Annotated in this window: 98 protein-coding genes and 6 pseudogenes (2 of these 104 cut by a window edge); 58 read left to right on the forward strand and 46 right to left on the reverse strand. The window is 71.9% G+C overall.

Features of this window, described 5'->3' with window-relative positions; genetic code table 11:
* Positions 1-216: the 3' end of an alpha/beta hydrolase gene (locus OG982_RS28080; RefSeq protein WP_266949630.1), read on the forward strand. It extends 1,323 nt beyond the left edge of the window; 216 of the gene's 1,539 nt are visible here — the last part of the coding sequence; the start codon falls outside the window, past its left edge; the stop codon is at positions 214-216.
* A gap of 205 nt (positions 217-421) precedes the next feature.
* Here the strand turns inward: OG982_RS28080 and OG982_RS28085 are convergent, their stop codons facing one another.
* On the reverse strand, positions 422-637 hold the full coding sequence (locus tag OG982_RS28085) for a DUF6243 family protein (protein WP_266782075.1): 216 nt from the start codon (positions 635-637) through the stop codon (positions 422-424).
* Positions 638-1,228: 591 nt separating this feature from the next.
* Between OG982_RS28085 and OG982_RS28090 the strand changes: the two genes are divergently transcribed.
* The 8 genes and pseudogenes from OG982_RS28090 to OG982_RS28125 all read left to right on the forward strand — a co-directional run bounded on the left by OG982_RS28090 (position 1,229) and on the right by OG982_RS28125 (position 11,267).
* Positions 1,229-2,875: a hypothetical protein gene (locus tag OG982_RS28090; RefSeq protein WP_266949632.1), complete on the forward strand. Its 1,647-nt coding sequence runs from the start codon at positions 1,229-1,231 to the stop codon at positions 2,873-2,875.
* Between the two features lie 1,053 nt (positions 2,876-3,928).
* A complete protein-coding gene (locus OG982_RS28095; RefSeq protein WP_266949633.1) occupies positions 3,929-4,657 on the forward strand; it encodes a YqcI/YcgG family protein in 729 nt (242 codons plus the stop codon).
* A 98-nt stretch (positions 4,658-4,755) separates the two neighbouring features.
* A complete protein-coding gene (locus OG982_RS28100) occupies positions 4,756-5,598 on the forward strand; it encodes a DMT family transporter (protein ID WP_266949635.1) in 843 nt (280 codons plus the stop codon).
* Between the two features lie 65 nt (positions 5,599-5,663).
* Positions 5,664-5,807: pseudogene (locus OG982_RS28105) on the forward strand (purine permease); the annotation flags it as partial.
* Positions 5,808-6,238: 431 nt separating this feature from the next.
* Complete coding sequence (locus tag OG982_RS28110) at positions 6,239-7,648, forward strand: family 2B encapsulin nanocompartment shell protein (RefSeq protein ID WP_266949636.1); 1,410 nt, start codon at positions 6,239-6,241, stop codon at positions 7,646-7,648.
* Entirely contained in the window at positions 7,635-9,047 is a 1,413-nt protein-coding gene (locus tag OG982_RS28115) for a SufS family cysteine desulfurase (protein WP_266949637.1), read from the forward strand. The genes OG982_RS28110 and OG982_RS28115 overlap by 14 nt, the downstream gene beginning before the upstream one ends.
* A gap of 430 nt (positions 9,048-9,477) precedes the next feature.
* Positions 9,478-10,512: a hypothetical protein gene (locus OG982_RS28120; RefSeq protein ID WP_266949639.1), complete on the forward strand. Its 1,035-nt coding sequence runs from the start codon at positions 9,478-9,480 to the stop codon at positions 10,510-10,512.
* Positions 10,512-11,267, forward strand: coding sequence for an SDR family oxidoreductase (locus OG982_RS28125; protein ID WP_266949997.1), 756 nt, complete (start codon positions 10,512-10,514; stop codon positions 11,265-11,267). Before OG982_RS28120 ends, OG982_RS28125 begins: the two co-directional genes overlap by 1 nt.
* 30 nt (positions 11,268-11,297) lie before the next feature.
* On the opposite strand, the gene OG982_RS28130 is transcribed toward OG982_RS28125, so the two are convergent.
* Together OG982_RS28130 and OG982_RS28135 are read right to left on the reverse strand one after the other, a co-directional pair.
* Positions 11,298-12,305 (reverse strand): TauD/TfdA family dioxygenase, encoded by a 1,008-nt coding sequence (locus OG982_RS28130; RefSeq protein ID WP_266949641.1) that lies wholly within the window; start codon positions 12,303-12,305, stop codon positions 11,298-11,300.
* A 42-nt stretch (positions 12,306-12,347) separates the two neighbouring features.
* Positions 12,348-13,346 (reverse strand): hypothetical protein, encoded by a 999-nt coding sequence (locus OG982_RS28135; protein ID WP_266949643.1) that lies wholly within the window; start codon positions 13,344-13,346, stop codon positions 12,348-12,350.
* A 441-nt stretch (positions 13,347-13,787) separates the two neighbouring features.
* Here OG982_RS28135 and OG982_RS28140 point away from each other — a divergent pair.
* Positions 13,788-13,913 (forward strand): annotated as a pseudogene (locus OG982_RS28140) (hypothetical protein); the annotation flags it as partial.
* A 130-nt stretch (positions 13,914-14,043) separates the two neighbouring features.
* A pseudogene (locus tag OG982_RS28145) lies at positions 14,044-14,109 on the forward strand (hypothetical protein); the annotation flags it as partial.
* Between the two features lie 99 nt (positions 14,110-14,208).
* Here OG982_RS28145 and OG982_RS28150 read toward each other — a convergent pair.
* Positions 14,209-16,233: a glycoside hydrolase gene (locus OG982_RS28150; RefSeq protein WP_266949645.1), complete on the reverse strand. Its 2,025-nt coding sequence runs from the start codon at positions 16,231-16,233 to the stop codon at positions 14,209-14,211.
* 276 nt (positions 16,234-16,509) lie between these two features.
* On the opposite strand from OG982_RS28150, the gene OG982_RS28155 reads away from it, so the two are divergent.
* The gene (locus OG982_RS28155) at positions 16,510-17,493 is read left to right on the forward strand and encodes a LacI family DNA-binding transcriptional regulator (protein WP_266782055.1); all 984 of its coding nucleotides are present in this window, start codon (positions 16,510-16,512) and stop codon (positions 17,491-17,493) included.
* Positions 17,494-17,515: 22 nt separating this feature from the next.
* On the opposite strand, the gene OG982_RS28160 is transcribed toward OG982_RS28155, so the two are convergent.
* Positions 17,516-18,766, reverse strand: a complete 1,251-nt coding sequence (locus OG982_RS28160) for an ROK family transcriptional regulator (RefSeq protein ID WP_266949647.1) — start codon at positions 18,764-18,766, stop codon at positions 17,516-17,518.
* Positions 18,767-18,935: 169 nt separating this feature from the next.
* Between OG982_RS28160 and OG982_RS28165 the strand changes: the two genes are divergently transcribed.
* The 14 genes and pseudogenes from OG982_RS28165 to OG982_RS28230 all read left to right on the forward strand — a co-directional run bounded on the left by OG982_RS28165 (position 18,936) and on the right by OG982_RS28230 (position 34,798).
* Positions 18,936-19,898, forward strand: a complete 963-nt coding sequence (locus tag OG982_RS28165) for an SMP-30/gluconolactonase/LRE family protein (protein ID WP_266949648.1) — start codon at positions 18,936-18,938, stop codon at positions 19,896-19,898.
* A complete protein-coding gene (locus tag OG982_RS28170) occupies positions 19,895-20,524 on the forward strand; it encodes a bifunctional 4-hydroxy-2-oxoglutarate aldolase/2-dehydro-3-deoxy-phosphogluconate aldolase (RefSeq protein ID WP_266782049.1) in 630 nt (209 codons plus the stop codon). The genes OG982_RS28165 and OG982_RS28170 overlap by 4 nt, the downstream gene beginning before the upstream one ends.
* Positions 20,521-21,462, forward strand: a complete 942-nt coding sequence (locus OG982_RS28175) for a sugar kinase (protein ID WP_266949650.1) — start codon at positions 20,521-20,523, stop codon at positions 21,460-21,462. The genes OG982_RS28170 and OG982_RS28175 overlap by 4 nt, the downstream gene beginning before the upstream one ends.
* Positions 21,463-21,545: 83 nt before the next feature.
* Positions 21,546-22,298, forward strand: a complete 753-nt coding sequence (locus tag OG982_RS28180; RefSeq protein WP_266949651.1) for an SDR family NAD(P)-dependent oxidoreductase — start codon at positions 21,546-21,548, stop codon at positions 22,296-22,298.
* Positions 22,295-23,440, forward strand: coding sequence for a galactonate dehydratase (gene dgoD, locus OG982_RS28185; protein ID WP_266782043.1), 1,146 nt, complete (start codon positions 22,295-22,297; stop codon positions 23,438-23,440). The genes OG982_RS28180 and dgoD overlap by 4 nt, the downstream gene beginning before the upstream one ends.
* 622 nt (positions 23,441-24,062) lie before the next feature.
* Complete coding sequence (locus OG982_RS28190) at positions 24,063-25,115, forward strand: substrate-binding domain-containing protein (protein ID WP_266949652.1); 1,053 nt, start codon at positions 24,063-24,065, stop codon at positions 25,113-25,115.
* 135 nt (positions 25,116-25,250) lie between these two features.
* Positions 25,251-26,840, forward strand: coding sequence for a sugar ABC transporter ATP-binding protein (locus OG982_RS28195; protein WP_266949654.1), 1,590 nt, complete (start codon positions 25,251-25,253; stop codon positions 26,838-26,840).
* Positions 26,837-27,868 (forward strand): ABC transporter permease, encoded by a 1,032-nt coding sequence (locus OG982_RS28200; protein ID WP_266782037.1) that lies wholly within the window; start codon positions 26,837-26,839, stop codon positions 27,866-27,868. Before OG982_RS28195 ends, OG982_RS28200 begins: the two co-directional genes overlap by 4 nt.
* 255 nt (positions 27,869-28,123) lie before the next feature.
* Positions 28,124-28,933, forward strand: a complete 810-nt coding sequence (locus tag OG982_RS28205; protein ID WP_266782035.1) for a DeoR/GlpR family DNA-binding transcription regulator — start codon at positions 28,124-28,126, stop codon at positions 28,931-28,933.
* A 526-nt stretch (positions 28,934-29,459) separates the two neighbouring features.
* The gene (gene galT, locus OG982_RS28210) at positions 29,460-30,509 is read left to right on the forward strand and encodes a galactose-1-phosphate uridylyltransferase (protein WP_266949655.1); all 1,050 of its coding nucleotides are present in this window, start codon (positions 29,460-29,462) and stop codon (positions 30,507-30,509) included.
* 17 nt (positions 30,510-30,526) lie between these two features.
* Positions 30,527-30,838: pseudogene (locus OG982_RS28215) on the forward strand (UDP-glucose 4-epimerase GalE); the annotation flags it as partial.
* Positions 30,835-31,968 (forward strand): galactokinase, encoded by a 1,134-nt coding sequence (gene galK, locus OG982_RS28220; RefSeq protein WP_266949657.1) that lies wholly within the window; start codon positions 30,835-30,837, stop codon positions 31,966-31,968. The pseudogene OG982_RS28215 and the gene galK, both read left to right, overlap by 4 nt.
* 143 nt (positions 31,969-32,111) lie before the next feature.
* Positions 32,112-32,918 (forward strand): DeoR/GlpR family DNA-binding transcription regulator, encoded by an 807-nt coding sequence (locus OG982_RS28225; protein ID WP_266782028.1) that lies wholly within the window; start codon positions 32,112-32,114, stop codon positions 32,916-32,918.
* A gap of 116 nt (positions 32,919-33,034) precedes the next feature.
* The gene (locus tag OG982_RS28230; RefSeq protein WP_266949658.1) at positions 33,035-34,798 is read left to right on the forward strand and encodes a glycoside hydrolase family 35 protein; all 1,764 of its coding nucleotides are present in this window, start codon (positions 33,035-33,037) and stop codon (positions 34,796-34,798) included.
* Positions 34,799-34,887: 89 nt separating this feature from the next.
* Here OG982_RS28230 and OG982_RS28235 read toward each other — a convergent pair whose 3' ends face one another.
* Positions 34,888-36,342 (reverse strand): RICIN domain-containing protein, encoded by a 1,455-nt coding sequence (locus tag OG982_RS28235; RefSeq protein ID WP_266949659.1) that lies wholly within the window; start codon positions 36,340-36,342, stop codon positions 34,888-34,890.
* Between the two features lie 491 nt (positions 36,343-36,833).
* Between OG982_RS28235 and OG982_RS28240 the strand changes: the two genes are divergently transcribed.
* From OG982_RS28240 to OG982_RS28250, 3 genes are all read left to right on the forward strand, one after another.
* Positions 36,834-37,760 (forward strand): carbohydrate ABC transporter permease, encoded by a 927-nt coding sequence (locus OG982_RS28240; protein WP_266782023.1) that lies wholly within the window; start codon positions 36,834-36,836, stop codon positions 37,758-37,760.
* A 4-nt stretch (positions 37,761-37,764) separates the two neighbouring features.
* Positions 37,765-38,772: a carbohydrate ABC transporter permease gene (locus tag OG982_RS28245; RefSeq protein ID WP_266949660.1), complete on the forward strand. Its 1,008-nt coding sequence runs from the start codon at positions 37,765-37,767 to the stop codon at positions 38,770-38,772.
* A gap of 64 nt (positions 38,773-38,836) precedes the next feature.
* A complete protein-coding gene (locus tag OG982_RS28250; RefSeq protein ID WP_266949661.1) occupies positions 38,837-40,168 on the forward strand; it encodes a sugar ABC transporter substrate-binding protein in 1,332 nt (443 codons plus the stop codon).
* Between the two features lie 13 nt (positions 40,169-40,181).
* On the opposite strand, the pseudogene OG982_RS28255 reads toward OG982_RS28250, so the two are convergent.
* The 3 genes and pseudogenes from OG982_RS28255 to OG982_RS28265 form a co-directional block, all read right to left on the reverse strand.
* Positions 40,182-40,538 (reverse strand): annotated as a pseudogene (locus tag OG982_RS28255) (DUF4232 domain-containing protein); the annotation flags it as partial.
* 13 nt (positions 40,539-40,551) lie between these two features.
* Positions 40,552-41,940: a hypothetical protein gene (locus OG982_RS28260; RefSeq protein ID WP_266782017.1), complete on the reverse strand. Its 1,389-nt coding sequence runs from the start codon at positions 41,938-41,940 to the stop codon at positions 40,552-40,554.
* Between the two features lie 112 nt (positions 41,941-42,052).
* The gene (locus OG982_RS28265; RefSeq protein WP_266782014.1) at positions 42,053-43,333 is read right to left on the reverse strand and encodes an MFS transporter; all 1,281 of its coding nucleotides are present in this window, start codon (positions 43,331-43,333) and stop codon (positions 42,053-42,055) included.
* Between the two features lie 407 nt (positions 43,334-43,740).
* Here OG982_RS28265 and OG982_RS28270 point away from each other — a divergent pair, with 407 nt between their 5' ends.
* The 4 genes from OG982_RS28270 to rph all read left to right on the forward strand — a co-directional run bounded on the left by OG982_RS28270 (position 43,741) and on the right by rph (position 49,961).
* Complete coding sequence (locus OG982_RS28270) at positions 43,741-44,607, forward strand: cupin-like domain-containing protein (RefSeq protein WP_266782012.1); 867 nt, start codon at positions 43,741-43,743, stop codon at positions 44,605-44,607.
* Positions 44,607-45,866, forward strand: coding sequence for an aminotransferase class I/II-fold pyridoxal phosphate-dependent enzyme (locus OG982_RS28275; protein WP_266949663.1), 1,260 nt, complete (start codon positions 44,607-44,609; stop codon positions 45,864-45,866). The genes OG982_RS28270 and OG982_RS28275 overlap by 1 nt, the downstream gene beginning before the upstream one ends.
* Positions 45,853-47,211, forward strand: a complete 1,359-nt coding sequence (locus OG982_RS28280) for a hypothetical protein (protein WP_266949664.1) — start codon at positions 45,853-45,855, stop codon at positions 47,209-47,211. Before OG982_RS28275 ends, OG982_RS28280 begins: the two co-directional genes overlap by 14 nt.
* Positions 47,212-47,357: 146 nt before the next feature.
* On the forward strand, positions 47,358-49,961 hold the full coding sequence (gene rph, locus OG982_RS28285) for a rifamycin-inactivating phosphotransferase (RefSeq protein ID WP_266949666.1): 2,604 nt from the start codon (positions 47,358-47,360) through the stop codon (positions 49,959-49,961).
* 6 nt (positions 49,962-49,967) lie between these two features.
* Here the strand turns inward: rph and OG982_RS28290 are convergent, their stop codons facing one another.
* From OG982_RS28290 to OG982_RS28305, 4 genes are all read right to left on the reverse strand, one after another.
* Positions 49,968-50,327: an STAS domain-containing protein gene (locus OG982_RS28290; RefSeq protein WP_266782005.1), complete on the reverse strand. Its 360-nt coding sequence runs from the start codon at positions 50,325-50,327 to the stop codon at positions 49,968-49,970.
* Positions 50,328-50,442: 115 nt separating this feature from the next.
* Positions 50,443-53,058, reverse strand: a complete 2,616-nt coding sequence (locus OG982_RS28295; RefSeq protein WP_266782003.1) for an amino acid permease — start codon at positions 53,056-53,058, stop codon at positions 50,443-50,445.
* Positions 53,059-53,177: 119 nt separating this feature from the next.
* A complete protein-coding gene (locus OG982_RS28300; protein WP_266949667.1) occupies positions 53,178-53,993 on the reverse strand; it encodes a VOC family protein in 816 nt (271 codons plus the stop codon).
* 75 nt (positions 53,994-54,068) lie between these two features.
* Positions 54,069-54,845, reverse strand: a complete 777-nt coding sequence (locus OG982_RS28305; RefSeq protein WP_323139285.1) for a MerR family transcriptional regulator — start codon at positions 54,843-54,845, stop codon at positions 54,069-54,071.
* A gap of 91 nt (positions 54,846-54,936) precedes the next feature.
* On the opposite strand from OG982_RS28305, the gene OG982_RS28310 reads away from it, so the two are divergent.
* Both OG982_RS28310 and OG982_RS28315 read left to right on the forward strand, forming a co-directional pair.
* A complete protein-coding gene (locus OG982_RS28310) occupies positions 54,937-56,193 on the forward strand; it encodes a serine hydrolase (protein WP_266949670.1) in 1,257 nt (418 codons plus the stop codon).
* Between the two features lie 267 nt (positions 56,194-56,460).
* The gene (locus OG982_RS28315; RefSeq protein ID WP_266781995.1) at positions 56,461-57,066 is read left to right on the forward strand and encodes a LuxR C-terminal-related transcriptional regulator; all 606 of its coding nucleotides are present in this window, start codon (positions 56,461-56,463) and stop codon (positions 57,064-57,066) included.
* Positions 57,067-57,133: 67 nt separating this feature from the next.
* Here the strand turns inward: OG982_RS28315 and OG982_RS28320 are convergent, their stop codons facing one another.
* The 5 genes from OG982_RS28320 to OG982_RS28340 form a co-directional block, all read right to left on the reverse strand.
* A complete protein-coding gene (locus tag OG982_RS28320; protein ID WP_266949671.1) occupies positions 57,134-58,912 on the reverse strand; it encodes an ABC transporter ATP-binding protein in 1,779 nt (592 codons plus the stop codon).
* On the reverse strand, positions 58,909-61,173 hold the full coding sequence (locus OG982_RS28325; RefSeq protein ID WP_266949673.1) for an ATP-binding cassette domain-containing protein: 2,265 nt from the start codon (positions 61,171-61,173) through the stop codon (positions 58,909-58,911). The genes OG982_RS28320 and OG982_RS28325 overlap by 4 nt, the downstream gene beginning before the upstream one ends.
* 65 nt (positions 61,174-61,238) lie before the next feature.
* A complete protein-coding gene (locus OG982_RS28330; RefSeq protein WP_266781989.1) occupies positions 61,239-61,382 on the reverse strand; it encodes a SapB/AmfS family lanthipeptide in 144 nt (47 codons plus the stop codon).
* The gene (gene lanKC / locus OG982_RS28335) at positions 61,379-64,114 is read right to left on the reverse strand and encodes a class III lanthionine synthetase LanKC (RefSeq protein ID WP_266949675.1); all 2,736 of its coding nucleotides are present in this window, start codon (positions 64,112-64,114) and stop codon (positions 61,379-61,381) included. Before lanKC ends, OG982_RS28330 begins: the two co-directional genes overlap by 4 nt.
* A 123-nt stretch (positions 64,115-64,237) precedes the next feature.
* Positions 64,238-65,500 (reverse strand): TerD family protein, encoded by a 1,263-nt coding sequence (locus OG982_RS28340; RefSeq protein ID WP_266949676.1) that lies wholly within the window; start codon positions 65,498-65,500, stop codon positions 64,238-64,240.
* Positions 65,501-65,622: 122 nt separating this feature from the next.
* On the opposite strand from OG982_RS28340, the gene OG982_RS28345 reads away from it, so the two are divergent.
* Complete coding sequence (locus tag OG982_RS28345; protein ID WP_266781983.1) at positions 65,623-66,366, forward strand: CPBP family intramembrane glutamic endopeptidase; 744 nt, start codon at positions 65,623-65,625, stop codon at positions 66,364-66,366.
* Positions 66,367-66,402: 36 nt separating this feature from the next.
* On the opposite strand, the gene OG982_RS28350 is transcribed toward OG982_RS28345, so the two are convergent.
* Positions 66,403-68,082, reverse strand: a complete 1,680-nt coding sequence (locus OG982_RS28350; protein WP_266781981.1) for an alpha/beta hydrolase — start codon at positions 68,080-68,082, stop codon at positions 66,403-66,405.
* A gap of 187 nt (positions 68,083-68,269) precedes the next feature.
* On the opposite strand from OG982_RS28350, the gene OG982_RS28355 reads away from it, so the two are divergent.
* Positions 68,270-69,610, forward strand: a complete 1,341-nt coding sequence (locus OG982_RS28355; RefSeq protein ID WP_266949677.1) for a diacylglycerol kinase family protein — start codon at positions 68,270-68,272, stop codon at positions 69,608-69,610.
* Positions 69,611-69,643: 33 nt separating this feature from the next.
* Here the strand turns inward: OG982_RS28355 and OG982_RS28360 are convergent, their stop codons facing one another.
* From OG982_RS28360 to OG982_RS28400, 9 genes are all read right to left on the reverse strand, one after another.
* Positions 69,644-71,413 (reverse strand): SulP family inorganic anion transporter, encoded by a 1,770-nt coding sequence (locus OG982_RS28360; protein WP_266949679.1) that lies wholly within the window; start codon positions 71,411-71,413, stop codon positions 69,644-69,646.
* Between the two features lie 12 nt (positions 71,414-71,425).
* Positions 71,426-74,146, reverse strand: coding sequence for an HAD-IC family P-type ATPase (locus tag OG982_RS28365; protein WP_266781975.1), 2,721 nt, complete (start codon positions 74,144-74,146; stop codon positions 71,426-71,428).
* A gap of 63 nt (positions 74,147-74,209) precedes the next feature.
* Positions 74,210-75,181, reverse strand: coding sequence for a polyphosphate kinase 2 family protein (locus OG982_RS28370; RefSeq protein WP_266949681.1), 972 nt, complete (start codon positions 75,179-75,181; stop codon positions 74,210-74,212).
* 34 nt (positions 75,182-75,215) lie between these two features.
* Positions 75,216-76,628 carry an MFS transporter gene (locus tag OG982_RS28375; RefSeq protein ID WP_266781971.1) on the reverse strand — a complete coding sequence of 471 codons (1,413 nt, stop codon included), beginning with the start codon at positions 76,626-76,628 and terminating at the stop codon, positions 75,216-75,218.
* A 159-nt stretch (positions 76,629-76,787) separates the two neighbouring features.
* Entirely contained in the window at positions 76,788-78,032 is a 1,245-nt protein-coding gene (locus OG982_RS28380; protein WP_266949683.1) for a cytochrome P450, read from the reverse strand.
* Positions 78,033-78,105: 73 nt separating this feature from the next.
* Positions 78,106-78,897, reverse strand: a complete 792-nt coding sequence (locus OG982_RS28385) for an ABC transporter permease (RefSeq protein ID WP_266781969.1) — start codon at positions 78,895-78,897, stop codon at positions 78,106-78,108.
* On the reverse strand, positions 78,894-79,874 hold the full coding sequence (locus OG982_RS28390) for an ATP-binding cassette domain-containing protein (protein WP_266781967.1): 981 nt from the start codon (positions 79,872-79,874) through the stop codon (positions 78,894-78,896). The genes OG982_RS28385 and OG982_RS28390 overlap by 4 nt, the downstream gene beginning before the upstream one ends.
* A 137-nt stretch (positions 79,875-80,011) precedes the next feature.
* Positions 80,012-80,848, reverse strand: a complete 837-nt coding sequence (locus tag OG982_RS28395; protein WP_266781965.1) for a DUF4097 family beta strand repeat-containing protein — start codon at positions 80,846-80,848, stop codon at positions 80,012-80,014.
* Between the two features lie 78 nt (positions 80,849-80,926).
* The gene (locus OG982_RS28400; protein WP_266781963.1) at positions 80,927-81,466 is read right to left on the reverse strand and encodes a toxin-antitoxin system HicB family antitoxin; all 540 of its coding nucleotides are present in this window, start codon (positions 81,464-81,466) and stop codon (positions 80,927-80,929) included.
* Between the two features lie 104 nt (positions 81,467-81,570).
* Here OG982_RS28400 and rpmG point away from each other — a divergent pair, with 104 nt between their 5' ends.
* Together rpmG and OG982_RS28410 are read left to right on the forward strand one after the other, a co-directional pair.
* On the forward strand, positions 81,571-81,735 hold the full coding sequence (gene rpmG / locus OG982_RS28405) for a 50S ribosomal protein L33 (protein WP_266781961.1): 165 nt from the start codon (positions 81,571-81,573) through the stop codon (positions 81,733-81,735).
* Between the two features lie 30 nt (positions 81,736-81,765).
* Positions 81,766-82,011 (forward strand): type B 50S ribosomal protein L31, encoded by a 246-nt coding sequence (locus OG982_RS28410; protein ID WP_266949684.1) that lies wholly within the window; start codon positions 81,766-81,768, stop codon positions 82,009-82,011.
* A gap of 52 nt (positions 82,012-82,063) precedes the next feature.
* On the opposite strand, the gene OG982_RS28415 is transcribed toward OG982_RS28410, so the two are convergent.
* The 4 genes from OG982_RS28415 to OG982_RS28430 all read right to left on the reverse strand — a co-directional run bounded on the left by OG982_RS28415 (position 82,064) and on the right by OG982_RS28430 (position 86,969).
* A complete protein-coding gene (locus OG982_RS28415) occupies positions 82,064-82,417 on the reverse strand; it encodes a UBP-type zinc finger domain-containing protein (RefSeq protein WP_266781957.1) in 354 nt (117 codons plus the stop codon).
* Positions 82,414-83,937, reverse strand: a complete 1,524-nt coding sequence (locus tag OG982_RS28420) for an ATP-binding protein (RefSeq protein ID WP_266781955.1) — start codon at positions 83,935-83,937, stop codon at positions 82,414-82,416. Before OG982_RS28420 ends, OG982_RS28415 begins: the two co-directional genes overlap by 4 nt.
* On the reverse strand, positions 83,934-85,610 hold the full coding sequence (locus OG982_RS28425; protein ID WP_266949686.1) for an FAD-dependent oxidoreductase: 1,677 nt from the start codon (positions 85,608-85,610) through the stop codon (positions 83,934-83,936). The genes OG982_RS28420 and OG982_RS28425 overlap by 4 nt, the downstream gene beginning before the upstream one ends.
* Before the next feature lie 162 nt (positions 85,611-85,772).
* Positions 85,773-86,969 (reverse strand): helix-turn-helix transcriptional regulator, encoded by a 1,197-nt coding sequence (locus tag OG982_RS28430; protein WP_266949687.1) that lies wholly within the window; start codon positions 86,967-86,969, stop codon positions 85,773-85,775.
* A gap of 213 nt (positions 86,970-87,182) precedes the next feature.
* Between OG982_RS28430 and OG982_RS28435 the strand changes: the two genes are divergently transcribed.
* Positions 87,183-87,959: a DUF4232 domain-containing protein gene (locus OG982_RS28435; protein WP_266949688.1), complete on the forward strand. Its 777-nt coding sequence runs from the start codon at positions 87,183-87,185 to the stop codon at positions 87,957-87,959.
* A 157-nt stretch (positions 87,960-88,116) separates the two neighbouring features.
* Here the strand turns inward: OG982_RS28435 and OG982_RS28440 are convergent, their stop codons facing one another.
* Complete coding sequence (locus OG982_RS28440) at positions 88,117-89,340, reverse strand: MFS transporter (RefSeq protein ID WP_266781947.1); 1,224 nt, start codon at positions 89,338-89,340, stop codon at positions 88,117-88,119.
* A 112-nt stretch (positions 89,341-89,452) separates the two neighbouring features.
* Here OG982_RS28440 and OG982_RS28445 point away from each other — a divergent pair, with 112 nt between their 5' ends.
* Both OG982_RS28445 and OG982_RS28450 read left to right on the forward strand, forming a co-directional pair.
* Positions 89,453-90,361, forward strand: a complete 909-nt coding sequence (locus OG982_RS28445; RefSeq protein ID WP_266781945.1) for a LysR family transcriptional regulator — start codon at positions 89,453-89,455, stop codon at positions 90,359-90,361.
* Positions 90,362-90,423: 62 nt separating this feature from the next.
* Positions 90,424-90,996: a putative glycolipid-binding domain-containing protein gene (locus OG982_RS28450; RefSeq protein WP_266781943.1), complete on the forward strand. Its 573-nt coding sequence runs from the start codon at positions 90,424-90,426 to the stop codon at positions 90,994-90,996.
* Between the two features lie 3 nt (positions 90,997-90,999).
* Here the strand turns inward: OG982_RS28450 and OG982_RS28455 are convergent, their stop codons facing one another.
* Complete coding sequence (locus tag OG982_RS28455) at positions 91,000-91,716, reverse strand: intradiol ring-cleavage dioxygenase (protein ID WP_266781941.1); 717 nt, start codon at positions 91,714-91,716, stop codon at positions 91,000-91,002.
* A 147-nt stretch (positions 91,717-91,863) separates the two neighbouring features.
* On the opposite strand from OG982_RS28455, the gene OG982_RS28460 reads away from it, so the two are divergent.
* The gene (locus OG982_RS28460) at positions 91,864-92,220 is read left to right on the forward strand and encodes a VOC family protein (protein ID WP_266781939.1); all 357 of its coding nucleotides are present in this window, start codon (positions 91,864-91,866) and stop codon (positions 92,218-92,220) included.
* 68 nt (positions 92,221-92,288) lie between these two features.
* On the opposite strand, the gene OG982_RS28465 is transcribed toward OG982_RS28460, so the two are convergent.
* Positions 92,289-92,672 (reverse strand): hypothetical protein, encoded by a 384-nt coding sequence (locus tag OG982_RS28465; protein WP_266781937.1) that lies wholly within the window; start codon positions 92,670-92,672, stop codon positions 92,289-92,291.
* 7 nt (positions 92,673-92,679) lie between these two features.
* Between OG982_RS28465 and OG982_RS28470 the strand changes: the two genes are divergently transcribed.
* The 10 genes from OG982_RS28470 (at position 92,680) to OG982_RS28515 (ending at position 101,811) form a co-directional block, all read left to right on the forward strand.
* Entirely contained in the window at positions 92,680-92,865 is a 186-nt protein-coding gene (locus tag OG982_RS28470) for a hypothetical protein (protein WP_266781936.1), read from the forward strand.
* A gap of 303 nt (positions 92,866-93,168) precedes the next feature.
* The gene (locus OG982_RS28475) at positions 93,169-93,999 is read left to right on the forward strand and encodes a thioredoxin family protein (protein WP_266949689.1); all 831 of its coding nucleotides are present in this window, start codon (positions 93,169-93,171) and stop codon (positions 93,997-93,999) included.
* Positions 93,996-94,604, forward strand: coding sequence for a TlpA disulfide reductase family protein (locus OG982_RS28480; protein ID WP_266949690.1), 609 nt, complete (start codon positions 93,996-93,998; stop codon positions 94,602-94,604). Before OG982_RS28475 ends, OG982_RS28480 begins: the two co-directional genes overlap by 4 nt.
* Complete coding sequence (locus OG982_RS28485; protein ID WP_266781930.1) at positions 94,601-95,383, forward strand: cytochrome c biogenesis CcdA family protein; 783 nt, start codon at positions 94,601-94,603, stop codon at positions 95,381-95,383. Before OG982_RS28480 ends, OG982_RS28485 begins: the two co-directional genes overlap by 4 nt.
* 75 nt (positions 95,384-95,458) lie before the next feature.
* Positions 95,459-96,058: a hypothetical protein gene (locus OG982_RS28490; protein ID WP_266949691.1), complete on the forward strand. Its 600-nt coding sequence runs from the start codon at positions 95,459-95,461 to the stop codon at positions 96,056-96,058.
* A gap of 92 nt (positions 96,059-96,150) precedes the next feature.
* Entirely contained in the window at positions 96,151-96,876 is a 726-nt protein-coding gene (locus OG982_RS28495; RefSeq protein ID WP_266949692.1) for a response regulator transcription factor, read from the forward strand.
* Positions 96,873-98,288, forward strand: a complete 1,416-nt coding sequence (locus tag OG982_RS28500) for a HAMP domain-containing sensor histidine kinase (RefSeq protein WP_266949693.1) — start codon at positions 96,873-96,875, stop codon at positions 98,286-98,288. The genes OG982_RS28495 and OG982_RS28500 overlap by 4 nt, the downstream gene beginning before the upstream one ends.
* 194 nt (positions 98,289-98,482) lie before the next feature.
* Positions 98,483-99,292 (forward strand): CAP domain-containing protein, encoded by an 810-nt coding sequence (locus OG982_RS28505; RefSeq protein ID WP_266781921.1) that lies wholly within the window; start codon positions 98,483-98,485, stop codon positions 99,290-99,292.
* A gap of 57 nt (positions 99,293-99,349) precedes the next feature.
* A complete protein-coding gene (locus OG982_RS28510) occupies positions 99,350-100,885 on the forward strand; it encodes a hypothetical protein (RefSeq protein ID WP_266781919.1) in 1,536 nt (511 codons plus the stop codon).
* Positions 100,886-101,034: 149 nt separating this feature from the next.
* The gene (locus tag OG982_RS28515; RefSeq protein ID WP_266781917.1) at positions 101,035-101,811 is read left to right on the forward strand and encodes a class I SAM-dependent methyltransferase; all 777 of its coding nucleotides are present in this window, start codon (positions 101,035-101,037) and stop codon (positions 101,809-101,811) included.
* Between the two features lie 28 nt (positions 101,812-101,839).
* Here OG982_RS28515 and OG982_RS28520 read toward each other — a convergent pair whose 3' ends face one another.
* From OG982_RS28520 to OG982_RS28535, 4 genes are all read right to left on the reverse strand, one after another.
* Positions 101,840-102,736, reverse strand: coding sequence for a hypothetical protein (locus OG982_RS28520; protein ID WP_266949695.1), 897 nt, complete (start codon positions 102,734-102,736; stop codon positions 101,840-101,842).
* Positions 102,733-103,071, reverse strand: a complete 339-nt coding sequence (locus OG982_RS28525) for a PadR family transcriptional regulator (RefSeq protein ID WP_266781913.1) — start codon at positions 103,069-103,071, stop codon at positions 102,733-102,735. Before OG982_RS28525 ends, OG982_RS28520 begins: the two co-directional genes overlap by 4 nt.
* A 73-nt stretch (positions 103,072-103,144) precedes the next feature.
* Positions 103,145-103,816 (reverse strand): response regulator transcription factor, encoded by a 672-nt coding sequence (locus OG982_RS28530; protein WP_266791656.1) that lies wholly within the window; start codon positions 103,814-103,816, stop codon positions 103,145-103,147.
* 56 nt (positions 103,817-103,872) lie between these two features.
* Positions 103,873-104,835 (reverse strand): sensor histidine kinase, encoded by a 963-nt coding sequence (locus tag OG982_RS28535; RefSeq protein ID WP_266949696.1) that lies wholly within the window; start codon positions 104,833-104,835, stop codon positions 103,873-103,875.
* Between the two features lie 218 nt (positions 104,836-105,053).
* On the opposite strand from OG982_RS28535, the gene OG982_RS28540 reads away from it, so the two are divergent.
* Together OG982_RS28540 and OG982_RS28545 are read left to right on the forward strand one after the other, a co-directional pair.
* Entirely contained in the window at positions 105,054-105,539 is a 486-nt protein-coding gene (locus OG982_RS28540; RefSeq protein WP_266781909.1) for a cation:proton antiporter regulatory subunit, read from the forward strand.
* 4 nt (positions 105,540-105,543) lie between these two features.
* On the forward strand, positions 105,544-106,761 hold the full coding sequence (locus OG982_RS28545) for a cation:proton antiporter (protein ID WP_266781907.1): 1,218 nt from the start codon (positions 105,544-105,546) through the stop codon (positions 106,759-106,761).
* A gap of 7 nt (positions 106,762-106,768) precedes the next feature.
* Here the strand turns inward: OG982_RS28545 and OG982_RS28550 are convergent, their stop codons facing one another.
* From OG982_RS28550 to OG982_RS28560, 3 genes are all read right to left on the reverse strand, one after another.
* Positions 106,769-107,056: an SHOCT domain-containing protein gene (locus OG982_RS28550; protein ID WP_266781905.1), complete on the reverse strand. Its 288-nt coding sequence runs from the start codon at positions 107,054-107,056 to the stop codon at positions 106,769-106,771.
* A 47-nt stretch (positions 107,057-107,103) separates the two neighbouring features.
* Positions 107,104-107,577 carry a DUF6325 family protein gene (locus tag OG982_RS28555; protein WP_266781903.1) on the reverse strand — a complete coding sequence of 158 codons (474 nt, stop codon included), beginning with the start codon at positions 107,575-107,577 and terminating at the stop codon, positions 107,104-107,106.
* A 104-nt stretch (positions 107,578-107,681) separates the two neighbouring features.
* Positions 107,682-108,347 (reverse strand): GAP family protein, encoded by a 666-nt coding sequence (locus tag OG982_RS28560; RefSeq protein WP_266791654.1) that lies wholly within the window; start codon positions 108,345-108,347, stop codon positions 107,682-107,684.
* Positions 108,348-108,480: 133 nt separating this feature from the next.
* Here OG982_RS28560 and OG982_RS28565 point away from each other — a divergent pair, with 133 nt between their 5' ends.
* Both OG982_RS28565 and OG982_RS28570 read left to right on the forward strand, forming a co-directional pair.
* Positions 108,481-109,374 carry a YhjD/YihY/BrkB family envelope integrity protein gene (locus tag OG982_RS28565; RefSeq protein ID WP_266781901.1) on the forward strand — a complete coding sequence of 298 codons (894 nt, stop codon included), beginning with the start codon at positions 108,481-108,483 and terminating at the stop codon, positions 109,372-109,374.
* Between the two features lie 99 nt (positions 109,375-109,473).
* Entirely contained in the window at positions 109,474-110,931 is a 1,458-nt protein-coding gene (locus tag OG982_RS28570) for a DUF2252 domain-containing protein (protein ID WP_266781900.1), read from the forward strand.
* A 71-nt stretch (positions 110,932-111,002) separates the two neighbouring features.
* Here the strand turns inward: OG982_RS28570 and OG982_RS28575 are convergent, their stop codons facing one another.
* The 3 genes from OG982_RS28575 to OG982_RS28585 form a co-directional block, all read right to left on the reverse strand.
* Positions 111,003-112,304: a hypothetical protein gene (locus OG982_RS28575; RefSeq protein ID WP_266781898.1), complete on the reverse strand. Its 1,302-nt coding sequence runs from the start codon at positions 112,302-112,304 to the stop codon at positions 111,003-111,005.
* Between the two features lie 34 nt (positions 112,305-112,338).
* Positions 112,339-112,689 carry a hypothetical protein gene (locus OG982_RS28580; RefSeq protein WP_266781896.1) on the reverse strand — a complete coding sequence of 117 codons (351 nt, stop codon included), beginning with the start codon at positions 112,687-112,689 and terminating at the stop codon, positions 112,339-112,341.
* Positions 112,690-112,860: 171 nt separating this feature from the next.
* The gene (locus OG982_RS28585) at positions 112,861-114,027 is read right to left on the reverse strand and encodes an agmatine/peptidylarginine deiminase (RefSeq protein ID WP_266949697.1); all 1,167 of its coding nucleotides are present in this window, start codon (positions 114,025-114,027) and stop codon (positions 112,861-112,863) included.
* 175 nt (positions 114,028-114,202) lie between these two features.
* Here OG982_RS28585 and OG982_RS28590 point away from each other — a divergent pair.
* Positions 114,203-114,427 (forward strand): annotated as a pseudogene (locus OG982_RS28590) (TetR/AcrR family transcriptional regulator); the annotation flags it as partial.
* A 427-nt stretch (positions 114,428-114,854) separates the two neighbouring features.
* On the opposite strand, the gene OG982_RS28595 reads toward OG982_RS28590, so the two are convergent.
* Positions 114,855-115,343: the 3' portion of an ABC transporter ATP-binding protein gene (locus OG982_RS28595; RefSeq protein WP_266781892.1), read on the reverse strand. The gene runs 309 nt beyond the window's last position; the window shows 489 of its 798 coding nt (coding positions 310-798); the start codon falls outside the window, past its right edge — the gene reads right to left on this strand; its stop codon occupies positions 114,855-114,857.

Raw genomic sequence — 115,343 nt, forward strand, 5'->3', positions numbered from 1 at the left:
GCGTTCGATGCCCAGACGGGGGCGGACAACGGGGCGTACGTCGCCCGCACACTGAGCAAGGCCAAGGTCGTCACGATTCCCTACGAGCCGCACGTGGTGATCGCCACCTCGAAGTGCGCCCAGGACATCGCCGTCTCGTTCTTCGACAACCCGGACGCGCCGAAGACCGAATGCCTGAAGAGCCTTGAGGCGCCGAAGTTCAAGACCGCGCCCTGACGGCGGATGCGGTACCGCCTTCGGCGGCGCGGGCAGTGCAAGATCACCTGTTGGGTTTCGGTCAGTGGCCGCGACCCCGAGGCAGCTGAGACGTGGGTGGTCGGCCCAGAGCTGAGCGTGACCGGCCGCGCCCGGTACGGCAGCAGGGCCCGGACCGCGTGTCGCGGTCCGAGCCCTGCCTGTGCCGCCCTGCGGCGGCGGTGCGTCAGCTCTGTGCACCATCGTCGCTCGCCTGCCCGGCGTCCTCAGCTGCGCGTGCCTTCTCGCGCATCTTGCGCACCAGCTCCGCCTTCTTGTCGGCCGCACCCTGGCGGTCGCGGTTGCGGTGCGGACCGTTGTTCTGCCGTTCGGCGCGGGACAGCTTCTTGCGCTGGCCGCCGCCCTGGCCCACGGGGTTGTTGATGTTCTTGCTGTCGGTCACGGGCTCTCCCGGTGGTGATGTGAAGTGATCTACGGATTCATCGGTGGGGGACGGGCGGCGACGTCGAAGGACGTCAGCAGGGGCCCATCACGCCCTCACTCGTAAATCGGCCTCTGGAAGAACATGACAAAGACGGTACCCGGTTCCGTCGGCCCCTCACACCAACCCCTTCGCCGCCCCCGGCGTCGGCCGGGGCTTCGGCGAGCGCCCGGGGCCAGCACGCCGCCCAGACCGGGTTCCCGATTCGCTCGGCGTGGCGCTCACCGAGCGACGCTCGACGAGGTCGCGTGGATAGCCCTCGTAGAGCTGCCATGATCGCGTGACTCACTGTGACGGACCCATGAATCCCGGCGAGGCCCGAGGGGAACCTCGAAGAGGCGGAATTCAGCGGCCGGACCGGGTCCCGGCGAACGCTGCCGAGGCCGTGAGCCGCGCCCTCGGAAAGTAGGAGATTCCCGATTCGGTCAGTGCACGTCTGTTTCGAGCCGTTAGGGCGGATAAGGGTCTCGGGCTGTCCGGTGAGTGTTGTGCTGGAGGGGCTGCGCCCGTCGGGGGCAAGCGTCGGACAGCGTAAACAGGGGGTCTTCAGCGATGGCTTCTCTGCACTACGAAATACTCACCGATCCGGCTCCGCTTCAGGTGCCGGTCGCGGGCGAGGAACGCCAGGGGTCCGTCTACATCGTCGTCTCCAATCCCACCCTGGACGAGGTGATCTGGTACTCCATCGAGATACGAGTGCCCTGCGGCCAGGCGGACGGTGATCTGACGGCACACCCGAAGACGATCACCGCGCGGGTCGAGCGGAACACCGCGACGAGGAAGGGGGAGGAGCCGATCGTCGCCTGGGACGACAACACGGGTGTCCTCACCGTGACCGCCCAGCCGAACACGCTGTTCCAGGAGGCCGGCTCCATGGCCCTGGTCCTGGACGGCTTCCCCGTCTCCAGCGCATCGGGACTGGTGCTGCTGCGCGTGACGGAGAGGGCGGCGAACGGCGCCAGGGTGCAGAAGAACCCCATCACCTTGAGCCTGCTGAAGCAGCTGCCCAAGGTTCCGCGCAACTTCCGTGCGAAGCAGTCCCTGGTGGCCGGAGGTCAGGACGTCGTCCTGCAGTGGGACGGGCCCGACACCCTCACCTACCGGATCCAGGGTCCGGACGGCCTCCCGGAGACGGTTACGCCGACACAGGGCACAACCGGCTGGCAGTGGTCGCCGGCGGCGGGCCGGGAGCCGAAGCGGGACGCCACGTACACCCTGATCGCCACCTCCCCGGGCGGGCAGCAGCCCGGGTACTTCCTCACCACCACCGTCCACCTGCGCAGCCCCGAGTTCGAGAGCGTCACCGCGACGACCGGTGTCCACAGCCCGTGGGTCGAGGGCACCACGGACAAGGGCCGGATCGTCTTCAGTGCGCAGGGCGCCCTGATCCGCGACGCCGCCAACGACCTCGGCACCCTCTTCGCGGCCAGGGCCGACGTCGAGACCGTGACCGCGGCGTGGGTCCGGGGGCGCGAGAGCGACGCGGGGTGGATCGGGTTCCCGTCCGACGGAATCAGGGTCGGCCGCGGCGGTGGAAGCGACTTGGGAACCGTCACGGCCGACAAGATCAGCGTGAACGGCATCAACACCCAGTGGGTGGGGGACCGAGACTCGGGCAAGGGATGGGTCGAGTTCCCGCAGTCGGGAGTGAACGTCCGCAAGGACGGAAAGCAGGACTGGGGAACCGTCGCCGCCGACCTGGCGGACCTGAACGGCATCAACACCAAGTGGGTGCAGGGTCGCACGGCCGCCGACGGGTGGATCGAGTTCCCGGCCTCCGGGATGAACGTGTTCCAGGGCGCCGGGAGCCGCCAGTGGGGGACCGTCGCGGCCGACAAGGCAGACCTGAACGACGTGGTCACCGACCGGGCCCAGGTCAAGGAACGTCTGACCCTCCAGGGCGGGCTGAGCGTCGACAACGTGCTGGAGACGCAGGACGGCCCGCCGCGGCTGATCGTCCACGGCAGCCTGGACGCCGAGGGCGAGGTGAAGGCCAACCACACGGTCACTGTCACCGGAGACCTCACCACCCTCGGCATGCTGCGCGTCCAAGGTGAGTCGCGCTTGCAGGGGAAGGTGAACGCCGGCGCGCATCTGTCGGTCCGCAACGGAGGCGCCTGGATCATGCACACGAACGACGGGAACGTCTCGATCAACGGCGAACTGCGCGTCCACGGGGCATTCCGCTCCGATTCCTGATCGGGCTGCCAGCAGGCTGCGTGACGGGCGGTCGAGGGCTGCACCGCCCACCGTCCGTCACGCGGGAACGGCCGGGCCGAGCAGGCCGCCGCATGTGCCCGTCCTGTCGACGGCCTCCAGGACCAGCGTCTGATGCTGTCCGGGCTCGGAGTGAGGCCCGTGTGCGGGGTCGAAGTTCGGCCAACATGGCGCCGTGGCGCTTGCGGGCTTCGCCGGGCAGGCGTATGTCGCCCGGTCTCAGGAGGCGAGGTGGCCGCAACGGCGGCCGAGGTCCAAGCGGAAGGGGAAGCGGAAGCTCCTCAGGGTGTGCCCTTCTCGCTGTGCGCGTACCAAATGACTGCTCACAGCGATGCGGTCGGCGAGGCCGGCGTCCCGCGGGCCGACAGGTGGGGGTTCATGTGGCGAATGAGGTGGGCAGCTCCGCTGGTGCTGCGCCAGAGACACCGCAAGTGCAGGGTTAATCACCTCCAGCGGACGCAAATGCAGGGTGGGAGTTGCATTGCAGGTGGCAAATATGGTGACAGGGTGCTGGACAGGTTCGGGGCCGGCTGTCAGGTTGTGCACATGTCGGTGCGCCGAACTCGAACCGAGGCGTGCTCGTGAACACGGGGCGATGCAAAACGTGTTGACGGGCACCGCGGGCGGAGATGGCCGCGCAGGGGGCGCGGCGCCGCTGCCAGGCGGCGAGCAGTGTGAAGCGGCACCGGATGGTCGGCAGGCAACGAACGCGGGGGGCGGCATGCAGTTCGAACGGGGTCGATGTCACCGCGCGGTGGCTCGCTGAGGGAAAGCGTCAGGCCCAGGAGGCCGGAGCGTCTCTTCGCACTCTCGACCTGGTCGGACCACCACAGCGAGGACCCTAGCCGTCCTGTGATCTCGTACAGGACTCCAGTGCGGTGGTGGAAGTTCCGCTGCTTGGCTCGTCGTCACCTGCCTCTGTGCGAGGTGATCGCGGCCCGTCGAGGCGGCCCTCACCCGCGCCCGCACAGTCATCCGCGCGCTTTGCCATGAATCCCTCAGGCCCACCCGGTGTGGGCGCAGAACAGGAGAACGGTGTCCAGCAGCAGCACCACCTACAGTCAGCTCTTCCGGTCCGGCAGCCACCCCGAGGGCCTGGAGTCGCACCTGGCCCAGTTCGCGGAGACCGCGGGTTCCCGGGACTTCCCGTGCGTGTTCGCCCCCTTGGCCTTACGCAAGGACGAGCTCCTGTTCGGTGTCGGCAACGTCGCGCAGGACAGCTGGAGCGCCGCCGTCACGCTCATGGACCTGGCCACCGAGGCGATCTGGGAGGACCCCGACCAGGTCGTGGTCCTCTGGTTGGACGGGATCGAATCCGACTCCCTCGACAGCGACCACGAGGCCTTCCGGCGGATCCTGCTCACCCTGTTGGAGGCCGGCGGCGAGTGGCCGGCGGACGCGCCGGCCGATCCCGCCGATCCGAAATGGAACTTCTGGTACAAGGGCATCGACTTCTTCATCAACGTCAGCACCCGGCACCACCGGCTGCGGCGCAGCCGCAACCTCGGGGACCCCTTCACCCTCGTCGTCCAGTCCCGGGCCAGCTTCGACCGGCTGCCCGTCCACGCCGCTGCCGCCCGCAGGCAGATACGCCGGCGCATCTCCACGTACGACGCGGTAGAGCTCTCGCCCCACCTGGGCACGCACGGCGACGCGCCTGAACTGCCCCAGTACTTCCTCGGCGACACCAACGGCTGCCCGTACACGGCCGTGACCGAAGACGACGTCACCTCGCACATCGAAGGCATCAGGGGCCAGGCATGACGGGGACGGGTGTGACTGGATCTGGATCTGGATCTGGGTCTTTCCGTTCTGTTCCGGTAGACCGCCGAGGAGCGAGGCAGGCGCTCGGGCTCATCCTGGTGGGCTCCACCGGCATCCAGCTGTCCTCCGCGTTCGCGGCCGGGCTGTTCGACTCGCTGGGGCCCCTGTCCGTCAGCTCCCTGCGCATGGCCATCGCCGCGCTGATCCTGTGTGCGCTGTTCCGGCCGCGGCTGCGCGGGCGGAATCGCGGCCAGTGGACGTCCATCGCCGTCTACGGGGTGGCCATGGCGGCCATGAACCTCTGCCTGTACTCGGCCATCGACCGGATCCCGCTCGGCGTCGCCGTCACCCTGGAGTTCCTGGGGCCCTGCGCGGTGGCGTTCCTGGCGTCGCGGCGGATCCGGGAGGGCCTGTGCGCGCTCGCAGCCTTCGCGGGAGTGTTGCTGATCTCCGGGCCCGGTGGGTACTTCAGCGCGGCCGGCTACGCCTTCGGCCTCGGCGCGGCCGCCTTCTTCGCCCTCTACACCGTCTTCGCGGAGAAGGTCGGCAAGGACGACACGGGGCTGTCCGGGCTCGCCCTGTCGGTGGCGGTCGCCGCCGCCGTCTCCGCACCCTTCGGGATCGGCGCGGTCGGCCGGGTGAGCGGGCACCAGTGGCTGGTACTGGGTGCGGCCGCTGTGGTCGGGGTCGCGATTCCGTACGCCGTCGACACGATCGCCGCCCGAGTCTCCTCCGCGCGGGTGGTCGGCACGCTGTTCAGCATCGACCCCGTCATGGGGTCCCTCGCCGGACTGCTGATCCTCGGCGAGCACATCAGCTGGACCGCGGTCGCCGGCATCGTCGTCGTGGCCGTCGCGGGCGCCGCCGTGGTGTGGCTGGCGGAGGCCACGATCGAGGCGGACGAGCCGCTCGCAGAGGTGTCCGAAACGATCCGGATCTGACGGAGCGAGAGCGGGCGCGCGGAAAAGTCCGCGGACCGGCGCGGCCGCTGGCTCCTGCGTCGTTGGTCTCGCTCCTGCCCGTCGCCTTCAACTGGGCCCAGGGCGGCAACCGCAAGGCCGAGGACTACGGAAGCCTGACCAACATCGGGCCGGCCGCCGCGAGCCTGCTGATCACCGTCGTGCTCCGCCGCTTCCTGCGCGGCTTCCTCAACCTCGCCTTCAACCACCTCGGCCGAACCCCCGCATCGGCCCCAGCCGAGGCCGCCCCCGTGCCGGTGCACTGAGCCTGTACCGGGCCGATGCCGTGTGCGGGCGTCAGTTCGGCCGCGGGCTCGGCGACGTGCCTGCCCGCGGGGCCACTGCCCGAGCCCGAACGCGGCGGCCGAGGGGTGGTTCCCAGAGCCATCGAACATCTCAGCGGCGTCCATGCCTCGCCGCACCCGTTCGAGTGAGTTTCAGGGCGCATATGCCCGAGGCTGCGCGCCCGCGCCATTCGGGCGCTCTCGAACATGCTCACGCCAAAGCAATGCTGCCGTAACAATCTTCCTGGGGAAGCACGGAAGAGCGGATTTTCCGCCTGTAGTACGTGCTGTCACCTCTCCTCAGTTCTCCGGACCAAGGAACAGGACCAGGAACCACCATGACCACCGAGACGGTTCGGCACGACCAGCAGAGTCTCAGTACCTCCACTGCGAGGAATCTGGCCACCACCACCAAGACCGTCCCGCAGATGATGGGGATCACCCCCCGCTACCTGCTGCGGGCGCTGCCCTGGGTGGACCTGGAGGCCGGTGTCTACCGGGTCAACCGCCGGCGGGGCTTCATTCTCGGCGACGGGCTGATCAGCACCTACTCCGACGGTGACGGCGCGTTTCGGGTGATCGCCGAGGACCTCCGGGAAATCGCGTTCCTCCACGACCAGGCGAGCGGCGTACTGAGCGCCCTCGCAAGCGGGTTCGTGCAGCGCGAGGTTACGGCCGGCGAGTTCATCGCCGGCACCGAAGGTCCTGTCGGGCAGCTCCACATCATCGCGTTCGGACGCGCCGAGAAGCGGGCCACCGGCCGGTACGGCGAGGACGCGCTGCTCGCCACGCTCGGCGAAGGAGACTTCTTCGACGCCGCCGCCTGGGCGCGCGGCGAGTCGAGTGCCTACCAGGTCAAGGCAGTCACGCGTTGTACGGTGCTCTCGCTCGACCGGCGGATGCTCTCCGAACTCGCCGACCGGGAGCCGGCCCTGCGCGTCCAGCTGGACACCTACGCCGCCAACGGCCAGGGGCCGACCGATCGCGAGAGCCCCATCGAATTGACCTCTGGCCACACCGGCGAGCTCGATCTGCCGCAGACCTTCGTGGACTATGAGGAGAGCCCCCGCGAGTACGAGCTCAGCATCGCGCAAACCGTGCTGAAGGTGCACACCCGGGTGTCCGACATCTACAACTCCTCGATCGACCAGGTCCAGGCCCAGCTCCGGCTGACCGCCGAGGCACTGCGCGAGCGCCAGGAGTGGGAGATGCTCAACAACCCCGACTACGGCCTGCTCAACAACGTCGTGCCCGGCCAGCGAGTGCACACCCGCAAGGGCGCGCCGACGCCGGACGACCTGGACGAGTTGCTCACCCGGGTCTGGAAGCAGCCCGCGTTCTTCCTGGCCCACCCCAGGGCGATCGCCGCGTTCGGCCGCGAGTGCACCCGGCGCGGTGTGCCGCCGCAGATCGTGGAACTCTTCGGCAGCCCGTTCCTGACCTGGCGCGGCGTACCGCTGCTGCCCTGCGACAAACTGGACCTCAAGGGCTCGGGCAACTCCGTACCCGGAACCACCAACATCCTCCTCATGCGGGTCGGCGAGGCCGAGCAGGGTGTGGTGGGCCTGCGTCCGGCGAAGGTCCCGGACGAGGTGGAGCCCGGGCTGTCGGTGCGCCCCATGGGCGTCGATCGTCAGGCCATCACCTCCTACCTCGTGACCAGCTACTTCTCGGCCGCCGCGCTGGTGGACGACGCCATCGCGGTGCTCCAGAACGTCGAGGTGTCGAACTACTATGACTACTCCTGACGTTGGACTACTCGGCGGATTCCCAAAGCCCGGGACGTTTGCGCCGCCGGACTCCTACCCGCTTCCGGCAGCGCTCGCCCATGCGGCCGGCGGCGCCCGGTACTGGCTGCCACAGCAGAACGAGACACCTGCGGTGGCGCCCCCGACTCCACCGTCATCGCCGACGGACGGTTTCGATGCCGAGGCCGTCCGGCGGGACTTCCCGCAACTGCACCGGGAGGTGAACGGACACCCGCTGGTCTGGCTGGACAACGGGGCCACCACGCTCAAGCCCCGCCAGGTGATCGAGGCGGTGGCCGAGCACTACTCGATGGACACCTCCAATGTCCACCGCGGTGCGCACACCCTGGCCAAGCAGGCCACCCAGGTGTACGAGGAAGGGCGCCAGGCGGCGGCCGAACTGCTCGGTACGCAGGACCAGGACGAAATCGTCTTCGTCCGAGGAACGACCGAAGCCGTCAACCTGGTGGCGCAGAGCTGGGGCCGCGCCCACCTCGGTGTGGGCGACGAAATCCTGGTCTCCGCGGCCGAGCACCACTCCAACCTGGTGCCCTGGCAGCTCATCGCCAAAGAGCGCCGGGCAAGAATCCGGCCGATCCCGCTGCTCCCCGACGGACAGCTGGACCAGGACGCCTACCGCGACATGCTCGGACCCCGGACCAAAATGGTCGCGCTGACCCATGCCTCCAACGTGCTGGGAACCATCCCGCCGGTCGCCGACATGATCGCCCTCGCCCACCGATACGGCGCCAGGGCCCTGATCGACGGCGCCCAGGCCGTGAGCCACTTTCCCGTGGACGTCACCGCCCTGGACGCGGACTTCTACGCCTTCTCGGGGCACAAGATCTTCGCCCCCACCGGTATCGGGGTGCTCTTCGGCAAGCGTGAACTGCTGGAAGCCATGCCCCCATGGCAGGGCGGCGGCAACATGATCGACGGGGTGAGCTTCGAGGAAACCACCTACGCCCCCATCCCGCACCGGCTCGAAGCGGGCACCGGCCACATCGCCGGAGTCGCCGGGCTGCGGGCGGCCCTGCACTACCTCGCCGGTCTGGACCGGGAGGCCGCCACCGCATACGAGGAGCAGCTCACCGCGTACGCGACGGGCGCTCTGGCCACCGTCCCCGGACTGCGCCTGATCGGCAGTGCGCCGGGAAAGATCGGGGTGTTGACCTTCCTCCTTGAGGGGACCGACCCGACCGCGCTGGCCGCGGCACTCGACCAACAGGGCATCGCGGTGCGCGCCGGCCACCACTGCGCGCAGCCGGCGCTGGCCGCCTTCGGTCTGCAGAGCGCGGTCCGGGCCTCGCTGGCCCTGTACAACACGGAGCAGGACGTGAACGCCCTGGTGGCGGCCCTCCACGGCATCCAGGCCCAATCAACTGCCGCGGGTGGCTAGTCGAACCGGAACCCAACGACCTACGGACACCATCCGTTGACGTGTCTTCGTCGACCACGGCGGCGCCGCCACGGGGGAGCCCGCGGCCGCCCGCCGTCGGTCGGCCAGGGGGATGTCGATCATGGTCCCGTCCCACCCTCCGTCGCCACCGCCCACACCGGCCGCCCCCGTCGGGCATCGGAGACCTGGCGCACGCCCGACGCTGATCGGATCCAGCCACTTCCGGGATCATGGGCGCTGTCGGCCGCCTCACCTGTGAACATTCATCACGGACACGTCAAGTTCAGCCGTTGCTACGCGCATGCCTGTGGACCGGCGGCACTGTCATCACGCGGTGGAGGACGAATGACCCGTACGGCGCCGTCATCCCGGGCCTTCCCCGCACCGGGGGCTTCTGCCCCGCAGAGGGACTTCAGAGGGGGGCTGTGCGATGACCGGACTGCGCGTGCTTCAGATACCCGAGAGCTGCGGTTGGAACGAATACGTCGCACTCCAGGAGAGCCACCTCGCAGCCCAAGGGGCCGTGGTGTTGCGCCCGGGCCTGTGTCGCGACGAACCAGGGTTCGCCGCGCCCGGGGACCTCTCCCACGTGGTCGGGGCGGTGCCGGACATCGTGCACCTGCACTGGCCCGAAATGCTCGCAAGGTTGCTCGGCGACGCAGAGGCGATCGCCCTCCTGCGGGAGCTCGCCGCCGGCGGTGCGCGTCTGGTCCAGACGGTGCACGACCTCGCCCCTCACGAAGAGGGGACACACGGCAATGCGAGGTTCATCGACGAGGTCGACTCGCTCACGCACGGCGCCCACTTCTTCACCAAAGAGCACGAGTTGGCCGCACGACGCATCCGCAGGCGGCTGCCCGGGCCGGCTCTGCACCTGCCCCACCCCAGATATCCCCAACTCGCCCCCGGGCGACGGGGATCGCCGTACGGCGCGACGATCGGCTGCTTCGGCCGGCTGCGTCCCTACAAGCGGACCGCCGCCTTCGCGCAGGCGTTCGTCCGCCACGCCGCCGGGGAGCAGCGGCTGCTGATCGCGGGGCACCCGGACGATCCGGCGACCCATCGGACCCTGACCGAGATCGCGGCCGCCCACGACCGGGTCCGCTACCTTCCGGGATTCCACCCCGGTTCCGAGTTCGGTCGGCTCGTGGAGCAGGTGGACTGGATCGCGCTGCCCTACCAACGGGTGTGGTCCAGCGGCGTGCTGGTGGCCGCGGCGCAGCAGGGCCGCCGGATCCTGGCACCACCGCCGGTGGGAGCGGACGCCTACGGGCCGGCGCTCGAGGACTGGCGGATCGTGGAGCCGTGGGACGACGATGTGGCCGTGCTGTGCTGGCAGGAGGCCCTGACCGTCCCGCCGGAAGGGCCACGGATGGCGAGCGGGCCGGGGGCGCTGACCCTGCCTCGGTGGGACGAGGCAGCGGACGCCCTGGGCGACTTCTACCACCGAATCCTGGCGGCGTGATGGTCCACCGCATCGTCGTAGGAGCGGCGGGCTTCATCGGCCGCCCGCTCGCCGCACACTTCGCCGCCCAGCCGGGACACCTTCTCCTCATCGACTCCGATCCGGCCGGGCCCCCTGCCGGCACGGTGCGGGGATGGCACGTTGTCGACTGCCGCTCCGAGCGTTTCAAGCAGTTGGTCGACGCGTTCGTCGACGGGGCCGAACGCGTGGAGCTCTTCCACGCGGCCGGACGGGTACCCCACCTCGCCCGGATCGCCACCAACGACGTAGACGCCTTCCGTGCGGCGATCGAGGACAACCTGGTGACCACCTACGCGGTCCTGCGTACGGTCGCCGAGGCCGCGGCAGCCCACCGCATACCGGGCGCCCTGCTCGTCCTCGGCTCGGTCGGCGGCACCAGGGCACACCGATACAAGGCCGGCTACGACGCGGCCAAGGCCGCCGCCGAGAGCCTCACCCGCAGCTTCGCCCTGGAGTACGGCCCGCTCCACATCTCGACGCGGGCCATCGCGATCGGCCCCATCGACGACTCCTCGACCACTTCCGCCGACGGGGTGCACCTCGACGCCCTCGTCCGCGACGTCCCCCTACAGCGCTACGCGACCCTTGCCGAGGTGGTCCACGCCGTCGCGGCGCTGGCGACACCGGTCTTCGACTTCGCCAACGGCGCGACCTACCTCTTCGACGGGGGCCTCACCCAGCAACTCCGCTCCGAGGCCGTCGAGCGGCCCCCTGAGGACCTGGGAGTTCGCTGAGTCACAGGACGATGGTGAAGACGTGGCTGGTCAGCGGGCGAGTACGTGGCCGTCGTGCGGGCGGTGGTCGCGGGAGCGGCGCAGGTCGGTGGTGACGTAAGTGCGTTGCAGCCAGCGGTCTGCTCCGTCATAACGGGGGTGGAAGGCGGTCCGTCCGTGGACGGTGACGCGGTTGTCGATGACGACCAGGTCGCCGGGTGTCAGGCGCAGGGTGCGGGCACTCGCCTCGCAGGCGCGGCCGAATTCGGCGAGCGCCGCGGCGGCCCGGGGGGTGAGCGGGGTGGTGACGAGTTGGGCCATGCGTATGTCGGGATCCTCGACTGCCCCGGAGAGCACCCCTCGGGGCTTGAGGTCCGGCTCACCGGCGGCGTCGGGGCTGAAGGAGGGGGGTGGGGCGGTGATGAACTCCGGTTCGAACAGGGCCTGACGGCCGGCCGGGGTGAGGTGCGGCAGTGCCTGGCGGATGCCGGCGATGCGCATGCCAGCGCGTCGGTCGTGGTCGGCGCGCAGGCACAGGAAGACCACGTAGTCGGGTGGGTGGGGGTGGAAGCCGTTCTCGGTGTGGAAGGACAGCGGCACCGATCCGGCGTTGCCGTGGAAGGCTTCCTGCCCGGGCACGGGCACGACGTCCTGAACGAGGGCGCCGGACTTCTCGGCCCGGTAGGCGAGGGGCTCGCCGAGCCCGCAGGCCACCATGGTGAGCACCGCCGCCGAGACCGTGGCCCGGCGCTGGACCGAGCCGGGTACGGTCGGAGTCGCGGGCAGGGCCGCCTGACCGACGGGCAGGCCGCCGATCACCAAGGTGCCGTGCGGGCCGGAATGCCTTCTGAACCGGCGTACCTCACGGCGCAGCAGTAGCGGAAGGTCCTCCCAGGCGTCCCGGGCCCGCGCCACCCACTCGGGGCTGTCGACCTGCTCGTCCCCGCGGCCGCACAGGGTGCGGGCCAGCCGCTCGCACGCGTCGGCATCGGCCGGATCCAGGTCCCGGTCTGCGGCGAGGACGGTGCTTTGGGTGGTGTCGGGCGTCGTCTCGGGCATCGGGGTCTCCTGCCGGGGGGCATGGGCGGCGGACGCGCGGACTCACGAGTGGCGCAGGCCGGCCACGGCGTCGGCGATGTAGTGGTCCCCGAATCGGATCAGCGGGGCGTACTGGGCCGCGCGGCGATGGCGCATGAGCCGCAGTTCGGCGACCGCGTTGTCGGGGCCTTCGGGCTTCTGGGCGACGGAACGACGCAGGTGCACCATCGAGTACGCGAGGGTGACGTGCCGTTCACCGTCCACGATGTCGGCTTCCAGGAGAGCACCCCGCGCCTCGGCCAGCTCCGGGGCGCGGGCTGCCAAGCGCTCGTAGGAGTCGGGAACCACGGACAGCAGGTCCTTCATCGCCGCCCGGAAGAGCTTGTATCCGCGATGCTGGCGCCCGCTCAACGGGATGTCCACCGCAGGAGGCGCCATGGTGTGGCGTATCGCCGCCATGTAGTAGTCGGCCGGGATCGTACTGGCGTGGGCCATCGCCGCCGGGAAGCCGCGCACATGCGCCGTCGCATCGGCCAGCCGCGTGAGCGCGGCATCGCCGTCGCCGAGCCGCAGATGGCGGGTGGCGTCGGCCACGGCGACCGCGGCGCAGACGTTGAACAGGACATGGACCTGGTGACCGATGAGCCACCGGGCACTCCACACACTCTCCAACGACGATCCCGCACCGCTCTCGGGGACGGCCACCGGCGGGACGGAATCAAGGTCTGCGCCCGGCGCCGCGCCGGTGAGATCGAGCACCGACTGCCGCATCCCGGCCACCTCCAGCGCCAGGTCGGAACCCGACAGCGGAGCATCACACAGATCTTCCAGCCCGCGGTGGATGACCAGGACACCGTGCAGGGCAGCCTGCTGATCCGACAGCTCCCCCTCACGGACCCGGAAGAACGACTGACTGGTCGACTCCGCCGGCAGTCCCTCGCCGACCACGGCCGGAGCCAGATCGGACAGCGCGGCTGCCAACTCGCCCGCAACCGCGGCGGCTTGCCGCAGCCCGAGGGCGCGCTCGACAGGTCTGGCATGGCTCGACACCGTGGCCAGCACGCGCGCGGTCCGCTTCGCCTCGGCGTCGACCCGTGGGCCCAACACCGGGACGGGCCGCCCGCCTCGGGGCTCTCGGAAGACAGCGACAGCAGGATGACCGGCGACCGGTGATAAGCCCATGGTGGAAGTACTTCGCCAGGAACACTCCACACGAAACCTGATCTGCAAGACCATTCCCGTGCAGCGCACCGGAGTTGGCCGGAACAGAGTTTCGGTGAACTCCTCCAGCTAGCCTCGGCTTCGCCGGTGCCGGTGCCGGTGCCGGTGCCGATGCCGGATCGCCCAGCGGCTGCAAGCTCAACGGCGGCTCTTGCGACACCGCCGCTGTCCCGTGAGGGCTTCGCCGGTTGGCCGTCGACGACGCCTTCGACCCCGCGCGTGGGGGAGCGGTGGCAGCGCTGGTGCCCACGTCGGTCCGAGACCTTCGAGTACCAGGCCGTCATGAACGGCATCGGCCACGGTCAGTACGGCGGCCAGGTGACCCTCGGCACCTCGGGATCCACCGGGACCTACTTCCTCAAGGACGACACCCGCGGCGGCAACAGGACCACCGACCTGGCACACGCCTCCGACGACAACGCGCCCGGCACGCTCTTCACCGACGCCGGCGACGTCTGGAGCGACGTACTCCAACGCCCACTGGTGGGACCAGTCCGGAGGGCTGAGCGAAGCCACGTCCGACATCTTCGGCGCCGTGGTGGAGTTCTGGGTGGACAACCCGTCCGACCCGGGCGACTGCCTGGAGGGCGGGAAGATCGACATCAATGGCGGCGGTACGCCGCTGCGCCACATGGACCGGCCCTCCAAGGACGGCGACTCCGGGACCACCGGCAGCGCGTCCCACGCCGTCGGGACTACCGGGCTACCCGCCCGCCGGGTCCGCGTGGAAGCTCCAGGACTGGTTGCGCCCCGTGTTCGGTCGGTAGGTTCCGACCGGGGCGCCGTCGGCGGTGGAGGCACCGGTGACGTCGAGGAGCGTGCCGGTCGCGCTGTTGATCACGGTGTGGTGCCCGTCTCCGGAGCTGGACAGCATCCATTGCTGCTGCGCGGACGGATCCGGAGGAAGCAGGGTGAGTTCGCCGCCGGCGACAGCGAGGGCCTGGCCGCTGCCCGCGTTCGTCACCCGGTACGAGGCCGTGCTGCTCCAGTCACCGGGCACCGACCTGGTGAGGGTCCACTGCTGCGCGGTGTCGAGCCGGTTCGGGGGGCGCTGGACGAGTGCGCTGCCGACCCCGGCCGAGGCGGCGGTGAGGGCAAGACCGCTGTGGTCGTTGACGAGGAGCCGGGGACCGACGGCGGGGGCGGCCCGCTCGGGGTCGACGCCGGACGCGCCCGGAACGACGAGGGTCGTGACCGAGTGGGGGGCGAGGGTCACGGCAAGGCGTTTGCCGGTGGGGGAGACGTCGGCTTCCCGGTGGACGTTGCGGGTAGCGTCCGTGGTGTAGCGCTGCACCGGTGCGGAGGAAACGCTCCGGAAGCCGGTGAGGTCCAGGGCGATCGTCCGGGCCGAACCCGTGGGGTTGGTGTGCACCACGACCGCACCCTGCCCGCCGGGACGCACCGCTGCCAGGGTGTGGTCGTCGTCCGTGCCGATGACGCGGGAGCCGGGCCGGATGAACCGGCTGTACTGGGCCATCGCCCAGTACTTCTTGTTCTTGCGCAGCGGCTCCGTCGCGGCACGGGTGGGGGTGAAGTCGGTCTGGATCAGACCCCAGTTGGAGTCCTCGTGGGCCGGGGTCATGTTCTCGTAGTCCTCAACGGCCTGCCACAGCACCCAGGCCCGCGGTTCGAGCTGCGTGAGGTCGTCGGTGATGCGCTCGGCGAGGTCGAGGGCCGGGCTCATGTCGGTGAAGCTCTGCGGGACCGTGCCGCCGAGGTCCACCTCCGACATCCACAGGGGCGTGTGCGCCCCCTTGGCGATGTCCCGCGCCCCGCTGCGCCCGTTCGTCCCGTACGTGTGGGTGTTGAGCCGGCCGATGGACGAGCGGACCGTGCTGCCGTAACCGTCCCAGTTGGCACGGAACATGTCCGGGTCCGTCTCGTCCATCGCCGCGATCGGCGTGCTCAGCCCGCTGCGGTCCAGCTCGGCGCGCAGTGCCGTGATCATGCGGGCCTGGGAGCCGGGGGACCAGTGGGAGCCTTCCTGGCGTCCGCCCGCACGCCAGTAGGCGGTGCCCGGTTCGTTGACGGGCGACACGGAGGCGAAGGTGACGCCCGTACTGTTCTGCACGCGCCGCAAGGCCCCGGCCAGGTAGGCGGCGAAGCGCTCGTACTGGTCCGGGCGGAGGTTGTCCCGTGTGGGGTCGACCGCGCCGGAGACGAGTCCGCTGTCGGTCATGAAGTGCGGCGGGGAGTTCGAGAACGCCTCGAAGGTGTCGGCGCCCCGGGCCTTGGCCGCCTTGAGCCACCAGCGCTGGTTGCCGTCGGCGTACGAGTCCCAGTGATCGGGGTCGTCCGGGTCCCACCCGTCGGGCGTCTCGGGGCCGGGCCGGTTCCAGTGGCCGGGTACGGCTGCCCCGGCGCGCATGTAGGGCTCGGTCTCCGGGCTGTCGCCGCCGCCGATGTTGTAGCGGGCGATGGTGAGGCCGAGTCCTTCGGCGCCGTAGAGGGCGTCGGCGAGCCGGTTGCGCTGGGCGTCGGGCCAGCCGCCCGTGACGTTGGCGAACCAGGCGAGCGCGGTGCCCCACCCCTCGAACGGCGCCTGCTGGTAACCGGGATCGAGGCGGACGGGCACCACCACCGCCGCCGCCCGGGCGGGGTCGGCTGCGGCCGGCGGTGACGCCGCACCGCCGGCGAGGAGTGCGGCGACGGCCGCGAGCGAGGTCGCGAGGGCGGTGCGCATGCGGCGCCGGGCGACGCCCGGGGGCCTTCTTCTGGTTCCGAGCACAGCTGGTCTCCTGTCGGGAGCGGAGGCGTGACGGGGCGATGGCGCGATGTTTGCGTTAACATAGAAAGGATGGGGAGAGTGTCGAAGCGGTGGGCGGACGTGTCAAGAGAACCGGCGAGTAGCGTGAGCGCCCGCCTCTGCGGTGCGCAGCGCTAACATCCGTACGGAGTGCACCACGCACTCGGTTCGGAGCAGGGGTTCGGAGGTCCGGTTCACATGCCGCGCGAGGTCGGAGCAAGATCGCCGAGGTCCCGTCCGCTGCGCCAGTCGCCGTCCATGGCCGATGTCGCCGCGATGGCGGGGGTCTCGTCGCAGACGGTCTCCCGCGTGGCCAACAACCGGGAGAACGTCGACGCGTCCACCCGCGAGCGGGTGCTGGCCGCGATGAAGATGCTCGGGTACCGGCCCAACACGGCTGCCCGGGCGCTGGTCACCGGACGCTTCGGCACGCTGGGCGTCATCAGCTTCGACATCAGCGCCTACGGCAACGCCAGGACCTTCGCCGCCATCTCCGACGCCGCCCGCGAAGCCGACCTGTTCGTGAACTTCATGGGAGCCCGGGCGCAGACCGGAGCCGCCGTGCGCCAGGCGTTCCAGCAGCTGATGGTCCAGTCGGTGGACGGCATCATCCTCATCGAGTCGCAGATCCTGGACACCCCCGAACTCCGGCTGCCGTCCGCCGTCCCCGTGGTCTTCGCCGACGGGGACACCGGCCACCGCTACGCCAACGTCGACATCGACCAGGCCGAGGGCACCCGCAGCGTCGTGGCGCACCTGCTGGGCCTCGGCCACCGTACGGTCTGGCACGTCGCGGGGCCCCGCGACTCCTACGCGGCCCGCCGCCGGGCCGAGGCGTGGCACCGCTCGCTCAAGGACGCGGGCACCGTCGTACCACCGCTCCTCTACGGTGACTGGTCCGCGGCCTCGGGGTACCGCGCCGGACGTGAACTGGCCGGCCGCCCGGAAGTGACCGCGATCTTCGCCGCCAACGACCAGATGGCCCTCGGCGTCATGCGCGCCCTTCACGAGGCGGGGCGGCGCGTTCCGCAGGACGTGAGCGTGACCGGCTTCGACGACGTTCCCGAGGCCGCCTTCTTCCCCGCCCCCCTCACCACGGTCCGGCAGGACTTCGACGCCGTGGGCCGCCACTGCGTCACGCTGCTCCTCGAGCAGATCGGCGGCGAGACGGGCAGCCCGCGACAGGCGTCGGTGGCGCCCGTCCTGGTGGTGCGCGAGAGTACGGCGGCCCCGGCCGGCTGAGTGGCCGGACGCCGGGCCGCCCTCAGGGCGTCTGGGCTTTCGCCGCCCTGGCGGCACGCCGCCCCGCCGCCACGGTGGCGAAGGTCTCGCGGTCGTCGAGGAAGCCCTCCAGGGCGAAGGTGGCGGCTCCGAGGCTCACCGGGTTGTCCGGCACGGTGCTCCGCTGGAAGGTGAGCGCCTGGAGCGTCGCCGGCAGCGCGTGCGCCGCGATGACGTCGCGGGTCTGCCGCAGCAGCGGCTCGCCGAGCCGCTCGGCCACCCACCCGCCCAGTACCAGGGTCTGCGGATTGAACAGGTTGAGGAGATCGGCCGCGGCCTCCCCCAGGTAGCGGGCGGTCCGCGCCACGGTTTCGGCGGCCACGGCGTCGCCCTCCGCCGCGGCGCGGGCGACCTTGGTGACGACGGCGTCCTCGTCGGGGTCCAGGAGGGGGCTTTCCGCGTCCAGTTCCCGTACGGTGCGGGCGATGCCCCGGGTGCTGACGTAGGCCTCGACGCAGCCCTTCCTGCCGCACCTGCACTCCCGGCCGCCGCGGACCAGGCACGTGTGACCCCACTCCCCGGCGCTGTTGGTGGCTCCCCGGTAGAGCGCTCCGTCGACCGCGATGCCCGCGCCGACGCCGGCCCGGAGGGTCAGTACGACGAGGTCGTCGACCTCGCGTCCGGCGCCGAACCACATCTCGGCGACGGTACCGGCCTTGAGCGGATTGTCCAGGTACAGGGGCATCGGGAGGCGCTCGGCGAGAAGGGAGCGCAGGGGCACGTCGCGCCAGGACCAATAGGGCGAGAACACGGACACGCCGCCCTCGCGCTCCACGAGGCCGGGGACGCTGACCCCCGCGCCGAGGATGCGCGGGGCCACGCCCGTGACGTCCGAGAGACCCTCGACCCCCGTCACGATGGCGTCGACCACGTCGTCCGGCCGGACATCCGTCTGCGGCAGCGGCAGCCGTACGCTGCGCAGCACCGTCAGCGCCAGGTCGAACAGCTCGACCTGGACGGACGTCTCCGCCACGTCGATCCCGACCAGCGCCCCCCGCTCCGCGTTGACCGCGAGGCGCGCCCGTGGGCGCCCGCCCTTCGAGTCCTCGTGGCCGGCCTCGCGGAGGACTCCCGCCTCCAGCAGCTCCGCGACGAGGTTGGCCACGGTCGCGAAGGACAGCCCGGTCGCCGCGGCGATCTCCTGCCGGCTCACCGGGCCGGGGGCGGCGAAGACGCACCGCAGCGCGTCGAACCGGTTGCGGCGGCGGATGTCCTGGGCGGTGCGTTTCGCCATGGGGGTGCGTCCTTCCCTTGTCGTGGCAGAGGCCGTCGGATGTCGACCGATCTTATTCCATGCGTTGGACGATGAGTATTTACATGGGTTAGAAGAACTCCTAGAGTTTCGCCGCACACGAAGTCGTACACGAAGTCGCCCCCGAGTCGCAGAAGAGAGGAGCGACACCATGCACCTGACCGCACTGCCGTGTGCGCCCGTGCCGGGACGCCTCACCGAGGGGCCCGTCTGGCACGCCGGACGCGGTGACCTGCTGTGGGTGGACATCACGGCGGGCCTCGTCCACCGGGCCCGACTGGTGGCCCGCGACGACGACAGCGGTCTGCCGGACCTCGGGCCCAGGACGACCGTCAGCCTCGACCGACCCGTCGGAGCGGTCGCGCCCTGCGCGTCCGGCGGGCTCCTCGCGGCCGCCGGAACGTCCTTCCTGCGGGTCGACGGCGCCGGGGCGGTCACGGAGTTCGCCGCCCCCGTCGTCCCCGACGACGGCACACCGCGACGGTTCAACGACGCCAAGTGCGACCCCGGCGGCCGGCTGCTGGTCGGCACCATGGCCTACGACGCGACCCCGGGCGCGGGCACCCTCTACCGCCTCGACCCCGACGGCACCGTGACGACCGTGCTGAGCCCGGTCACCATCTCCAACGGCCTCGGCTGGAGCCCCGACGGCCGGCTGCTGTACTACGCGGACAGCCCGACGCGCCGCGTCGACGTCTTCGACCACGACCCCGTCACCGGCGCCCTCTCGGCCCGCCGCCCCTTCGCCGACACCGGCCCCGCCGGCGTGCCGGACGGCCTGGCCGTCGACACCGAGGGCCGGGTCTGGGTGGCGGTGTGGGGAGCCGGGCAGGTCAGGGCCTACATCCCCGACGGCGCACTCCACGCCGTCGTGACGGTCCCCGCCTCACAGGTGTCCAGCTGCGCCTTCGCGGGCCCGGACCTGGATCTCCTGATGATCACCACCGCGGCCGACGGTCTGACGGCCGAGCAGCTCGCGGCGGAGCCGCACGCCGGCCGGCTCTTCATCTGCCGACCCGGTGCCACCGGCTTGCCGGTCCCGCCCTTCGCCGACGACCCGGCGCAGTTGCCCGGGTCCTCCACCACCTCATACGACCCCCGAGGTTCCGCATGACGACCGACCTGGTCCCCGCACTCGCCGCCGCCCCCGTGATAGCGATCCTGCGTTCCCGATCGCCCCGCCACTTCGCCGCCACCGCCGACGCCCTCCACGAAGCGGGCATCCGGGCCGTGGAGTTCACCCTCACCACACCGGGAGTCCTGCACGCGTTGCGCGAGTACGCCGAGTCCAAGCCGGCCGGTACCGCCCTCGGCGCGGGCACCGTGATGACCCCGGCCGACGCGATGCGCGCCGTGGAAGCCGGGGCCACCTACCTCATCACGCCGGCCACCTGCCTGGACGTCATCAGGGAGGCCCGCCGCCTCGGCGTCCCGGTGCTCCCCGGCGCCCTGACACCGAGCGAGATCGTGGCGGCGTGGCGGGAGGGCGCCACCATGGTCAAGCTCTTCCCCGCCTCGGCCGGAGGTCCGGAGTACCTGCGGGCCGTCCGGGCGCCCCTGCCGCACGTACCGCTCATCCCCACCGGAGGCATCGGCCTCGACCAGGCGCCCGCCTATCTCGCAGCGGGCGCGCGCGCCCTGGGCATGGGCAGCCCGCTGATCGCAGACGCCTGCGAGGGCGGTGACCTGGATGCGCTCCGGGAGCGCGCCGCCACACTGCTGGACGGCATCCGCTCATGACCGCGCTCGTCACCCTCGGGGAAGCCATGGCCGTCCTGGCCGCCGACCGGCCCGGCCCGCTCGCCTCCGGCACCTCGCTCCGCCTGGGGTTCGCGGGAGCCGAGGCCACGGTCGCCATCGGCGTCAGCCGCCTCGGCCACCCGGCGTCCTGGACCGGACGGGTCGGGGCCGACAGCGCCGGCACGATGATCCTCGACGGACTGCGCGGTGAGGCCGTCGACGTCACCCGGGCACGCGTCGACGACACCGCACCGACCGGACTCATGCTGCGCGAACGCCGCACGCCCGACCACACCCGCGTCACCTACTACCGTCGCGGGCTCGCCGGATCACGCCTCACTCCCGCCGACGTCGACCCGGAACTCGTCGCCCGGGCCCGGGTCCTCCACGTCACCGGCATCACCCCCGCCCTCGGCGACGGGCCGCGGGCCGCCGTACGGCGGGCCGTCGACCTCGCCCGAGCCGCCGGCGTCACCGTCAGCCTGGACCTCAACTACCGGGCCCGGCTGTGGACCCGGGAGGAGGCAGCGGCCGAACTGGCCGACCTCGTCACCCGCGCGGACATCGTCTTCGCCGGTCCCGACGAGGCCTCGCTGGCCGTCCCCGAGGCCGAACCCGCCACCATGGCGCGGACCCTGCTCGACCTCGGCCCGCGCGAAGCCGTACTGAAACTCGGCGCCAGGGGTGCCGTCGCCGTCAGGCGCGGCGCCGAGGCCGTCCAGGACGTCGTGCCGGTCACCCTGGTGGATCCGATCGGCGCAGGCGACGCCTTCGTCGCCGGATACCTCGCCGGACTCCTCGACGGCACTCCCCTCCCGGGCCGGCTCCTGCTCGCCGCGACGTGCGGGGCCTTCGCGGTGGCCGCGTCCGGCGACTGGGAGGGCCTGCCCCGGCGCGCCGAACTGGGCCTCCTCCAGGGAGCGGACGTCACCCGCTGACCGGTCAGTCCCGGCGACCCCCCCGCCCACTCCACCCTCACCCCGCTCCACCCCACCACCACTCCACCCACGAAAGACCAGCCATGAACCGATTCACAGGGCGGACCGCCGTCGTCACCGGCGCCTCGTCCGGCATCGGCGCAGCCAGCGCCGTACGTCTGGCCGCCGAAGGGGCTGCCGTCGTCCTCGCCGACATAGACGAGGCGGCGGGCACCGCACTCGCGCGGAAGATCCGCGACGAGGGCGGCCGCGCGGAGTTCGTGCCGTGCGACGTCTCTTCCGAACAGGAGTGGCGCGGCCTGAAAGAGCGCACGCACACGCTGTTCGGCCCGGTGGCCATCGTGCACAGCAACGCCTTCACGCACACGCCCGCGCCCGCCCACGAACTGCCCGGCAGCGACTGGGACCGTGACATGGCCGTCAACCTCAAGGCGCCCTACCTGGCCGTACGGACCTTCCTCGACGACCTGCGCGCCGCCCGCGGCTCCTTCGTCGCCACGTCCAGCGTGCACGCGCTGTGCAGCCTGCCGGGGTACCCCGCCTACGCCGCGGCGAAGGGAGGCATGTGCGCGCTCGTCCGCCAGCTCGCGGTCGAGTACGGACCGGACGTGCGGTTCAACTCCGTGCTGCCCGGCCCCATCCTCACCGAGAACTGGCAGGACGTGGACGAGGAGGGCCGTCTGCTCTCTGCACGTGCCACAGCGCTCGGACGGCTGGGCCACCCCGACGAGGTAGCGGCCGCCGTCGCCTTCCTCGCGTCCGACGACGCCTCGTACATCACCGGCACGAACCTGACCGTGGACGGCGGCTGGACCGTGAAGAAGGAGTCCAAGTGAAGATCACATCCCTGAGGACCCACCTCGTCGCCCCCCGCTGGTGCTTTCTGCGCGTGGACACCGACGAGGGCATCACCGGCTGGGGCGAACCGGTCGTCGAGGGCCGTGCGCACACTGTCGCCGCGGCCGTCGAGGAACTGTCCGACTACCTCGTGGGCCAGGACCCGATGCGCATCGAGGACCACTGGCAGGTCCTCACCAAGGGTGGCTTCTACCGCGGCGGCCCCGTCCTGTCCAGCGCGGTCGCGGGCATCGACCAGGCACTGTGGGACATCGCGGGCAAGGCGCTGGGCGTGCCGGTGTGGCAGCTGCTCGGCGGCAACGTCCGGGACCGGGCACGGGTGTACAGCTGGATCGGCGGCGACCGGCCGACCGACGTCGCCCAGCAGGCAGCCGCCCGCAAGGCCGAGGGCTTCACGGCCGTCAAGATGAACGCCTCGCCCCAGCTGGAACTGATCGACACGCCGCGGGCCGTCCGCGACATCGTCGAACGGGTGGAGAGCGTCCGCTCGGAGGTCGGCGACGGCTTCGACATCGCCGTGGACTTCCACGGCCGCCTCACCCTCCCCATGGCACGGCGGGTGCTTCCCCTCCTGGAGCCGTACCTGCCGTTCTTCGTCGAGGAACCGGTGGTCCCCGAGATGAGCGCCCACATCGGCGAGATCGTGCGCTCCACCAGCATCCCCATCGCCACCGGAGAACGGCTCTACTCCCGGTGGGACTTCAAGACGGTGCTCCAGCAGGGGATCGCCGTGGCCCAGCCCGACCTCTCGCACGCCGGCGGGATCTCGGAGGTGCGGCGCATCGCGGCGATGGCGGAGGCCCACGACGTCTCCCTCGCGCCGCACTGCCCGCTCGGCCCGATCGCGCTGGCCGCCTGCCTCCAGGTCGGCTTCGCCACACCCAACCTGCTGATCCAGGAGCAGAGCCTCGGGATCCACTACAACGCCGGGTCGGACCTGCTGGACTACCTCACCGACCGGTCCGTCTTCCGTTACGAGGACGGCCACGTCGCCCTGCTCACCGCACCCGGACTGGGCATCGACGTCGACGAGAAGGCCGTCGAACGCGCCGCCGAGACGGGCCATCGGTGGCGCAACCCGGTGTGGCGACGGGCCGACGGCTCCCTCGCCGAATGGTGACGGGGAGGAGGGGGGCTGCTGCCGCCCGCCCAATGGACCGGCCAGGCCCTCACCGGTCCGCAGGGGACGGCGTGGGCATCTGGTCGTGCTCGGCGTTCGGCAGGGCCGAGGGGAACGACCTCCGGGAGCGGCGGACCCGGAGCACCCGTCCCTTCGGCCGCAGGGGCCCGGCGGCCGAGCAGCGCTGGAACGAGCCCACCGGGCAGGCACTCTCGCGCCGCTAGTCAAACAGATTCAGACATGTTCCGAAGGAAAACAACAGCCTTGGATGTGTCGGTGGCGGCGCCCGCGGCGTCCGGTTCCATACGGGTGCCCGTCCTGCGATTTCGACGGCGTCACCCCCGATGGCAGCCGCAGGGGCGGTCTTGCGGCTCTACGGCATCCCGGGAGGTCACGGGGGCGCATCAATCCGAAACCCCCGCTTCACGCTGTTGACTTATGGCGGAAACAGCGATTTTCTCTGTTGCATCAAGTTTGAAAACGGCCGACTGTGGCGGATTCCCCCAGTGAGGAGGTCCGCAGCCCCGGGCGGCGATCACGACGACGGCCGGCCCCGAACCCCACCCCATCGCACGTGCCCCACTGGTCGCCCGGAGCGACCCGTCCAAGCAAAGGGATCGACATGCTCACTCACCACCACCACCGCCGTCCGGTAGCGGCCGCGGCCCTGGGCCTGGCCACGATGCTCGTCCTGTCCTCGTGTTCCAGTGGCCAGGAGACGACGGGCGGGACCGCGGACGTGGGGAAGGTCGAAGGGAAGATCTCCCTGACCTATCTGCAGAAGCAGGGCGACCAGGAGTACTTCATCGGCGAGGCCGCCGGCGCGAAGGCGAAAGCGAGTGAGCTCGGGATCGACCTGAAGGTGGTGAACCTGGGCAACGACGCGAACAAGACGGTGAGCGAGGCTCAGGCGGCCATCTCGCAGAAGAGCAACGGGCTGATCGTGGTCGTTCCCGATCCGGCCGTGGGCCCGCAGGTCGTACAGCTGGCGAAGACCGGCAAGGTGGCGCTCCTGACGTCGGACGACCAGATCTGCAGCACCGGCCCGGACCCCTCCGCCTGCGGCGGCGATGCCCTGGTGCCCCGCATCGGGTTCAGCGGCGAGCAGATGGGCGGCGAGGTCGGCAAGCGGGCCGCCGAGGAATTCAAGAAGGCCGGCTGGAACCCGGCGGAGACGCGGACGATATCGGCCTGGAAGCAGGACGTCACCGTCTGCACCGACCGTGTCAACGCCTCGAAGAAGGCGTTCGCGGAGGCCGCGGGCGCGCCGGTGCAGAACATCGACGTGCCGACGGACAACTCCCCGACGGGCGCGCAGGACAAGATCGCCGCGACGATCACCGCCAACGCCTCCGTGAAGCACTGGGTGGTCTGGGGGTGCAACGACGAGAACGTCCAGGGCGGTGTCACCGCCCTGGAGAACGCCGGCTTCAAGGCCGACGACGTGATCGGCGTCGGCCTCGGCGCCTACCTCGCCTGCAAGAACTGGAGTTCCGGCAAGCCGTCCGGGATGAAGGCCGCGCTCTTCATCAACGGCAAGGACGTCGGCGCCCTGGCGGTGCAGACGATGTACGACAAGCTCAAGAACGGCAAGGACTTCCCCAAGGAAGCCTTCGCCCCGACCAAGATGGTCGACCCCTCCACCTGGAAGGACGCGGGCGTCACCTGCGGCTGAGCCCGAGCCCGCCGGCCAGGCCGGGTGCGGCCGCCCGCAGCGGCGGCCGTACCCGCCACCCGTCCAGACCACCACCGCCGACCAGCAGCGTCGCCGGCGCGAACGCCCCACGTAACCCCAGCTTGCGAGGCCCCCATGACCACAGCCGGCACAGAGCCACCCGCCCCCGCCCAGGATCCCGGCGAAGAGATCTCCGTCGAGAACATCACCAAACGGTTCGGCGCGGTGCAGGCGCTCAGCGGCGTCACGCTCACCTTCCCCCGGGGCCGAGTGACCGCCCTCATGGGGGAGAACGGCGCGGGCAAGTCGACCCTGCTGAAGATCCTCACCGGTGACCATCAGCCCACCGAGGGGAGCATCCTCTGGGACGGGCGTCCGCGGACCCTGTCGTCACCGCACGACGCCCACAAGGCCGGGATCCGCATCATCCCGCAGGAGCCCGAGATCATCCCGCACGTCTCGGTCGCCGAGAACGTGTACGCGGGGGCCCTGCCGCGCACCGCCCTGCGCCGCCTCGACCGGGCAGAGCTGCGCCGCCGCATCACCGCGGACCTGGCCCGGCTCGGCTTCGAGAAGGTCATCCACCCCGATCAGCTGGGATCCGAACTCACTCCCGCACAACGCCAGTTGGTGGAGATCCTGCGGGCGCTGACCGGTGACGCCAAGGTCATGGCCTTCGACGAGCCCACCTCCTCCCTCTCCGAGAACGAGGTCGAAGCGCTCTTCGGCCTGATCGACCGGCTCCGGGACCAGGGCATCGCCGTCATCTACGTCTCCCACCGCATGAAGGAGATCTTCCGCCTCGCCGACCGCATCGCCGTCCTGCGCGACGGCACGGTCGCCGGCGTGCTGGAAGCCCGCGACACCAACGAGGGGGAGGTCGTCCGCCTGATGGTGGGCCGTGATCTGTCCTCCCTGTTCGTACGACAGGAGGCCGTCCGCGACGAGGTGGTCCTCCAGCTGGAGGGCGTCACCACGGACGACGTCAGCGGTATCGACCTCCACGTCCGTGCCGGAGAAGTGGTCGCCCTGGCCGGACTCATGGGTGCCGGACGGTCCGAGCTGGCCCTCGCCCTCGCCGGCGACCGGCCCATCCGATCGGGTCGTGTCTCCGTCAACGGCCGTCCCCTGCATCTGCGCAGCCCCAGGGACGCCATCCGCGCGAGCATCGGATTCGCCCCCGAGGAACGCAAGGCCCAGGCGCTGTTCCTCCACCGCTCCATCCGGGACAACACCTCCCTGGTGAGCCTGGACCGGCTGCGCCGCTGGCGCTTCGTCCGGAGCCGCCAGGAGAGGGCGGTGGCGCAGGACTTCTCCGACAGGCTCCGGGTGCGCACCCCCTCGATCGAGCACGAAGTGCGCAAACTGTCGGGCGGCAACCAGCAGAAGGTCGTGCTCGCCCGCTGGCTGCTGCGCAAGCCCAAGGTCCTGATCCTGGACGAACCGACGCGCGGGATCGACATCGGCGCCAAGGCCGAGATCTACCGCATCATCGCCGACCTCGCCCGGGAGGGGGTCGCCCTGCTGGTGATCTCCTCCGAACTCCCCGAGGTCCTGGGCCTCGCCGACCGGATCGTCGTGATGCAGAACGGGCGCATCACAGGCGAACTGGGCCGGTCGCAAGCCACCGAGGAAGCCATCCTCAACCTCGCCATGGCAGACGACCTCGCCCCCGTCGCATCAGACCGAACGCTCACCGACTCCGCCGATGGAGACGCTCGATGACCACCACCCAGACGCCGGCCACCACCGAGAACCTGCCCGCTCCGGCGCGGAAGACCGCAGGAGCCCTGCTCTCCTCCCTCGGCGGGCAGAACCTCAGCCTGATCGGCGCCCTCGTCCTCGTCCTGGCCCTGTTCGGGTTCCTCAACGACAACTACCTCAGCCTCGCCAACATCCAGGTCATCGGTGAGGCGGTGACGATCACGGGGCTGCTCGCCATCGTCCAGACAGTCGTGATCATCTGCGGTGGCCTCGACATATCCGTCGGCTCGCAGGCCGGCTTGGCGTCCGTCGTGAGCGCCATGGTCTTCACGTCCAACGGATCCAACCCCTACCTCGGTATGGCCGCCGCGATCGGCATAGGCATCCTCGTCGGCGTGGTCAACGGCGTCGCCATCGTCTACGGCCGAGTCAACCCCACCATCGCGACGCTCGCGGGCCTGGCCGCCTACAAGGGCGTGGCCCAGCTCGTCTCCCACGGCCGCGCGCAGGGCTACGTCCTCAACGATCCCCTCTTCGTGTTCCTCGGCCGGGGGAAGATCGCCGGGGTACCGGTGATGATCTGGATCCTGGTCGTCGTGGCGCTGGCGGTGCACGTCATGCTGAAGTACACGGACATCGGCCGCAACGTCTACGCGATCGGCGGCAACGACACCGCGGCGCGCCTGGCGGGTATCAACATCAACAAGTACCTGGTGGCCGTGTACGCGCTCATCGGAGTGGTCGCGGCGGTCGCGGGCATCCTGCTGACCGCGCGGACCGGCTCGGGGCAGCCCGTCTCGGGAAGCGAAGGCCTCGAACTCAAGGCGATCACGGCGGCGGCGCTGGGTGGCTGTGCGCTCAAGGGCGGCAAGGGCGGCATCGGCGGCACGCTCCTGGCCGTGGCGCTGCTCGGCGCGCTGGAGAACGGACTGACCGTCGAGGGCATCAACACCTTCTGGCAGAACGTGGCCCAGGGCGCCCTCCTCGTCGCCGCCGTCGTCATCCAGCAACGCCGCAGCGGCGAACGGGCCGTGGGACTGCCCCACTGACACGGCGGGCGCGATGGTAGTGAGGGGAGCAAGGGCTTTCGGCACACGCCGCCGCTATTCGTCATAGGTGCTCGCGCGGACAAATGAGTGGGGACGGCCACCGGGGCTGGTCAATGGGATACGCATCCCGGTAAATCCGGCCTTCGGTACGAAAGTTCGGCGGATCAGGCCTTGCGTACCCCTTGCCCACGCTTATTGGGTGCAGTGTACAATTGATCTCCGTCTGGAATTCGCTAGAGAGCAACGGGTGGGACTGTGACGGAGTCGGCACCGCTGGCGGCCCAGCGGCGAGAAGTGATCCTCGATACCGTGCGCCGCAAGGGAGCGGTGCGCGTTGCCGCGCTCGTCGAGCAGCTCGGGGTGTCCGACATGACCATCCGCCGAGACCTGGACGTGCTCGCGAGGGCCGGGTCGGTCGAGAAGGTGCACGGCGGGGCGGTGAGCACCTCCGGCACCACGGGCGACGAGCCCGGGTTCGAGACCAAGTCCACCCTCAAGTCGGCGGCCAAGGCCGCGGTCGCCGAAGCGGCCGCCCAACTGGTGCAGCCCGGAAGCGTCGTGGCGATCTCCGGCGGGACGACCACGTACGCCGTCGCCCACCGGCTGCGCGACATCGCCGGCCTGACCGTGGTGACCAATTCCCTGCCCGTCGCGGAGCTGCTGCGGTCGTTCGGGACCGAGGACGGCTCCGCAGCCCCGACCCTGCTGGTCACGGGCGGCGCCCCCACCAAGTCCGCCTCCCTGGTCGGGCCGTTGGCGGACCAGGCGATCCGCTCCCTCCAGGTCGACCTCCTCATCGTCGGCGCGCACGGCGTTTCCGAGCGGGCCGGGGTGACCACTCCGAACCTCGCGGAGGCGGAGACCAACCGCACCCTGATCTCCGCCGCGACCCGGGTGGCCGTTGTGGCCGATCACAGCAAGTGGGGCGTTGTCGGGCTGAGCCGGTTCGCCGGCCTGTCCGAGATCGACTACTTCGTATCCGACGACGGACTCGCCGAGCAGGCACGCACCGTCCTCGGCGAGCAGGTCGGCCGGCTGATCCTGGCGGACACCCAGGGGGCGTGAGGGAAAGCGGCGCGCCGGCGCCCCGAAATCTTTCAGAACCAAATCGGCATTTCTGTGCTCGATGCAAGTAATTGTGGCGGGCGAAAATCCGCTCCGAAATGGATTACGCCCCACGCCTCTTGAAGCGTGGGGCGGCGGTGCAACGCATTCGCCGACACCTCTTGGTCGCATATCGGCATCGTCGCCGGGGCGGCTTCAGCCGCCGGGCGAGCGCCTGAGGGCGCAGTACCGGAAGGCCGTCTCCGTGCTGCCCCTATCGGGCCGGGTCCGCCCAGTTCCCCTCTGTGAACCGGCGGTCGCCGCTGATTCCGTTTCGTATGACTTCGAGTCCCTCTCCCAGAAGTTTCCGTTCATGGCGATCAACGGCTTCGGCCGTGTCCTCGTCGGGCCCGCGCCCGGAGGGAAGCCGGGGCGGGTCGCGCACCCGACAGGAGCAAACGTTGACTTCAGTTGCTTTCTGTTTACTCTTGTTGGCGTATGGCCCGCCATAGCGCCGTACCGTACTCCGAGAGACGGGCACGTTTCCGTGAAGAGAACCAGGACGAAGCTCGCGGACGGCCGCGAGCTGATCTACTACGACCTCGACGAGAGCGCAGAGCGCGACACGGTCGACCGGCGTGCCCCGGAGCCCGTCGACAGTCACCCGGAGCTGCGCCTGGACCTGGCGACCGGCGACTGGGTCACGATCGCCTCGCACCGGCAGGGACGCGTCCACCATCCGCCGACCGACGCGTGTCCCCTGTGCCCCTCCGGGAACGGGCGCCACAGCGAGATTCCGGCGGCGGACTACGACGTGGCCGTGTTCGAGAACCGCTTCCCCTCCCTGGCGGGGCGCGTCGGGCGCTGCGAAGTCGTGTGCTTCACGCCCGAGCACGGAGCGAGCTTCGCCGATCTGACCGAGGACCGCGCCCGGCTCGTACTCGACGCCTGGACGGACCGCACCGAGCGGCTGTCGGCCCTTCCCGGCATCGAGCAGGTGTACTGCTTCGAGAACCGCGGCGCGGAGATCGGCGTCACCCTCGCGCACCCGCACGGGCAGGTCTACGCCTTTCCCTTCGTCCCGCCGCGGACCGCCAAGATGATCGCCGTCGCCGACACGCACCGGTCCGTCACCGGCGGGAACCTCTTCGAAGACCTGCTGGTCGAGGCCCGGGCCGCCACGTCGCGCGTGGTCCTGGCGGGGGAGCACTGGACGGCGTTCGTCCCGTATGCCGCCCGCTGGCCGTACGAGGTGCACCTCTACCCCCATCGCCGCGTCCCCGACCTCACCCACCTTGCGCAGGCCGAACGCACCGAGTTCCCCCGGATGTACCTGGAGCTGCTGCGCAGGTTCGACCGGCTGTTCCCACAAGAAGGGGAGGCCGCGCAAGTCGCCCCGACGCCCTACATCTCCGCCTGGCACCAGGCGCCGAAGACCGGTGGGCAGGAACTGGCGCTGCACCTGGAGCTGTTCACGGTCCGCCGGTCGGCGGGCAAGCTCAAGTTCCTCGCCGGGGTCGAATCCGGCATGGACTCCTTCGTCAACGACATCGCCCCGGAAGACGCGGCCCGGCGGCTCCGCGAGGTCGCGTCATGAGCAGTTACCTCGTCACCGAACCCGAGTCGCACCTCATCCCGCTCACTCTCCAAGTGGCCCTGGGGCGACGCCCCTACATCGACAACATCGACGTCCACGGCGACGACTACCCCACGCGCGACGGCACCTGCGTACGCGACTACATCCACGTCGCCGACCTCGCCGAGGCCCACCTGCCGGCCCCGGAGGCAGCCAGTCCCGGCGACCCCGCGGTACTGGTCGCGTCCGCGGTCCGCGCGCGCGAGCGCCTGGGCTGGCGGCCCCGCCGCACCGACCTGGACTCCATCGTGGCCGACGCCTGGGCCTTCGCACGCGAGGTGACCGCATGAAGGAAGCCTTCCGGCGCGTCTACGGCGCCTACCCGGAGGGGGTCTGGGCAGCGCCCGGCCGGGTCAACCTGATCGGCGAGCACACCGACTACAACGACGGCTTCGCGCTGCCCATCGCCATCCCCCAGCACACCCTGGTCGCGGCGCGGCGGCGACAGGACGGCCGGTTGCGGCTGCACAGCGCCCAGGGGGACGGCCCGGTCATCGACTTCCACGTCGCCCAACTCACCCCCGGAGCCGTCACCACATGGGGCGCCTATCCGGCGGGGGTCGTCTGGGCGCTGCGCGAGGCCGGGCACCGGCTCGGGGGCGCCGACCTCCACATCGACAGCACCGTGCCCGCCGGCGCGGGCCTATCGTCCTCCGCCGCGCTGGAGTGCGCGGTCGCCTTCGCCTACAACGACCTGTACGGGTTGAATCTGAGCGCACCCGCCCTCGCCCTGATCGGCCAGCGTGCGGAGAACGGCTTCGCCGGCGTGCCGTGCGGGGCCATGGACCAGTTGGCCTCCGCCTGTTGCACCGCGGGTGCGGCCCTGCATCTCGACATCCGCGCCGGCGCCCACGAGCAGGTCCCGTTCGCCCCGCAGGCGCAGGGGATGAGCCTGCTGGTCGTCGACACCCGTGTGAAGCACGACCTCGGGGACGGCGCGTACGCGGCCCTGCGGGCCGGGTGCGAGCGGGCCGCCCGTCTGCTCGGGCTGTCGGCGCTGCGCGACCTCACTCCCGCGGACCTGCCCCGGGCGGAGAGGGCGCTCCCCGCCCACCTGGTGCCCCTGGTCCGGCACGTGGTGACGGAGAACGCACGGGTCACCGAGGCCGTCTCGCACCTTCGGGCCGGGCACCTGGCGGCGTTGGGGCCGGTTCTCGTGGACGGCCACGCCTCGCTGCGCGACGACTTCCGGATCTCCTGTGCGGAGAGCGACCTCGTGGTGGACACTGCCCTGGCGCACGGAGCCCTCGGGGCGCGCATGACCGGTGGCGGTTTCGGCGGGTCCGTCATCGTGCTGGCCGAGGAGGGCCGGGTGGAGGTGATCGGCGCCGCCGTCACCACCGCGTTCCGTGCGGCCGGGTACCAGGCTCCGCACCTGTTCCCGGTCTCCCCGGCCGCCGGCGCCCGGCGCATCGCATGAGAACGCGCTGAGTTCGAAGGCCTGCGACGTAGACTGTTCGTTTGTGAGGAATGCCGTGTGACTTTGACGGCGCACACGGACGGCGCACACGGACGGTCGCACGGACGGCCACGCGGACGGCGCAGAGGAACGGGGACGAGATCGTGACCGAGTCAGCACGCCTCGCACCCCAGCGGAGGGCTCTCATCCTCGACATCGTGCGCCGCGACGGCGCCGTGCGGGTGGCCGATCTCGTGGAACAGCTGGGCGTCTCGGACATGACCATTCGCCGCGATCTCGACGTACTCGCCCGCACCGGTTCCCTGTCGAAGGTGCACGGGGGCGCCATCAGCGCCTCCGTCACCACGGGAGAGGAACCACCCTTCGAAACGAAAGCCGGTCTGGAGTCGCGGGCCAAGTCGGCGGTGGCCGAGGCGGCCTCCGCCCTCGTGAAACCGGGCAGTGTCGTCGCCATCTCCGGCGGGACGACGTCCTACGCGGTGGCCGCCCGGCTCCGGGACGTCGCGGGTCTGACGGTGGTGACCAACTCCCTGCCGGTCGCCCAGCTGCTGCGGCCCACCGGGGCCGAGCTCGGCCCCGCGGGTCCCACGCTGCTCCTGACCGGTGGCACCCCCACCAAATCGGCTTCTCTCGTCGGACCTCTCGCGGACCAGGCGATCCGCTCCCTCCAGGTGGACCTGCTCATCATCGGCGCCCATGGCGTGTCCGAACGCGCCGGCGCGACCACTCCGAACCTCGCGGAAGCCGAGACCAACCGCGCGCTGATCGACTGCGCCACTCAGGTGGCCGTGGTCGCGGACCACACCAAATGGGGTGTGGTGGGTCTCAGCCGTTTCATCGCGCTCTCGGAGATCGACTACTTCGTCTCCGACGACGGCCTCGACCCCGAGGCGTGCTCCGTCCTGAGGGATTCGGTGGGACAGCTGCTCCTGGGCGCCACTCGGCCGTAGCCCCGATCGGCAGACGCGAGAGGGCACTTGCCATGTCATCAATGTTTACGCAAACATTCAGGGCGACAGTCCTACGGCGCGATCCGCGCATCCCTGCTCAGTTGAGGAGCACGCGCATGCCCCTTCTCCAGATCGAAGACGACGGATTCCGGCAAGACGGCGATCCCTTCCGCATCCTCTCGGGCGGACTGCACTACTTCCGCGTCCATCCCGACCTCTGGCGCGACCGGCTGCACAAGGCCCGTCTCATGGGGCTCAACACGGTGGAGACGTACGTACCGTGGAACCTCCACCAGCCGCGGCCCGACGAGTTCCGCATGGACGGCGGCCTCGACCTGCGCCGGTTCCTCGACCTCGCCGCCGCCGAGGGGCTGCACGTACTCCTGCGGCCCGGCCCCTACATCTGCGCGGAATGGGAGGGGGGCGGCCTGCCCTCGTGGCTCCTGGCCGATCCGTCCATGCGGCTCCGCAGCCGCGACCCGCGGTTCCTCGCCGCGGTCGACGACTACTTCGGCCGGCTCCTGCCCCCGCTGCACGACCGGCTCGCCACCCGGGGCGGGCCGGTGCTCGCCGTACAGGTGGAGAACGAGTACGGGGCGTACGGCGACGACACCGCCTACCTGGAGCACCTCGCCGACTCCCTGCACCGCCACGGCGTCGACGTGCCGCTCTTCACCTGTGACCAGCCGGCCGACCTGGAACGAGGCGCCCTGCCGGGAGTGCTCGCCACCGCGAACTTCGGCAGCCGTTCGGCGGCACACCTCGCGACCCTGCGGACCGCCCGGCCGTCCGGGCCGTTGCTCTGCACGGAGTTCTGGATCGGCTGGTTCGACCGATGGGGCGCAAACCATGTCGTCCGCGGTGCGGAGCAGGCGTCCCAGGAGCTCGACGAGCTGCTCGCGACGGGGGCTTCCGTGAACTTCTACATGTTCCACGGCGGCACGAACTTCGGCTTCATGAACGGCGCCAACGACAAGCACACCTACCGGCCGACCGTCACCTCCTACGACTACGACGCCCCCCTCGACGAGGCCGGCGACCCGACCGAGAAGTTCGCCGCCTTCCGCAAGGTCATCGCCAAGTACGCCCCGGTCCCGGCGGAGTTCCCGCCCGCACGTGCCGCGAAGTTCAGCCTGGAGACGGTGGAGCTGACCGAGAGCGTCGGCCTGCTGGACGCCGCGCCGGTCCTCGGGGACGCCGTCGCCTCGCGCCGTCCGCTGACGATGGAGGAACTCGGACAGGACTACGGCTTCGTGCTGTACGAGGCGGAGCTGCCGGACGCCGGGCCCGCCCTGCTCGAACTGGAGCAGGTGCGCGACCGCGCCCAGGTCTTCCTCGACGGCCAGCCCGTGGGGGTGCTGGAGCGGGAGGGCCACGAGCACTCCCTCACTTTCGCGGTCCCGCGGCCGGGCACCGCCTTGAGCGTCCTCGTCGAGAACCAGGGGCGCGTGAACTACGGCCAGGGCATCCACGACCGCAAGGGGCTGCTCGGCGGCGTTCTGCTGAACGGGTCCCCCCTCGACGGATGGACCAGCCGCCCGCTGCCGCTCACCGCGCTCGGGGACCTTCCGTTCGGCGCCGGGCCGGCCAGCGGCCCGGCCACGCCGACCGGGCCGGCCTTCTACCGCGGCACCTTCGACGCGGATCGGACGGCCGACACCTTCCTCCACCTCGACGGCTGGACGAAGGGCAGCGTCTGGGTCAACGGCTTCGCCCTCGGCCGGTACTGGTCCCGCGGCCCCCAGCGCTCGCTGTACGTACCCGGCCCGGTGCTGCGCAGGGGCGCGAACGACATCGTCGTACTCGAACTGCACGCACCCGGACGCCGGCGAAGGGTGGCCTTCCGGGACGCGCCCGACCTCGGCCCCGTAGAGGACTGACTGACGACCCGGGCGGCCGTGCGGGGCCGTGTGAACCCACGACGTGGGTTCACACGGCCCCACCGGCGCCGGGGCGCAGGCACGACGGGTCAGACGGCCGCGCGCCGCCACTTCTGGTTGTCGCCGCCGTTGCACGTCCACTGGACGAGCCGTGCGCCGTCGGCCCAGGAGTGGTTGGCGACATCGACGCACTTGCCGCTGTGCCGGGCGACGAGCCGCATGCCGGTCGGGCCCGCCTGGGCCGTCTTCCACTTCTGTCCGGGCGCGTCGCCGCAGGTGGCCTGGACGACGGGGGCGCCGTCATCGGGGGACGCGTCCCGGACCGCGAGACACTTCCCGCTGTGGCGGAGCATGATCCGCACCGTGCCGTCTCCCACGCCCTGGAACCACACCTGCTGGTTGACGCTCCCCGCCGTGCAGGGCCACTGGACCAGCGCGGCGCCTTCGGCCACCGACCAGTCCGCGGCGTCGGCGCACTTGCCGCTGTGCGCGGCGGTCAGGGTGTCCCAGTCCCCGGTTCCCCGCACGGTGCCGGCTTCCGTGGAGATGATGATCTGAGGGTAGTAGTCCATGGACAGGGTGGTCCTGGTCGGGAACCTCAAGGGGAGCCAGACGTACTGCGAATCGTTGACCGTGCCGCCCGTCGAGTTGCCCCAGCGGTCGCCCATGTACAGGTGGGTGGTGGTACCGGACGCGCCCTCCACGGGCAGCACGAAGGCCGTCTGGGAGCCGTAGGCCCTGCCGTCGCCCAGGTCCCGCAGCGAGCTCCAGGCGCCGGTGATGCTGTCCGCCGTGCCGTACTTCTGCTGGTTGGGGGACCAGCCGGTGGCGCCGGACGTCACCAGGAAGTAGACGCCGTCGCGCTTGAACAGGGCCGGAGCCTCGCGCGACTGTCCGGCCCACAACGTCTGCACCAGGGTCTCGACGCCGGTGTAGTCCGCGGTGAGCCGGTAGACGTGCAGGTCCGCGTTCTCGTTGGCGGCGGAGACCATGTAGCCGGTGCCGTCGGCGTCCACGAAGGTGGTGATGTCCCGGGACATGTGTCCCAGCGGCCGGAAGCTCCCGCGCCAGGAGTATTCGCCGTCGACCGTGGAGGACACGGCCACCGCTGCACGGGCCTCGCTGTAGTCGGTGGCGCTGCCCTCCTTGTGCATCCACATGACGAACTGTCCGGTGGCGCGGTTGTACATCACCTTGGGGCGCTCGATGTTGGCGGTGGCCAGCTCCGGGTCGGTGGCCTGGGACAGGACGTGGCCGCGGAACTCCCACGTCTTGAGGTCGGTGGAGCGGTAGGCGGAGACGTACCGGAAGCTGTTGTCGGGGTTCCGGTCCTCTCCGAACCAGTAGTAGTACTCGTCCACCTTGACGACCCCTCCGCCATGGGCGTGGACGGGCCGGCCGGCGGGATCGGTGAATTGCGTCGCGTTGACGACGGTGACGGGGGAGGAGGAGGCCGCGGCGGTGCCGAGACCGCCGAGGAGGCTCGCGAAGAGGGCGGCCACCACGGCGAACAGGGCTGCCGGGTAAGGGGGGTGACGTCGCATGGGTACCTCGTGACGGCTGGCGGGTGGAGGGGCGTGCGCGGGCGGGTGCGCCCACGGCTCGGGAACCGCGGTGACGCCGGCCCCGGTGAAGCCGGTGTTCCAGCTCTGTGATGTTTACGTAAACACTCGGCTGGCTGCGAGTCTGGGAGCCGCGTCGGGGCCTGTCAAGCAGTCGGGCGCGAATCGTCCAAGCGGCCCGGCTGGGGGTCCCTCGGCCCAACCCCACGTGTGGCGCCCCGGGTTGGGCGGGGCGCCTGTGGCCGACTGGTCGTGAAAACGCCTCGCCCGGCGGACATCGTCGTGCGGTGGCTCATTTTTCCGCCGGCGGGCGCAAGGTGCTTGACGCTCCCAGGTGGGAGTGCCACCATCGCGTAACCGATGGTTACGTAAACATTCTCATCAGGTCCTGCCCATGAGGCCGATTCCGGCCCGGAGGCCGTCATTTCTTCCCTCCGCCGCGGACCTGTAGGTCACTGACACAAGGACCCACCATGACGCTCCTGCCGTCACCGGCAAAAGCAGTCCCCCCACCCCGCTCCCGTTCCCGTTCACGTGCACGTCGGAACGCCCTCGTCGGCTGGGGGTTCGCCGGACCGTTCGCAGCGGTGTTCGCCCTCGTCTTCCTGGCTCCCATCGGGTACGCGCTCTACCTCAGCCTGATGCGCGATCGGCTCATCGGCGGCACCTCCTTCGTCGGCGCGGACAACTATGCCCAAGCGCTGACCGATGCGCGGTTCTGGGAGGGATCGGCCCGGGTCGGGCTGTTCCTGCTCGTCCAGGTGCCTCTCATGCTGGGGATCGCGTTGCTCGTCGCGCTCGCCATCGACAGCGGCCGGCTGTACGGCAAGGCCTTCTTCAGGGTGGCCGTCTTCCTGCCCTACGCCGTACCGGCCGTGGTGGCCAGCCTGATGTGGGGGTTCATCTACGGCACCAGGTTCGGCCTGGTGGGCAACCTGAACGACGCGTTCGGCCTGGCCCTGCCGGATCCGCTCTCGCCCTCATGGGTGCTCGCCTCCATAGGCAACGTAGTGACCTGGGAGTTCGTCGGCTACAACACCTTGATCTTCTATGCCGCCCTCAAGGTGGTCCCGCGCTCCCTCTACGAGGCGGCCGCCATCGACGGCGCCGGGGAGTGGCGCATCGTCACCGCGATCAAACTCCCGGCCATCCGCAGCGCGGTGGTCATCGCGACGATCTTCTCGATCATCGGCAGCTTCCAGCTGTTCAACGAGCCCAACATTATGCAGAACCTCGCTCCCAACGCGATCACTACCGACTACACCCCGAACCTCTACACGTACTCGCTGGCCTTCTCCGGGCAGCAGCACAACTACGCGGCGACCATCGCCATCGTGATGGGCGTCCTCACCGCGGTCATCGCCTACGCGGTCCAGCTCCGCGGCATGCGGAAGGGCTGAGCACATGATCACGGACCCCGCCGGTGTCTCCTCGGACACGAGGGAGCGCACCGCCCACTCCGGCGCGGACTCGAGCAGCGCCGCCACCGCCGGATCACGCAGGCCCCCGGCCGCCGAACCGCCCTGCGCGGCTGCGCCGCGCCGCCGCCGACGGCCCCACACCCCGATCGACCCCAAGCCCAGCATCCCGCTGACCCTGGTCACCGGGCTGGTCCTCGTGTACACCCTGCTGCCTCTCGTGTGGTTGGCCGTCAACGCGACCAAGGACCAGGAGGACCTCCTCGACTCCTTCGGTCTGTGGCTCGGCAGGGACTTCCAGCTGTGGGACAACATCTCCCGCACGCTGACCTACGACGACGGCGCCTTCGTCCGCTGGACGCTGAACACACTGCTGTACGTCGCGGCCGGCGCGGGCGGTGCGACGCTGCTCGCCGTGCTCGGCGGATACGCACTGGCCGTGTACGAGTTCCCGGGCCGCCGAGCCGTGTTCGCCGTCGTCATCGGGGCCGTGGCCGTCCCCGGCACGGCCCTCGCCGTCCCCACGTTCCTGATGTTCAGCGGCATGGGCCTGGCCAACACCCCCTGGGCAGTGATCGTCCCCTCCCTGGTCTCGCCCTTCGGGCTCTACCTGATGTGGGTGTTCACCGCGGAAGCGGTACCTTCCGAACTGCTCGAAGCCGCCCGCATCGACGGCGCCGGCGAGCTGCGCATCTTTTTCAGGATCGCCCTGCCGCTGCTGATGCCGGGAACCGTCACGGTGCTGCTCTTCTCGATGGTCGCGACCTGGAACAACTACTTCCTGCCGCTGATCATGATCAAGGATCCGGACTGGTACCCGCTCACTCTCGGTCTCAACGCGTGGAGCGCCCAGGCCAGGACCGCGGGCGGCGAGCCCGTGTTCGACCTCATCATCACCGGATCCCTGCTCACCATCGCGCCGATCGTCGTCATCTTCCTCCTGCTCCAGCGCTACTGGCAGTCAGGTCTGGCCGCCGGCAGCGTCAAGGAGTGACACGCCCGGCTCCGTGCTTCGTACCGACCCACCTCGTCCGCACACCGAATCAGGAGCACCACCGATGAGAACGAACAGCCGCCACCGGATCTTCGCCGCCGTCGCCGCGACGTGCGCCCTGGCTCTCGGCGCCACCGCCTGCGGTTCGCCGGACCCGGGGGCCGGCGGTTCCGCGAAGGACGTGGCGTCAGCACTCGAAGCCGGAGGCAAGGTGACGGTGTGGGCGTGGGAGCCCACGCTGAAGAAGGTGGCCGCCGAGTTCGAGAAGAAGTATCCGAAGGTGGACATCGAGCTCGTCAACGCGGGCACGGGCGACAAGCAGTACACCGCGCTGCAGAACGCCGTCGCAGCCGGCTCGGGAGCCCCGGACGTGGCCCAGGTCGAGTACTACGCCGTCGGCCAGTTCGCCATCGGCAAATCCTTGGAGGAGCTCTCCCCCTACGGCGCATCCGCCCATGACCAGGCCTTCACCACCGGTCCTTGGAGCGCCGTCAAGTACGGCAAGGGGATCTACGCCCTCCCCATGGACTCCGGCCCCATGGCGCTGTTCTACAACAAGAAGGTCTTCGACCGGCACGGCATCGCCGTCCCCACCACCTGGGACGAGTACGTCGAAGCGGCGCGCGCCCTGCACAAGGCGGACCCGAAGCTCTACATCACGAACGACACCGGGGACGCCGGCGCCACGACCAGCCTGATCTGGCAGGCGGGCGGACGCCCGTACAAGGTGGAGGGCACCGAGATCGGCATCGACTTCGGTGACACCGGCACGGCCCGGTACACGGGTACCTGGCAGAAGCTCATCGACGAGCGACTGCTCGCGCCGGTCACCTCCTGGAGCGACGAGTGGTACAAGGGTCTGTCGGACGGCAGCATCGCCACCCTGTCCACAGGCGGCTGGATGCCCGCCAACTTCGCCTCGGGTGCACCCGCCGCGTCGGGGGACTGGCGCGTGGCACCCCTCCCGCAGTGGACCAAGGGGGCCAAGGCGGGTGCGGAGAACGGGGGCAGCTCCCTCGCCGTGCCGAAGGCGTCGAAGAACAAGGCGCTGGCCTACGCCTTCATCGAGTACGCGACCACGGGGGCCGGCGCCACGGCCCGCGTCTTTGAGGGCGCCTTCCCCGCCACGCGGGCCGACCTGGAATCGTCGGCCTTCCTGGACACGCCGTTCCCCTACTTCGGGGGCCAGCAGGCCAACCGGATCCTGGCCGACGCGGCCCGTGACGTCGGCGCGGGCTGGTCGTACCTGCCGTACCAGGTGTACGCGAACTCCGTCTTCAACGACACCGTCGGCAAGGCGTACGTCTCCTCGACGACCCTGACCCAGGGGCTGGAGGCCTGGCGGGCCACAAGCGCCAAGTACGGCACGGACCAAGGGTTCACCGTCGCCGAATAGCGAGCACAGGCGGTCAGCCGCCCTGGCCGGCGCTTCCGATCGGGCCGACCTTGACCGGGGAGCCGCTGCCGTCCGTGACGGGCAGGGTGGCGGCGCCCGGCCAGGTGAGGGTGACCGACTTCGTCTCGTCCGGCGGGGTCACCACCAGCCCCGTGATGCGGACGCCGGAGCCGCCCGAGGTGTTGAGCGGGCAGTTGACGCCGAAGGAGACCGCCGCCCCCTTCTTCAGGACGGCCGGGCCGGGGTGCTCGCCGCTGCGCTTCGCGGAGAGCGGCCCCGCGTTGCCGATGGTGCTGTCGATCGCCGTGATCTCCAGGTCGTCGGTGCGGCACTTGCCGGCCTTGCCGTTCTCGGTGGAGCCCGCCCCGGCGGCAGGGCGGGTGTCAGCAGTCGCCGCCGTGGAAGACGCAGCCGACCGTGGCACCGCTGCCCATGCTGACGACCCCCACGGCCGGATCGGTGCTGCCCCGTACGAAGCCTCCGGCGTAGCCGTCGTCGTCGGCGCTGCGTGCGCCCAGGTAGATGCCCCAGTTGAGGAAGAGTTCCTGCGAGCCGCCGGCGCTGTCGGGAAACGGCTCGGAGGCGGGACGTACCCGGCGCTGGAGCACGAACGGGCCGTTCATCGCCGAGGTGACCTCGTGCTCCCACTCCGTCGGGTCGGCCTTCCAGCCGGCGGTGATTCCCTTGCCGCCGTGCAGCAGCGTCGGCTTCAGGATCAGCTCGTGCTGGTGGGCCAGGGCGTGGGCGAGCACGTCGACCTGGGAGCCACCCGGGTCCGTGACGCGTGGGCGTACGTACCGCGTCCACGGCAGGAGCCGGTCGACGCACGCCAGTTCGGCGGCGTCGAACAGGGCACGGTGCCGCTCGTCGGAGAGCATCGCCAGGGTGCCCTTGTTGCCGTACAGCTCGGCGTCCAGCCGGCTGAACAGTCCTGCTCTGCCTTGCTCGACCGCGACCAGCAACGGCTCCAGCTGGGCCGCGGACGCGGGATCGGTGAGGTCCTCGGGCAGGAAGTACCGGAAGACGACGTCGACGGCCCGGCCCGAGACCGTTGGACGGCCGTTCGGGTACGTGAACTCGCCGAGGTCGCAGGCGATCCCCTCGACTCCGTAGTCGGCCAGCTTCGCGGCGAACACCTGCAACCGGGGCCCTACGACGGCGAAGTTCTCCACCGTGTCCACCACGGCGACGACGGGTGCCCGGCCGGCGGGGATGGTCGCGGCGCACTCGGCGTACATGGTCCGCACCATGTGGCCCAGCGTGTCCTGGTAGCGGAGCCCGTGCCGGCGTACGAACCCGTCGAGCGGCGGGTACGCCAGCATCGCCCGGTTGATGTCCGCGTTCTCGAAGCCGCCGAGCGCGCTGGTGATGTTGAATTCGAGGAGTTTGAACTCCGTGCCGTCGTGATAGAGGTCGGCCCGCCCCAGCGGGAGGAGTGACCCGGTCCGGGCGCTGCGCGTGATCAGCGCGGATTGCAGGGGATCCATGCCGACTGTCGACGCCAGCGCTGTGAGGCTGCCGTCGAACAGCCGCTCCGGCAGCGAGCGCAGCAGCTCGTAGACCGCGTGGAGGTCTGCGACGACCGTCCGGCGCTCGGTCTCGCTGAGGAAGGCGGGGCCGTTCAGGAACCGGTCCTGGTACGCCAGCGCGAGTGCGGCCGATTCCCGGGCGGCGGCCGTCGGGTGGTCCGTCGACGCGTGCCGCGCGAGCTCCTCCCCGTACGCGCGGCCCAAGCGTGATCTGGGCGCCTTGGGCAGGCTCGTGGTCGTCATTGCATGTCCTTTCCGAAGCGGAACGCGGGTCGGGAACGGGTCCGGTACCGGCCGGTACTGGTCCGGTACGGCGCCGGCGTGACGCGGCGCCGGGCGTCGGCTGCCCGCCCGCTCAGTCCGTGTCCGCCGGTCGCGGAGTCGGTGCGGTGCTGCTCTGCTCGGCGCGAGTGATCCACTGGCGGCGGGCGCCCATGAGGAGCGCCACCGCGACGAGGGCCATGGCGACCGCCCCGATGCCGAACACGGCGCGGGTGCCGACCTCGGCGGCGACGATGCCACCGGCCGCCGCACCGACGGGCAGTCCGCCCCAGGCGATGAGCCGGTACACGCTGTTGGCCCGCCCGAGCAGGTGCTGCGGCACCAGGGTCTGCCGCAGGACGACCACGACGACGTTCCACGTCACGGTCCCGCACGCGAAGATCGCGAGGGCCGCTCCGGCCGCGTACACCGAGGGCACGGCGGCCAGGATCGTCTCGCTCGTGGCGATCAGCGCGGCGGTGGCGACCAGCGCCCCTTCCCGGCCGAGGCGTTCGGTGAGGGCGGGGGCGAATCGTGAGGAGACGACGGCTCCCACGGCTTGGCAGGCGAGCAGGGCGCCGTACCCGAACGGGCCGAGGTGGAGTTCCTTCCCGCTGTACACCACGAGCACGGCGAGCATCGCGTTCCCGGCCAGGTTGATCAGACAGGACACCAGGGCGAGGCTGCGCAACAGGTGGTGGGAGAACAGCCACTTGGCGCCGGCCAGCATCTCCGACATCACGCCGGCCCTGTCCGGTGCGCGCTCGATCGGCCGGGTGCCGCGGATGCGGCTGACCAGTACGGCGGAGCACAGGAAGGTGGCCGCGTCCACGCCGAACGGCAGGGCCACCGCCACACCGAACATCAGCGCGCCGAGGAGCGGGCCGACGAAACCGGTGCCGGCCTCCTGCGCGGCCATGATGCGGGCGTTGGCGGTGGCGAGCCCGGCCTGCGGGGTGATGAACGGGACGAGTACCTGGGCGGCGTTGCGGGAGAGGACTTCGCCGACGCCGAGCAGGAACATGCACACGTAGAGCAGTGGCAGCCCACCCCAGCCACCGAGGATCCCGAGGGCGAGCACCGAGAGCAGGACGGCGCGGGCGATGTCGACGCGCACCATCATCTTCCGGATGTCGACGCGGTCGACCAGCAGCCCCGCCGGGATGCCGAACAGGATGAACGGCACGGTGACGGCGACCGAGGCCGCGCCGATCAGGCGGGGGTCGTCGGTCAGCCGGGTGGCCAGTAGGGGGGCGGCGGCGATCGTGGCCCCGTCGCCGAGCGAGGAGACGGCGGCGGACCACCACAGTTGGGAGAAGTCACGCCCCAGACGCGGCTGTTGCGAGCCGACCTTGGCAGTTGTCGATGCGCTCATGACGCCACGTGGCAGCGCAGCAGGCAGTCCATTGCCTCCCCCTTCGATATGCGGTCGCGTTGTCGACGCCCCATCAGCCCGTCGTCGCTCGCCGAGGCCCGTACGGTCAGGAGCCCGGGATTGCCGAGGATAGTCGGCGTCCGCGGCGGCGTCGAGGAAAAGATCAGGTCCGTCGGGAGGCAGTGCACCTGTCGCGTCCGGCGCCCGGGGTGGACGGGAGGAGCACCTTCGAGGATGATCAAATGGCTTGCGGCCGACGGGGGTTGTGTCCTTCGGTCTTTTGAATGCCTTCCGGGCAGACCGCGCGCGGGCCCTCGAACCGGACGCGATGCGGCGGAGTTGAGCGTCCACAGGACCGACGGCCGATGGGGCATGTGATCCGGCCTTTCAGAGGGTGGAGAAACGACATGGCAGTACCGGACGGTGTATCCGATGCGAACGGGACGGCGGGCGTGGAGGTCACCCGCATGTCGTTCGACGCATTCATGGCCGTCGGCCCCCGGGGGCTGTACAAGGCCGACCGACCCGTGGTGGTCAAGCTGCCGAGCACCGTGCAGGGACTCGGCCGGGACGAAGTGGCGGCGCGCCTGGCCGAGATGACCGTCACCCTCTTCACCGAGCCGGGCGACAAGAACCACCCGGGGCGCTGGGAGACACGGGACATCAAGCTCCGCGAGTTCTTCGCGGACGAACGGCACTTGGCCAGTGCGGACACCTGGCACCGGGTGGTGTCGAACATCCGCGGCAATGCGGCCGACGTGAACGCCGTCGTCGGCTTCGACGCCGAGGAGTTCTTCGGCTACGGCAAATCCCTGTACGCGGCCAACCTGTGGATCAGCCACCGCGGAGTGTTCACCAAGAACCACTTCGACGAGTTCGAGAACTTCAACATCGCGCTCGAGGGACGCAAGCGGTTCATCATCGCTCCGCCCGGCGTGCGGGCCTACTACCCGAGGTCCGTACTGCGCGGGTTCGGGGACAAGTCCGAGGTGGTCGACCTCGACGACGCCGACCTGTTGCGCTACCCGAGGATCGCGGCGAAGCTCGCCCAGCGCCGTGACTTCGTCCTTGAGCCGGGTCACATGCTCTACCTGCCGCTCGGCTGGTGGCACCAGGCCGAGTCGCTGGACGAGATGAACATCAACGTCAATTTCTGGCTCAAGTCCAAGAAGATCCTCCGCAGGCCGCACGTGCTCGGCGTCGCGCTGTACACGTACGCCTACCGGAGGGCCAAGGGCGTCTACAGCTACCAGCCCACCGAGGTGAACTCCTGATGAGCGAGCGCAAGACCATCACCCCGACCCACCGGTACCGCAACAACGACCGGCTGATCGGGGTCGGCAACGCCTTCTGGAACACGTCCTACGAGCAAGGGGTCGCCGGCATAGTCGGCGACCTCGAGGACGGCGTGTTCCACATGCCCGACGGACACGAGTTCGTCAACTTCACGGTCTGCTCCTACCTGGACCTCGACACCCACCCCAAGGTCATCGACGGTGCGGTCGCGTCACTGCGCCGCTTCGGCGTGCTGGACCACTGCATCCCCCGCACCCGTGTCCAGACTCCGGTGCTGCTGGAGCTGGAGGAGTCGCTGGGCGAGCTGTTCGGCGCGATGGTGATCAGCGCGATCTCCACCGCGGCGGCCAGCACCGGCCTGCTTCCCGTGATCGCCTCGGGGCACCTCGGCAACGGCACCCGGCCGCTGATGGTCTTCGACAAGAACGCCCATGTCTCGATGGCCAATGCCAAACCGAGCTGCGCCGACGAGACCGAGGTCGTGAGCTGCCGCCACCACGACCTCGACTTCCTCAAGGACATGTGCCGCACCTACGAACGCGTCTGCTACGTGGTGGACGGCTCGGACAGCCTCGGCGGCTACGCGCCCGTCGAGGAGTTGGCCGAACTCCAGGAGAAGTACAACCTCCTGGTCTTCTACGACGACTCGCACTCGCTGTCCGCCTACGGTGAGCGCGGCATCGGCTACGTACGCTCGCACTCCCCGGTGCTGGACGAGCGGACCATCACCGTGGCGACCCTGAGCAAGGGTTTCGGAGCCGGCGGCACGGCGATCCTGCTCGACGGCTACCCCGAGCAGACGCGGCGGCTCATCGAACGGTTCGCGGGCCCGCTGGGCTACTCGCAGAAGATGAACGCCGCCGCGGTCGGTGCGGCCCTCGCCTCCGCCGAGATCCACCGCACCGAGGAACTCACCCGGCTGCAGGGGCGCCTGCGGTCCAACATCGCGCTGTTCGACTCGCTGGTGGCGACCGAGCAGTCCGGCAGCACGTACCCGATCCGGGTGGTGCCGATGACCGACGAGACGGTCGTCGACGGCGCCAAGCAGGTCTTCGCGGCCGGCTTCTACACCTCGCCGGTGTTCTTCCCGATCGTCGCCCGCGGCACCGCCGGACTGCGAGTGATGCTGCGGGCCGGCCAGACCGAGGAGCAGATCAAGCGGCTCTGCTCCGCGCTGGTCAAGGCCGGGGCGCGCCCGGCGACAACAAGGGAGGGAGTGTCGGATGGACACGCATGAGGACCTCGGCACGGGAAACGGGCACCCGTGGTTCGGCCGTCACCGGCTGCGGCCCGCCGCGCCGGCGGACACGATCCGACAGATGCTGCGGCACGAGCTCCGGGACACCGGCTGGCCCTACCAGCGGCTGCTTCCCGCGGCGCCGATGGCGATCCCGCGCGCGTCCTACGCCGAGATCTTCCGGGTGAGCGTCGCGCTGGTCGAGCTGTTGCGCCGTACCGCCCTGGAGAGCGGCCCCACCACCGCCGACAGGCTGACGGCCTACGACATGCCGGCCACCGAGGACCGGCTCTGGGTGCGCGACCCGTTCATCGAGGAGCGGTACTGCGACTCCGTGGTCCGTCCGGATCTGGTCATCGGGCCGAACGGGCCGCAGTTCCTGGAGTTCAACGTCAGCGGCGCGCTCGGCGGCGTGGTGGAGACGCAGAGCCGGCTGGCGGTGTGGCGCGGGCTCCATGCCGACGAGGAGGGCCGGACCCCGTTCCACTCCCCGAGCCCGTTCGCCGTGCGCGCGCAGATGTTCCGGTCGCTCAGCGCGGAGCTGGCGGTGGCACCGCGGGTTGCCGTCGTCGGCAGTGCCCGGGTGATCGGAGTGGAGCGGCGGTACTTCGAGATGGAGGCCGAGTACTACAACAGCCACGGCCTGACGGCACGCTTCTTCGAGCCTGAGGAGCTGCCCGAGGCGTGGGACTGCGCCCCGCATCTGCGTCATCCGATCGGACTGCGGAACTTCACCATCCCGGACTGGCTCGAAGTGGGCCTCGACACCGCACCGGTCCAGGACGCCCTGGACAACGGCTGCCTGCTGGTGGGCACCCAGACGTCGACCTTCCTGCACAGCAAGCTGACCATGGGGCTGCTGTCGGAAGGGCGGCCCTGGATGACCGATGCCGACCGCCGGCTCGTCGAGCGGTACTTGCCGTGGACGCGGATCCTCTCGGACCGCAAGACCGACCGCGAGGGCCGCCAGGTCGACCTGCTCCCGTTCGTACTGGCGAACCGGGAGCTGCTGGTGCTCAAGGCGGGCCTGGGGGAGAGCGGGAAGCAGGTGGTCATCGGCCGCGAGGTCGACCAGGCCGGGTGGGAGTCGGCCGTCGGTGACGCCGTCGACGGCGGCACCAGCGTGGTGCAGGCCTTCGTGGAGCCGCAGACCTGCCGGGTCGCGCTGATCGCCGACGGTTCCGACGAGCCGTACGACGCCGATGTCGCCCCGGTCCTCGGCCCCCTGGTGTTCGGCGGTCGCCCGGCCGGGTTGTTCTGCCGGTTCTTCGGCGACGGTTCCGCCGGGATCGTCAGCGTCCGAGGAGGGACGAGCAGCTCCGACAACGTGATGGTGGCCATCTGACGGCAAAAGAGAAAGGCAAGGAGAGCCCTCTCCTTGCCACTCTCAACTTATAGCGCGCTGGGGGGCTTGCCGCAAGACCCGGGCCACGGCGCAGAATCGGTCGGCAACCGCACACGGCGGAGCACGGCTGCCTCGGAGGTGCCGCAGTGATCGAGCAGTACGTGTTGGATCTTCAAGAGGTCGACGAGACGCAGGTCGCGGTCGTCGGCGGCAAGGGCGCGCACCTGGGCGGGCTGTCGCGGATCGAGGGCATCCGCGTGCCGGGTGGCTTTTGCGTGACGACGGAGGCCTTCCGGCGGGTCGTGGCGCAAGCGCCGTCGATCGACGATCTGCTCGATCGGCTGTCGCGCGTGAACCCGGACGACCGGGAGGCGATCCGCACGCTCAGCGCGCAGATTCGTCGGACCGTCGAAGGGATCGCCGTTCCGGGCGATCTCGCGGCGGCGATCACCGGCGCTCTCGCCCGGTTCGGCGACCAAGCCGCCTACGCCGTCCGGTCCAGCGCGACGGCGGAGGACCTGCCGACGGCTTCCTTCGCCGGCCAGCAGGACACGTATCTGAACGTCGTGGGGCCGACGGAGGTCCTCCGGCACGTCAGCCGCTGCTGGGCCTCGCTGTTCACCGAGCGCGCCGTGACCTACCGACAGCGGGCCGGCATCGACCACCGTACGGTCCACATGGCCGTGGTCGTGCAGCGGATGGTCTTCCCGCACGCGTCCGGCATCCTGTTCACGGCCGACCCCGTCACGGGCAACCGGAAGGTCACCACCGTGGACGCCGGCTTCGGCCTCGGCGAGGCCCTGGTCTCCGGCCTGGTGAACCCGGACGTCTTCAAGGTGCGGGACGGCGAAATCGTCGCCAAGGCGATCGCCGCCAAACAGCGTGCCGTCCACGCCCTGCCGGCCGGCGGTACGCGGGAGGTGGCGATCGACTCGCGGCGACAGGAGCAGCCGGCACTGACGGACGCGCAGGTCGTGCGGCTCGCGGGGCTCGGGCGGCTGATCGAAGCGCACTTCGGCCGCCCGCAGGACGTCGAATGGTGCCTGGTCGACGACGGCTTCCGGATCGTGCAGAGCCGGCCGATCACGACGCTGTTCCCCGTCCCGGAGACCGGCGACGAGGAGAACCACGTCTACGTCTCCGTCGGCCACGGACAGATGATGACCGACCCCATGAAGCCCCTGGGGTTCTCCATGTGGCAGCTGACGGCCATGGTGGCGATGCACGAGGCCGGCGGGAGGCTGTTCGTCGACGTCACCGGGCGCCTGGCCGCGCCCGCGAGCCGCGCCGGCCTCCTGGACGTCCTGGGGAAGGGCGATCCGCTGGTCAGGGATGCCCTGGAGACCGTCCTCGAACGCGACGACTTCGTCCTCCCGTCGCTCCCGGACGCGGGTCCCGGCGGGCCGCCTGCCGGCGGTGCGCCCGCCCCGATCGAGACGGATCCGGCCGTCGTCACCGAGCTGATCGAGCGCAGCCGGGTGTCCGTCGCCGCCCTGGAGCGCGACATCCGGTCGAAGAGCGGACCGGCGCTGTTCGACTTCCTGCTGGAAGCCTTCGAGGAGCACAAGCGGGTGCTCGGCGATCCGCTGAGCATGCAGGCGATCATGGCGGGGATGGAGGCCACGTGGTGGCTGGGCGACAAGCTGGGGGAGTGGCTCGGCGAGAAGAACGCGGCTGACACGCTGACGCTGTCCGCCCCCGACAACGTCACGTCGGAGATGGGACTGGCGCTGCTCGACGTCGCGGACGTGATCCGCCCGCATCCGGAGGTGGTGGCGTTCCTACGGGGCGTCGAGGACGACGACTTCCTGGACGGGCTGGCGAAGCTCGCGGGCGGGACCGAAGCGCGCGACGCCATCGAGGCCTACCTCGACCGGTACGGCATGCGCTGCGTCGGCGAGATCGACATCACGAGGCCACGTTGGCGCGAGCGCCCCGCCACGCTCGTGCCCGTGATCCTCGACAACGTCAGGAACTTCGGGCCGGGCGCCGCCGAGCGGCGCTTCGAGCAAGGGCGGCACAAGGCGCTGGAGAAGGAACAGGACGTGCTGTCCCGCTTGCGGGCCCTGCCGGACGGGGACCGGAAAGCCGAGGAGGCCAAGCGGATGATCGACCGGGTCCGCACCTTCATCGGGTACCGGGAGTACCCGAAGTACGGCATCGTCAGCCGCTACTTCGTCTACAAGCAGGCCCTGCTGGAGGAGGCCGGGCGCCTCGTGCGGGCGGGCGTGCTGCCGGAGCAGGAGGACGCCTTCTACCTCACCTTCCAGGAACTCCACGAGGTCGCGCGCTCGCACCGGCTGGACGACGAGCACCTCATCCAGCGGCGCAAGGAGGCTTTCCGGGCGCAGCACGCGCTCACACCGCCCCGCGTGCTCACGTCGGACGGCGAGGCACTCACCGGGGCGTACCGGCGCGACGACGTGCCGGCCGACGCCCTGATCGGCGTGCCGGTCTCCGCCGGGACCGTCGAGGGACGGGCCCGTGTCGTCCTCGACATGGCGCAGGCCGATCTCGAAGCGGGCGACATCCTGGTCACGGCCTTCACGGACCCGAGCTGGTCGCCGCTGTTCGTCGGAATCGCGGGCCTGGTGACGGAGGTGGGCGGCCTGATGACCCACGGCGCGGTGATCGCCCGGGAGTACGGCTTGCCGGCCGTCGTGGGCGTGCAGCAGGCCACCCGGCTGATCCGGGACGGGCAGCGGATCCGCGTGCACGGAACCGACGGGTACGTCGAGATCCTGCCCTGACCGGGTCTACGCCGCCGTACCGACCGTGGCCGAGAGCGTGGCGACGGCCGAGTGCACGGTGACGTGGACGTCCGGCGCCCGGACCCCTCCGAGGCCCGACCTCAGGGTCCGGCGGGCTTCCGCGCCGGCGGCGACCACGGCCGACTGCGTACCCGCGTCGCGGCACATGCGGATCGTCCGGGCGACGGTGCTCACGGCCGCCGGACTCGGCGCGGCGTCGGACAGTTGCACCACCACGGGTGAGGACCGGTGGGCGGCCAACAGGCGGTCGATCGCCCAGGCGGTCGCGGCACGGCTGCCGACGTCGAGGTCGGCCCGCAGAGGGATGATCAGCACACCGCTGTCGGTCACCTTGATGGGCAGCACGGACACTCCTTCGCTACGCGAGCCACGCCGGGTACCGCTCAGGTGCCCGGCCCTTCGCGTTGTATGCGTGCGGCCGTGGACAACCGCGGTGATCACCTGGAGGCCGCTCCGCCGCTCACGGCTCCTGCGCCGACGTCACGACCTGTTCGGCCCAGATGGTCTTTCCGGTGGCGGTGTAGCGCGTCCCCCACCGGTAGGCCACCTGGGCGATGAGGAACAGGCCCCGGCCGCCCTCCTCGTCGGTGGCGGCGTGGCGCAGGTGCGGAGCGGTGTGGCCGGTGTCGGAGACCTCGCAGATGAGGTTCTCGTCACGGATCAGCCGGACGTGGACGGGCCCGTCGGCGTAGCGGATGGCGTTGGTGACCAGCTCACTGACGATCAGTTCGGTGACGAACGAGAACTCTTCGAGCCCCCACGCGCGCAGTTGCCCGGCGACGGCGGCGCGGGCGTCGGCGACGACCGCCGGGTCGCCTTCGAGCTCCCAGTCGGACACATCGCGCTCGTCGAGCATCCGGGTGCGGACCAGAAGCACGGCCACGTCGTCGTCCACTGGTCCGGGCAGCAGCCTCGCCAGCGCGAGGTCGCACAGCTGCTCCAGGGGGCGTCGGCGCTCGGCGAGGGTTTCGGCGAGGCGGCCGAGGGCCACGTCGGGGTCGTGGCCGACGGCGTGCGTCAGACCGTCGGTGAAGAGGGCCATGAGGCTGCCGGGCGGCAGCTGGAGTTCGATGCTCTGGAAGGTCTGGCCTCCCAGGCCGAGCGCGGGGCCCGGCGGCAGGTCCGGAAAGGTGACCGCACCGGTGTCCGCCTCGACCACCGCGGGCGGCCAGCCACCCGCCCGCGCCATCGCGCAGCGCCCCGACACGGGGTCGTACACGGCGTACAGGCAGGTCACGGCGGCGACGTCCGCGCCGGGGCCGGATCGTGCGCGCTCTCCACCGAGCTCGCCGTCCCACTCCGCGGAGGTCTGCCGGGCCACGTCGTCCAGGTGGGAGAGGAGCTCGTCCGGTGGCAGGTCCATCCGGGCGAGGACGCGCACGCTCGTGCGCAGCAGTCCCATGGCCGCGGCGGCGTGCAGGCCGTGTCCCTTCACGTTTCCGACCACCAGGGCGACGCGCGTGCTGGACAACGGAACGACGTCGAACCAGTCACCGCCGATTCCGGACCGGCTGTCGGCCGGCACGTAGCGGCTCGCCGCCTCGACAGCCGTCTGCGGCGCCAGTTTGCGCGGCAGCAGGCTCCGCTGGAGCTTGAGGGCCGCGGTGTGCTCGCGGGTGACGACCAGCATGAGCACGACGCCGATCAGCAGGGCTCCCAGCCCCACCACGGCCACCCCGCCCGTCGGCCCGATCAGCGGCAGGTCGATGGAGGTCGCACCGTATCCGGGGTCGGCGTAGACGTGGAAGCCCGCGTAGCAGAACACCGAGAGCATCATCAGCCCGCCCAGGCCCGGCAGCAGGCCCTTGGACACGAAGTCCTTCGCGCTGCGGCCGAGCACCTTGCGGTAGTACCAGACGCAGGCGAAGCCGGTCAGGCCGTAGTAGAAGGCGATCGCCAGGCCGACCGACTCGATGGAGTCGGCGAGCACGTTGTGGCTGATCAGCGACAGCAGGACGTAGAACGCGATCGAGACCAGCCCCATGCCCACCGTCGACCAGGTCGGGGTGAGGTATTTCCGGTGGACCCGGGCGAACCCGGCGGGGACGGCCTTGTGCGCGGCCATCGAGAAGACGGTCCGCGCCAGGGGCAGGATCGTGGTCTGGGTGGAGGCCGCCGCCGAGGTGAGCACCATGAGGATCAGCAGTCCGGTCAGGAGCCGGCCGATTCCCTGATCGCCGAAGACCGCGCTGCCGAGGTCGGAGAGCACGTCGTCGTCGTTGTCCTGGTTGGCCAGGCCGATGCCCTCGGTCCCGACTCCGGCGAAGGCCTGCGCCGAGGTGGCGACCGCGACGTAGATGACCAGCAGCAGGACGGTCGAGATGACCGCGGCGCGCCCGGGGATGTGTTCGCTGTCAGCGGTCTCCTCGTTGACCGTGACGGCGGTGTCCCAGCCCCAGTAGATGAAGACGGCCGCCAGCAGCCCCGCCGTCAGCGCTTCGGCGCTGGGCACGAGCAGCGGGTTGAACCAGGAGGCGGAGACGCGGATCGCCGTCGCCGGGGGATCCGTGTAGACCTTGGTCATCGCGGTGACGGCGAAGAGGATCAGTACGACCACCTCGACCGTCAGCAGGGCGCGCTGCAGGGCGGCGGAGATCTCGATGCCGACGTACGAGACGGCGGTCATCACCGCGATCCAGGCGACGCCCGCGACGGTGACCCACAGCCGGCTCTCCGCCAGCGACTCGTATCCGAACAAGCGGTACGTGTAGATGCCGGCGATCGCCGCGAGGTTCGCCATCACGATGACGTCGGCGACGATGATGCCCCAGCCGCCCATCCACCCGATGCGGGGGCCGAAGGCCCGGGTCGCCCAGGTGAAGGTGGTCCCGCAGTCCGCGTCGCCGGCGTTGAGCTCCCGGTAGGCGTAGGCGATCAGCAGCATCGGGATGAAGGCCAGCATCGTGATGACCGGGGCCTGGGGGCCGACCCTGGTCACGATGAGGCCCAGCGTGGCCGCCAGGCTGTAGGCCGGAGCGGTGGAGGCCACGCCGATGGCCACGGAGGAGGCCAGGCCCAGGGCGCCGGCCTTGAGGCCCTTCTCCCCGGCTCCAGGACCCGCTGCGATCGCGGCCACTGGCTCCTTGTCACCATTGGGCGGCGTCAAAACGGATTCACCGACTTCCTGAGCGGTCCATGGGCTCCGGCAGGGCATCTTCCCTCAGCGGGAGAGGCCGCCGGATCCGACATGCCGCATCAACTGCGGACCGGGGTGAGGACCACGAAGTCGGCGTTCGACGGGTCGAGGCAGACGGCGAGGCGGCCGACGCCTTCCGCGTCCTGCGGTCCCATCTGTACGCTGCCGCCGTTCTCGGTGACCTTGGCGACCGCGGCGTCGCAGTCGGCGACGGCGAAGACGGGGTGCCAGTAGGGCCGTCCGTTCGTGAGGGCGAGGTGCTCCGCGGGCAGCTCCATGAGACCGCCGTGCATGCGCTCCTCGGGCAGCCCGGCGGGAGTGATGAGGGTGTACGTGCCCCCGCCGCCCGGCAGGCCCATGTCGCTGTACTGCCAGCCGAAGACGCCGCCGTAGAACTGCTTGGCGGACTCGGCGTCGCTCGTGTACAGCTCGGTCCAGGACAGCGAGCCCGGCTCGTCCACCAGCTCGACGCCCTTGTCCTCTCCCGGCTGCCAGACGGCGAACTGTCCCCCCAGCGGATCGCTGTACTGGGCCATCCGGCCCCAGTCGCCGAGGTCCCTCGGAGCCACCCGGACCGTGCCGCCCGCGCGCTCCACCGCCTCGGTGGTGGCGTCCGCGTCGGCGACGCTGAAGTAGATCATCCAGGCCGAGCGCGCGCCCTCCTCGGTGAGCTTGCCGAGCCCGGCGGCGATCTTGCCGTCCCTGCGGAACATCCCGCCTTCCATGTCCTCCCCCTCGCCCAAGTCCTCCCCCTCGCCCATGGACTCGTACTCCCATCCGAGCACGGCGGCGTAGAAGGCCGCGGCGGCCCGGACGTCGGGGGTGCCGAGGTCGAGCCAACAGGGGGAGCCGGGGGCGAAGTCAGTGGTGATCATGGCGATTGCCTTTCGCAGGTCCTGTATGACCTCAGCCTGGCACCGCACCCCGGCCGTCGCCCGTCGGCGCTGCGTCTACGACGGCCGGGCGGCGGGTGTTGCCCGGCTGCGGCACAGTTCGACGAGGCGCTCCCAGGCCGGCACCGGTTTGCCCGTTTCGGCTGCCATCAGGGTGACGGTGACCAGGGCGTCGACGGCCAGGACCGGACCGGCGCCGCCGACCGGACCGGCGCCGTCCTCCGTGCCGGTGCCGTCCTCCGTGCCCGGCGTGCGGAGTCCGCCGAAGGCGTTCACCTCGTCCGCGAGGGCCTCCAGGCGGGGGTCGTCACGGTCCCAGCCGGCGGCCTGGTCGGCCGTCAGGTACAGGCGCTGGAAGGCGGGGTCCTCGAACAGGGCCCGTTTCTGGAGGGCCCACCGCGGCACCTGGTCGGGGTACTGCGCCGCCAGCAGGACCCACGTGTCGCGCTCGGTCCGTACCGACTCCGGACTGAGGCCGAGCCCGCGGAGCCGGTCCAGGAGGACGACGACCTCCTGCGGCAGGAACAGGGCGTCCCCCGCGGCCAGTTCGGCGATCCGGCCGCGGCGGCGTCTCAGGTCCCGGATCCGGCCCCTCAGCTCGCTGTCGATGTCCGCGACCGCCGCGGAGAACTCCTCGGGCGAGGCGCCCATCAGCTCCTCGATCCGCGCCAGCGGGACGCCGGCGTCCGACAGGGTCCTGATGCGGATCAGGGCGACGATCGCGTCCGCTCCGTAGCGCCGGTAGCCCGAGGCGTCGCGCTCGGGCTCGGGCAGCAGGCCCCTTTGGTGGTAGTGGCGGATGGCCCGCACCGTCACGCCGAGAGCGGTCGCCACCTGGCCGATCGTCAGCATCCTTGGTCCCCCGGGAAATCGGCGGGCGAAGCCGCTTGACCCTGACCCTGCGTCAGGGTCCGACGATCTAATCATGAACACGACGACAAGCCGCCGACAGGCTTCCGAATCCGTCCCTTCCACGGGCAAGGCCAGGTTCGACCGAGTGGTCCACGCGGGCATCCGGCTGTGCATCGCCACGGCGGCGGTGGCGCAGATCGCCATCGCGGCTCCTTCGGCCTCCGCGGCGCCGGCGTCACACGCCGACCACTTCGCCGCCCAGCGGGCGCTGGGCCGGGCCGTGGCCGACGGGGGAGTGCCCGGCGTCCTGGCCACGATCCGCGACGGCCGTGACACCTGGGTAGGCGCCGCGGGCGTGGCCGACACCGAGACCGGCCGGCAGCGCCGGCAGCAGGACCGCTTCCGGGTCGGGAGCACGACGAAGACCTTCACGGCGACCGTGATGCTGCAACTCGCGGCCGAACACCGGCTCAGCCTCGACGACTCGGTCGAGAAGTGGCTGCCCGGCGTCGTGCGCGGTCCCGGCTACGAGCCCGAGAAGATCACCGTCAGGCAGCTGCTGAACCACACCAGCGGGATCTACGACTACGTCAACGACGACGTCATGAGCAAGCGGGGCGCGGGCACGCCGTTCCTCGAACACCGCTTCGACGGCTACCGCCCCGAGGAGATCGTACGGATCGGGCTCTCCCACCCGCCCGCGTTCGCTCCCGGCACCGGTTGGGGATACTCCAACACCCCCTACTTCCTCGCCGGGATGATCATCGAGCGGGTGACCGGCCTGCCGCTGGCCGACGCGATCGCGCAGCGCGTCGCCCGCCCGCTCGGGCTCACGGCGACGTACCTGCCGCGCGGCGACGATCCGCTGATCCACGGTCCGCACGGGCGGCACTACTCGAAGCTGATGCTGACCGGCCCCGACGCCGCGGTCTACGACGTGACCGAGCTCAACCCCTCCTGGGGGTGGGCGGCCGGCGGCGTGGTCTCGACGACCGCCGACCTCGACCGGTTCTTCGGCGCGCTCCTGGGCGGCCGGCTCCTGCCCCCCGCGCAGCAGCGGGAGATGTTCAGCATGGTCACGACCAAGAACTGGATCCCCGACACCACCTACGGCCTCGGTGTCGCCTCGCAGAAGCTGTCGTGCGGAGTGACGGTCTGGGGCATGGGAGGCGCCATCAACGGCTCCTGGACCTACACGTTCGGCACCCGCAACGGCACCCGCATGGTCTCGGTCAACTCCAACGGCGACTGGAACCACCCGATCGCCGCGTTCACCGACGTCCTCCAGGCCGAGTTCTGCCCGGGCCCCACCCCCGCGCCGGCCGCGTAGGAGGCCTGACCGCGTACGAGTACGGGCGGGCGGATCCCGCCGGAGGCGGGCGGAATCAGCCCATCCGGATATTGGCGTTCCGAGGGAGGTGAGGGCGCCTCCCGGGTTCTCCCCGAGGTGAGGCGGCCGCGAGCCGCCCGGGGGTGGCACGGGGGGAGGGCCCGGCTTCGGCCACGCGCCCCCGCGCGCCTCCCGCCGTGACGTTCCCGCACGGTGGTAGCTGGGAAGCCGCTTGGTGCTGATCGACCGTCACCTGAGGGGAACCCGATGACCAAGGTCCTGGTGCTGCACAGCGTGTGCCTCGTGAGGTCCGCCCTGGCCGCGCTGCTGAGATCCGAAGGCGACTTCGACGTCACCTCCTCCGGCTGGCGCGCCGCCGCGCGCCAGGCGGAGTTCTTACGACCCGACGTGGCGGTCGTGGACCTCGACTGTCCCGGGGCGTCGGCCGCCCTCCTCTCGGACGCCGGCGCCACCCGCCCGCTGCCCCGCTCCACGTCCCTGCTCGTGCTCGCCCGCGCCGACACGCCCGGCTCGCTGCGCCGCGCCTTGCGGACCCAGGCCCTCGGCTACGTCGACAAGGACGGCTCGCCCGCACGGCTGGTCCGGGCCATCGCCAAGGTCGCGGCGGGGGAACGCTCCATCGACGCCACGCTCGCCTCGGCCTTCATGGAGGCCGACCCCATGCCGCTCAGCCCGCGCGAGCTGAGCGTTCTGGCCCGGGCCGCCGAGGGCGACTCGATCGCGGAGATTGCCCGTGCGCTGCACCTCGCCAGCGGGACCGTACGGAACTACATGGCAGCCGTGACACGGAAGACCGGCGCCCGAAACCGGATCGACGCCATCCGGATCTCCCGGCGGGCCGGCTGGGTCTGAGCCCCCGGGTACGGGTTGCCCCGTACCCGTAGCCGCACCCCGCCTCACCCGCGCGCGGTACCCCGCCTCACCCGCGCGCGTCCCACACGCCCACCAGATCCCGGTACAGGGGCGACCTGGCCGGGAGCTCCGCATGCGTGCCGCACACCGCGCGGGTCCCGTCGAGTACGAGGACCCGGTCGGCCCTGACGGCGGAGGAGATGCGGTGCGCGACCACCACCAGGGTGCCGGGGCGCTCGGCGAGCGCCCGCTCCGCGCGTTCCTCGGTCCGGGGGTCGAGGTGGCAGGTGGCCTCGTCGAGCAGCAGCAGGGGGGCGGGGGAGAGGTAGGCGGCGGTGAGGGCGAGGTGCTGCCGCTCGCCCTGGGAGAGCCGGCCCGGGTCGAGGACCGCGTCCAGCCCGCCGAGCCGGGCCACGAGTCCGTCCGCGCCGAGGGCGGCCGCGGCCCGCTCCACCTCGTCCCCGGGGACCGGGCCGGGGCACAGGTGGGTCAGGTTCTCGCGGACCGAGCCCGTGAACACGTACGCCTGCTGGGGCAGCAGCGTCCGGCGGACGTCGGGGCCGCGCCCCCGGGCGTCCCGCGCGGCGGCGCCCGCCACCCGTACGGTGCCCAGGCCGGGCGGCAGCAGGCCGGCGATCAGAGCGGTGAGGGTGGACTTGCCGATGCCGCTCGGCCCCACCACGGCCAGGTGTTCGCCCGGCCCGACCACCAGGTCGAGGCCGTCGATCACGGGGTGCGCGCAGGGGCCGTAGGCGAAGCGGACCCGCCGGAGTTCGACGGCGGGCGACGGCGCGGGCGCGGGTGCCGGCTCCGGCTGCGGCGCGGCCACCTCCGTCACGGCGGGAGCCTCCTGTTCCGGGGCCTCCGGTTCCGGGCCCTCCGGTTCCGGATCGCAGAACCGGTCCAGTACCACCAGCAGCCTCGTGCCCGCCGCCCCCAGTGCCGTCATCAGCGCGTCCAGGGCGGGGAGCAGCGACTGCACGAGGTAGGTGAGGGCCCCGGCCACCGCCCCCGCGCTCACCCCGCGGCCGAGCAGCCAGGGCGTTCCGGCCAGCAGGACGACGACCGGCAACCGGCCTGCGACGCCCAGCGCCAGGGTGCGCAGCGCGGTCCACCGCGAGAGGCGTCCGGTCAGCCGCTCCTGCTCGGCGATCAGCAGCTCCACCGGGGCTCCGGCACTCGCCCCGCCCCCGCACGCGACGACGTCGCGCAGCCCCGCCGCCAGTTCGCCGGCGCGTGCGGACAGCGCCTCGTCGGCGTCGAGCGCCGCCCGCTGCACGCGCGCCATGGGGTGCAGCGTGGCCAGGAAGGCGGCCGTACCCAGGAGCAGCGCGGGCAGTACGAGGACCAGCAGGACCGGATCCAGCGCGGCCAGCCCGAGCAGCGCGCCCAGGGCGGTGAAGACGAACGACCGGGCCACCAGGACCAGTCCGGCGAAGGAGTCCCGGGCCATCTCGGTCTGCTGCGTGAGCCGGGAGACGGCGCCCGCGTCACCGGCCCGCCCGGGATCGGCGACGGCCCGCCCGATCGCCTGGCGCACGCAGCGCCGCACCAGGCCGTCCCGCAGCGGTTCGACCAGGTCCGCCAGTCCGCCGAACACCCCGCGCAGGGCGACGGCGCCGAGCAGGGCCCCCGCGCCGGCCACGGCCAGCCAGCCGAGCCCGGTGCCGGTGCGGCCGGCGAGGAAGCCGTCGTCGAGGGCGCGGGCCACGGCGTAGCCGCCGAGGAAGGTGTGCGCGGACTCCAGCAGGGACCAGAGCGCGAGCCGGCGCAACGCCCGGCCGCGCCCGCGCAGGAAACGCCGCCCCTCGCCGGACACCCGGCGCCAAGTCCCGTACTCGCTCATCGAACCGCCTCCCGCCCGGGCGCCTCCAACGCGCGGCGCCGCAACCCGCCGCCGCCCCGCCCGGCGGGCCCCCCGCCCGGTCCCGCCCCTGCCCCCTCGGCGCCCGGCTCCGGCTCCGCGCCCGGCTCCGGGTCCGGCTCCGCGCCCGGCTCCGCGCCCGGGTCCGGGTCCGCATCCGTGCCCGTGCCCGTGCCCGGGTCCGCGTCCGCATCCAGGTCCGCGCCCGGCTCCAGCTCCGGGCCCGTGCCCGGGTCCGCGTCCGCATCCAGGTCCGGGCCCTGCTCCGCGCCCGTGCCCGGCTCCGGGTCGGCATCCGGGTCCGCGCCCGCGCCCCTGCCCGGGTCCGCATTCAGGTCCGCGCCCGGACCCGGGTTCGCGTCCGGCTCCGGTGCCGGCCGAAGGTCCGGACCCGTGCCCGGGTTCGCGGCCGGACCCGCGGCCGGACCCGCGGCCGGACCCGCGGCCGGGATCGGGGCCGGTGTCGGGGCCGCGCTTGTTTCTGCGGCCGGTGTCGGCGGCGGCTGCGTGTCCGGGGCCGCTGCGGCGCCGAACACCGCACGGTAGGCGGGGTCCCGCCACAGGTCCGCGTGTGTGCCCGTCGCCCGGATCCGGCCCGCGTCGAGCCATACGACGAGGTCGGCGCCGGCGGCCGAGGAGACGCGGTGGGCGACGACGAGACGGGTGCCCGGCCGGACGTCGCGGGCCAGGGCCCGCTCCACCTCCCGGGCGGTGACGGTGTCCAGGCTCGACAGCGCGTCGTCCAGGACGAGCAGCCGCCCGGCGTGGCAGAACGCCCTGGCCAGGCCGAGGCGTTGCAGCTCCCCGCCGGACATCGGCGCGTCCGCGAGCGCCGTGCCGTAACCCTCGGGCAGCCGGCGCACGAAGGTGTCGGCCCCGGCCGCCCGCGCGGCGGCGCGCACGGTCTCCGGGGCCGGCTGCGGCCCGCTGCCGAACGCGACGGCAGCCGCGACGCTCTCGCCGAAGAGGGCAGGCCGTTCGAAGGCGTGGCCGACCTCGCGGCGCAGCTCCCCGGCGGACAGTTCGTCCAGCGGCACGCCGTCGAGCAGGACCTCGCCCTCGTCGCACGCGGTGAGCCGCCCGGCCACGGCGGCCAGCGTCGTCTTGCCGGAGCCCGAGCGGCCGACGACGGCGGCGGTCGTCCCGCCGGGGATCCTCAGGTCGACGTCGCACAACACCACGGCGCCCGCGCGGACGACCCGTACCCCGCGCAGCTCCAGCGTGCCCGGCCCGGCCCCGGGCAACCGGCGCACCCCTTGCGGGAGTTCGGGCAGGTCGAAGAGGGCCGCCGTGCGGCGGGCGGCGGCCCGGCCGCGCACCACGGCCGCCAGCCGCCCCGTCACGGCGCCGACCCCGGCCGCGAGGCCCGCGTAGCGGACCGCGGCGAGGAGCCCTCCGACGCCCAGGGCCCCCTCGGCGAGGCGGATCCCGCCCACGCCGAGGACGACGTACAGCAGCAGGGGCATGAGGGCGCTCGTACGGGCCATCGTGGTGCCGTAGATCCGCCAGGTCCGCCGCCCCTCGGAGCCGAGCTCCGGCAACCGGCCCAGCACGCGCGCCTGTTCGCGCTCGGCGGTGCCGGCGGCGGCGATGGTACGGGCGCCCGCGAGGGCCTCCACGAGGAGGCCGGCCATCGCGAGCTGCACCTCCTGGTAGCGGCTGACGCTGGCGCCGGAGTCGCGGGCGAACGCCCTCAACAGCACGGCGAGCAGCGGGAGTCCGGCGAGGAAGGCCAGCGCGGTCCACACGTCGACCAGGACCAGCGCCACGAGTCCGCCGAACGGGGGGAGCAGGGCCACGGCCGCGCCCACGACGGCCGCCGGCACGGCGCCGGCGGTGGTGGCCTGCGAGGTCAGCCGGGCGGAGAGTTCGCCGGGGGAGTGCCGGGCGGCGTGGTGCGGCGCGGTGCGCAGCAGGCGGCCGAGCCCAAGGCGCCGCAGCCAGGCGGTGGAGCGGGCGTCGACGCCGCCGGTGAGCCGGGCCGTCGCCGCGTCGAGCAGCACCTCGGCGGCGATCACCACCGCGCACCATGCGGTCCACCGGGCGCCGCCGGGGTCCTGGCGCAGCAGCAGGTCGAGGGTGTGGCCGAGGACCGCCGGTTCGGCCAGGGCCGCGCCGGCGGCGCCCACCGAGCAGGCGGACACGGCCGCGAGGCGGCCGGCGCTGTGTCGCGCGGCCGCCCGCAGAGCCCGGTCGGCGCCGCGCGCGGCCGCCGCCTCGCCGGTGGCATCGGGTGCGGTCATGGGCGGCGGCTCCAGGGTGTGGTGCGGGCCCGGGCGGTGAACCGCCCGGGCCCGGAAGGACCTGATCAGTGACAGGTCGTGATGCTCAGGCTGCTGTCGCCGCACAGGAGCAGGCTGGCCCGGCTGCCGCCACCGCCGCCGCCGCCGTGCGCGACCTCGGTGGTCTCTTCCTTCGGGGTGTCCATCGACTGCAGGTCGAGAAGCGTCATGTCCGATTCCTCTTCACTGTGGTGTTCCGATGGGTCACGGCCCCCGCCAGGGGGACCGGCTCTGGGGCCGCCGCGGCCGACCGCGGCGGCGGGAGGAACGGCAGGTGCGCGCGCCCGCCGGGCGCGGCGCTGCCGAGGGCGAGGAGCGCGCCGGCCGTGCCCGTGGACAGGTCCATGGACAGGCGCATCATCTGCTCGCCGGGGAAGGCCAGGAAGCCTTGGTACGGGACCGCGTGCCGGGCCAGGGCCGACACCTGCCGGGCGATGTCCTCGGGGGCGGAGCCCGGGCCCGGCGTGGTGGTCCGCGCCAGGTGCAGGATCATTCCGGCGGCGCCGCGGAACAGGCCGGGCTGCGCGTAGAAGGTCGCCTGGGCGGCGCGGACGATCTCCGGCCGGGCCCGTTCGAAGCGGTCGTCCGCAGCATGCTCCAGCCAGTCGTCCAACACCATGCCGATCCCCACGCTGCCGGCCCCGAGGTAGGGCATCGTGCGCCACCCCTCGTCGACCTGGAGGGTGCCGAAGGCGCTGGTCACGCAGCGGTCGAGATCGCGGTGCAGGGCCCTGGCGGCCCGGAGCAGGAACTCCCGGTCGCCGGTGCGTTCGAACAGCCGCAGGTGGAGCAGCGCGGGTCCGCTGTGCCCGTGGAGCAGGCCGGCCCGTTTCGGGCTGACGGGGGCTGCGGCCCCGGACCCGGCCCCGGCCCCGGACCCGGACCCGGACCCGGCCTTGGACCCGGCCTTGGACCCGCTCCCGGAGAGGAGGTCGGCGCAGCGCAGGGCCGCGGCGTGCAGTGCGCTCTCGCCGGTGGCCGTGCCCAGGGAGTCCAGGGCCAGCCCGATGCCGGCGAGCCCGCTGTGCAGGTCGGGTCCGACCGACTGCCAGGCCTGGCCCAGCAGTTGCTCGGCGAGCGCGAGCGCGCGGTCGCGGTGGCCGAGGCGCTCCAGGGTCCACGCCAGACCGGCGAGGCCGTCGTAGAAGCCCAGCGGCATGCCGGAGGCCGGTTCCTTCGTCCGGGCCAGCAGCCATTCCTCGGCTTCGGGCCACGGGTCGGCGCCGGTCTCGGCGAGCGCGTACAGCACGCCGGCCGCTCCGTAGCCGAAACCGGTGCCGCCGCCGGCGGTCGCGAACTGGGCCGTGTCCCCGGGGAAGAGGCGGTCGTCGCGGTCGAAGGTCGCGCTCGCCCGCAGCGCCGCCGTCATCGAGGCGCGGGCCGCGTCCCAGTCGCCCGGCTCGACCGGCAGGTAGGGGCGCCGGGCCACCACCGCGCGAGCGCCGTCCCCCGAGGACCCCGACACGGCCCCCGACCCGGCCTCGGATCCGGCGAGGATCTCCCGTACCGCCTCGTCGAGGAACTCACGGGGTACGGGGAACTGCTCGGCGGCGATGTCGGCCAGGTGCGCCGCCTTGGCCCGGTCCATCACCAGCAGGCTGGTCAGCGGCAGGAACAAGGCCAGGCGCAGACAGGCCAGGGCGTACCGGTCGACCCCGAAACCACGCCGGTCGGCGGGGGCGACGAACGCCGGGTTGGCGACGGTCTGGCGCAGCCCCTCGTCGACGTGGGCGGCGGCCTCGAAGTCGAGCAGTGCCACCGACGGTTCGCCGGTCTCCTCGTCCTCCGCGACCATGACGTTGAACAGGTGCAGGTCGTTGAAGACGATCCCGCGGGCGTGCACCTCCTCCACGGCCTCGGTCACCCGCCGGTGGACCTCCAGCGCCCACCGGGTGTACTCCGCGAGCTCCGCGGGATCCGGGTCCGCCTCGATCAGCGGGTGCCGGCGGGCGAAGTAGGTGTTGAGGGGCTTGCCCTCCAGGTGCTGCATCACCAGGAAGTGGTGGTCCCCGACGGTGAAGGTGCCGTGGACCGAGGGCACGCAGTCCAGGCCGGCGAGCTGCTCCAGGTCCCTGCGTTCGCGGTGCAGCCGGGTCACGGCGTCCGCTCCGTCGGCCGCGAGCCCAGCGAAGGGGCGCGCTTCCTTGAGGACGACCGGCTCGCCGGTGCGGACGTCGCGGCCGGCGTAGACCCCGCCCCCGTTGGAGAAGTGCAGGGCCCGCTCGACGGTGTACGGGAGGCCTTCGAGGGTGACGGCGGCCCGCCGGGCCAGATGGGGCGCCAGGAAGTCGGGCAACTCGACCCACTCCGGCGGCTGGAACACCGGACCCCGGGGGTCCGGGACCAGCCGGCCGTCCGGGGCCTCGATCGCCGGGACCAGCTCGCCGCGGTCGTCGTAGCAGTGCCGCAGGGTGAAACTGCCGTAACGCAGGTGCACGGGACCGTCGTTCCAGCGCAGGTCGCTCAGGATGTACGGGCCGGGCTCGCCGGCCAGCAACGCGTCCAGCTCCTCGGCGATGGTCCGGCACTGCTCCTCGTCCGCAGGGTAGACGGTGAGGAACTTGCCGCTCGCCGCGCGGTCGGCGTACTTCGCGTTGCGCAGGTGCAGCAGGTACCGGCTCGGCACGAACTTGAACGCGATCCGACGCTCCACGCAGTAGCGGTGGACCCGTTCGAGGACGGACTCGGCGTTGTCCAGGCACGCCGAGACGTGGATCTTCCAGCCCTGCGGGGGCAGCCGGACGTCGACGGGGCGCAGCGCCAGCCAGTCCCCGCTGCGGTGCGTCTGCCACCCCGCCGGCACGGGGGCGAGCGCGGCCCGGTAGCTCTCCTCGGCCCGCCGGTACGGCGCGTCGTAGAACCAGCGGTCGGCGTCGCAGAAGGCGGCGTACCCCTTGTTCACTCGTGCTCCCTCGGTCGGTGACGTGCCAACGCTGTCACGCGGGCCGAGGGCCGCGACAGTCACGGCTGTCACCTGTGGGGTGTGCAGTACGCACGAGTCACAACGGGCGCGCCGCCGCGCCGCTCAGTCCTTGCTCGCCGACTGCCAGCTCATGCCCCAGTCGTACGCGAGGTCCGCCGCCTGCTGTTTGAAGACGCCGGGGGGCAGGACGAGGTACTTCGCCTCGCGCCGGACGATCAGTTCCCCGCCCACGTTCTCGATCAGGGCGATCGCTGCCACCGGCGCGGGCACCGTGCACTCGTCCAGGCGCACCTCGATCGGCGGGCCGACGGGCGGGTACAGCGTGGCGACGCCCTGGAGCCCCGCGAAGCTGTCGGCCCCGGAGTAGATGACGACGAACACCAGGAGGCGCTTGATCTCGGCCGCGTGATCAAGGTTGATCGTGAGGTTCTCGCCGGCCTCGCTCGCGCCGGTCCGGTCGTCGTGGTCCAGCTGGACGTACGGCGGCTGGTCGAACGAGCCGAACTGGTTGCCGATGGGGTGGACGATCCCCGCCGTCCCGTCGCGCAGCTCCCACAGGCAGGAGAGGTCCAGGTCGACGTCCTCCAGCCGGACGGAGTCCCGTCCCTTCCTCATCCAGCCGCGCGGCGGCTTGGCGGCGCTCCAGGTGAGGTTGACCCGCATGGCCCCGGAGGTGGCCCCCTGCTTGCTCAGCGACACCGTGGGCGCCGCCTTCGTCAGAGTGATCTTCGACAGCCGCACCGGCTGGGCAGGCGCGGGCTGCGCCGGCACCGGCGCGGGCGCGGGCGCCGGCGTGGGTGCAAGTGCGGGCGGAGTCGGAGTCGGGGCCGGAGCAGGCGCCGGGTCGTCGACCGTGATGCCGAAGTCGGTGGCGAGCCCCGCCAGGCCGGAGGCGTACCCCTGGCCCACCGCCCGGAACTTCCACGCGCCGGCCCGCCGGTACAGCTCCCCGAGCAGGAAGGCGGTCTCCGTGGTGGCGCCCGTGGCGTCGAACCTCGCCGTCTCGGCGCCGCTCTGCGCGTCCAGCACGCGCACGAAGAGACCGGACACGTCACCGAAGGTGCCGTCGGTGGAGGCGGCGACCACCACGGTGCCGATCTCCTGCTCCACCGCGGACAGCGTCACCCCGATCGTTTCGAGCGTGCCCGAGCCGTCCTCGCGCCTCCCCTCGTGGCGCACGGCGCCGCTGGGATGCACGGGCTGGTTGTAGAAGACGAAGTCGTCGTCCGAGCGCACCTTGCCGGCCGCCGTCAGCAGCAGGGCCGACACGTCCACGTCAGGTGCTCCGGGACCGCCCCGCCACCCCAGTTCCACCCGGACACCGGCACTCGGTACCGGCACGTTGGCACCTTTTTGCAAGGACACGTGGGCCCCCCTTCCGTGGCTTCTCCTGCTCCCGCAGCGTACGAGGCCCTGGCGTGCCGCGTTCCCCGAAGACGGAAATGATGGAGCCACGACGGTCCGGGTCACGACACGAGGGGGGTCTCATGCCCCGCAGCACCCCCGAAGACGCCCGGCGCCGGCGCCGGTGCCGACGGCCGATCGGCACCTGGCCGGCCGTGGGGGTCACGGTGGCCGTCCTCGTCGCCGCCAACCTGGCCGTGCACCGCTGGTCGGGCCTGTGGGGTGTGGTGACCGCGGTCGTGGTCAGCGGTGTGCTGCTCGGTGTGCTCCGCTGGGCCGGCGGCACCCTCGCGGACGCGGGTCTGGCGCCTGGCACGCTGGCCCGCGGGGCCCGTTGGGCGCTGGCCCTGATCGGCCTGGTCGGCGTCGTCTACCTGGCCGGGGCCCTGCTGCCCGCCACCAGGACGCTGTTCGAGGACCGGCGGTACGCCGGGATGGACGGCGGCGAGGTGATGCTGCGCGTCTTCGTGCTGGTCCCTGTCGGCACGGTCCTGGTGGAGGAGATCGCCTTCCGGGGCGTGCTCTACGGTCTGGTGCGCCGCGCCCGCGGGGCGGTGTGGGCGACCGTCGTGTCGAGCGTGTTGTTCGGCCTGTGGCACGTGCTGCCGTCGCTGCACCTGGCGACCGCGAAGCCGGCCCTGGGCTCGGTCTTCGGTCAATCCGGCCTCGGGGCCGCCTTGGCGGTCGTGGGGGCCGTGCTGTTCACGGCGGCGGCGGGCGTCCTGTTCTGCGAACTGCGCCGCCGCAGCGGCAGCCTGCTGGCTCCCATGGGGCTGCACTGGGCGGTCAACGCGTTCGGCTACGTCGTCGGGTTCCTGCTGCGTTGAACGCGCGGCGGGGCCGGCGGCGGCCCTGCGGCGGACTCACTTCTGCGGCGAGACGACGTCCTTCAGGTGGTCCAGTTCCTGCGCGGTGAATCCGGTGGGCCGCATGACGGAGTTCCAGGCGTCGACGTAGGCCGCCTTGTACGTGTGCCCGTGGCCGTCCGGCACCCCCGTGGAGAACGGCAGGTCGGCGGTGACCTGCCAGAAGGTCACGAACGGGATCCACACCATCGCCCCGAGCACGTCCGAGCCGGGCCGATCTCCGATCCAGTCGGGTTCGGAGAGGGCCAGCCGGGGGCTCCACCAGACGATCGGGTCGGACGGGTGCATGAGGTAGAGCACCCGCGGGCCGTCCCAGGGACGGTCGGCGGGAGGGATCGCGGCGGCCGGGTCGTCGGTGAACCGGACGGTCCGGCCCTCCCGGTAGACGGGCTCGATCTCGGGGCTTCCCGCGTCGCGGTGGTCGCTGAACTCGCGGAAGAGCGTGTTGAAGTTGGGCGGGCCGGCGAACAGGGTGCCCGCGGTGCGGTTGCGCAGGTCGTGCTCCCCGCTGAAGGCCGTCTCACCGCCGAACGAGCCCAGGCTCTCGCCCGCCACGAACAGGCGCGGACGCCGGTCCTGGGGCAGCTGGGACCACTTGTCGTAGACCGCGTCGAAGAGATCGCGGCCGGCCTCGCGCGCCTTGGACTGGTCGACCAGGTACGACATCCACGACGGCAGGTACGAGTACTGGATCGCCACGCTGGCCGCGTCGCCGTTGGCGAGGTACTCGAACGAGTCCACCGCGGCGGGATCGACCCAGCCGCTGCCCGTGGTGGTCATCACGAGCAGGTTCTCGCGTGCGAAGCCGCCCGCCCGTTCGAGATCCGCGACGGCCCGGGCCGCCCGGGTCTCCGTGCTGTCGGAGGTCTCCAGTCCGGCGTAGGCCCGGACGGGCTCCTGCGCCGTGCGGTGGGTGAAGGCGCCGATGGCCTGCGCCGTCGGACCACTGCCGGTGAACGCCCGGCCCTGGTAGCCCAGCGAGTCCCACGGCACCAGTGAGCCGGGCCCGCCCGAGCGCAGCGCAGACGTCGGCTGGTGCACGCCTTCCGGGGTCTGGGTGTCACGCAGCGAGAACGCCTCGTTGGCGGCGTTCACGATGCCGCTCAGCAGTAGCCCGGAGAACGCGGCCCACGCCAGACCCGCCACCAACAGCCAGCCGACCACCCGGGCCGCCCGCCCGCCGATCCGGCGCCCGAGCAGCCGGGCGGCCCAGCGGTAGAGGGCCCGCAGTCCCCGCCCGGCCGCGAGCAGGAGGAGGAAGACGAGAGCGGCGACGAAGGGGCAGGCGATGGCCGTGAGGACGTTGAAGTCGGTGACGCCCATGAGCCGGCGGATCTCGTGCTGCCAGTACTGCCCGAGCCCGAACGAGACGCCGAAGAGCACGAGCGCGCTGACGAGCAGGATGAGCCATGACCTGCGCGAGGGGCTGCGCGCCTCCCGGTCGGCGAAAGCGCGCCACACACAGGCCGCGAGCACGCCCAGCCCGTACCCGATGGCCGCGCTGATTCCGCAGATCAGCCCTTGGAGGACGCCGCCGCGGGGGAGCAGTGACGGGGTGAACGACAGGCACGCCAGGACCAGCGCGCCCCAGCAGCCGGGGAGCGTCAGCTGGAGCCGCCGACGCCGCTCGCGCGGGGCCGGCCCTTCCGACGGAGGTACCGGCGGGTCATCGGTCATGGCTTGCCTCCGTGGTCATGGTCGCAAGGCCGGGGGGTTCGTGCCATCCGGCGCGGGAGGCAGGCGTGGGAGGCGACGGGAGAGCACGCGTGGCCGCGGCCGGCAGGCTGCGCGGGGGCGGCCTGCGTAGCCTGAAGTGGGTGCCGGCTCGTGTCCGGCAGCGGGTGAAGCGGCGGGAGGTCGTCCCATGAGCAGACGTTGGACCGCTCGTCTGGCCCTGGCGACGGGCCTGGCGGCGCTCGTCGTGCTGGTGGTCTTCGGCGGCCTCGCGAGCCTCCTGCTGATGGGGGTGGGATGGGCCGGGCTGGCGCTGACCGCGGCGGGCGTGTGGTGGATGCTGACGCACACCGGCTGGATCAGGGCGCTGGCCGTGCTGCTGGTGGTCGTCGCACCGATCGCCGTCCTGGTCCTGTACGCCTCCGCAGGGCTGCTGTGGGTCGTGCTGGTCTCGCTCGCACTGTGGGCGCTGGCCGTTGCCGCGGGCAGTGCCGCTCTCGCCCAGGACAGCGCGTCGGGCATGCCGGAGCGCTCCGTGGTCCGCGCCGAGCGGCCCTACCTGATCATGAATCCGCGCTCGGGCGGCGGAAAGGTCGAGAGGTTCCGCCTGGCGGAGCGGGCCAGGGCCCTGGGCGCCGAGGTCGTCGTCCTGGATCCGGACCACCGGCAGGACGTGGCCGAGCTGGCGCGGCGGGCCGTTGCGGACGGGGCCGACCTGCTCGGCGTCGCGGGCGGTGACGGGACGCAGGCCCTGGTCGCCGCCGTGGCCGTGGAGCACGACGTTCCGTTCATGGTGATCAGCGCCGGCACCCGCAACCACTTCGCCATGGACCTGGGCCTGGACCGGCAGGACCCCTCCCGGTGCCTGGATGCACTGACCGACGGCGTCGAACTGCGCGTCGACCTCGGCTACATCCACGAGGGACAACCGGCTGACGGGGATCCCGGGCGCGTCTTCGTCAACAGTGCCTCGTTCGGCGTGTACGCGGAAGTCGTGCAGAGTCCGGCCTACCGCGACGACAAGGCCCGCACCATCCTGGAGATGCTCCCGGCGCTGCTCACCCATGCGGGCGGCTCGCTGCTGAGCGTCCGGGCGGACGAGCTGGCCCTGGACGGCCCCCAGGCCGTACTGGTGAGCAACAACCCCTATCAGAGGGGAGACTCGGCGGGGCTCGGGCGCCGGGAGCGACTGGACTCCGGCGTGTTGGGGGTGCTGGGCGTCGAGGTCGCGAACGCCGCCGAGGCGGCGCAGCTCCTGCTGCCCGGCGGGCAGGGCCGCGGACTGACCGCCGTCACCGCCCGCGAGGTCGTCGTCGACGCGGACGCTCCCGTCATCCCCGTCGGGGTCGACGGCGAGGCCCTGACGCTGTCCACTCCGGTGCGCTGCCGCATCGCGGCGGGCGCGCTGCGCGTGCGCGTGCCGCGGAACCGTCCCGGGGTGCCGCGCGGCTCGGTGCCGATGGACTGGCGCCGGGTGCGGCGGCTGGCGCTGACCATGGGGCGGACCGCCGCGGGACGCGGCGCCGCCTGAGCGGCGCACCGTGCCGGGACGGCGGCCGGGCCGTCACTTCCCGCCGGTCGGCGGGGGATCGGCGGCTCCGGGGCCGGACGTCCACTGCGCTCCGGTGCGCCGGCGGAAGGCGGCGACGGCGGCCTCCACGGTGGGGAAGAAGTGCGCGGGGTCGATGGTCCGGGTGAGTCCGTACCGCTCGATCTTCCGCCGCACGGGGTCCTTGATCTCCGCGAACACGAGGTGGACGCCGTCCGCGTTGAGCGCCTCGTCGAGGTCTTCCAGGATGTCGGCGGCGGTGGTGTCCACGTCGGTCATGGGCTCCGCCGCGACCACGATCCAGCTCGGCCGCGGGTCCGCGCCGGCCAGCCGCCTGATCTCGTCCCGGAAGGTCTTGGCGTTGGCGAAGAAGAGCGGGGCGTCGAACCGGTAGATCACCAGCCCCGGCAGCTGCTCGGCCCGCGGGTAGGAGCGGATGTCGTGGAAGCCCTCCAGACCCCGAACCCGCCCCAGCACGGTGTCGTACGGCCACCAGGCGCGGCGGAACACGTTGAGGACCGACAGGCCCACGGCGATGGCGATCCCGGGCAGCACGCCGAGCAGGGCCACCCCGGCGAACGCCGCGAAGCAGAGCAGGAACTCCGTCCGGCGCTGGCGCCACAGCCGTACGGCTCCCGGGATGTCGGCCAGGGACAGCGACGCGGTGATGACCACGGCGGCCAGGGCCGGCTGGGGGAGGTTGCGGAACAGTCCCGGGGCCAGCACGAGCATCAGGACGATGAGCGCCGCTCCGACGACCCCGGTGAGCTGGCTCCTCGCCCCCGCACGCTCCGCGACCGCCGTACGGGACCCGCTCGTGCTGACGGGGAAGCCCTGGAAGAGGGCGGCCGCCAGGTTGGCCGCGCCGACGCCCGCCATCTCCTGGTTGCCGCGGACCTCCTGCCCCGTGCGGGCGGCGAAGGCGGACGCGTTGGAGATCGTGTCGGCCAGGGACACCAGGGCGATGCCCAGCGCACCGCCGAGCAGCGGCGCGAGGTCGGAGAGCCGCACGTCGGGCACCGTGAACGGCGGGAAGCCCTCGGGCAGTACCCCGACCAGGCCGACGCCGTGCTCGCCCAGGTCGAAGGCGGAGGCCGCGGCGATCGCCAGGACCACCATCACGAGCACCGCCGGGATCTTCGGCAGGAAGCGCTGCAGGACCAGGATCAGCGCGATGCCGCCGAGACCCACCACGGCGGCGGCCGGTACCGCCGCCCCGTCGGCGACGCTGCGCACGAGGCCGACGCACTCGCCGATCAGGTTGTCCGCCTCGACCTTGAAGCCGAGCAGCTTGGGCAGCTGACCGATCAGGATGGTCAGGGCCAGGCCGTTCATGTAGCCGATCATCGTCGGCTTGGAGACCAGGTCCGCGATGAAGCCGAGCTTCGCCACCGAGGCCAGGATCATGACGGCCGCCACCATGACCGCGAGCATCGACGCGAGCGCGACGGCCCGGTCGGGATCCCCGTCGGCCGCCACCAGCGGCAGCACGGTGGCGGCGATCATCGGCCCCAGCGAGGAATCCGGGCCCAGCACCAGGATCCGGGACGGCCCGAACACCGCGTACCCGAGCATGCAGAGGATCGTCGTGTACAGGCCGGTGATGGCCGGCAGGCCCGCCAGCTCGGCGTACGCCATGCCCTGCGGCACCAGCAGCGTGGTCAGGACGATTCCCGCGACCAGGTCCTTGACCAGCCACTCGCGCCGGTACGACGCGACCGCGCGGACCCCGGGAACTCCCCGGAAGAGGGAGCGGACCCCGTGCCCGTCGTGCCGGGTGGTCACGGACAGCCTCCCTCAGACAGTCCTCGACCGGCGGGCCACGAGCTTGCCCAGCTCCCACACGAGCAGAAGGACCAGGGCGGCCAGCAGCGCCCAGCCGAACTGCCTCGCGTTGACCTCGGTCGTCCCCAGCACCCGGCGGAAGCCGTCCATCTGGGTCACCATCACCGAGAGGACGAACTGTGCCAGGGCGACCCAGTTCATCTGCTTGCTGTCGAACGTGGACGGCGTCAGCACGGATTCCGTCTCGCTGCGGCATTCGAAGGCGGCCACGATCAGGCACAGCGAGAAGGCCGTGAACGCGATCGACTGGCCCGTCGCGGCGCTGTCGTAGCGGCTCTGGCCGAGCTGGATCAGCCCGAGCAGGAGGACGGTGATCGCCAGCCCGCCCAGTGCGACCGTGACCAGCACGGGCCGCGTGAGCACCGATTCCCCGCGAGGACGCGGCCTGCGCCGCATGAGTCCGGCGCTCTCCCGGTCGAAGCCGAGCGCGAAGCCGAACGAGGCGTTGACGACGAAGTGGATCCACAGCACCTGCGGCGGGGTGAAGGGCTCGCCCGCGGCGATGTTGAAGACGGTGGCCCCGAGGAACGTCAGCACGAAGGTGACCAGCAGGAGCAGCACGAACCGGATGTACTTCGTGAGGTTGTCGTAGATCGTCCGGCCCTGCTCCACGGCGTAGACGATGGTGGCGAAGTTGTCGTCGGAGAGGATCATGCGTCCGGCGTTCTTCGCCACGTCCGTGCCGCTGCCCATGGCGATGCCGATGTCGGCGGCCTTGATGGCGGGAGCGTCGTTGACGCCGTCCCCCGTCATCGCCACGACCTCGCCCTTCTTCTTGAGCGTGTTCGCGAGCAGCACCTTGTGCTCCGGTGCGACCCGCCCCACCACGCCGATCCCCTCGATGCGGGCGAGCTGCTCCTCCTCGCTCATGGCGGCGAAATCGGCGCCGAGCACCGCCTCGCCGGGGATGCCGATCTGCCGGGCGATCGCCGCCCCGGTGGTGACGTCGTCCCCCGTCACCAACCGGACCCGGATGTGGGCCGCCTGAGCGTCGGCCACCGCGGCCCTCGCCTCCTCACGGGGCGGATCGACCATGCCGACGAGACTGGTCATGCGCAGCTCGGTGACGTACGTGAGCAGGTCGCCCTCCGGGTCGAAGCCGGCCGGGTCCAGGTCACGCGTGGCCGCGGCCATCACCCGGCGCCCCTCGCCGCCCATCCGCTCGCTCTGTTCCTCGGCGCGGCGGAGCAGACCGGAGTCCCACGGGACGGTTTCGCCTGCCGCGAGCGCGGTGGCTGCCCGCGCCATCACCGCCGGCGCGGCTCCCTTGACGAAGCAGCGCACGACCGGCCGGCCGGAGGCGTCGAGCGCCGAGTGGAAGGTGGCCATCAGCTTGTACTCGGGGTCGAACGGGAGCGTCGCGAGCCGGGGGAGGGCGTCCCTGGTGGCGTCGGTGTCCAGGCCGGCCTTGTGCGCGAGCACCAGCAACGCGCCCTCGGTGGGATCGCCCACGACCTCGCCACCCACCAGCTTGGCGTCGCTGGCCACCACGTACGGCAGGATCGCGTCCTCGATCCCCGCGGCGGACCCGGCGGCATGATGGACCTTGCCTTCGAGTCCGTATCCCGTGCCCGACACGGTGTACCGGCCGGTGGGGCTCAGTACTTCGACGGCCGTCATCTGGTTCATCGTCAGGGTGCCGGTCTTGTCCGAGTTGATCGCCGACGTGAACGCCAGCGTCTCGACCGACGGAAGTTCCTTCACGATGGCGTGCCGCTTCGCCAGGTTCAGGCTCCCGACGGACAGGATCGCCTGGGTCACGGTCGGCAGGGCCTCGGGGATCGCCGCGATGGCCAGCGACACCGCGCTGACGAACAGCACGTCCCAGGCCTGGTCCCGCTGGCGTCCCAGGGCGAACATCACGATCATGGTGAGGCCCGCCGCCGCCGTGATCCACAGGGTCAGCCGGTCGAGTTCCCTGGTCAGCGGCGGCACCTCCTTCTCGGTGGCCGACAGCATCCCGGAGATCTTGCCGAGTTCGGTGTCCGCACCGGTCGCGGTGACGACCATGACGCCGCTGCCGTGTGTGACCGGGGTGTTCATGAACGCCGTGTTGGTCTGGTCGCCGGGCGACAGCCGGCTGCCGGGCAGCGCGCCGGTCTCCTTCGCGGCGGGGACGCTCTCCCCGGTGAGCGCCGACTCGTCGATCTGCAGGGCGTTGGCCTCGATCAGACGGCCGTCCGCGGGCACCTGGTCCCCGGCGGAGATGAGCACGACATCGCCGTCCACGAGCTGTTCGGCGGGGATCTCGGCCTCCCGGCCGTCCCTGCGCACCCGCGCCGTCGCCTTCAGCATCGACTTCAGCGCGTTCATGGCGCTCTCGGCCTTGCCCTCCTGGCGAAGCCCCACGACCGCGTTCAGCAGTGTCAGCACGATGAGCAGGACCGCGGTGGTCCACTCCCGGATGGCCAGCGAGACGATCGCCGCGGCCACCAAGACGATCTGCATGTAGCTGCGGTACTGCACGAGGAACCGGCGCCAGGCCGGAGTCCGCTGCTCCTCGGGCAGCGCGTTCGGGCCGTGCGCGGCCAGGAGCTCGGCGGCCCGCGCCGCGGACAGACCGACCGCGGCGTCGACCCCGAACGCCGCCACGACCTCCTCGGGAGATCGCGCGTACCAGCCGTCCCCGGCGGCGCGGGGCTCTTCTCCCACGGCATCCGACCCCACCGTCATGGTTCTGCCTCCGATCCGCGGCCGCGGACGCATCCGGGCCGGTCGCGCGCCGTCCGAGGGCCGCTAGCCACGCTTCTTCTTCGGCTTGCTCCTCGGCTTGCCGTGCCGGGCGGCGTACGGGTCGGCCTGGGCTCCGGCGGGCGCCTCCTTCTCCAGCGCCCGTTTGGTGACGAGCAGGTCCTTGCGAGCCTCTTCCCCCACATCGGGGTACTGCGGATCGATGTCCATCAGGGTGTGCGCGAGGATCGCCCCCGCGCAGAGCCGCGCGAACCACTTCCGGTCCGCCGGCACGACGTACCACGGCGCCCACTGCGTACTCGTGGCCGACAGCATCTCGGAGAACGCATGCTGGTAGTCATCCCAGCGGCGCCGCTCCCGAACGTCCGCCGCGGAGAACTTCCAGTTCTTCTCCGGCAGGTCGATCCGCTTCAGGAAGCGGGTGCGCTGCTCCTCCTTGGACAGGTTCAGGAAGATCTTCACCACCTTGAACCCGTTGTCCGTGAGGTAGCGCTCCCAGCGGTTGATCTCCCGGTAGCGCCGGTCCCAGACGCCCGGCCCGATCGAGCCCGCGGGCAGCTTCTGCCGGACGAGGTTCTCGGGGTGGACCCGCACGACGAGGACCTCCTCGTAGTGCGAGCGGTTGAAGATGGCGATCTCGCCGCGCGCCGGCAGCCGCCGGGCGTAGCGCCACAGGTAGTCGTGGTCGAGTTCCTCGGTGGAGGGCACCTTGAAGCTGCTGACGCGTACACCCTGAGGGTTGACGCCGCTCATCACATGGCGGATCGTCCCGTCCTTGCCTCCGGCGTCGAGCGCCTGGAGACAGAGCAGTACGCCGTACGTGTCCTGTGCGGCGAGCCGCTCCTGGTACTCGGCCAGCAACGACACCCCGGTCCGCAGCAGCTCCATCCCCTCGCGCTTCTTCAGACCGGCCTTGTAGCGGGGATCGAAGTCCCGGTCCAGGCGCACCTTCGACCCCGGTCGCACCCGTAGCGGCTCGATGAAATCCGCGATGCGTTCGGCTCTCTCGTCCGACATCACCAGTCACCTCGCGTGAGGATGTCCTTCGTGGTCATTCTGTGCTCGGCCGGGCATGATCGCCTTCCAGCCGCGGCTTCCTCGGAAGGAGCACCGCGGCGGCGAGCCCGGCGAGTCCGATCACGGCCAGCGTGATCATCGCGGCGGCGTACGCGCCGCTGGTGAGGCCGGCGACGAGGATGGTGCCGGCGACCGCCGTGCCGAGCGAGGAACCGAGGTTGGACACGCTGCGCGAGAGGCCGGAGATCTCGCCCTGCCGCTCTTCGGGGAAGCTCGACTGGACGAGGTTGACCGAGGGGGTCAGCATCACGCCGAGGCCCAGTCCGATCAGCAGGAGTCCGGGGGTGAGGGCCCAGGGGTTCGGGGAGCCGCCGGCCATCGCGACCAGGATGCCGATGCCTGCGATGGTGACGACGAAGCCGGTCATGATGAGCGTCCGCTGGGGCCGCCGCTTGGCGAGGCGTTCGGCGGCGAGCGAGGACACCAGCAGGCCGAGCGTGGCGGCGGTGAAGATGACGCCGGTCTGGACGGAATCGTAGCCGCGCACGACTTGGAGGTAGGCCGCGACGGTGAACGAGGAACCCATCAGCAGCAGCCACTGCACGTTCTGCGTGACGAGGCCGAGGTTCGACGTGCGGTCGCGGAACAGGCTGGTGGACAGCAGGGGTTCCTTGCCCGCCCGCTCCTTGGCCCGTACGGAGAGGAAGAACCACAGGAGCACGAGCGCGCCGGCGGCGAGCAGGCCGAGCATGAGCCAGACGTTGTTGTCGGCCGCGAGGATGCCCATGACGACGAGGATGAGACCGGCGGCCGACAGGACCGCTCCGGTGGTGTCGAACGGGCGCGTCGGATCGGCTGGCAGCGGGTCCTTGAGGTTCCGGCTCAGCACGATGATCACGACGATGACCAGGGCCTGGAACACGAAGGCCGCACGCCAGCTCAGCCACGAGGTGATGAGCCCGCCGATCAGCGGCCCGGCTGCGGCGCCGATGCCGCCGAGCGCCATGATGACGCCGAAGGCGCGGGCCCGTGAGGTCAGGTCCGTGAACAGGAGCGTCGTGAGGATGTAGACGGGCGGGATGAGCAGGGCCGTCCCGATGCCCTCCAGGATCGAGTTCCCGAGGATCAGCACGCCCAGTCCCGGGGCGGCGGCGCTCAGCAGGGCGCCGACGCCGTAGACGACGAGGCCGACCAGGAGGCAGCGCTTGCGGCCGTAGCGGTCGGTCAGCTTGCCGCCGGGGATCATCAGCGCGGCCATGACCAGGAGGAAGATCGTGATGGCGATCTGCACCCCCTGGACGGTGGTGTCCAGGTCCTCGCTGATGTCGTTGATCATCACGTTCATGTTGGACCCGGCGAAGCTGCAGATGAACTGCGCCAGCGCCAGCGGGGCGAGGACCCGCCGCTGAGCGCTGGACGGCCGCTGCGGGGCTCGTGTGCCGGCCACCGTCACCACCTCCGCACATCGGTCCGGCCGGACGGTCACGCCGCGCCACCCGAGCCGCCGCTCCATCTCAGAGTGCGCCGCCCCGCCGCCCCGCGCATGCCGGGGCGGCGGGGCGGTCAGGCTACGAGGTGGGGATTCTTCGAGCCGGCCGCGGGGAGGTCAGGCCTCGTCCCAGGTGACCGGCAGGCGGTGCACGCCGTAGATGTTCATGTCGGTCCGCAGCGGCACCTCCTCGGCCGGCACGGCCAGCCGCAGCGTGGGGAACCGTCGGAGCAGCGCGGGGAGCGCCACCGTCATCTCGACGCGTGCCAACTGCTGGCCCAGGCACTGGTGGATGCCGTGGCCGAGGCCCAAGTGGCCGGTGGCCTTGCGGTGCAGGTCGAGGGCGTCCGGGTGGTCCGGGAAGCGCTCGGGATCCCGGTTGGCGGCTTCGAGCGAGAGGGTGACGGTGTCGCCCGCCTCGATCAGCCGGCCGTCCAGCTCGACGTCCTCCAGCGCGCTCTTCACGCTGGTGTGGGCGATGGTGAGGTAGCGCATCAGCTCCTCGACGGCCTGCGGGGCGAGCTCCGGGTCCGTGCGCAGGGCCTCGGCCTGGGCCGGGTTGACGAGGAGCGCGAAGGTGCCGTGGGCGATCATGTTGGTGGTGGTGTCGAGCCCGGCGGCGAGCAAGAAGCCGCCGACGCCGGTCAGTTCCTCGTCGGTGAGGTCGGAGTCCCGGGCCAGGTCGCCGAGCAGGTCGTCGGAGGGGTCGGCGCGCTTGGCGGCGACGAGCGTCGCCATGTAGTCCTGGAGCCCGACCATGGCGCCGTACCGCTCCTCGGGCGTCACGGCCAGGCTCATCGCCGTGTGCGCGTAGCTCTGGAAACGCTCGCGGTCGGCGTATGGCACCCCGAGCAGCTCGCAGATCATCAGCGCGGGGACGGGCCGGGCGAACGCCTCGACCAGGTCGGTCCCGGGCCCCCGGCGCTCCATCGCGTCCAGGTGCTCGGCGGTGATCTCCTCGACGCGCTCGGTGAGCCGGCGCATCCGGCGGACGGTGAACTTGCCCATGAGGAGCCGTCGGAAGCGGGTGTGCTCGGGCGCGTCCATCCCGGTCATGTCACCGGCGGGCGCGGGCGGCAGCGGGCCCTCGGGCCCGCCGGGGAACGGGTAGTGCATCAGCTCGTAGCGCGAACTGAAGCGGGAGTCGCCCATGATCGAGCGGACGGTGTCGTAGCCCGTGGCCAGCCAGCCGACGTGCCCGTCGGGGTACGCCATCCGGGTCAGCGGCCGCTCGTCGCGCAGCTCCGCCAGACCGGCGGGCGGGTCGAAGGGACAGCCGGCGGCGCGCCGCGTGGGTAAGGTGACGGGCTCGGTGCTGTCGGTCCGGGGCCCGGGGCGGTTCGACGGGGTGTTGTTCTGCACGGTGTCCTCCGTGGTGGGTGACGTGTGTGTGGTCGTCGGTGTGAAGTGGCTCGGCGGGATCCGCGCCCACCGCCTACCGCCTGGCGGTGCGTCCGAAGGCGGAACGCGCCCAGAGGTAGCCGACCAGGGTGAGGCCGCCGCACCAGGCGAGCGCGATGTATCCGCTGTTGCCGATTCCGGTGCCCGTCAGCAGGCCGCGCAGGGTCTCGATGACCGGGGTGAAGGGCTGGTACTCGGCGAACCAGCGCAGTCCCGTCGGCATCGAGTCGGTCGGGACGATGGCGCTGCCGAGGAAGGGCAGGAAGGTCAGCGGCATGGGCGCGTTGCTCGCGGACTCGGGGGTCTTGGCCACCAGGCCCATCCCGGCCGACAGCCAGGTCAGGGCCAGGGTGAGCAGCGTGAGGAGGCCGATCGCGGCGATCCACTCGACGGCGGTGGCGTCGGGGCGGAAACCGATGGCGAGCGCGACGCCGATCACCAGGGCGATGGCGACCAGGGTCTGGAGGGCGCTGCCGACGACGTGCCCGGTGAGGAAGGCGGCGCGGGAGATCGACATCGTACGGAACCGGTTGACGATGCCCTCGGTCATGTCGACGCACACGCTGACCGCGGTGGCCACCGCCCCGGCCGTCGCGGCCATGAGGATGATGCCGGGGGCGACGTAGTCGATGTACGCGCCGCCGCCGGTGGGCGCGCCCGAGATTCCGCTGCCGAGGGCGCCGCCGAACGCGTAGTTGAACAGCAGCAGCATCATCACGGGCATGACGACGACGGAGAGGGTCATCGTCGGATAGCGCAGCGCGTGCTTGAGGTTGCGCCGCAGCATGGTCATCGAGTCGCTGACGGCGTACGCGAGGGTGCTCATCGGGTCATCTCCGTGGCGTTGCCGGGGGTGCTGTGGCCGGTGAGGGTGAGGAACACGTCGTCGAGGTCCGGTGTGTGCACGGTCAGCGACTCGGCCTGCACCGCCGCGTCGTCCAGGACGTCGAGTACGGTCCGCAGGTTCGGGATGCTTCCGTCGCTCGGGATGCGCAGCGTGAGCTCTTCGAGGTCGCGCGCCGCCGCGCCGAAGTGCCGTGCCGCGGTGTCGAGTTCGCCGACGGTGGCGAACCGCAGCCGGATGTGCCCGCCGGGGATGAGGCGCTTGAGTTCGTCGGACGTGCCCTCGGCCACCAGCCGGCCCTGGTCGAGGACCGCGATGCGGTCGGCGAGCTGGTCGGCCTCCTCCAGGTACTGCGTGGTGAGGAAGACGGTCACGCCGTCCTCGACGACCAGCCCGCGGATGATCTCCCACATGGTGCGGCGGCTGCGGGGATCGAGCCCGGTGGTCGGTTCGTCGAGGAAGATGACCCGAGGTTCGCCGACCAGGGTCATCGCCAGATCGAGCTTGCGGCGCATGCCGCCGGAGAGGGTGCTGACGTGCTTGCGGGCGGCTTCGGTCAGGTCGAACCGGCGCAGCAGCGCGTTTGCGCGCCGCCTGCCCTCGGGGCCGGGCAGGTGTCGCAGGTCCGCCATCAGCATCAGGTTCTCCTCGGCGGTGAGGAGGTTGTCGACGGCGGAGAACTGGCCGGTGACGCCGATGGCGGCGCGCACGCCCTCGGGCCGCAGGGCGAGGTCGTGACCGGCGATCCGGGCCTGACCGGCGTCCGGGGCGATGAGGGTGGAGAGGATCTCGACGGTGGTGGTCTTCCCGGCGCCGTTGGGGCCGAGCAGGGCGAAGACCGTGCCTTCGGGGATGTGCAGGTCGATGCCGTCCAGGACGACCTTGTCGCCGTACGACTTGCGCAGCCCCTGGGCCGAGATCGCCGGCGCGGTGGTGGTGACGCTGGTGGTCGCTGTCATGGTCGTGTCTCCCAACAGGTGCAATGTCACCCGTGAAATGGCATGCCTAGATCCGGGTCGGCCTTTCTGCCGGCCGGCACGGGGAGGCGGTGTGAGAGGAGCGAGGGGGAGCGAGGGGGAGCGGGGGCGACAGGAGGTCAGGCGCGACGGATCACGACGTTGCCGGCCCCGGTGCGGGCATGGACCTCGACGGTCTCGTCGGAGGCGCCGGGGCCCTCGGCCGCGCCGAGCGCGTTGCGGACGGTGCCGAAGCGGGAGTTGACGTCCAGCCAGGCCGCGGTGGACTGGCGGATGCCGATCTCCAGGTCGCCGACGGCGGTCTGGAGCCGGATGACACCCCGGGCCACCTCGTCGACGCGGATGCTGCCGTTGGCGGACTTGGCCTCCACGGAGGCGTGTGCCGTGCCGACCGCGATGCGGCCGTTGGCGGAGTTGGCCGACAGATCGCCGGTGATCTCGCCGATGGTGGTCTCGCCGTTGCCGTTCTTGACGGTGGCCGAGCCCGTGATCGTGCCGATCTCGATCCGGCCCGACCCGCTGATCTCGGCGGTGCCGACGGCCCGGTCGATGGCGATGTCCCCGTGATCCGTGCGCAGGTTCGCGACGCCCGCCTCGGCGAGGCGGATGTCGCCGAGCGAGGTCTTGACCCGGCAGTCCCCGAGCGGCCCCTCGCCGGTGTAGTCCCCCATGGGGGAGGCGCACTGGAGGTGCGAGCCGGCGGGCAGTTCGACGGTCACGTCGATCGATCCGTGCCTGCCGAACAGGGAGCGCTTCTTGGGCCCCTTCACGGTCAGGACGCCGTTGGCGTAGGTGACCTTGGTCTGCTGCACGGCCCGTACGTCGGTCTCCTCGGCGCCGTTGCTCGGCAGGACCTCGACGACCGTGTTCGTGCGCTTGCTCGCGGTGATCCGGACGTCGCCGACCTCGAACTCGATGATCGCGGTGATGGGTTCGGGCGTGTCGTAAGAAGGCATGGCTGTCCCGTCCTCTTGGCTCTGGTGGGTGTTGCGCGGTCGCGGTCGCTGTCGGCGGATCCGGCGCGGGTCACTGCACTAGCGGACCCAGCCCCGGAAGCTCTGGCCGTGGCGCGGGGCGCGGGCGGCGGGCTGGGCCGGGCCGGCGCCCGGTTCGAGGGCCAGGGACACCGCCCGCACGAGCCAGGCGTTGACCGACAGGCCCTCCTGGGCCGCCGCGTGCTCCACGCGGGCCTTGAGGTGCGCCGGGAGCCGGAAGTTGATGCGGGCCGTACCGCCTTCGTCGCCGTCCCCTGCGAGTGGCGCCACTGGTGCCACAGGTGGTGCCATCGGTGTGTCAACCTCGGCCGCGCCCTCGCCGGGCGCCTCCGGCGCGGGCGGCGCCGTCACCACGAACTCGGGGTCGAGCCCCCGCAGCCGCACGTCCACCGAGCCCGGCGCCAGCTCGCGCGTGATCTCGTCCGAGGCGGCGGAGAGGGCGTTCAGCAGCGTCAGGCGGGCGGCCGACTCCAGCGGCGCGGTCAGCCGTTCGGCCAGGGCGCGGGCTTCGTCCCCGCCGGCGTTCGCGGCGACCGCGAGTTCGTGGCGGAGGTGATCGACGTAGGGGGTCAGGTCCATGTAGCCATGGTGGCGCCATTGTGGCGCCACGTCAAGCGATTGTGGCGCCATGTGGCGCTCCCCACCCCTATTGAAAATGGCAACCATTTCCGTATACTGGCCGCATGGCACGCAACGAGATTCGCCCGATCATCAAACTGCGCTCCACCGCGGGCACCGGCTTCACCTACGTGACCCGCAAGAACCGGCGCAACGACTCCGACCGGCTGGTGCTGCGCAAGTACGACGCCGTCGCCCGGCGGCACGTCGACTTCCGCGAAGAGCGCTGACCGGCCCCACCTCACTGGAAGGACATCGCCATGAAATCCGGTATCCACCCCGCCTACGGCCCCGTCGTCTTCCGCGACAGCGCCAGTGGCACCGCGTTCCTCACCCGCTCCACCATGACCAGCCACAAGACGATCGACTGGGAGGACGGCCAGACCTACCCCGTGGTCGACGTCGAGATCTCCTCGGCGAGCCACCCCTTCTACACCGGCACCGCCCGCGTCATGGACACCGCCGGCCGCGTCGAACGCTTCGAGCGCCGCTACGGAGCCCGTTGACGGAGCGGGACCGCGGACTGGCCGTCGTGATCGCCGCCGCGGTCGAGAGCGGTCAGCTGTGCAGCCGGTCCGGCCAGTCCTGCGGGACCCGGTCGGCCGGGCCCGGGGCCGGCTGGTCCGCCGGATGGCCGCTCGGCGGGGTCAGCTCGGGGCCCGAGTCGTACAGGGCGTTGGTGTCGTAGTTCCAGAACCACTCCTCGCCCGGCTCGAAGCTCTGCACCAGGGGATGGCCGGAGGCCTTCCAATGTGCGGTGGCGTGCTGGGCCGGTGAGGAGTCGCAGCAGCCGATGTGGCCGCACTGGGCGCAGCGCCGCAGGTGGAACCACCAGCCGCCCACCGCGTCGCAGTCGCCGCAGCCGGTGCCGGTGGGCGGGACGTTCGGGTCGATGCCGTCGATGCCTGTCATACGGGATCCTCCGCGGTGTCGGTGTCGGTGTCGGTGCCGGTGTTGTTGTCCGGGCCGGGCTCCGGGTCGCTCCCGGTCTCGCTCTCGGGGTCCGGGGCGGTCAGCGGGAGCAGCACCTGGAACCGGGTGTCGCCCGGTGCGGACTCGACCTGGAGGCTGCCGTGGTGCTTGTTCACGACGATCCGCCAGGAGATGTCGAGGCCGAGACCGGTGCCCTCGCCGACCGGCTTGGTGGTGAAGAAGGGATCGAAGATGCGGCTGCGGATCTCCGCCGGGACGCCGGGCCCCGTGTCCCGGAACTCCACCAGAAGCCTGTCGCCCTCCCGCGCCGTGCGGACGGTCAGTGTGCCGTCGCCGCCGGTGTCGGCGATGGCGAACACCGCGTTGTCGATGAGGTTGGTCCACACCTGGTTGAGCTCCGCCGGGTAGGCGGGCACGTCCGGCAGGGAGCGGTCGTAGTCCTTGACCACGCGTACCCGGGAGCCGATCTTCCCGGACAGCATCAGCAGGGTGCTGTCGAGGAGTTCGTGCACGTCCACGACGCGGTGCGGGGCGCGGTCCAGCTGCGAGTACTGCTTCGCCGCGTCCACCAGGTGGGAGATGCGGGTGGTGGAGTCGTCGATCTCGTCCATCAGAAGCTCGGTCTCGACCGTGTAGTTGAGCCAGCCGATGGCCCCCGGCAGGATGTCCTCGGCCACGGTCGCCGCGACCTGCTCCAGCCAGTCCGTGTCCAGCCCGGCCTGTACGAAGACCGGCGCGATCCGCCAGCCCTCCTGGATGCCGTGGTCGTCGAGCCAGTCCGCCAGCTCGTCCTCCCGGTCGGAGGCCTCCAGCGGGCTCAACACCGGTGCTTTCGCGACCCGTTCGGCGGTCCGCTCCTGGATCTCGATGAGCTCGGCGAGCGCCTCGCGCGAGTAGGGGCCCTGGGCGATGACGGCCAGCTTGTGCCGCATCTTGCCCACCCGCTCCCGCAGCGTCGCCGTGGCCCGTACGGCCGCCGCGGCCGGGTTGTTGAGCTCATGGGTGAGCCCGGCGGACAACGACCCCAGCGCCAGCAGCCGTTCGCGCTGGCCGATGGCCCGCTGCGTGTTCCTCGAACCGAAGAAGAGCCCCTCCAGCAGGTGCGCCGCCATCGGGAACCAGTCGCGCATGATGTCCGCGAACGACTGCGCGGGCAGGACGAAGAAGCGCGTCGGCTCGGTCACCCGCATGGAGTTGTTGTACGTCTGCGGCACCTGGTCGCCCAGGTACGCCTGCATCGCCCCCGCGTACACGCCGCGCTGCGAGGTGCGGCTCACCTCGACGTCGTCGCCGCCGACCCGGCGGGACAGCACGACGGTGCCCTCGATCATCACGTAGAAGCAGGTGGCCGGGTCGCCCTCGGTGTACACGGCGCCGGGTTCGAACCGCTCCACCCGCCCCTCGCCGCACAGCCGCCCGAGCTGCTCCGGGGAGAGCTTCTCGAACAGGAACAGCGAGGCGATCTCCTGCGGGCTGCACGGCAGCGGCTGCCCGCTCACGACTGCTCCAGGTACCGGTGGACGAGCATCACGGCCATGGCTCCCTCTCCGACGGCGGACGCGACGCGCTTCGCGGACTGGGCGCGCGCGTCGCCCGCGACGAACACACCGGGAATGTTGGTCTCCAGGTGGTAGGGCGGCCGGTCCAGTTCCCACTCCGCCGGCGGCCGCCCGTCCGGCGTGAGGTCCGGCCCGGCCAGGATGAAACCGTGCTCGTCGCGCAGCACCGTGCCGTCCAGCCAGTCCGTCAGCGGGGCCGCGCCGATGAAGACGAACATCCACTGCGCGTCGACGAGTTCGGTCGTACCGCTGTCCACGTCCCGCAGCGTCAGCTGCTCCAGGTGTCCCTCGCCGTGAGCCGACTCGACGACGGTCCGGGTCCGCACCGTGATGTTCGGCGCCTCCTCGATCTGCTGGATCAGGTAGTACGACATCGACGCCCGCAGGGACTCGCCGCGCACCAGCAGCGTCACCGACTTCGCGCCCCGCGCCAGGTACATCGCCGCCTGGCCGGCCGAGTTGGCGCCGCCCACGATGTACACGTCCTGCCCCTGGCAGGAGGCCGCCTCGGTCAGCGAGGAGCCGTAGTACACCCCGCAGCCGGTCAGCTGGTCGCAGCCCGGCGCGTGGAGCTGCCGGTACGAGACGCCGGTCGCCAGGATGACGCTGTGCGCCGCGACCGCCGAGCCGTCGGAGAAGCGCACGACGCGCGACGCGCCGTTGACCTCCAGGCCCGTGACCTCGCGCGCCGTGAGGATCTCGGCGCCGAACCGGCCGGCCTGGCGGCGGGCGCGGTCGGTGAGCTGCGCGCCCGATACGCCGTCGGGGAAGCCGAGGTAGTTCTCGATGCGGGAACTCTGGCCGGCCTGCCCGCCGGTCGCCGACCGCTCGACCAGTACGGTACGCAGCCCCTCGGAGGCCCCGTACACCGCCGAGCCGAGCCCGGCGGGGCCGCCGCCGATGACGACGAGGTCGTAGAAATCGGCGGTCGGAGTCGTCGCGAGCCCCACGTGGGCGGCCAGATCGGGCACCTCCGGCTCGATCAGCACCGTGCAGTCCGGGGTGACCACCAGGGGCAGCCGCTGTCCGTCGGCCCCGGCCGCCGCCAGCAGCCGCTGCCCCTCGGGCTCGTCGGAGGAGTACCAGCGGTACGGAACCTGGTTGCGGGCGAGGAACTCCCGCACCTGCGAGGAGCGCGCCGACCAGCGGTGCCCGACCACCTTGGTGGCGGGGACCGGACGGTAGTCGCTGGAGCGCCAGGCCGTGAGCAGATCGTCCAGGACCGGGTAGAGCTTCTCCTCCGGCGGGTCCCAGGGCTTGAGCAGGTAGTGGTCGAGGTCGACGACGTTGATGGCGTCGATGGCCGCGTTGGTGTCGGCGTACGCGGTCAGCAGCACGCGCCGCGCGCCCGGGTACACGCCGAGGGCCTGTTCCAGGAACTCGATGCCGTTCATCTGCGGCATGCGGTAGTCGGCCAGGATCACCGCCACCAGGTCGCCCCGCAGCTTCAGCTCGCGCAGCGCCTCCAGCGCCGACTCGCCGGACTCGGCGCGCACGATCCGGTAGTCGGCGCCGTAGTGGCGCCGCAGGTCACGGGCGATGGCTCGGGAGACTCCCGGGTCGTCGTCCACGGTCAGGATGACGGTCCGCGCAGTGTCGGCGGGCTGTGCCATACGTCTCCACCCCGAGTGTTCTGGGCGGGCGGCACGGCGAAGCGCCCGCGCCGGTTCCCGCCCATCGTATGTTCGATCGTCCGGAACCGCTTCGGAACCGCTTCGGGACGGCGCCGGCCGGGCGCTCCCCGTACCCGCCCGGTCGCTCCCGGTCGCCTCCGGTCAGAGGGGCGTCGTCCCCTCCTTGACCCACCCGTCGCCGCCGAGGGGGAATTCGTAGCCGGGCCGCCCGTTGTGGCCACTGGTACGGAAGGGCTTGCCGTTGTGGTCGATCTTGAGGGTGCCGTGGCGGGAACCGCTGGACCAGGACAGCTCCAGGTACCAGCTCACGTCGTAGGCGGAGGCGTCGGCCTTGATGTAGAAGACCTCCGGCTCGGACTCGCTCACCTTGAACGGGAAGTTCGGCTGCCCTGCCTCGGGTGCGACGGCCGGGTGGGCGGCGTCGAGGGCCACGGTGAAGGAGCGGGCCGGAACGCCGGCGCCGCAGCCGACGCCCGGGTAGCCCATGGCGTAGTCGTTCCAGGCCAGGGGCGTGCGCTTGCCCGCCGTACGGACGGTGAGGCTGTCCAGGACCACCGTCTCCTTGCCGGAGCCCTGGAGGGTGAGCGTCACGTACTGCTCGCCCGCGGAGACCGCTCCGGACGAGGCCACCCATGCGGGCGCGTCCCGTTCCACGGGAGGCGGGCCCACCTGGGTCGGGGGCTTGTCGATCAGGTAGTGCTGGCCGCAGGGCGACTCCCAGGTGTAGGGCTGGGTGGTCACCTTCACCGGCGTGCCCTGCGCGGAGTCGTCGGCGCCGCGGCCGACGGGGCTGTCCCGGACGTCGCCATCGCCTGCCGCCAGGTTCGACGTGAGCGCGACCGCCCCGGCGACGGCGGCCGCGGCGATCCCGGCGAGGACGGCCCTGCGCAGCCGGCGCCGTTGCCTGGGCACGGGAGGGGCGGAGGGGGCGGGTGCCCGCTCCGTGGGTGCGGGCTCCTTCGCCAAGCTCGGCTCGGCGGGCTCGGCGGGCTCGGCGGGCTCGGCCACCTCCTCCGGTGAGCGCCGGGGCGCGCCGGCGGAGGCGGGGCCGGCCTGTGCCTTGCCGCCCGCGTCGCCGCCCTTGCGGGGGCGGTTGGTGTCCGCGAGCACCCAACTCCGGTGCAGCTCGACGAGTTCCTCGGGCGATGCCTTGCAGAGGCGGGCGAGCCGTTCGACCGGTGCGTACTCCGTCGGGACGACGTCGCCGGTGCAGTACCGGTGCAGCGTCGACGTACTCATGTGGAGCCGTTTGGCGAGCGTTCCGTAGCTGAGACCGGACCGGTCCTTCAACTCCCGCAACAGCCGGGCGAACCCGGCCTCAGCAGTGTCTTCCGACACTGTCCCTCCCACCCCGTGGTCCCGTTCCGTGTCCCAGGAACAGGTTGTTTCAGCAGCTCAGAGCCTGTTCATGCGTCCCAGCATCCCTGATCGCCCATCAAGTGTGGCGGCTGGGACGGATCACGGCACAGGCTGATGCCATCCAAGCACACCACTCCCGGCGGCCCGTCCCGACCGGCCGCCGGGGCCATGTCACATGAGGGGCAATCAGCCATGACCGCCTTCCGCAGCACCCCCACCACGAACAGCGCCCGCACGTCCCGTCGACTCGCGAGTGCGGTCGTCGTCGCCCTCGCCGCGCTCGCCCTCACCGCGTGCCAGGACGGTACGGGCCTCAAGGACAACGGAGCCGCCCCCGCCGCGGACTCCGCCACCGCCACTCCCTCGGCGACGGGCGGTACGGGCGACACCCAGGGCGCCGCGGGCACCCCGGCTCCGGGCTCCGCGACCACGACCGGCGGAGGGAAGGCGACCGGCGGGGGGAAGGCGACCGGCGGCGCGAAGACCGGCGCCCCCGGGCAGGGCGACGCGAAGGGCTCGTCGGACCCGTCCGCGGAGGGGAACCGCGTCGCGTGCAACGGCTCCAACACCGCGGTCACCGTCCAGACGCTCTCCCGCCCGCTCAACCACATGCTGATCACGGTGAAGAACACCGGCAAGAAGACCTGCGACCTGACGTACTACCCGGTGCTCCGCTTCGACGAGATGCAGTGGGCCCCGGCCGCGCGCAAGGAGACCCAGCCGCAGGCCGTGGTGTCCCTCGCACCCGGCGAGTCGGGCTACGCGGCGGCCATGCTGTCGGCGGCCGACGGCAGCGGCGACGGCGGTACGACCGGTCACCGGCTCGCGATCGCCTTCCAGGGCCGCACGCCCAACAGCAGCGGCGGCGCGTCCGCGACCCCGTCGCTGCCGGCGAAGGGCGTCTACTACGACAGCTCGCTGACGGTCACGTACTGGCAGCGGGACATGGAGGACGCCCTCGGCTCGTGAGTCCGCGTCACGCACCTCACCCGTCGGCGCCGTCAAGCCCTGCCCCACCCCCGCCCGGCTCGTGTTCCGCGAGAACGGAGGGCTCCGGCGGCTCCGGCTGGTCTTCCCCGAGCCGGCGGCGTGAGCGGTGCCCGACGGGGTGGCGGCAGGGCGAGTCTCAGAGGCGCCCGGACGCGGGGGCCTTGCCCAGCGCCGTCACCGCCAGGGCCGCCGCGGCGAGCCCGCCGCCCAGCCACATCACCGCGGTGACCCCCGCGCCGTCCGCGGCCAGTCCTCCGGCCAGCGCGCCCAGTGCGATCGCCCCGTTGAAGACACCGACGAACAGTGCGGACGCGGCCTCGCGCGCCCGGGGAGCCGAGGCCAGCAGCCAGGTCTGCGCGCTGACCGACACCCCTCCGTAGGACAGCCCCCAGACGGCGAGCAGCACCCCGGCGGCCGGGACGGATCCCCCGAGCACCGCCACCAGCGCGACCGTCGCCGCCAGCACCGCGCCGATCACCAGCAGGGTGGAGCGCGGCGACCGCGCGGCGCCCGCCCCGGCCGCGAAGTTGCCGGCCACGCCGGCGACTCCGTACACCAGCAGCAGCGCGCCGATCGTGCCGGCGCTCGCACCGGAGGCTTCCTCGAGTACGGGGCGTACGTACGTGTAGGCGGCGAAGTGGCCGGTGACCAGCAGCGCCACCACGGCCAGACCGGTCCGCACCCGCGGCTCGCCGACCAGCCGCACCACACCGCCGAGGCGCACGTCCCGCTCGGCCGGCAGCCGCGGCAGCAGGACCGCGAGGGCGGCCAGGACGACCAGCGCCAGCGCGCCGACCGACACGAACGCCGTCCGCCAGCCGGCCAGTTCGCCGAGGTACGTACCCGCCGGGACACCGAGCACCGACGCCACCGCGATCCCGCTGAAGATCAACGAGGTCGCGGCCCCGATCGACTCCGGCGGCACCAGACGTACCGCCAAGCCCGCCGCTATCGCCCAGACGCCGCCCATGCCGATGCCGACCAGCACGCGGGCGGCCACCAGCACCGCGAAGTCCGGCGACCACGCGGCGAGCAGGTTGCCCGCGGCCAGGACCGCCATCAGAGCGCACAGCACCGCCCGCCGGTCGAACCGGCCCGACAAGGGGGTCAGCAGCGGCGCCGACACCGCGCCCACCAGTCCGGTGACGGTCAGGGTCAGCCCGGCCGTGCCCTCGCTCACCTCCAACGCGTCCCCGATGGGCGTCAGCAGACCCACGGGCAGCATCTCGGACGTCACCACCGTGAACGTCGCGCCCGCGACCGCCGCGACGCCCAGCCGGCCACGAGCCGCCGATCGCCGCGACGCCCCACCGCGCCCCGCGATCTCGTCGCTCTCCTCGATTTCCCCGATCCGTGTCATGCCGCCAGCCAACCCGTCACGACCTGTGGGAACAACGGCCGATCCCTCATCCTTCGATAAGCGGGACTACTCGATCGGCCGCACGGAGCGGCGGCGTGGAAGGGCGAGGACGATGAGCGGCATCGAGATCCGCGAGCTGGAGGCGTTCCTCGCGCTCGCCCGGGAGTTGCACTTCGGACGGGCGGGCGAGCGGCTGTACGTCTCCCAGAGCCGGGTCAGCCAGCTGCTGCGCTCCCTGGAGAGCCGCATCGGCGCCCCGCTCGTCGAACGCACCAGCCGCCGGGTGCGCCTGACCCCGCTGGGCGAGAGCTTCCTCGCCGGCCTGCGCCCCGCGTACGACGCCCTGCGCGCCACGGTCGACGAGGCCCGGGCCGCCGCGCGGGGCACGGGCGGGGAGCTCCGCATCGGCTTCCAGGGCACCGTCGAGGACCACCTCGGCCGCGCGATCGCCCGGTTCGGGGACCGCTACCCCGACTGTGCGATCGACCTCGTCGAGATCCCGCTCTCCGACCCCTTCGGGCCGTTGCGCCGCCGGGAGGTGGACTGCGCGGTGGTCCTGCTGCCCGTGGCGGAGGACGACCTCGTCGTCGGCCCGGTCTTCTCCCGCCGGCCGCAGACCCTCGCGGTGTCCGTCCGGCACCCGTTCGCCGCCCGGGACTCGCTGTCAGCCGAGGAACTCGCCGAGTGCCGGCTCATCGGCCCCGACGGCGACGCCCCCGCGTACTGGCGCCGGGCCCAAGCCCCCGACCAGACCCCGGGCGGCCTCCCCGTACCGGCCGGACCCGGCGTCAACACGCTCCAGGAAGGCCTGAGCCTGACGGCGGCCAACCGCGGCGCCATGCTGCTGTGCCGCGCCACCGCCGACTACCACGCCCGCCACGACTCCCTCGCCTTCGTCCCGGTGCGGGGCCTGCCCGACTCCGAGCTCTGCCTCATCCGCCCCCGCCTCCACCCCTCTCCCCAGGCGGAGGCCTTCGCGCGGGAGATCCGCGGGCGACCGCGGGATCCCGCACGTCGATGACCTGCCGGTGTGGTCCCTGTGGTCCCCGTGGCGCATCCGGGTACGCGGCGTAGGCTCGGTCCGTGATCAGTCAACGCCTCGTCCGGACCTGGGACGTCCACCCCAGCGAGGGGTACTCGACCGCCTGGGCCGAAGTCACCGGGCGTCGGCTCGCCGCGCGCGGGCGGGCCGTCGGGGTGGTGCCCGAGCCCTACTGGCTTGCGTACACGCTGGAGACCGGGGACGACTACGTGACCTCCCGACTGCGCGTCAGCGTGGAGACCGGGAGCGCCGCCCGCGGCCTCGACCTGCGCAACGACGCGGGCCGCTGGAGCGTCGACGGGACGTACCGCCCCGACCTCGACGGCGCGCTCGACTGCGACCTGGGGCTGTGTCCGCTGACCAACACCATGCCCGTCCTGCGCCACGGCCTGCACCGGCGGCCCGATGCCGGCCCGCACGACTTCCTCATGGCCTGGGTCTCGGTGCCCGATCTGACGGTCAGCGCGAACCGGCAGACGTACACGCCGCTCGCGGGCACGGGAGACGCGGCCCGCATCCGGTACGCGTCCGGCGACTTCCGCAGCGACGTCGAGTTCGACGGGCAGGGGCTGGTCCTCGACTACCCGGAACTGGCGACCGCGCTCACCCGGTGAGGCTCAGGCGATGCCCACCGTGTACGCGGCTCGGTATCCGGTGCCGTCGGGGACGGGGGCCAGCGTCATCGTGGCTCCGGAGGCGCGGTAGCGGCTGTCGCGGGCGTTGGGGTGCTCCGGCGCGCGGCGGTCGTCGTACGGCGGGCGGGCGTACACCTTCACCAGCAGGTCCTCGGGGAAGAAGAACTGCGAGACCGACTCGGCGCGGCTGTCGGGGCGCACCTTGAAGTGGATGTGCGGAGCCAGCCCCGCGTACCAGCCGGGCACGATCGTGAGGAACGAGCAGCGGCCGGCGGCGTCCGTGACCTGCGTACCGCGCAGGAAGGTGGCCCCGCCGGTGGAGTAGGTGCCCGAGGGGTCGGCGTGCCAGACGTCGACTGCGGCGTTCGCCAGCGGGCGGCAGCCCACCGGCACCCGCACGACGGTCAGGTCCAGCCGGAACGGCACACCCCGGCGGCCTTCCGTGATGTCGGAGCGGACCCGGTCCAGGTCGAGGTAGTACGGGCCGGCTCCCGCTTCCGTGGCGAGCACGCAGGCCGGGGTCGGGGTCGCGGCGCCGGGGGAGCGCGGGGGCGACGGCGTCGCGGTCGGCGCTGCCGCGCCGCGGGTCGCGGCCGGGCCGGCGCAGGCCGCCGCCAGCGCCGCGACCCCGGCCGATCCGGCGGCCAGCAGGAGCGTGCGGCGGCTGGTGGGGGCCGGGGAACTGCCGTTCTCGCTCATGCGAACCTCTCCCGCGCGCTGCGCGACCGTCGTACGGGACGGCCACCGACGGCGCCCACCGTGCCGGACGGAACGCGCCCCGGCCGCGACCGACACGCCCGGCCGGGGAGACCTCACCGCCGTGGGGGAGCGGCCTACGCTGGGGGAATGCCGCTTGAGTGGGAGCAGACCGTCGTGGACGCCCGGGACCCGGTCGCGCTGGGCAGTTGGTGGGCGCGGGCGCTGGGGTGGGCCGTCGTCAACGACGCCCAGGACGAGTACGAGATCCGCGCCGAGCCCGACCGGCTGCCCGGGCTGCTCTTCGTACCGGTGCCGGAGCCCAAGACGTCGAAGGACCGCCTCCACCTCGACTTCCGCCCCGACGACCAAGAGGCCGAGGTACGGCGCCTGCTGGCGCTCGGCGCGCGCCATGCCGACGTCGGGCAGGGCGCCGAGGCGACGTGGGTCGTGCTCGCCGACCCCGAGGGCAACGAGTTCTGCGTCCTGTCCTCCCGGCGCACCTGAGAGGGCAGGGGTCCGAACTCGGTGCGACTCCGTCACTATGGTGGCGTGCACCGCTTCCGCTTCCCGCGCTACCTGCTCATATGGGTCTCCTGTACGGCCGCCAGCGTGACGGCCGTCATGGCCACCGTCGACTTCGTGGCGGGCTCGACACGGCCGAAACCCCCGGTCGCGCGGTCGGCGCCGACGGTGTTCCCCTCGCCCAGCCCGTCCGGCTCCGGTTCGGGTCCGGGTTCCGCTTCTGCTTCCGCGAGCGCGTCGGCCTCGCCCTCGGCCTCCGGCCCGCAGAGCTCCTCCCCTTCGGTCTCCGCGACGAGCGCCTCCCGCTCGCCCGCCCCGGGCACCCGGGCCTCCGGATCCCCTTCCGCCCCGGTCGGCGCGCCCCGCACCACGCCGAAGCAGAGCTGCGACGACGGCGGGTCCGGTCCGCACACCGTCCCGTCGACGGGCGGCAAGGCGACCGTGCGCTACGGCAGCGACGGGGTGTGCCTGGTCTCCGCCGTCCCGGCGCCCGGGTTCAAGGTGAGCACGGCCCAGAGCGCGGACCACACGCTGACCGTCACCTTCACCGGCAGCGGACACCGCTCGCAGATCACGGCGACCATCGTGCCGTCGGCGCGGGCCAGCGTCCGCGAGACCTCCTTCTGACCGGACGACGGAGGACCCGGTTGTCCGGATTCCGCGCGGCTTCGGGCCCCGCGCGGCTTCGCCCCCGCTTTGCGGGGTTGCGCCCGGGAGTCCGGCGAAGCGGAATCTGCGGGCTTCCTTAAGGGCACCTCAAGATCGCGCCCAACGGCTTTCGGCCACTCCCGACCGGCCTAAGCTCGCGGTCACCGAAGGGCAGGCGGCGGCCGGCCGCCCCGCTGCCCGGGCAGTTCAGGCCACCGGCGTCCGTCCGGCGGACGCTGATTCCGCCTTCCCGAACCCACACAACCCAGGGGTGGCTTCACCATGACTTCTCGCGCTCACCGCTCAGCCCGCCACGGCCGCCGCACCCGGCGGGCCGTACGGATACCCGTCATCGCCGGAGCGGTGGCGACCGTCGCCGCCCTGGGCGCCGCCTGGGCGGGTACGCAGGCGCTCCAGTCGCCGGCCTCGTCCGCTTCCGCGTCGTCCGCGGCCGCTTCCTCGGCCGGCACCAAGTCCGAGGCTCTGGCGGAGGGTGAGCTTCCGCCCGGCACGGTCGTCGTCCCGCCCGCCGACGCCGCGTCCGCTTCGGCGGAGCCCTCGGCGTCCTCCGCGTCGGCCTCGCCCGCCCCGGGGCAGAGTGCCCCGAGTGCCGGCCCCGCCCCGGCGGGCTCGAAGTCGGCCGCCGCCGGGCGCGGCGCGACCGGGGCGACGCCGGCGGCCAAGCCCAAGCAGGCGGCTCCCGCGCCGAAGACGGCGGCCAAGGCCTTCGCCCCCGGCTACGACTCCTCGGCCGACGGACAGCAGGCCCTCGACGCCGCGCTGCGTGCCGCGGCGGCCGACGGGAAGCAGGTCCTGCTCGACTTCGGCGCCAACTGGTGCGGCAACTGCAAGGCGGCGGACAAGGTGTTCGGCCAGACGGCGACGAACGCGCTGCTGGGCGACTCGTACCACCTCGTGAAGATCGACATAGGCAGCCAGAGCTCCGCGAACTTCTCGATCCTGCGCAAGTACTCCACAGGTGGCGGAAGTTACAAAATGCCCGTACTGATCGTGCTCAGCCCGTCCGGGTCGGTCCGCACGGACACCCACCAGACCGGAAACCCCGCGATGACGGCGGACGGCCTGGGCGCCTTCCTGCGCCAGTGGTCGTGACCACGCGGGCCGCGGGCCGCGGCCCGTGCCGTCGGGCGCCCCTGGCCGCCGTACTCGCCGCCACCCTGGCGGCGGCGACCGGCTGTACGTCGGCCGCCGCCGGCCCAGCGGACGCGGACGGGCCGCCCTCGGCGGGCCCCCAGGCGGTGGTCATCGCGGCGCAGGAGCGCCGGGACGCCCCCGAGCTGTCGGGGGCGGACCTCCGGGGCGGCCGGGCCGGCCTGGCACCGCTGCGCGGCCGGGTGGTGGTGCTCAACGTGTGGGGCTCCTGGTGCGGCCCGTGCTGGACCGAGGCCGCCGGGCTGGAGGCCGTACACCGGGAGACCGAGGGTCAGGGCGTACGGTTCCTCGGGATCAACACCCGCGACCGGGACCGGGAGGCGGCCCGCGCCTTCGAGGAGCGGTACGAGCTGACGTACCCCAGCCTGCACGACCCCCGGGGCGACCTGCTGCTCCGCTTCCCCGAGGGCACGCTCAACCCGCAGGCCGTCCCCTCCACCCTGCTCCTCGACCGGCGCGGCCGCGTCGCGGCGAGCATCGCGGGGCCGGTGACTCCCGCCGAACTGCGGCCGCTGATCGCCCGGCTGGCGGGTGAGCCCGAGTGACCCCGGTGCCCGAGGGAGTGCTCGCCCTCCAGGACGCCCCGGGACTCGTCTCGGGCGCGCTGATCGTCGCCGCTCCCGTGGCCTTCGCCGCGGGCCTGGTCTCCTTCCTGTCTCCCTGCGTCCTCCCGCTGGTGCCGGGATACCTGAGCTACGTCACCAGCCTCTCGGTGGAGGACCTCGCCGGAGCCCGGGGCGGGCGCAGGGGCCGCATGCTGGCGGGCGCCTCGCTGTTCGTCCTCGGCTTCTCCGCGGTCCTCGTCTCCGGCGGCGCTCTCTTCGGCTTCTTCGGGCGCCGGCTGCTGGCGCACCAGGAGGTCATCACGACGGTGCTCGGCGCCGTCACGATCGCGATGGGCCTCGCCTTCATGGGCTTCCTTCCGGGATTCGCCCAGCGGGAGTTGCGCAGCCACCGCCGTCCCGTCCTGGGCCTGGCCGGGGCGCCCCTGCTGGGGGTCGTCTTCGGGGTCGGGTGGACACCGTGCATCGGGCCGACGCTGGCCGCGGTGCAGGCGCTGGCGTGGAACGAGGCCAGCGCGGCGCGGGGCGCCCTGCTGATGGTCGCCTACTGCCTGGGGCTGGGCCTCCCGTTCGTCCTCGCGGGGCTGGCGTTCCGCCGCGCGCTGGGGGCCTTCGGCTGGGTCAAGCGCCACTACCAGTGGGTCCTGCGGACCGGCGGCGGGCTGCTCGTCCTCGTCGGTCTGCTGCTGGTCACCGGGGTGTGGGACGACCTCGTGTACCGGATGCAGCTGTGGGCCGCGGACTCCGCCGCGTTCATCTAGGGGCCGTCCGAGCCGATCGCCCCGTCTCCCGCCCGTGAGGGCACACGTACACCACCACGGAAAGACCGGACCACCATGAGCCACACCATCCCCCGATCCACGCCGTCCGCCCCCTACGCACGGCGGTTGGCCGGCGCCGCCGTCGTGCTGCTCGCCGCGGCCGGGCTGACCTCCTGCGCGCCCGAGGAGTCGAAGGCGAGTGCCCCGCCGGTCGCCCGGTTCACCGAGAACGGGGTGACGGTGACGCTCGGCGTCGCCGACTGGAAGGACGCGAAGGGCACCCTGACGGCCACCTTCACCCCGACCGAGGCGGGCTACCACCTCTACAGCACCGACCTGCCCGCCGAGGGCGTGGAGGGGGTGGGCCGACCCACCTCCGTCAAGGTGGCCGGGGCCCTCGCGGCGACCGGGCCCGTCGCGGCCGGCGCCGAGGTGCTACGGATCAACCTGCCCGGCGTCGACAGCGCGGTCCCCGTCTACCCGGACGGGCCGGTCACGGTGAAGCTGCCGATCCGGGCCGAGAACGCGGGCGCGAGTTCCGGCGAAAGCGCCGGCGGCACGGCGAAGGCCCTCATCAGTTACGCGAGCTGCAACGCGGAAGAGGGCTGCAACATACCGGTGATGGACCATCCGGTCATTCTCAACGTCACCGGAAAAGGCGTGACATTCCAGTGACCGACATCCAGGGGAATGCCGGAAAAAGCTGTGGAAAATAACACCTGACTCGTCGGCTCCGCTTAATTCCCCCGCTGGATATGGTGTCCCGCATGCCCCGTGTACTCGTCGTCGAGGACGACCCCCGCATTCGCACGTTCCTGATCGAGATCCTGACGGAACACGGGTTCACCGTTCACAACTCCGGCGACGGTTTCGGTGCTTTGCGGGAAATCACCCGGATGTCGTTCGACGCGGTCGTCCTCGACCTCGGACTGCCGGACCTGGACGGGGCCGACGCGCTCCGCATGATCCGAGGACTCTCCCCGGTGCCCGTCGTGGTGGCCACCGCCCGGGACGACGAGGCGGAAATCATCCGGCTGCTGAACGCGGGCGCCGACGACTACCTCGTCAAACCCTTCTCGGGTGGCCAGCTCGTCGCCCGGCTGTCCGCGGTGCTGCGCCGCACGGCCGGGGCGCACACCCCGGACCCGGGCGGCGGCTCCCGGACCGCCGCGGCGCCCGCCGACCTGATGAGGCCGGTGTCCGTCGGGCAGCTGACCCTGGATCCCGTGGCGCGGACCGCCGTCCTCGCCGGCCAGGAACTCCGCTTCACCCGCCGGGAGTTCGACCTCCTGGCGTTCCTCGCCCATCACGCGGGGCAGGTCGTCTCCAAACGACGGCTCCTGAGCGAGGTGTGGCGCGAGCCCTACGTCGATGACCAGACGGTCGACGTGCACCTGTCGGCCCTGCGCCGCAAGCTCGGGGAGAGCGCGGCCGCGCCGCGCTACCTGCGGACCGTACGGGGCGTCGGCATCAAGCTGGTGGAGCCCCGTTGAGACGCTCCCTGGCGGGAGTGGCCCTCGCCGTCACCTCGATGGTCGCCCTCTCCTTCCTCATACCGCTGGCCGTCCTCGTCATGTCGCTGGCCAGGCAGCAGAGCATCACGGCGGCCGAACAGCCGGCCGCCGCCATGGCTCCCATCCTGACCCTGACCACCGACCCGGACGACCTGCGCGAATCCATGGCGGGCCTGGACCGGGCGGAGCACCTCGTCATCCACCTGCCCGGTTCCGGGGCCATCGGCACCAGCCACGCACCGGCCGAGCTGCTCGAACGGGCCGAGCGCGGCCGGGAGTCCATCTCCCAGGACGTGCCCGACGGCGGCTGGATCTACCTCCAGCCGGTCGTGCTCCCGCAGGACCGGGTCGCCGTCGTGGAGAACTACGTCCCCGAGTCCGACCTGACCAGGGGCGTCGCCGCCTCCTGGACGGTCATGGTGGTCTTGGCGGTCGGGCTGCTCATCGGCTCCGTGCTCGTCGCCGACCGCCTCGGCGCGAAGGTCGTCCGGTCCTCGAAGGAGCTCGCGCAGGCGTCGTACGTACTGGGGGAGGGGAACCTCAGCACCCGGGTCGTCCCGATGGGCCCGAGCGAACTGCGGGACGCGGGCGTGGCCTTCAACGCCATGGCCGACCGCATGACGGAGCTGCTCGCCATCGAGCGGGAGCTCGTCGCGGACCTCTCACACCGGTTGCGCACGCCGCTGACGGCCCTGCACCTCGCCACCGAGCGGATGGGGCCGAGCCCGGAATCGGGCAGGGTCGAGGCGGCGGTCTGCGCGCTGGAGGCGGAACTCCAGGCGATCATCACCACCGCGCGCACGCCGTTGGCGATGGGGCCGATGGGACGCGCCCTGCGCGACGCGGGGTCGCCGCCGTCGCCGTCTTCGTCCGGCGCTTCTGCCGGCCGGCCGCCGGGCGAGCGGTCCGAGGCGGGTGAGGTGATCCGCCGCCGGGCGGGCTTCTGGGCCGTACTGGCCGAACAGCAGGACCGGTGCTGCACGCTGGACATCGCCGAGGAGGCCACCACCGTCGACCTCGCGGACGACGACATCGCCGCCGTCGTCGACGCGCTGGTCGGCAACGTCTTCCGGTACACGGCGGACGGCACGGCGTTCGCCATCTCCGTCGACCGCACCGCGCAGGCCGTGGAACTGCTGGTGGAGGACGCGGGTCCCGGCATCCCCGATCCGGACCTGGCCCTGGCGCGCGGGAGCAGCACCAGCTCGACGGGCCTGGGCCTGGACATCGTCCGTCGTGCGGCCGCGGCGACGGGCGGCAGCGTGCACATCGGGCGCGGCGCGCTGGGCGGCGCCTCGGTCCGCGTCACCTTCGGCCTCTCCACGGACATCCCCCGAAACCCCCTGCGCGGCCGCCGCCGTCGCGGCAACAAGCGCCGCCGGCCGAGCTGACCCGGCCCGAGCCCTCCCGCCCGACGTCGAGCCTGAGCGGTTCCTTAAGAGCACCTGCGGGGTTCCTTCAGGGGGCGTCCGGCGGACGGTGTGCCTCGTAGGGTCATACCGGAGCCGGCCGACTTCGGCGCGGCGCTCACTCTTCCAGCGCGGCTCGGCCTGCGCGCCACCTGTCACCTACGGAGGCCTCTGCCATGGATTCCCCCCACGCCCGCATACCCGGCGGCCACCGCGCCGCGCGTCATCCGCGGGCCCGGCGCGTGGTCCTGACCGCCGTCGGGACGCTGGCGGCCGGCGCCGTGGGAGTGCTGGCGGTGAACGTGGCCGCCCAGCCCTCGGGGAAGTCCGGGGCGGCGGCCGGCCTGCGGGGGAGCGGGGATGCCTCCGGCGGAGCGGTCTCGCCGGGCGCGCAGCCGACGGAGTCCGCCTCGCCTTCCGCCTCCACCTCCGCCTCGGGTACCCCGAGCCCCGGCGCATCCTCGGCGTCCGCGTCGGCCTCCGCGGCCCCCGCGAAGTCCGCTTCGGGCGACCCGGTCGCCAAGGCGGCCGCTCCCGCCGCCCCCAAGCCCTCGGCCACGGCGAAGAAGCCCGCTCCCCGGGACCCGGCACCGGCGCCGGCCCCCGCCGGCGAGGCGGCCGAGGTGATCAGGCTGGTGAACGTCGAGCGCGGCAAGGCCGGCTGCGGCGCCCTGACGTCCAACGCCAAGCTCACGCAGGCGGCCCAGTCGTACACCGAGGTGATGGCCCGGTCCGGCGAGCTCTCCCACACCGGACCGGACGGCTCCACCATGTCGGGCCGCATCAGCGCGACCGGCTACAAGTGGTCCGCGACGGGCGAGAACATCGCCAAGGGCCAGGCGAACGCGGCCGAGGTGGTCGACGCCTGGATGAAGAGCCCCGGGCACCGCGCGAACATCCTCAACTGCAAGTTCACCGAGATCGGCGTCGGCGTCCAGAAGGCCGGCGGACCGTGGTGGACCCAGGACTTCGCCCGGCCCCAGTGAGCGTGACTCGACCTGACGCGGGGTACACCCTCGGGCAACTGACGTCGGGGGGCGCTGATGGGCCGGGCACTGAAGACCGGGTTACCCGTACTGCTGGTGGGTCTGTTCCTCTGGTGGGCCTCGTACTTCACCACCATCGTGGTCTGGGAGGCGCGGAAGATCTTCGCCTGGCTGGCCGCGCCGCTGCTGGCCGCCGCCTTCGTCGCGGTGGTGTGGCTGGTGGTGAGGCTGATCCGGGGCAAGGGGCGCGCCTCGGTCGGCGGGGGCGCGGCGGTGGCCCTCGTCTGGCTGGGCGGCGTCCTCGGGCTGGGGATCGCCGTCTGGTGGCTGGTGTACGGGTCGTACCTCCAGGACCGGGCGTACATGGACAACGTGAAGATCGTGTCCGAGGCGGTGCCCGAGTTCTCGGCGCGGGCGCCCTACGTCGTCGGCAAGGCGCAGGCCGCCCCGCACCTGGGCGATGTCACCGGCGAGATCTCCGACATCACCTACCTTCCGGACTCGGACCGGTTCGCGACCCTGGTGGAGCGGCGCGGCTGGCTGGCCGGGTACGAGGTCGGCCTCGTGCAGGACATCCCGCTCGGCGGCAGCAGCCGTAGCCAGCAGCGCTGCGCGTTCGACGTGGACACGGCGGACGCGCGGATCGGCGGCTGGTTCAACCACAACCTCGGCCGCAAGATCTCGGCCCAGCGGCGCTGGCTGCGGTTCGATCCCGGCGACGCCTATGTGACCTGCTCGGACGACACCCCGATCGTGGTCGTCCCCCTCAAGCGCCAGACCGGCCTCCTGGTGGTGACCGAACGGCCCGCCGGACTCGCGCTCTACAACGGGCGGACCGGAAAGCTCACGATCACCGGCGACAGTTCCGCGGTGCCCGGCCCGTCCTATCCGCTGAGTCTCGCGGCCCGGCAGCGGGAGGGCACCGCCGCGGTCGGCAGCTTCAGCGACTGGTGGTTCGAGCGCAGCGGCTGGGACGCCTCCGAGGACGGCGCCAACGAGGGCAACGAGTCGGAGTTCACCCTGAAGTACCGGGACGCGAGCGGGGACAGCGCGTACGTCACCCCGCTGACCCCGCAGGGGGAGGCCAGTTCGGTCGTGGCCGTGTCGACCGTACCCACGCGCCACAAGGGCGGCGGGCTCGCGCCGGTCACCGTCCACCGGCTCAGTCCGACGTGGTCGTCGCCGAAGGCGCTCGTAGCGCTGATCAAGGCCGAGTACCGGGACGTCTGTTGCTACAACGACGACCAGGTGTTCGAGGTCGTGCCCACCGGCGGCAGCACCTGGACCGCCACGGTCGGAAGCGAGCAGAACATCCGCTACCGGGTCGAGGGCCGGGGCCAGGTGGACGGCCGCGAGGCGACCTGCCTGAAGGCGGCCGACGGGGCGCTCATCCGGTGCGCGTACGCGGCGCCCGGCTCGCCGGAGGAGCGCGAACTCAAACGCAGGGAGGAGGAGAAGCAGCAGAAGCCCGAGGAGAAGGGAACGGCTCCGCCCGGGGACGTCGGCGATCTGACGGCGTACACACCCGAGCAACTCGCCGAACTACAGCGACGAGTCTCGGAGGAGGTCGTCCGCCGCCTGAAGGCCGGCTAGTGCTGTGACCGTCTCCCCCGGCCCCATGACCCCGCGATACGCATATGTCGGCGAACGGCATATAGTGGCGACATGAAGTCGCGCCGCGGCGGCGGTCAACAGCGTGCCGTCCGCCGGGACATCGGCGTGTGACCGAGATGGAGTCAGACATGGCCAGCAAGAAGAACCTCGTCGCCAACCGGGCGTCGCTCGCCCACAAGGTCCGGTACGCCGCGAGCCGTCCGAATCGGATAGCCCCCTATCTGAAGCGGGCGGCCCGTGACCGGTGGCTGTCCTTCAAGCACCCCGACCACGTCGGCTACTACCGCGCCGTGATGGCCTCGGACACCCGGCGAAACCCCGAGGCGGCCGTGGGCAGTCAGACGCACGAGCGGTGGCTGGCGCTGGGGCGGATGCAGTTCGACTATCTGCTGCGGCACGGGCTGGAGCCCGGCGCCCGGATGCTGGACATCGGCTGCGGCAACCTCCGCGCGGGGTGGCGCTTCATCGACTACCTGGAGGCGGGCCACTACTACGGCATCGACATCTCGCCCGACATCCTCATCGCGGCGAAGGAGACGCTCACCACGCAGGGGCTCCAGGCCAAGGTCCCGCACCTGACCCTCACCAAGAACCTGACGCTGGACTTCCTGCCGGACGACCACTTCGACGTCGTCCACGCACACAGCGTGTTCTCGCACTCGCCGATCGAGGTCATCGACGAATGCCTCGCCCACGTGGGCCGGATCCTGGCCCCGGGCGGCCACTTCGACTTCACCTTCGACCGCACCACCGGCGCCGAACACCAGGTGCTGCGCGAGGACTTCTACTACCGCACCGAGACCCTGATCGCGCTCGCCGCCCGGCACGGCCTGACGGCGCGGTTCATGGAGGACTGGGAGGAACTCGGACACGGCCAGTCCAAGATCCGGGTCACGGCCGGCTGAGCCCGCCGCGCCCGCCGCGCCCGCCGTGTTACGTGGGCGTCGCCGTGCCGGAGTTCCGGCGCCGCCACGACCGCACGGTCAGGCCCGCCACGGCGGTCACCGCGAGGGCCGGGAGCAGGGTCGTGTCGTCCAGGACGCCGGAGAGGAACCCGGTGCCCAGGAACGGGGCCGCCGCGAGGGTGAACTGGCCGGCGGTGCGGATCCCGGACCAGGCCGAACGGCCCGCCAGGGCCAGCGCCGCCGCCACGGGCACCACGTAGCGGAGGTGGAAGAAGGAGCCGCTCCAGATCTCCGCCGAGTCGAGCAGGGCGAACAGGGCCACGCACAGCGGCGCCCACAGCGCCACGGCCACGATCCCCGGAGCGCCGCCGATCCTGCGGGGCGGACGCAGGTCCGGCGGGCAGGCCAGGGGAACGGCCGCGAACACCACGGGCGCCAGCAGAACGGCAGTGAACTCCCACGGCAGCAGCAGGGCGCGTGCCGGCAGTACCGTGAGGAAGCAGGTCAGGACGCCGGCCATGCCCGCGAGGGCCCAGAGTGCGCCGGTGAACCGCCCGCACAGGGCGAGGACCGCGCCGATGAGGGCCGCCAGGTAGCAGCCGCCGGTGACGTAGCTGAGCGGCACGAGGAAGTCGGGGTTGCCGCTGATGCGCCAGTCGGAGAGCGTCGAGACGAGGTTGAAGGCGGCCTCCGCGGCCGTGCCCGCCAGCGCGAAGGGCGCCGCGGCCGCGAAGAGCCGGCCGCCCCGCTGCGCCGAACCCAGCCCCAGGCGCAGCCGCAGCGCGTGCGCCGCGATGTCGAACCCCTCGCGGAACCGGGTCAGAGGGCCCGCCCCTTCGGTCGCCTCCCGGTACGCCTCGGCGATCTCGTCGCCGAACTCGCGGCGAAACCGTGCCGGGTACAGCCGCAACAGGGGCGGGCTCACGCCGTGGCCGACTCTCCGGCGGCCTTCAGGCGTCGGGTCGCCTCGCGCGCCGTGGCGGCGATCCGCCGTGCCTCGGCGGCGAGGCTCTGCCGGCCGGCGGTGGTGAGCGTGTACGTGCGCCGCAGCCGGCTGTCCACGATCTCTTCCTCGAACACCTCGATCAGCCCCTGCCCGAGGAGCCTCTCCAGGGCCCCGTACAGGGTGCCGGTGCGCAGCTTGACCCGCCCGTCCGAGATCTTCTCCACCTCGCGGGCGATCGCGTAGCCGTGCCGGGGCTCGTCCGCCAGCGCGGTCAGAAGGAGAAGGGTGGGTTCCTGCATCGCACGATCACTCATACCGGCATCGTAAGTCACCCACCGGCATATGTCGGCCGCCCGCGATCCCCGCGGGCGGGACGCCGGGCGTGGCTCACGGCTCGATGAGGCCGACGCGGATGGCGTAGCGGGTCAGTTCGAGGCGGTCGCGCAGGCCGAGCTTCTGGAGGAGGTTGGCCCGGTGGCGTTCGACGGTCTTGGCGCTGATGACGAGGATGTCGCCGATCTCCTTCGAGGTGTGGCCCTCGGCGACGAGTTTGAGTATCTCCTCCTCGCGCTCGGTGACGGGCCGCTCGGGCAGCGTCCCGCCGGTGCGCGCGCGGTCGAGGTACGTGCGGATGAGGGTGGTCTCGGCGCCCGGGTAGATGAAGGGCTCGTCGCGCAGCGCGGACCGGCAGGCTTCGACGAGGTCGCGGTCGGCGACCGACTTGGGGACGTAGCCGCTGGCGCCGGCCTTCAGGGCCTCGAAGAAGTACTGCTCGTTGTCGTACATGGTCAGCATCAGGATCCGCAAGGCCGGCCGGAGGCGGGAGAGTTCCCGGGCGGCCTGGAGGCCGGTCTGGCGGGGCATCGCTATGTCGAGGATGGCCAGGTCGATCGCCGGGTCGCGGCGGGCGAGGACGACCGCGTCGGCGCCGTCGTCGGCCTCGGCGACCACGGACAGGTCCGGCTCGGCGTCGAGGATCAGCCGTACGCCGCTGCGGACGAGGGCGTGGTCGTCGGCGAGCAGGATGCGGGCCGGCGGTCTCGAGGGCGGTGTGCCCATGGGCTGTTTGCCCGTGCCCGGTGTGCCCGTGCCCGGTGTGTCCTTGGCCGGTGTTCTCATGTCCGGTTCCCCCCGGGCTGCTGTGCAGTGACGTTCAGGCACACCTCGGTGCCGCCGTCCGCCCCGGCCGCGACGAGGAGTTCGGCGCTGATCAGCAGGGCGCGCTCGCGCATGCCCTGGATCCCCGCTCCCTCCGGCGCCGCCCCGATGCCGCCGCCGTCGTCGCGGACCAGCAGCCGCACGCCGGCGCCTCCCGCCGACGCCAGCAGGTGCACCTCGACGCGGCCGGCGCCGGAGTGGCGGGCCGCGTTGGTCAGGCTCTCCTGGGCGACGCGGTAGAGGACCAGCTCGGTGGCCGGGTCGAGCGTCGGCAGGCCCGGGGTGATGCGGGCGGTCACCCCGAGGCGGGTGCTGGTGAACTCGGCGGCCAGGGCGCGGATCGCGCTGTGCAGGCCGAGCTCCTCCAAGACGCCGGGGCGCAGCCGGCGCGCGATGCGGCGGATCTCGTCCAGGCTCGCCCGGGTGGTCTCCTGCGCCTGGTGCAGGTCGGCCCGTACGGGTTCGGGGACGCGGTCGGCGGCGTGTTTGAGCTGTAGCAGGACGGCGGTGAGGGTCTGGCCGACCTCGTCGTGCAGTTCCTGGGCGATGCGCCGGCGTTCGTCTTCGAGCGCGGACAGCACCCGGCCGCTGCTGGTGGCCCGCTCGGCTTCGAGCCGGTCGAGCATGGTGTTGAACGTCGCGGTGAGCGCGGCGATCTCGCCCTGGCCGGTGACGGCGGGCCTGGCGTCGGGCCTCAGCAGGTCGGCGGTGGCCATGGCCCGGTTCAGGCGCGCGAGCGGGGCGAGCCCGATCCGCAGCAGGACCGCGTTGGCAACGAGCACGGCGGCCAGCCCGCCGAGCAGGACGAGCGCCTCGCCGAGCAGGATGGGCGTGGAGACGGTGACCGGGCCGATCAGCAGTGCCACCGCGACGACGAGCACGACGGCGTTCAGCAGGAAGATCCGCCCGTACAGCGACATGGCCCCGAGCCTTTCCAGCCGGTCCCCCTCAATCCCTGGCCGCCGACTCGCGGCCCCGGCTCCCATACGGCCTGAACTGCGGCGGAACCTACTTCCCCGCCCCATCCTCACCGGCCCGGACCCCTCCTGTCCATCCGTGCCGACACCCATATTCCGGCCACGCCGAACGTGGCACCATGACCCCCGCCGCACCGGACGAACAACGAGGGGGATGGGCTGTGCCCGCACCACGGATGCGTACGACGCCACTGCCCGGCATCGGCGTCCAGTACGACCTCACCACCCGCGAAAGACGGCACCTGTCGGTGATAGCCCACCGCGACGGGACGCGCACGGTGAACCTGTACCGCGCCGACGACCCCGACGCCTGCGCCCAGTCGCTCCACCTCACCGGCGCGGAGGCGACCTCGCTGATCGACGCGCTGATGCCGGCCCACCACAGCCCGAACCTCCTGCACACCACCGACCTCGGCCTCGTCGCCGAGCGGATCGAGCTGTCGGCGCACTCCTACTGGAACGGCCGGGTGCTGGGGGAGACCCGGATGCGCACCGAGACCGGCGTCTCCGTGGTCGCCGTACTGCGCCGGGCGGAGGCCCGCCCCTCCCCGGCGCCGGACTTCCGGCTGGCCGGCGGGGACACCCTCATCGTCATCGGCACCCGCGAGGGCGTGGACGCCGCCGCCGCGATACTCGGGCGGGAGTGAGCGGATGCACTCTGCCGTCTTCCTCATCGAGTTCGGCGCGATCATCCTCGGCCTCGGCCTGCTGGGCCGGGTCGCGGGCAGACTCAAGTTCTCGCCCATACCCCTGTACCTGCTGGCCGGGCTCGCGTTCGGCACCGGTGGCCTGCTCCCGCTCGGAGCGAGCGAGGAGTTCGTCGCCATCGGCGCCGAGATCGGCGTCATCCTGCTGCTGTTGATGCTCGGCTTGGAGTACACGGCGACCGATCTGGTCTCCAACCTCAAGACCCAGTACCCGGCCGGACTCGTCGACTTCACCCTCAACGCGCTGCCCGGCGCCGGCGCCGCGCTGCTGATGGGGTGGGGACCGGTGGCCGCCGTGGTGCTCGCCGGGGTCACCTGGATCTCCTCCTCCGGCGTCATCGCCAAGGTCATGGGCGACCTCGGACGCCTCGGCAACCGGGAGACCCCGGTGATCCTCAGCATCCTCGTGCTCGAAGACCTGGCCATGGCCGTCTACCTGCCGATCATCACGGCGCTGCTCGCCGGCGTCAGCCTCGCCGCCGGCAGTCTCACCCTCGCCATCGCGCTCGGCGTCGCCGGGGCCGTGCTGTTCGTCGCCGTCCGCTACGGGCGCCTGATCTCCCGCTTCGTCTCCAGCGACGACCCGGAGAAGCTCCTCCTCGTCGTCCTCGGGCTGACCCTGCTGGTCGCGGGCATCGCGCAGCAGCTCCAGGTCTCGGCCGCCGTCGGCGCGTTCCTCGTCGGCATCGCCCTCTCCGGGGAGGTCGCCGAGGGCACGCACACCCTGCTCAGCCCGCTGCGGGACCTGTTCGCGGCCGTGTTCTTCGTCTTCTTCGGCCTGCACACCGACCCGGCCAGCGTTCCCCCGGTCCTGCTGCCCGCCCTGGCGCTGGCCGTGGTCACGGCGGCCACGAAGATCGCCACCGGGTACTGGGCCGCGCGGCGCGCCGGGATCGGCGTCAAGGGCCGCTGGCGGGCGGGCGGCACGCTGGTCGCGCGCGGCGAGTTCTCCATCGTGATCGCGGGCCTGGCCGTTACCGCCGGCATCGAACCGGCCTTGGGGCCGCTGGCCACCGCGTACGTACTGATCCTCGTGGTCCTCGGCCCGCTGACCGCCCGCTTCACGCAGCCCCTGGCGGCCTGGTTCGCCTCCCGGCACGCGGCCCGGCGCACGGCGGACCGGTCCGTGGCGTCCCCGCCGGAGCACGAACCGGTCCCGTGACGTACGTCTAACCGAGGAGGCGTCGCTTCTGCTCGGCGAACTCCTCCTCCGTCAGGACGCCCTGCTCCTTGAGGGTGCTGAGCTGCTTCAGCTGCTCGATCTTGGTGGTCATGTCATCGGCCAGCGGTGCTGCGGCGGGCGGCGGCGCGGCGGGCGGCGGGGGAGCGGCCGCCTGCTGCTGGGCTTCCTGTTGCGCCCATCGGCCGCCCTGGCGGCGTGACACGCGGTTGGACACCGCGGTGGCGGTGCCCGCGACCACGGCGGTGCGGGCGACCCCGCGAAGAAGTCCGGGCATGATGCTCATCTCCAGGCTGTGGGTGTGGGCCCCACTCGTCGTGGGCCTCACTCGTCGGCGGGCAGGTCCTCCAGGGCGTCCAGCGATGCCAGGAGGGCCTGGACGGGAATGCGTCCGGCCGCCACGAGCTGCGCTCCGCCGCGTCGCAGGGCCCGGGCGAAGGGCGCCGCCCAGGTGTTCTCGTACACGATGATCCCGGCCGAGCTCCCGGGCTCCAGGGCGCCGGCGGCGTCCTGGATGTCACCGTGGTCGAGCAGCCCGGACGAGGCTCCCTCGAAGACGGTCAGGTCGACCTCGCCGCCGAGGTCCTGGAGCTCCACCGCGGTCACCGTGCCGTCCTCCTCCTTGCGGATGAAGGCGAAGTCGAAGATGCGGATGATGCCCCGGTCCACGAGATCGACGAGAAGGGGAAATCCCTCGCCCGTCATCCGGTTGCCCGGGAACTCGACCACGATGTAGTCGACCGGGCCCAGTTCCTCGACGTTGCCGAAATCGGCCCGTGCCTCGGTTTCGCTGCTCATGGCAGCTCCTGTCGGGAGAGCGGGAATGTCCTTTTCATTCCAGCACGCTGCCCGCGCCCGCGCATGTCTGCGGACGCCCGCGCACCGGTCACCCGTGCGACGGCTCATCCGGTCAGCTCGTAGATGCTCTGCGCGGTCAGCCACAGGCCCAGCAGCAGGCAGACGAACACGATGGCCTCGTCCTTGTGCCCCTCCATCCACGTCCGCATCCGCAGCAGCCGTGCCTGCGCGGCCTCGGGTGCGAACACCATGTAGAGCTCGGCGGCCAGCAGGCCGGAGCTGGCGAGCAGGCAGAAGCCGAGCAGGGCGATGTACGTCGTCGCGTGCGAGGTGTCGGCCTGGATCACCGTCGTCGCGCCCGCCGCGACCATGCCCCAGGGCTGGAGCAGCACGGCCAGGCCCGCCGCCGCCCATGCCGAGCCGACGTCCACCCGGGAGGGCTTCGGGTCCCGCGCCTCGGTGGCGCCCGGGGCGCGGGACCGCGCCAGCCGGCGGCGGTAGCGGCGCACCCCGTAGATCACCAGCGCCACCCCGATGGCCAGCTTGACCGCGAGCGCCGCCACGCTGGGCGGGGAACGGGGCGCCGGCGGCTCCCCGCCGGTCAGCGCCAGCACGATCGCGATCACCGCGACGAGACAGGCGAGCCACGCCAGGAGGAAGGCCAGCCCCTTCCACACGCCTCTGGCGGACGACACCACGAGGATGAACGCCATCATCGGCAGCGGGTAGAGGGCGATGGCCAACGCGATCAGCATGAGGTCGAGGACCATGGTGCCCCAATCGTGTGACGACATACGACATTACGCACCAGACCTGGCCCCGACACCTTTTGCCCGGCGCCCTCCGAGATGCCGCGCCCGGCCGCGTCCCCCAACCTGGACGCACACGAAGGAGACCCCGCTGATGCCGTCGAAGAGGAAGGCGCGCTGGCAGGCCCGCTCCCGGGAGCTGGTGGCGACGGGCAACCGACTGCGGGGGCGGGCCGAGACCCGGTTCCCCGTGATCACCCATGTCGCGGAGCGGATGGTCGTCGTGAACATCTTCGACTCCGCCACCCGGCTGGCCGCCCAGTGCTTCCTGACCGCCGTGCCGCTGTTCTTCGTCGTCGCCTCGTTCGCCCCGGAGGGCGTACAGGAGCAGCTGGTCGAGTCCGTACGCACGATGTTCGGGCTCACCGGGCAGGCGAGCGACCAGCTGAGCGACATCTTCGGCGGCTCCGACGACGACACCCGCAACGCCGTGGGCGCGGCGGGCGCCGTGATCGTGCTGCTGTCGGCGACCGCCGTGAGCCGCGCCATGCAGCGGCTGTGCCGGCGCGCCTGGGAGATCCCGCGGGCCGGGGCGCGGATCGTGATCTGGCGCTGGTTCGCCTGGATCGCCGTCTGGATGGTCCTGCTGATCCTCCAGGGACCGGTGCGCGACGGTTTCGGACTCGGCCTGTGGCTCGGGATCCCCCTCACCCTCCTGTTCCAGACGCTGGTGTGGTGGTGGAGCCAGCACCTGCTGCTGGGCGGTGTGATCCCGTGGCCCCCGCTTCTGCCCGGCGCCCTGCTGACATCCGCCGCGATCACCGCGCTGTCGCTGGGCGCACGCGTCTACATGCCGATCGCGCTCAACCGTTCCATCGCCGCCTACGGGTCCACCGGCTCGGTGTTCGTCATCCTGTCGTGGCTGATCGTGCTGTGCGTGGCCGTCGCCATCGGGATCAGCACGGGCGCCGCCGTGGCTCAGGAGCCGTACCTGGCCCGGCGGCTGGGCAGCCCGGCCCCGGGCCGGCTGCGGGACGATCCGCTCTGACCGCCGCCCCGCGCGCCGCCGCGGCACACGTGGGGCAGGGGTGTGGCGTGAGTGCCATGCTGGGAGGCGGGGGCCCCGGTGGCCGGAAGGTTCACGACGATGACGAAGCGCGAGAAGACCGCGTCCGCGAAGGGCCGCGAGCAGACCGCGACCGCGAAGGGTGGCGGCGGGCCACGGCTCTCGGCCGGGAAACGGGCCGCGGACGGCCGCGGCGCCCGGGCGCGGACACCGCGCTCCGCCCACGGGGACTTCGAGGCCTCGCCGACCCGGACGGATCCCGTGGACGTCATCGAGCGGCAGTCCGCCACCCGGGTGCAGGAACTGATCCCGATCCGCTACGGCCGGATGGCGCAGTCACCGTTCCGCTTCTACCGGGGAGCGGCCGCGATCATGGCCGGCGACCTGGCCGACACACCCGACTCGGGTATCCGGGTCCAGCTGTGCGGCGACGCGCACCTGCTGAACTTCCGGCTGCTCGGCTCGCCGGAGCGCAACCTCCTGTTCGACATCAACGACTTCGACGAGACGCTGCCCGGGCCGTGGGAATGGGACGTCAAGCGGCTCGCGACGAGCCTGGTCATCGCCGGGCGCGAGAATGGCTTCTCCGAGGACGAGCGCGCGCAGATCGTACGGTCGGGCGTGAGCGGCTACCGCGAGCAGATGGGCCGCTTCGCCCAGATGCGCACCCTCGACGTCTGGTACGCGAGAGTCGACGAGGCGGACCTGCGGGAGCTGGCGACGGGTGCGCTGCACACCCGGGGCCGCAAGCAGATGTCGGAGGCGCTGGGCAAGGCGCGCGGACGCGACAGCCTCCAGGCGTTCGAGAAGCTCACCGAGGTGGTGGGCGGCCGCCGCCGCTTCGCCGCCGTCCCGCAGCTGATCACACCGGTCTCGCAGCTGCTGCCGGACCAGGAGCGGGACGCGCTCGACGGCCAGATCCGCGACCTGGTCGATCTGTACGGGGAGAGCCTCCAGACGGACCGCAGGCACCTGCTGAGGCAGTACACCGTCGTCGACATGGCACGCAAGGTGGTGGGTGTCGGCAGCGTCGGCATGCGCTGCTGGGTCGTGCTGCTGCTGGGCCGTGACGGCGAGGACCCGCTGATCCTCCAGGCCAAGGAAGCCGGCGAGTCCGTTCTCGCCGCGCACGTCGGCGCCAGCGAGTACGCCACCCAGGGCGAGCGGGTCGTCGCCGGTCAGCGCCTGATGCAGGCCGCGAGCGACATCTTCCTGGGCTGGCAGCAGGCGCACGGGATCGACGGCCGCGAGCGGGACTTCTACGTACGCCAGTTGCGCGACTGGAAGGGCATCGCCGACCCCTCCCGGATGGTCCCGCGCGGCATGAGGGTCTTCGCCGGAATGTGCGGCGCCACCCTGGCGCGGGCGCACGCCAGGTCCGGCGACCGGATCGCCATCGCCGCGTACCTGGGCCGTCGCGCTGTCTTCGACGAGGCGCTCGTGCGGTTCGCGGAGAGCTACGCGGACCAGAACGAGCGCGACCACCAGCGGCTGGTGGAGGCGATCGCCTCGGGCCGGGTGACCGCCGTCGCGGCCTGACCCGGCCCGGGCCGTCCCTTCCGCCGGCCGGCTGCCCCGGCGGGCAGCGCGAGACGTCCGCGGTGCGCCCGTCATGACGGGCGCGGTTCCGGGACCTTGTCCTCGGCCGTGTCCTCGGCGAGGAAGTCCGTCACCGCGAGCGCGAACAGCAGGGCGAGGGCGAGACCCACGACCACCCAGCCGGTGGGGTAGGACCACAGGATGTACACGAGGGCGGCGACCGCCACCAGGCCCCAGGTGAACCAGGAGCGGTGGCGCCGGATGAACGGGCCGACCGGGCCGGTGCGCAGGCCCAGGCGGTCGGCGGTGGCCCGGGTGGCGACGATGCCGGAGTGCCAGATCTGGCGGACCGCGGTGGCGTACCGGCCCGGGCCGGAGAGCCAGGCGGCGAGGGCGATCACCACACCCAGGACGATGACCGTGCGGATCGTCGTGCGCAGCAGCCGGATCATGGCGTCGTAGACGGAGCCGGCGGCGGCCTGGGACACGGTGTCGGGGAGCGCGTTGAGGTAGACCGTACGGAAGACGGTCAGCCCGAGCCCGAGGACGAGTACGGCGAAGGCGACCGCGAGGCACGACGTGATCAGGGTCCGGCGCCGGTGGGCGGCGAGCAGGATGCCGGCGACGATGAGGAGCACGGCGAGGACGGGCAGCCACAGGCCGACGATCTGGAGCAGCCGGAAGCCCGTCTTGACCCGGCCGATGTCGTTGGACTGGACGACGGTGAAGTCGGTGTGGATCTCGGGGATCTTGGCGGCGACGCTCATCCCGGCGTCCACGAGCCGCTGTTTGACCTGATCGATCACCGGCGCCAGGTCGACCGTCACCGCATCGTTCTTGATTTCCACCGCGCCGTCACCGCTGCCGGTCAGCGCCTTGACGAGCGAGGTGTGGATCGTGCGGTTGGCATTGGTCCAGATCGTCTCGAACGCGTTCGAGGCGATCACGTCCTGCGCCTTGTCCTTCACGAAACTGCTGACCGCTCCCTCCAGGGAGCCACCGAGCTTGCCCAGTGCCTTCTGGAGCAGGGGCCGCTGGTCGGGAGCCACGTCCTCCAGCAGGGTGGCGAGGTCGAGGTGCTGCATCAGGGCGCCCGTGACGCGGTTCGCCGCCGCTTCCTGGACGTCCGGGTCGGAGGCGAGCGGGGCGACCGTGGAGACGTAGCGGTCGGTGTTCCCCACGATGGAGGACGTCCAGGACGCCACGATGCCCAGGGGGGCCAGCACACAGCCGATGATGATCAGCAGCGCGGACAGCAGTGAACGCGTCCGGTGCCGCGGCGGGGTCCGCTTCGCGGCCGCCGCCTCCGATTCCAGGGCGGCGACCCTGGCCCGCAGGGCCGCGAGTTCGCCCGCGCTGTCGTCACCCGGCATGGCTGACCTCCTCAAGGTCGGGCTGTTCGGAGGTTCAGTGGATGACGCTGAAGCTGCGCCAGGACAGGCTGTCCGGGGCCGTCACGTTCGAGAGGGTGGTGGCGACGTAGATCCCGTCGGCCTTGTCGGACTTCTGACAGTCCGGCGTCCGGTAGAGGACGACGTCGACGAGGGTGTTGTTCTCGACGTGGGTGGCGCCCTGGGGAAGGGAGATCTTGTGGCAGCCCGTCACCAGGGTGTTGGAGTAGCTCAGCACGACCGGCGAGTCGTGGGCGCGGAAGCTGAGCATGCCGACGGTGCTCCGGCCCAGGCCCGAGCAGGCGGTGGCGGTCAGCAGCAGTGCTGCGGCCCCGGTGATGACGCCGATACGCCGACTGTGGGACATGGCGCGGTCCTCGTCTGTGCGGTGGTGGCTGTCCTTCCTGCACAGCCTGCCCCGGCGTGGCGCGGGCGGCATCCGCTGCTCGGCCGGCCGGATGAACGCGCCGGGCCGCCGGCGTCACCGGACAGGGGTGGCGGGGCCGTCCGGACGGCCCCGCCACCCCTGCCGCGGCTGCTACGGGACGGGCTGCTGCTGGGTGACGCAGTGGATCCCGCCACCGCCCGCCCCCAGGCTGTCGGTGTTGAGCTGCTCGACGGTCCGGCCGGGGAAGAGCCGCTGGAGCGTCGCCTTGGCCGCCGCGTCGGCGCGGGAGTCGCCGAACTGGGACGAGATGACCGCCCCGTTGCACACGTAGTAGTTGGCGTAGGCGGCCACGAAGTTCGGGTCGCCGGAGCGGATGAGGTCGTAGTCGGGGCCCTGGAGCTTGGTGACCGAGATGGGGCCGCCCTGCGCGGTCGTGGAGGTCGAGAGGATCTGGTACTGCTGGCGTGCGTCCTTGGACCAGGCGTCGTTGTCACCCGGAAGGGGCATCTGGACCGTCCCCTGGCCGGGGGAGAGGAACCTGGACGTCGCGTCGACGTGGTCGTCGGTGATGTCCCGGCCGAGGACGCCCTGGAACCAGATCACCTTCGAAGCCCCGAACGCGGCGCACATCGCGGCCTCGACCTGTGCCTGGGTGCGGTTGGGGTTGCGGTCCGGGTTGAGGATGCTGCTGCGGGTGGCCATGAGGGTGCCGGCGCCGTCCGTCTCCACCGCGCCGCCCTCGCCGATGAATCCGGCGGTGCTGAATGGCACTGAGGCGTAGGCCGCGACCCGGCCGGCCACCAGGGAGTCCTTGGCGTGGGTCTGCTGGTTGCCCCAGCCGTTGAAGTTCAGGCCGACCGCGTCGAGGCCGCCCGCGCCGTTGGTACGGAACACCGGGCCGCTGTCGCGCATCCAGCAGTCGTCGACCGGGATCGAGGTGATCACCGTGACGGCCGGTCCGCAGGCGCTGCGCGCCTTCGACGCGGCGGCCGGGTTGGCGCACATCACGACCGGCTCGTACTTCGCGACGGTCTTCGCGATGAGCGCGATGTTGGACTGGACGCCCGCGAGTTGGCGTCCCCAGATGGCCGAGCTGTCGGGCCAGGCCATCCAGGTCCGGGTGTGGCGGACGGTGTCCACCGGCACCGCGAAGCCCCCGGCGGCGGCCGCCGGCAGCGCTGCCGGCCGGGTGGTGGGCCGGGTGGCCGCGAAGGCCTCACCGCCGACCGCCGCCAGCGCGGCCCCGGCGGCCGTGAGGCCGGCCGCCGCCAGGAACCCTCTTCTGTCCAGCTTCCGGCGCTCGTTGATCTCTGTCATCTCTGATCTCCGATCAGGCGGGGGTGGGTCGCTCCACCGATTGGGGCGGAACGTATTACTGACCGAGCGCTCGGTCAATATTTTCGGCACGCCAACTCGCTTTGAAACAAAGGAAGTTGAGGACTCTTGATCACTTTCGGCTGTGCGGGGGAACCCTGGTCGTTACAGTGGCGCCGTGGCAGCGAACCCGGCAGCAGACGAGGGCGCCCGGCAGGCCGGTGCCGCCCGCACCTCCCGCACGTCGGCCAAGGGCGCACAGACGCGCGCCAAGCTGATCGCCGCGGCCCGGACGCTGCTCGCGGGCGACGGCCTCGCACGCTTCAGCACCCGCAACGTCGCCGCTCTCTGCGGCATCTCGCACGGGATGTGCCACTACCACTTCCAGGACCGCACCGACCTGATCGTGGCCGTCGCCCGGGACATCGGGCCCGAGTGGATCGGCCCCATGGAAGCCGCCGTCGACGGCCCCGGCCCCTTCTCCGAGCGCGCGGAGCGCGTGATCGCACTCCTGACGCAGCCCGAGGGCCCCGACCTGTCCCGGCTGCACTCCGCCCTGCACTGGTTCGCCCTCAACGACGACCGGGTCCGGGCCGCCGTGGACGGCGAGTACCGGCGCTGGCGGGAGTGCTTCGTCCGCCTCTTCCAGGTGCTGGCGGACGAACACGACGGCGCCTTCGACCCCGTTCCGCTGGGCATGGCGCTGGCGGCCGCGGCCGACGGGCTCGCGGCCATCCAGTCCCTGGACGACCGCGTGCGGACCGAGCCGAGCGTACGCGCGCTCGTCTGCGGCCTCGCCGCGGCGGCGGTCACAGCACCAGCCGCCCCCCTTACAACGCCCGGCGCGCGGCGGCGATCCGGCGCGGGTCCCAGCCCGGCCGGGGGACGGACTCCAGCAGCAGCCGGGTGTACGGGTGCTCCGGCGCGGCCAGTACCCGCTCCGTCGGACCCGACTCCACGATCCGGCCCCGCCGCATCACGATGACCTCGTCGGTGACGCACCGTACGACGCCCAGGTCATGGGTGATGAACAGGTAGCCGATGCCGGTCTCCGCGCGGATCTCGGCGAGCAGGTTCAGGATCTGCGCCTGCACCGACACGTCCAGCGCGGCCACCGCCTCGTCCAGGACCAGGACCGCGGGCTCGACCGCCAGCGCCCGGGCGATCGCCACGCGCTGGCGCTGCCCGCCGGACAGCTGCCGGGGCAGCGCGTCCGCCTCCCGGGCGCCCAGGCCGACTTGATCGAGCAGCTCGGTGACCCGCCGGCCGTGATCGGCGTCGGGGAAGTGCAGCCGGAGCGTCTCGCGGAGCGCCCCGCC

It is taken from the genome of Streptomyces sp. NBC_01551 (assembly GCF_026339935.1).
Lineage (GTDB): Bacteria > Actinomycetota > Actinomycetes > Streptomycetales > Streptomycetaceae > Streptomyces.

Coding starts and splice junctions, on each gene's coding strand:
- OG982_RS28090 (WP_266949632.1), top strand. CDS start 1,229: ATGGCTTCTCTGCACTACGAAATACTCACCGATCCGGCTCCGCTTCAG.
- OG982_RS28110 (WP_266949636.1), top strand. CDS start 6,239: ATGACCACCGAGACGGTTCGGCACGACCAGCAGAGTCTCAGTACCTCC.
- OG982_RS28115 (WP_266949637.1), top strand. CDS start 7,635: ATGACTACTCCTGACGTTGGACTACTCGGCGGATTCCCAAAGCCCGGG.
- OG982_RS28120 (WP_266949639.1), top strand. CDS start 9,478: ATGACCGGACTGCGCGTGCTTCAGATACCCGAGAGCTGCGGTTGGAAC.
- OG982_RS28125 (WP_266949997.1), top strand. CDS start 10,512: ATGGTCCACCGCATCGTCGTAGGAGCGGCGGGCTTCATCGGCCGCCCG.
- OG982_RS28130 (WP_266949641.1), bottom strand. CDS start 12,305: ATGCCCGAGACGACGCCCGACACCACCCAAAGCACCGTCCTCGCCGCA.
- OG982_RS28155 (WP_266782055.1), top strand. CDS start 16,510: ATGGCCGATGTCGCCGCGATGGCGGGGGTCTCGTCGCAGACGGTCTCC.
- OG982_RS28160 (WP_266949647.1), bottom strand. CDS start 18,766: ATGGCGAAACGCACCGCCCAGGACATCCGCCGCCGCAACCGGTTCGAC.
- OG982_RS28165 (WP_266949648.1), top strand. CDS start 18,936: ATGCACCTGACCGCACTGCCGTGTGCGCCCGTGCCGGGACGCCTCACC.
- OG982_RS28170 (WP_266782049.1), top strand. CDS start 19,895: ATGACGACCGACCTGGTCCCCGCACTCGCCGCCGCCCCCGTGATAGCG.
- OG982_RS28175 (WP_266949650.1), top strand. CDS start 20,521: ATGACCGCGCTCGTCACCCTCGGGGAAGCCATGGCCGTCCTGGCCGCC.
- OG982_RS28180 (WP_266949651.1), top strand. CDS start 21,546: ATGAACCGATTCACAGGGCGGACCGCCGTCGTCACCGGCGCCTCGTCC.
- OG982_RS28190 (WP_266949652.1), top strand. CDS start 24,063: ATGCTCACTCACCACCACCACCGCCGTCCGGTAGCGGCCGCGGCCCTG.
- OG982_RS28195 (WP_266949654.1), top strand. CDS start 25,251: ATGACCACAGCCGGCACAGAGCCACCCGCCCCCGCCCAGGATCCCGGC.
- OG982_RS28200 (WP_266782037.1), top strand. CDS start 26,837: ATGACCACCACCCAGACGCCGGCCACCACCGAGAACCTGCCCGCTCCG.
- galK (WP_266949657.1), top strand. CDS start 30,835: ATGAAGGAAGCCTTCCGGCGCGTCTACGGCGCCTACCCGGAGGGGGTC.
- OG982_RS28230 (WP_266949658.1), top strand. CDS start 33,035: ATGCCCCTTCTCCAGATCGAAGACGACGGATTCCGGCAAGACGGCGAT.
- OG982_RS28235 (WP_266949659.1), bottom strand. CDS start 36,342: ATGCGACGTCACCCCCCTTACCCGGCAGCCCTGTTCGCCGTGGTGGCC.
- OG982_RS28240 (WP_266782023.1), top strand. CDS start 36,834: ATGACGCTCCTGCCGTCACCGGCAAAAGCAGTCCCCCCACCCCGCTCC.
- OG982_RS28245 (WP_266949660.1), top strand. CDS start 37,765: ATGATCACGGACCCCGCCGGTGTCTCCTCGGACACGAGGGAGCGCACC.
- OG982_RS28250 (WP_266949661.1), top strand. CDS start 38,837: ATGAGAACGAACAGCCGCCACCGGATCTTCGCCGCCGTCGCCGCGACG.
- OG982_RS28260 (WP_266782017.1), bottom strand. CDS start 41,940: ATGACGACCACGAGCCTGCCCAAGGCGCCCAGATCACGCTTGGGCCGC.
- OG982_RS28265 (WP_266782014.1), bottom strand. CDS start 43,333: ATGAGCGCATCGACAACTGCCAAGGTCGGCTCGCAACAGCCGCGTCTG.
- OG982_RS28270 (WP_266782012.1), top strand. CDS start 43,741: ATGGCAGTACCGGACGGTGTATCCGATGCGAACGGGACGGCGGGCGTG.
- OG982_RS28275 (WP_266949663.1), top strand. CDS start 44,607: ATGAGCGAGCGCAAGACCATCACCCCGACCCACCGGTACCGCAACAAC.
- OG982_RS28280 (WP_266949664.1), top strand. CDS start 45,853: ATGGACACGCATGAGGACCTCGGCACGGGAAACGGGCACCCGTGGTTC.
- OG982_RS28300 (WP_266949667.1), bottom strand. CDS start 53,993: ATGATCACCACTGACTTCGCCCCCGGCTCCCCCTGTTGGCTCGACCTC.
- OG982_RS28310 (WP_266949670.1), top strand. CDS start 54,937: ATGAACACGACGACAAGCCGCCGACAGGCTTCCGAATCCGTCCCTTCC.
- OG982_RS28315 (WP_266781995.1), top strand. CDS start 56,461: ATGACCAAGGTCCTGGTGCTGCACAGCGTGTGCCTCGTGAGGTCCGCC.
- OG982_RS28320 (WP_266949671.1), bottom strand. CDS start 58,912: ATGAGCGAGTACGGGACTTGGCGCCGGGTGTCCGGCGAGGGGCGGCGT.
- OG982_RS28325 (WP_266949673.1), bottom strand. CDS start 61,173: ATGACCGCACCCGATGCCACCGGCGAGGCGGCGGCCGCGCGCGGCGCC.
- OG982_RS28330 (WP_266781989.1), bottom strand. CDS start 61,382: ATGACGCTTCTCGACCTGCAGTCGATGGACACCCCGAAGGAAGAGACC.
- OG982_RS28345 (WP_266781983.1), top strand. CDS start 65,623: ATGCCCCGCAGCACCCCCGAAGACGCCCGGCGCCGGCGCCGGTGCCGA.
- OG982_RS28350 (WP_266781981.1), bottom strand. CDS start 68,082: ATGACCGATGACCCGCCGGTACCTCCGTCGGAAGGGCCGGCCCCGCGC.
- OG982_RS28355 (WP_266949677.1), top strand. CDS start 68,270: ATGAGCAGACGTTGGACCGCTCGTCTGGCCCTGGCGACGGGCCTGGCG.
- OG982_RS28365 (WP_266781975.1), bottom strand. CDS start 74,146: ATGACGGTGGGGTCGGATGCCGTGGGAGAAGAGCCCCGCGCCGCCGGG.
- OG982_RS28370 (WP_266949681.1), bottom strand. CDS start 75,181: ATGTCGGACGAGAGAGCCGAACGCATCGCGGATTTCATCGAGCCGCTA.
- OG982_RS28385 (WP_266781969.1), bottom strand. CDS start 78,897: ATGAGCACCCTCGCGTACGCCGTCAGCGACTCGATGACCATGCTGCGG.
- OG982_RS28390 (WP_266781967.1), bottom strand. CDS start 79,874: ATGACAGCGACCACCAGCGTCACCACCACCGCGCCGGCGATCTCGGCC.
- OG982_RS28395 (WP_266781965.1), bottom strand. CDS start 80,848: ATGCCTTCTTACGACACGCCCGAACCCATCACCGCGATCATCGAGTTC.
- OG982_RS28400 (WP_266781963.1), bottom strand. CDS start 81,466: ATGGACCTGACCCCCTACGTCGATCACCTCCGCCACGAACTCGCGGTC.
- rpmG (WP_266781961.1), top strand. CDS start 81,571: ATGGCACGCAACGAGATTCGCCCGATCATCAAACTGCGCTCCACCGCG.
- OG982_RS28410 (WP_266949684.1), top strand. CDS start 81,766: ATGAAATCCGGTATCCACCCCGCCTACGGCCCCGTCGTCTTCCGCGAC.
- OG982_RS28415 (WP_266781957.1), bottom strand. CDS start 82,417: ATGACAGGCATCGACGGCATCGACCCGAACGTCCCGCCCACCGGCACC.
- OG982_RS28425 (WP_266949686.1), bottom strand. CDS start 85,610: ATGGCACAGCCCGCCGACACTGCGCGGACCGTCATCCTGACCGTGGAC.
- OG982_RS28435 (WP_266949688.1), top strand. CDS start 87,183: ATGACCGCCTTCCGCAGCACCCCCACCACGAACAGCGCCCGCACGTCC.
- OG982_RS28440 (WP_266781947.1), bottom strand. CDS start 89,340: ATGACACGGATCGGGGAAATCGAGGAGAGCGACGAGATCGCGGGGCGC.
- OG982_RS28445 (WP_266781945.1), top strand. CDS start 89,453: ATGAGCGGCATCGAGATCCGCGAGCTGGAGGCGTTCCTCGCGCTCGCC.
- OG982_RS28455 (WP_266781941.1), bottom strand. CDS start 91,716: ATGAGCGAGAACGGCAGTTCCCCGGCCCCCACCAGCCGCCGCACGCTC.
- OG982_RS28460 (WP_266781939.1), top strand. CDS start 91,864: ATGCCGCTTGAGTGGGAGCAGACCGTCGTGGACGCCCGGGACCCGGTC.
- OG982_RS28475 (WP_266949689.1), top strand. CDS start 93,169: ATGACTTCTCGCGCTCACCGCTCAGCCCGCCACGGCCGCCGCACCCGG.
- OG982_RS28490 (WP_266949691.1), top strand. CDS start 95,459: ATGAGCCACACCATCCCCCGATCCACGCCGTCCGCCCCCTACGCACGG.
- OG982_RS28495 (WP_266949692.1), top strand. CDS start 96,151: ATGCCCCGTGTACTCGTCGTCGAGGACGACCCCCGCATTCGCACGTTC.
- OG982_RS28505 (WP_266781921.1), top strand. CDS start 98,483: ATGGATTCCCCCCACGCCCGCATACCCGGCGGCCACCGCGCCGCGCGT.
- OG982_RS28510 (WP_266781919.1), top strand. CDS start 99,350: ATGGGCCGGGCACTGAAGACCGGGTTACCCGTACTGCTGGTGGGTCTG.
- OG982_RS28515 (WP_266781917.1), top strand. CDS start 101,035: ATGGCCAGCAAGAAGAACCTCGTCGCCAACCGGGCGTCGCTCGCCCAC.
- OG982_RS28525 (WP_266781913.1), bottom strand. CDS start 103,071: ATGAGTGATCGTGCGATGCAGGAACCCACCCTTCTCCTTCTGACCGCG.
- OG982_RS28530 (WP_266791656.1), bottom strand. CDS start 103,816: ATGGGCACACCGCCCTCGAGACCGCCGGCCCGCATCCTGCTCGCCGAC.
- OG982_RS28535 (WP_266949696.1), bottom strand. CDS start 104,835: ATGTCGCTGTACGGGCGGATCTTCCTGCTGAACGCCGTCGTGCTCGTC.
- OG982_RS28545 (WP_266781907.1), top strand. CDS start 105,544: ATGCACTCTGCCGTCTTCCTCATCGAGTTCGGCGCGATCATCCTCGGC.
- OG982_RS28550 (WP_266781905.1), bottom strand. CDS start 107,056: ATGCCCGGACTTCTTCGCGGGGTCGCCCGCACCGCCGTGGTCGCGGGC.
- OG982_RS28555 (WP_266781903.1), bottom strand. CDS start 107,577: ATGAGCAGCGAAACCGAGGCACGGGCCGATTTCGGCAACGTCGAGGAA.
- OG982_RS28560 (WP_266791654.1), bottom strand. CDS start 108,347: ATGGTCCTCGACCTCATGCTGATCGCGTTGGCCATCGCCCTCTACCCG.
- OG982_RS28565 (WP_266781901.1), top strand. CDS start 108,481: ATGCCGTCGAAGAGGAAGGCGCGCTGGCAGGCCCGCTCCCGGGAGCTG.
- OG982_RS28570 (WP_266781900.1), top strand. CDS start 109,474: ATGACGAAGCGCGAGAAGACCGCGTCCGCGAAGGGCCGCGAGCAGACC.
- OG982_RS28575 (WP_266781898.1), bottom strand. CDS start 112,304: ATGCCGGGTGACGACAGCGCGGGCGAACTCGCGGCCCTGCGGGCCAGG.
- OG982_RS28580 (WP_266781896.1), bottom strand. CDS start 112,689: ATGTCCCACAGTCGGCGTATCGGCGTCATCACCGGGGCCGCAGCACTG.
- OG982_RS28585 (WP_266949697.1), bottom strand. CDS start 114,027: ATGACAGAGATCAACGAGCGCCGGAAGCTGGACAGAAGAGGGTTCCTG.